The 115343-nt window shown below is 51.1% G+C and carries 95 protein-coding genes, 1 tRNA gene, 1 rRNA gene and 1 other annotated feature (1 of these 98 running past the window's edge); of the genes, 26 read left to right on the top strand and 71 right to left on the bottom strand.

The window, feature by feature from the left end:
- The 4 genes from C7820_RS24400 to C7820_RS24385 all read right to left on the bottom strand — a co-directional run.
- Positions 1 to 114 carry the beginning of a nitroreductase family protein gene (locus C7820_RS24400; protein ID WP_116233244.1) on the bottom strand. It extends 549 nt beyond the left edge of the window, so only the first 114 of its 663 coding nucleotides appear in the window; it begins with the start codon at positions 112 to 114; the stop codon falls past the left edge of the window.
- A gap of 135 nt (positions 115 to 249) precedes the next feature.
- Entirely contained in the window at positions 250 to 651 is a 402-nt protein-coding gene (locus C7820_RS24395; protein WP_116233243.1) for an RrF2 family transcriptional regulator, read from the bottom strand.
- Positions 652 to 839: 188 nt separating this feature from the next.
- On the bottom strand, positions 840 to 2969 hold the full coding sequence (locus C7820_RS24390) for a multicopper oxidase family protein (protein WP_116233242.1): 2130 nt from the start codon (positions 2967 to 2969) through the stop codon (positions 840 to 842).
- A 13-nt stretch (positions 2970 to 2982) separates the two neighbouring features.
- A complete protein-coding gene (locus C7820_RS24385) occupies positions 2983 to 3537 on the bottom strand; it encodes a DUF2269 family protein (RefSeq protein ID WP_116233241.1) in 555 nt (184 codons plus the stop codon).
- A gap of 146 nt (positions 3538 to 3683) precedes the next feature.
- Between C7820_RS24385 and C7820_RS24380 the strand changes: the two genes are divergently transcribed.
- Both C7820_RS24380 and C7820_RS24375 read left to right on the top strand, forming a co-directional pair.
- On the top strand, positions 3684 to 4382 hold the full coding sequence (locus C7820_RS24380) for a response regulator transcription factor (protein ID WP_116233240.1): 699 nt from the start codon (positions 3684 to 3686) through the stop codon (positions 4380 to 4382).
- Positions 4372 to 5703, top strand: coding sequence for a sensor histidine kinase (locus C7820_RS24375; RefSeq protein ID WP_116233239.1), 1332 nt, complete (start codon positions 4372 to 4374; stop codon positions 5701 to 5703). The genes C7820_RS24380 and C7820_RS24375 overlap by 11 nt, the downstream gene beginning before the upstream one ends.
- Positions 5704 to 5911: 208 nt before the next feature.
- On the opposite strand, the gene C7820_RS24370 is transcribed toward C7820_RS24375, so the two are convergent.
- Together C7820_RS24370 and C7820_RS24365 are read right to left on the bottom strand one after the other, a co-directional pair.
- Positions 5912 to 6832, bottom strand: a complete 921-nt coding sequence (locus tag C7820_RS24370) for an alpha/beta hydrolase family protein (RefSeq protein WP_116233238.1) — start codon at positions 6830 to 6832, stop codon at positions 5912 to 5914.
- A 57-nt stretch (positions 6833 to 6889) separates the two neighbouring features.
- On the bottom strand, positions 6890 to 7642 hold the full coding sequence (locus tag C7820_RS24365) for an SDR family oxidoreductase (RefSeq protein WP_116233237.1): 753 nt from the start codon (positions 7640 to 7642) through the stop codon (positions 6890 to 6892).
- Positions 7643 to 7870: 228 nt separating this feature from the next.
- Between C7820_RS24365 and C7820_RS24360 the strand changes: the two genes are divergently transcribed.
- Positions 7871 to 8332 (top strand): MarR family winged helix-turn-helix transcriptional regulator, encoded by a 462-nt coding sequence (locus tag C7820_RS24360; protein WP_116233236.1) that lies wholly within the window; start codon positions 7871 to 7873, stop codon positions 8330 to 8332.
- A 246-nt stretch (positions 8333 to 8578) separates the two neighbouring features.
- On the opposite strand, the gene leuA is transcribed toward C7820_RS24360, so the two are convergent.
- Together leuA and C7820_RS24350 are read right to left on the bottom strand one after the other, a co-directional pair.
- The gene (gene leuA / locus C7820_RS24355; protein ID WP_116233235.1) at positions 8579 to 10246 is read right to left on the bottom strand and encodes a 2-isopropylmalate synthase; all 1668 of its coding nucleotides are present in this window, start codon (positions 10244 to 10246) and stop codon (positions 8579 to 8581) included.
- 75 nt (positions 10247 to 10321) lie between these two features.
- Positions 10322 to 10584: a binding site (T-box leader), on the bottom strand.
- Positions 10585 to 10774: 190 nt separating this feature from the next.
- Positions 10775 to 11554, bottom strand: coding sequence for a nuclear transport factor 2 family protein (locus tag C7820_RS24350; protein WP_116233234.1), 780 nt, complete (start codon positions 11552 to 11554; stop codon positions 10775 to 10777).
- Positions 11555 to 11801: 247 nt separating this feature from the next.
- Between C7820_RS24350 and C7820_RS24345 the strand changes: the two genes are divergently transcribed.
- Positions 11802 to 12410 carry a TetR/AcrR family transcriptional regulator gene (locus C7820_RS24345; RefSeq protein WP_116233233.1) on the top strand — a complete coding sequence of 203 codons (609 nt, stop codon included), beginning with the start codon at positions 11802 to 11804 and terminating at the stop codon, positions 12408 to 12410.
- An 85-nt stretch (positions 12411 to 12495) separates the two neighbouring features.
- Here C7820_RS24345 and C7820_RS24340 read toward each other — a convergent pair whose 3' ends face one another.
- On the bottom strand, positions 12496 to 12960 hold the full coding sequence (locus C7820_RS24340) for a phage tail protein (protein WP_105445572.1): 465 nt from the start codon (positions 12958 to 12960) through the stop codon (positions 12496 to 12498).
- 278 nt (positions 12961 to 13238) lie between these two features.
- On the opposite strand from C7820_RS24340, the gene C7820_RS24335 reads away from it, so the two are divergent.
- The gene (locus C7820_RS24335) at positions 13239 to 13850 is read left to right on the top strand and encodes an isochorismatase family protein (protein WP_116233232.1); all 612 of its coding nucleotides are present in this window, start codon (positions 13239 to 13241) and stop codon (positions 13848 to 13850) included.
- A gap of 159 nt (positions 13851 to 14009) precedes the next feature.
- Here the strand turns inward: C7820_RS24335 and C7820_RS24330 are convergent, their stop codons facing one another.
- From C7820_RS24330 to C7820_RS24320, 3 genes are all read right to left on the bottom strand, one after another.
- Positions 14010 to 15023 (bottom strand): DUF3231 family protein, encoded by a 1014-nt coding sequence (locus C7820_RS24330; RefSeq protein ID WP_116233231.1) that lies wholly within the window; start codon positions 15021 to 15023, stop codon positions 14010 to 14012.
- A gap of 297 nt (positions 15024 to 15320) precedes the next feature.
- Entirely contained in the window at positions 15321 to 16544 is a 1224-nt protein-coding gene (locus tag C7820_RS24325; RefSeq protein WP_116233230.1) for an RNA polymerase sigma factor, read from the bottom strand.
- An 8-nt stretch (positions 16545 to 16552) separates the two neighbouring features.
- A complete protein-coding gene (locus C7820_RS24320) occupies positions 16553 to 16900 on the bottom strand; it encodes a YciI family protein (RefSeq protein WP_105445395.1) in 348 nt (115 codons plus the stop codon).
- Between the two features lie 305 nt (positions 16901 to 17205).
- Between C7820_RS24320 and C7820_RS24315 the strand changes: the two genes are divergently transcribed.
- The 4 genes from C7820_RS24315 to C7820_RS24295 all read left to right on the top strand — a co-directional run bounded on the left by C7820_RS24315 (position 17206) and on the right by C7820_RS24295 (position 20648).
- Positions 17206 to 17541 carry an ArsR/SmtB family transcription factor gene (locus C7820_RS24315; protein ID WP_116233229.1) on the top strand — a complete coding sequence of 112 codons (336 nt, stop codon included), beginning with the start codon at positions 17206 to 17208 and terminating at the stop codon, positions 17539 to 17541.
- Positions 17542 to 17600: 59 nt separating this feature from the next.
- On the top strand, positions 17601 to 18917 hold the full coding sequence (locus C7820_RS33910) for an alpha/beta fold hydrolase (RefSeq protein WP_258875380.1): 1317 nt from the start codon (positions 17601 to 17603) through the stop codon (positions 18915 to 18917).
- Between the two features lie 17 nt (positions 18918 to 18934).
- Complete coding sequence (locus C7820_RS24300) at positions 18935 to 19597, top strand: DUF998 domain-containing protein (RefSeq protein WP_116233228.1); 663 nt, start codon at positions 18935 to 18937, stop codon at positions 19595 to 19597.
- A gap of 481 nt (positions 19598 to 20078) precedes the next feature.
- A complete protein-coding gene (locus C7820_RS24295; protein ID WP_116233227.1) occupies positions 20079 to 20648 on the top strand; it encodes a DUF4062 domain-containing protein in 570 nt (189 codons plus the stop codon).
- Positions 20649 to 20745: 97 nt separating this feature from the next.
- Here the strand turns inward: C7820_RS24295 and C7820_RS24290 are convergent, their stop codons facing one another.
- Positions 20746 to 21525, bottom strand: a complete 780-nt coding sequence (locus C7820_RS24290; RefSeq protein WP_116233226.1) for a class B sortase — start codon at positions 21523 to 21525, stop codon at positions 20746 to 20748.
- A 19-nt stretch (positions 21526 to 21544) separates the two neighbouring features.
- The gene (locus tag C7820_RS24285; protein ID WP_258875379.1) at positions 21545 to 27403 is read right to left on the bottom strand and encodes a DUF7601 domain-containing protein; all 5859 of its coding nucleotides are present in this window, start codon (positions 27401 to 27403) and stop codon (positions 21545 to 21547) included.
- On the opposite strand from C7820_RS24285, the gene C7820_RS34180 reads away from it, so the two are divergent.
- Complete coding sequence (locus C7820_RS34180) at positions 27402 to 27896, top strand: hypothetical protein (RefSeq protein WP_258875378.1); 495 nt, start codon at positions 27402 to 27404, stop codon at positions 27894 to 27896. The two genes, C7820_RS24285 and C7820_RS34180, sit on opposite strands and share 2 nt — an antisense overlap.
- Positions 27897 to 28341: 445 nt before the next feature.
- Here C7820_RS34180 and C7820_RS24280 read toward each other — a convergent pair whose 3' ends face one another.
- Positions 28342 to 28932, bottom strand: a complete 591-nt coding sequence (locus C7820_RS24280; RefSeq protein WP_116233224.1) for an NAD(P)H oxidoreductase — start codon at positions 28930 to 28932, stop codon at positions 28342 to 28344.
- A gap of 211 nt (positions 28933 to 29143) precedes the next feature.
- Here C7820_RS24280 and C7820_RS24275 point away from each other — a divergent pair, with 211 nt between their 5' ends.
- Complete coding sequence (locus tag C7820_RS24275; protein ID WP_116233223.1) at positions 29144 to 29527, top strand: winged helix-turn-helix transcriptional regulator; 384 nt, start codon at positions 29144 to 29146, stop codon at positions 29525 to 29527.
- 194 nt (positions 29528 to 29721) lie between these two features.
- Here the strand turns inward: C7820_RS24275 and C7820_RS24270 are convergent, their stop codons facing one another.
- Entirely contained in the window at positions 29722 to 31845 is a 2124-nt protein-coding gene (locus tag C7820_RS24270) for a bifunctional metallophosphatase/5'-nucleotidase (RefSeq protein ID WP_116233222.1), read from the bottom strand.
- Positions 31846 to 32150: 305 nt separating this feature from the next.
- Positions 32151 to 32525: a winged helix-turn-helix transcriptional regulator gene (locus tag C7820_RS24265; RefSeq protein ID WP_116233221.1), complete on the bottom strand. Its 375-nt coding sequence runs from the start codon at positions 32523 to 32525 to the stop codon at positions 32151 to 32153.
- A 125-nt stretch (positions 32526 to 32650) separates the two neighbouring features.
- On the opposite strand from C7820_RS24265, the gene C7820_RS24260 reads away from it, so the two are divergent.
- Both C7820_RS24260 and C7820_RS24250 read left to right on the top strand, forming a co-directional pair.
- The gene (locus C7820_RS24260) at positions 32651 to 33694 is read left to right on the top strand and encodes a zinc-binding alcohol dehydrogenase family protein (RefSeq protein WP_116233220.1); all 1044 of its coding nucleotides are present in this window, start codon (positions 32651 to 32653) and stop codon (positions 33692 to 33694) included.
- A 670-nt stretch (positions 33695 to 34364) separates the two neighbouring features.
- Positions 34365 to 34787 (top strand): tetratricopeptide repeat protein, encoded by a 423-nt coding sequence (locus C7820_RS24250; protein ID WP_116233219.1) that lies wholly within the window; start codon positions 34365 to 34367, stop codon positions 34785 to 34787.
- Between the two features lie 105 nt (positions 34788 to 34892).
- Here the strand turns inward: C7820_RS24250 and C7820_RS33555 are convergent, their stop codons facing one another.
- Positions 34893 to 35264 (bottom strand): hypothetical protein, encoded by a 372-nt coding sequence (locus C7820_RS33555; protein ID WP_181909185.1) that lies wholly within the window; start codon positions 35262 to 35264, stop codon positions 34893 to 34895.
- A 209-nt stretch (positions 35265 to 35473) separates the two neighbouring features.
- Here C7820_RS33555 and C7820_RS33550 point away from each other — a divergent pair, with 209 nt between their 5' ends.
- Positions 35474 to 36139 (top strand): hypothetical protein, encoded by a 666-nt coding sequence (locus C7820_RS33550; protein WP_181909184.1) that lies wholly within the window; start codon positions 35474 to 35476, stop codon positions 36137 to 36139.
- Between the two features lie 213 nt (positions 36140 to 36352).
- Here the strand turns inward: C7820_RS33550 and rlmH are convergent, their stop codons facing one another.
- The 3 genes from rlmH to C7820_RS24225 form a co-directional block, all read right to left on the bottom strand.
- Complete coding sequence (gene rlmH / locus C7820_RS24235; RefSeq protein WP_116233218.1) at positions 36353 to 36832, bottom strand: 23S rRNA (pseudouridine(1915)-N(3))-methyltransferase RlmH; 480 nt, start codon at positions 36830 to 36832, stop codon at positions 36353 to 36355.
- A 266-nt stretch (positions 36833 to 37098) separates the two neighbouring features.
- Complete coding sequence (locus C7820_RS24230) at positions 37099 to 37266, bottom strand: CxxH/CxxC protein (RefSeq protein ID WP_076172419.1); 168 nt, start codon at positions 37264 to 37266, stop codon at positions 37099 to 37101.
- Between the two features lie 111 nt (positions 37267 to 37377).
- Positions 37378 to 38631: a S1C family serine protease gene (locus C7820_RS24225; RefSeq protein WP_116233217.1), complete on the bottom strand. Its 1254-nt coding sequence runs from the start codon at positions 38629 to 38631 to the stop codon at positions 37378 to 37380.
- A 698-nt stretch (positions 38632 to 39329) separates the two neighbouring features.
- Here C7820_RS24225 and C7820_RS24220 point away from each other — a divergent pair.
- Entirely contained in the window at positions 39330 to 39536 is a 207-nt protein-coding gene (locus C7820_RS24220; protein ID WP_105445384.1) for a hypothetical protein, read from the top strand.
- On the opposite strand, the gene C7820_RS24215 is transcribed toward C7820_RS24220, so the two are convergent.
- The 33 genes from C7820_RS24215 to rpsF all read right to left on the bottom strand — a co-directional run bounded on the left by C7820_RS24215 (position 39505) and on the right by rpsF (position 86817).
- On the bottom strand, positions 39505 to 40311 hold the full coding sequence (locus C7820_RS24215) for an MBL fold metallo-hydrolase (protein ID WP_116233216.1): 807 nt from the start codon (positions 40309 to 40311) through the stop codon (positions 39505 to 39507). The two genes, C7820_RS24220 and C7820_RS24215, sit on opposite strands and share 32 nt — an antisense overlap.
- The gene (gene yycI / locus C7820_RS24210; protein WP_116233215.1) at positions 40311 to 41114 is read right to left on the bottom strand and encodes a two-component system regulatory protein YycI; all 804 of its coding nucleotides are present in this window, start codon (positions 41112 to 41114) and stop codon (positions 40311 to 40313) included. Before yycI ends, C7820_RS24215 begins: the two co-directional genes overlap by 1 nt.
- A 275-nt stretch (positions 41115 to 41389) precedes the next feature.
- The gene (locus C7820_RS24205) at positions 41390 to 42676 is read right to left on the bottom strand and encodes a YycH family regulatory protein (RefSeq protein ID WP_116233214.1); all 1287 of its coding nucleotides are present in this window, start codon (positions 42674 to 42676) and stop codon (positions 41390 to 41392) included.
- Entirely contained in the window at positions 42673 to 44436 is a 1764-nt protein-coding gene (gene walK / locus C7820_RS24200) for a cell wall metabolism sensor histidine kinase WalK (RefSeq protein WP_397334223.1), read from the bottom strand. Before walK ends, C7820_RS24205 begins: the two co-directional genes overlap by 4 nt.
- A 75-nt stretch (positions 44437 to 44511) precedes the next feature.
- Entirely contained in the window at positions 44512 to 45246 is a 735-nt protein-coding gene (yycF, locus tag C7820_RS24195; protein ID WP_116233212.1) for a response regulator YycF, read from the bottom strand.
- A 226-nt stretch (positions 45247 to 45472) separates the two neighbouring features.
- Positions 45473 to 47044 carry a peptidoglycan DD-metalloendopeptidase family protein gene (locus C7820_RS24190; protein ID WP_116233211.1) on the bottom strand — a complete coding sequence of 524 codons (1572 nt, stop codon included), beginning with the start codon at positions 47042 to 47044 and terminating at the stop codon, positions 45473 to 45475.
- Between the two features lie 247 nt (positions 47045 to 47291).
- Positions 47292 to 48032, bottom strand: coding sequence for a hypothetical protein (locus tag C7820_RS24185; RefSeq protein ID WP_116233210.1), 741 nt, complete (start codon positions 48030 to 48032; stop codon positions 47292 to 47294).
- A 525-nt stretch (positions 48033 to 48557) separates the two neighbouring features.
- Positions 48558 to 49838: an adenylosuccinate synthase gene (locus tag C7820_RS24180; RefSeq protein WP_116233209.1), complete on the bottom strand. Its 1281-nt coding sequence runs from the start codon at positions 49836 to 49838 to the stop codon at positions 48558 to 48560.
- 350 nt (positions 49839 to 50188) lie between these two features.
- On the bottom strand, positions 50189 to 51550 hold the full coding sequence (dnaB, locus tag C7820_RS24175; protein ID WP_076172441.1) for a replicative DNA helicase: 1362 nt from the start codon (positions 51548 to 51550) through the stop codon (positions 50189 to 50191).
- Position 51551: 1 nt separating this feature from the next.
- Complete coding sequence (gene rplI / locus C7820_RS24170) at positions 51552 to 51995, bottom strand: 50S ribosomal protein L9 (protein ID WP_116233208.1); 444 nt, start codon at positions 51993 to 51995, stop codon at positions 51552 to 51554.
- Positions 51992 to 53995, bottom strand: coding sequence for a DHH family phosphoesterase (locus tag C7820_RS24165; protein ID WP_116233207.1), 2004 nt, complete (start codon positions 53993 to 53995; stop codon positions 51992 to 51994). Before C7820_RS24165 ends, rplI begins: the two co-directional genes overlap by 4 nt.
- A gap of 10 nt (positions 53996 to 54005) precedes the next feature.
- Positions 54006 to 54923 (bottom strand): DUF2232 domain-containing protein, encoded by a 918-nt coding sequence (locus C7820_RS24160; protein ID WP_116233206.1) that lies wholly within the window; start codon positions 54921 to 54923, stop codon positions 54006 to 54008.
- 5 nt (positions 54924 to 54928) lie between these two features.
- The gene (locus C7820_RS24155) at positions 54929 to 55231 is read right to left on the bottom strand and encodes a MazG-like family protein (protein WP_076172449.1); all 303 of its coding nucleotides are present in this window, start codon (positions 55229 to 55231) and stop codon (positions 54929 to 54931) included.
- A 357-nt stretch (positions 55232 to 55588) separates the two neighbouring features.
- Positions 55589 to 56041, bottom strand: coding sequence for a CBS domain-containing protein (locus C7820_RS24150; RefSeq protein ID WP_116233205.1), 453 nt, complete (start codon positions 56039 to 56041; stop codon positions 55589 to 55591).
- 596 nt (positions 56042 to 56637) lie between these two features.
- Entirely contained in the window at positions 56638 to 57657 is a 1020-nt protein-coding gene (locus tag C7820_RS24145; RefSeq protein WP_116233204.1) for an LCP family protein, read from the bottom strand.
- A 364-nt stretch (positions 57658 to 58021) separates the two neighbouring features.
- Positions 58022 to 59026 (bottom strand): ABC transporter ATP-binding protein, encoded by a 1005-nt coding sequence (locus C7820_RS24140; RefSeq protein ID WP_116233203.1) that lies wholly within the window; start codon positions 59024 to 59026, stop codon positions 58022 to 58024.
- Positions 59019 to 60047, bottom strand: coding sequence for an ABC transporter ATP-binding protein (locus C7820_RS24135; RefSeq protein WP_116233202.1), 1029 nt, complete (start codon positions 60045 to 60047; stop codon positions 59019 to 59021). Before C7820_RS24135 ends, C7820_RS24140 begins: the two co-directional genes overlap by 8 nt.
- Positions 60014 to 61006 carry an ABC transporter permease gene (locus C7820_RS24130; protein ID WP_251678495.1) on the bottom strand — a complete coding sequence of 331 codons (993 nt, stop codon included), beginning with the start codon at positions 61004 to 61006 and terminating at the stop codon, positions 60014 to 60016. Before C7820_RS24130 ends, C7820_RS24135 begins: the two co-directional genes overlap by 34 nt.
- Positions 61003 to 61974, bottom strand: a complete 972-nt coding sequence (locus tag C7820_RS24125) for an ABC transporter permease (RefSeq protein WP_116233201.1) — start codon at positions 61972 to 61974, stop codon at positions 61003 to 61005. The genes C7820_RS24130 and C7820_RS24125 overlap by 4 nt, the downstream gene beginning before the upstream one ends.
- A gap of 124 nt (positions 61975 to 62098) precedes the next feature.
- Positions 62099 to 63835 (bottom strand): peptide-binding protein, encoded by a 1737-nt coding sequence (locus C7820_RS24120; RefSeq protein WP_116233200.1) that lies wholly within the window; start codon positions 63833 to 63835, stop codon positions 62099 to 62101.
- 968 nt (positions 63836 to 64803) lie between these two features.
- Positions 64804 to 67548, bottom strand: coding sequence for an alpha-mannosidase (locus tag C7820_RS24115; protein ID WP_116233199.1), 2745 nt, complete (start codon positions 67546 to 67548; stop codon positions 64804 to 64806).
- 694 nt (positions 67549 to 68242) lie between these two features.
- Positions 68243 to 71365, bottom strand: a complete 3123-nt coding sequence (locus tag C7820_RS24105) for a beta-galactosidase (protein WP_116233197.1) — start codon at positions 71363 to 71365, stop codon at positions 68243 to 68245.
- On the bottom strand, positions 71362 to 72681 hold the full coding sequence (locus tag C7820_RS24100; protein ID WP_116233196.1) for a glycoside hydrolase family 125 protein: 1320 nt from the start codon (positions 72679 to 72681) through the stop codon (positions 71362 to 71364). The genes C7820_RS24105 and C7820_RS24100 overlap by 4 nt, the downstream gene beginning before the upstream one ends.
- Before the next feature lie 99 nt (positions 72682 to 72780).
- Positions 72781 to 75879, bottom strand: a complete 3099-nt coding sequence (locus tag C7820_RS24095) for an alpha-mannosidase (RefSeq protein ID WP_116233195.1) — start codon at positions 75877 to 75879, stop codon at positions 72781 to 72783.
- Positions 75880 to 78183: a glycoside hydrolase family 3 N-terminal domain-containing protein gene (locus tag C7820_RS24090; protein WP_116233194.1), complete on the bottom strand. Its 2304-nt coding sequence runs from the start codon at positions 78181 to 78183 to the stop codon at positions 75880 to 75882.
- A 39-nt stretch (positions 78184 to 78222) separates the two neighbouring features.
- Positions 78223 to 79143 carry a carbohydrate ABC transporter permease gene (locus tag C7820_RS24085; protein ID WP_116233193.1) on the bottom strand — a complete coding sequence of 307 codons (921 nt, stop codon included), beginning with the start codon at positions 79141 to 79143 and terminating at the stop codon, positions 78223 to 78225.
- Positions 79144 to 79170: 27 nt separating this feature from the next.
- Positions 79171 to 80100 (bottom strand): ABC transporter permease, encoded by a 930-nt coding sequence (locus C7820_RS24080; protein WP_116233192.1) that lies wholly within the window; start codon positions 80098 to 80100, stop codon positions 79171 to 79173.
- 91 nt (positions 80101 to 80191) lie between these two features.
- A complete protein-coding gene (locus C7820_RS24075) occupies positions 80192 to 81682 on the bottom strand; it encodes an ABC transporter substrate-binding protein (RefSeq protein WP_076172481.1) in 1491 nt (496 codons plus the stop codon).
- A gap of 349 nt (positions 81683 to 82031) precedes the next feature.
- The gene (locus C7820_RS24070; protein ID WP_116233538.1) at positions 82032 to 83552 is read right to left on the bottom strand and encodes a response regulator transcription factor; all 1521 of its coding nucleotides are present in this window, start codon (positions 83550 to 83552) and stop codon (positions 82032 to 82034) included.
- Positions 83545 to 85380 carry a sensor histidine kinase gene (locus C7820_RS24065; RefSeq protein WP_116233191.1) on the bottom strand — a complete coding sequence of 612 codons (1836 nt, stop codon included), beginning with the start codon at positions 85378 to 85380 and terminating at the stop codon, positions 83545 to 83547. The genes C7820_RS24070 and C7820_RS24065 overlap by 8 nt, the downstream gene beginning before the upstream one ends.
- 325 nt (positions 85381 to 85705) lie before the next feature.
- Entirely contained in the window at positions 85706 to 85978 is a 273-nt protein-coding gene (rpsR, locus tag C7820_RS24060) for a 30S ribosomal protein S18 (RefSeq protein WP_076172485.1), read from the bottom strand.
- Positions 85979 to 85999: 21 nt separating this feature from the next.
- Positions 86000 to 86479 (bottom strand): single-stranded DNA-binding protein, encoded by a 480-nt coding sequence (gene ssb / locus C7820_RS24055; RefSeq protein ID WP_076172487.1) that lies wholly within the window; start codon positions 86477 to 86479, stop codon positions 86000 to 86002.
- A gap of 50 nt (positions 86480 to 86529) precedes the next feature.
- Positions 86530 to 86817 (bottom strand): 30S ribosomal protein S6, encoded by a 288-nt coding sequence (gene rpsF, locus C7820_RS24050; RefSeq protein WP_076172488.1) that lies wholly within the window; start codon positions 86815 to 86817, stop codon positions 86530 to 86532.
- A 201-nt stretch (positions 86818 to 87018) separates the two neighbouring features.
- Between rpsF and C7820_RS24045 the strand changes: the two genes are divergently transcribed.
- Positions 87019 to 87213, top strand: coding sequence for a YjzC family protein (locus tag C7820_RS24045; RefSeq protein WP_076172489.1), 195 nt, complete (start codon positions 87019 to 87021; stop codon positions 87211 to 87213).
- A gap of 438 nt (positions 87214 to 87651) precedes the next feature.
- Here C7820_RS24045 and C7820_RS24040 read toward each other — a convergent pair.
- The 4 genes from C7820_RS24040 to C7820_RS24025 form a co-directional block, all read right to left on the bottom strand.
- Positions 87652 to 87742: transfer RNA gene (locus tag C7820_RS24040), tRNA-Ser, on the bottom strand.
- A 67-nt stretch (positions 87743 to 87809) separates the two neighbouring features.
- Positions 87810 to 88028: a DUF951 domain-containing protein gene (locus C7820_RS24035; RefSeq protein WP_116233190.1), complete on the bottom strand. Its 219-nt coding sequence runs from the start codon at positions 88026 to 88028 to the stop codon at positions 87810 to 87812.
- Between the two features lie 2 nt (positions 88029 to 88030).
- Positions 88031 to 88900: a mechanosensitive ion channel family protein gene (locus tag C7820_RS24030; RefSeq protein ID WP_116233189.1), complete on the bottom strand. Its 870-nt coding sequence runs from the start codon at positions 88898 to 88900 to the stop codon at positions 88031 to 88033.
- Positions 88901 to 88966: 66 nt separating this feature from the next.
- Entirely contained in the window at positions 88967 to 89227 is a 261-nt protein-coding gene (locus tag C7820_RS24025; RefSeq protein ID WP_116233537.1) for a putative Se/S carrier protein, read from the bottom strand.
- Positions 89228 to 89371: 144 nt separating this feature from the next.
- Here C7820_RS24025 and yyaC point away from each other — a divergent pair, with 144 nt between their 5' ends.
- The gene (yyaC, locus tag C7820_RS24020) at positions 89372 to 89977 is read left to right on the top strand and encodes a spore protease YyaC (protein ID WP_076172492.1); all 606 of its coding nucleotides are present in this window, start codon (positions 89372 to 89374) and stop codon (positions 89975 to 89977) included.
- Here the strand turns inward: yyaC and C7820_RS24015 are convergent.
- The 12 genes from C7820_RS24015 to rpmH form a co-directional block, all read right to left on the bottom strand.
- Positions 89952 to 90452, bottom strand: a complete 501-nt coding sequence (locus C7820_RS24015; protein ID WP_116233188.1) for a DUF4446 family protein — start codon at positions 90450 to 90452, stop codon at positions 89952 to 89954. The two genes, yyaC and C7820_RS24015, sit on opposite strands and share 26 nt — an antisense overlap.
- A 208-nt stretch (positions 90453 to 90660) precedes the next feature.
- Positions 90661 to 91809, bottom strand: a complete 1149-nt coding sequence (locus C7820_RS24010) for an aminotransferase class V-fold PLP-dependent enzyme (protein WP_116233187.1) — start codon at positions 91807 to 91809, stop codon at positions 90661 to 90663.
- A 92-nt stretch (positions 91810 to 91901) separates the two neighbouring features.
- Complete coding sequence (locus C7820_RS24005; protein ID WP_076172494.1) at positions 91902 to 92741, bottom strand: ParB/RepB/Spo0J family partition protein; 840 nt, start codon at positions 92739 to 92741, stop codon at positions 91902 to 91904.
- Entirely contained in the window at positions 92734 to 93495 is a 762-nt protein-coding gene (locus C7820_RS24000; protein WP_076172495.1) for a ParA family protein, read from the bottom strand. Before C7820_RS24000 ends, C7820_RS24005 begins: the two co-directional genes overlap by 8 nt.
- 404 nt (positions 93496 to 93899) lie before the next feature.
- Entirely contained in the window at positions 93900 to 94715 is an 816-nt protein-coding gene (gene noc, locus C7820_RS23995) for a nucleoid occlusion protein (protein WP_116233186.1), read from the bottom strand.
- 739 nt (positions 94716 to 95454) lie between these two features.
- Entirely contained in the window at positions 95455 to 96177 is a 723-nt protein-coding gene (gene rsmG, locus C7820_RS23990) for a 16S rRNA (guanine(527)-N(7))-methyltransferase RsmG (protein ID WP_116233185.1), read from the bottom strand.
- A gap of 3 nt (positions 96178 to 96180) precedes the next feature.
- Positions 96181 to 98067 carry a tRNA uridine-5-carboxymethylaminomethyl(34) synthesis enzyme MnmG gene (gene mnmG, locus C7820_RS23985; RefSeq protein ID WP_116233184.1) on the bottom strand — a complete coding sequence of 629 codons (1887 nt, stop codon included), beginning with the start codon at positions 98065 to 98067 and terminating at the stop codon, positions 96181 to 96183.
- A 60-nt stretch (positions 98068 to 98127) separates the two neighbouring features.
- Positions 98128 to 99504 carry a tRNA uridine-5-carboxymethylaminomethyl(34) synthesis GTPase MnmE gene (mnmE, locus tag C7820_RS23980; RefSeq protein ID WP_116233183.1) on the bottom strand — a complete coding sequence of 459 codons (1377 nt, stop codon included), beginning with the start codon at positions 99502 to 99504 and terminating at the stop codon, positions 98128 to 98130.
- A 191-nt stretch (positions 99505 to 99695) separates the two neighbouring features.
- Positions 99696 to 100400, bottom strand: a complete 705-nt coding sequence (gene jag, locus C7820_RS23975; RefSeq protein ID WP_116233182.1) for an RNA-binding cell elongation regulator Jag/EloR — start codon at positions 100398 to 100400, stop codon at positions 99696 to 99698.
- Entirely contained in the window at positions 100397 to 101290 is an 894-nt protein-coding gene (locus C7820_RS23970; RefSeq protein ID WP_116233181.1) for a YidC/Oxa1 family membrane protein insertase, read from the bottom strand. Before C7820_RS23970 ends, jag begins: the two co-directional genes overlap by 4 nt.
- A 73-nt stretch (positions 101291 to 101363) precedes the next feature.
- Positions 101364 to 101714, bottom strand: coding sequence for a ribonuclease P protein component (gene rnpA, locus C7820_RS23965; protein WP_076172607.1), 351 nt, complete (start codon positions 101712 to 101714; stop codon positions 101364 to 101366).
- 356 nt (positions 101715 to 102070) lie between these two features.
- On the bottom strand, positions 102071 to 102205 hold the full coding sequence (rpmH, locus tag C7820_RS23960; protein ID WP_068778604.1) for a 50S ribosomal protein L34: 135 nt from the start codon (positions 102203 to 102205) through the stop codon (positions 102071 to 102073).
- An 846-nt stretch (positions 102206 to 103051) separates the two neighbouring features.
- Between rpmH and dnaA the strand changes: the two genes are divergently transcribed.
- From dnaA to gyrB, 6 genes are all read left to right on the top strand, one after another.
- Entirely contained in the window at positions 103052 to 104398 is a 1347-nt protein-coding gene (gene dnaA, locus C7820_RS23950; protein WP_076172504.1) for a chromosomal replication initiator protein DnaA, read from the top strand.
- Positions 104399 to 104597: 199 nt separating this feature from the next.
- Positions 104598 to 105740: a DNA polymerase III subunit beta gene (gene dnaN, locus C7820_RS23945; RefSeq protein WP_076172506.1), complete on the top strand. Its 1143-nt coding sequence runs from the start codon at positions 104598 to 104600 to the stop codon at positions 105738 to 105740.
- Between the two features lie 31 nt (positions 105741 to 105771).
- Positions 105772 to 105990: a S4 domain-containing protein YaaA gene (yaaA, locus tag C7820_RS23940; RefSeq protein ID WP_116233179.1), complete on the top strand. Its 219-nt coding sequence runs from the start codon at positions 105772 to 105774 to the stop codon at positions 105988 to 105990.
- Positions 105991 to 106046: 56 nt separating this feature from the next.
- The gene (gene recF / locus C7820_RS23935; RefSeq protein ID WP_116233178.1) at positions 106047 to 107159 is read left to right on the top strand and encodes a DNA replication/repair protein RecF; all 1113 of its coding nucleotides are present in this window, start codon (positions 106047 to 106049) and stop codon (positions 107157 to 107159) included.
- A gap of 16 nt (positions 107160 to 107175) precedes the next feature.
- Positions 107176 to 107427, top strand: coding sequence for an extracellular matrix regulator RemB (gene remB, locus C7820_RS23930; RefSeq protein WP_076172512.1), 252 nt, complete (start codon positions 107176 to 107178; stop codon positions 107425 to 107427).
- A gap of 64 nt (positions 107428 to 107491) precedes the next feature.
- A complete protein-coding gene (gene gyrB / locus C7820_RS23925) occupies positions 107492 to 109402 on the top strand; it encodes a DNA topoisomerase (ATP-hydrolyzing) subunit B (protein ID WP_116233177.1) in 1911 nt (636 codons plus the stop codon).
- A gap of 98 nt (positions 109403 to 109500) precedes the next feature.
- Here the strand turns inward: gyrB and C7820_RS23920 are convergent, their stop codons facing one another.
- A complete protein-coding gene (locus tag C7820_RS23920) occupies positions 109501 to 110331 on the bottom strand; it encodes a YheC/YheD family protein (RefSeq protein WP_116233176.1) in 831 nt (276 codons plus the stop codon).
- Between the two features lie 577 nt (positions 110332 to 110908).
- Between C7820_RS23920 and gyrA the strand changes: the two genes are divergently transcribed.
- The 3 genes from gyrA to C7820_RS23905 form a co-directional block, all read left to right on the top strand.
- Positions 110909 to 113473: a DNA gyrase subunit A gene (gene gyrA, locus C7820_RS23915; protein ID WP_116233175.1), complete on the top strand. Its 2565-nt coding sequence runs from the start codon at positions 110909 to 110911 to the stop codon at positions 113471 to 113473.
- Between the two features lie 163 nt (positions 113474 to 113636).
- Positions 113637 to 114740 (top strand): HD-GYP domain-containing protein, encoded by a 1104-nt coding sequence (locus C7820_RS23910; protein WP_116233174.1) that lies wholly within the window; start codon positions 113637 to 113639, stop codon positions 114738 to 114740.
- 278 nt (positions 114741 to 115018) lie between these two features.
- A 16S ribosomal RNA gene (locus tag C7820_RS23905) occupies positions 115019 to 115343 on the top strand; the annotation flags it as partial.

Raw genomic sequence — 115343 nt, 5'->3', positions numbered from 1 at the left:
TTCCTCCCGCGAAATTTTCACTTCGGGATCATAGCTGCGGACGGACCGCCGTTCCTGAATAACGTTGAAAAATGGCTGCTGCTCCACGGTTTGTGACAATTGTGAAACGGACATGCTTCTCTCCTCCTCGAATTACTGTGCTCAGTAAAGGCACAGTATATCTTAAAATAAAATGCAGTCGGGCCACCAACTGCAACTAACATGAACACAGTATATAACGTTTCGGCTCACATTGCAATCCGGTAATTATTATTGCATCAAATCGGCTAACGTATGCTGCTTGAGCAATTCAACCGTCTGATTCTGCACTTCTCCCATAATTGCTTCAAGCTTTTGTCGGCCCGAAGTGCAGTCCTCTTTAACCTCTGGTTCGCAGCAATCCGATTTTACAGCCAAATATATATCCGCCAGCGTAATTTCATCCGGACGGCGCTTCAGATAGTAACCCCCATTCCGTCCCTCTCTCGCTTCAACCATTCCGTTATGCGTGAGCTGCGCTAATACTCTGCGGAGGAATGTGGCATGTGTTTGGACATCGCAGGCAATGGCCGCACTGTTAAGCGTTCCTTCGCATTTGGCAAGCAAGATCAGGGCATGTACGGCAGTGGCGAAACGCGGCGGACCAATCTGGGCGCTCCGGTTAGATATCATTTAAATCCCTCCTGTTTACAGTGTATCGCAATCTCACAACCTATGTCTGCATCAGCAATACTTTCTTTTATCATATCAGTTCTTCCCTTAACATAAAACTCGCGATTAACGGAGTGGATGTTTGCGGGATAAGGCAGGCGTCATGTTGATGTGTTTTAGTATCCCACCGAAAATGACGCCATTTTGCACTAATCCGGCAGGTTCCCGGATCTTGTCCCTACTTCGTACGATGACCGGACATTGTCGTACATGAGATGCAGAATCATGCCGGTCGCCGCATGGTCCAGATTATGGCAGTGGTCCATCCACATGCCCGGATTGTCCGCGACAAAGGCCACTTCATACGATTCGCCGGGCATGACGTTTAGCGTATCGGTCAGCCAAGGCGTTTTCACCTTCTCGCCGTTTTTCTTCAGGACCGTCATATGATGCCCGTGCAGGTGCATCGGGTGCTCCCCCAAACTTTTGTTTACGAACGTCGTTTTCACTTTATCTCCTTCTTTGACGACGAGGGTCGGAATCCGGGGGTACACTTCCCCGTTGATCGTCCACAGAAAATGGAATGTACCGTTGTAAAAGCCTATTGTGTTGCCAAGGATCATCTGGAATTCCCGGTCAAATTTCACGGTACTCGTAACCTCGTTCACGACGGGCTGGCCGTAATTGGACGGATCAAATAGTGTGGTTTCCTTACGAAAGACCGGTTTCTCCGGCTTCACCCCTGAATAAAAAACGATGCCCGGATTGCTGTCGTCCTTGGCATTGCCGAGTTTCAGGAAGACCGGATGGTTCGGCATCGTAAAGGCCACGTCGTATCTGCCACCCGATCCCAGCCGAAGCGCGGTTTGATCGGACAAGGGCTGCGGATCCTGGATCTTCATCCCGTCAATGCTGGTGACGCGAAAATCAGCCCCCTGCAGAAGGTACTTCTGAGAAAGGTTATGCGTGTTGATCATTCTCAGCTTGACCGTCTCCCCAGGCTGCACCTGCTTCCATTGCAGACCATCTTCATTGCCAAAGGCATTGATGTGCCCTCGGTCGGTCATCCAGCGATGATTGATCACAGTAAACTGCTCATCGAAGGTTTCTGTTTCCTCTTTAGGCTCCACGATCAGCGTGCCGAACAGCCCCTTGGCGACTTGCTCCGATGCCTGTTGATGGGAATGGAACCAGTATGTCCCCTCTTGCTCGGCCCGGAACTTGTATGTGAATGATTGCCCTGGTTTGACGACATTTTGGGTCATCCCGGGCACGCCGTCCATCGCATTTGGAACGTTATAACCATGCCAATGGATGGTTACCCCGCTATCCACATCCTGGTTGATCAGCTTCACTTCGACCATGTCTCCTTGCAGTAATCTGAGCTCGGGGGCAATTTCACCGTTATAGGTCCAGGCATCGATCACGGCTCCAGAGGCCAGCGTCATCTTCTTGCGCTGTGCGACCAGCTCGAATGTTTTGTCGGCGGGGGCCGAAATATCGCCCGTCAGAGCGGCTGCTTCGATTTGATCCGACCCGGCCGAACCTGATGCATGATGAGCGTGCTGCTGCTGATGATCGGGGCCACCGGACATCGACATCAGGGTAGCCGCGCCGCCCCCTTCGTCTATCCGGTCATGATTCATCATGTCGGACGCTTCCGGCAGCTTCGAGGCATTCACCCCGACCAGTACATTGGATACAAGGATAGCAATGGCGACGACGAAGGTGAGTACACCGGCAGATGCGAATTTTAGCAGTCTGACAAAGATCCCGCGCTCTAGCTTTTCCCCTCTGTTCACCTTTAAGTAACTTCGATATGCGAATAACGCAGGCACAAGCAGTAAGAGCACAACCAGCAAAAAGCGGGAAGCGATCTGGAACAGACTGGGCAGAACCGGCTGGGCGAAAAAGGTACTGAAAGCGGAAATCCCCGATGCGAGCACCGCCGCCAAAAAGGACAGCATGACCGAAGGGTGGGCCACCGTGCGCAGTGCCTTCTGCCCCGGGGGATTCCCGCCGGAATCCCGCAAGCTTTTTAGATTAGGCAGAACCCTTACCGCCAAATACGACTGGGGGATCAGCGTCAAGGGTACAAGCATTTTGACCGTACCTTCTATAAATGGCCAGCCGCCGTTGACGAATTGGAGGGCGATCGCTGCATACCAAACGGCGCTCAGCAGCATCGCGCTCCCTGCTGCCCACAGCACAAAGGTCCTCTTATGTTTCAGGCTGCGGTTGGTCCGTGCGTACGGAAGGCATGCGGCCGTCATGCCGGCGACTCCCCAGAACAGAGTCATCCCGCCGGTAAGCAGAATGCTGGTTATCGTTACGAACATAGTTTTCCTCTCCTTAAGACCGAATGTTTCGTGAAGCTGCCGCCCGCGGTTTTGATGGATGGGCTTTTGTGTTGATTTTGCCGAAAGGTTTGAAATACGAAATGGCCGTCATGAAGACGAGCGATATAATATTAGCCAGGGCTCCTCCAATCAGCGAGTAACTTGTATTCAGAAAGGCAGCGTCGCTGAGCGCAAGAAGTCGGGCCTGATCCGCAGTGCGAACGATTTGGGACAACCAGTCCTCCATGTACACAATGCCGAACACAATCAACAATAGGGTCAAGGCCAGCTTGATCACGATCCAATAATATTTGAACAGCCCCCAATTGGTCCAAACGGACAAGGCAATCCCAGTGATCACCGTGACAAGAGCGGTGTACCGGATGAACACGATATCGATCAAATGCATATTTTCCAATGTGTAATACAGCTGGTCCCCGTTCTCCGCCTTCAGCATATACATGCCGAACAGCAGCATGACCAACGCTCCGCCGAGCCAGCAAACGACCGACAGCACGTGGATGATGATGATCGCCTGCTTTTTCTTGACCGGCAATTTGTAACTCATGGGCAAATCCTCCCTTAGCGGCTTCTATGTTAGCTATATTACCTGCGAAATGTTGCGAACTTGTGGTGAATCTATTTACACATTGTGGGGGCTGCCCATATTCTATAAAGAGGTAAAAATGAATGATCATGTCAGGGAGTGTGGGAATGAGAATCAAGGTGCTGATCGTAGATGATGAAGTCAAAATCGCATCCCTCATGGAATCGTTTCTTCAAGCCGAAGGATACGAATGCCTAACCGCAATGGACGGTTCGACCGCCTTGCAGCTCTATACCAAACATCAACCGGATATCGTGATTCTGGACTGGATGCTTCCCCAAATGAACGGGCTGGACATATGCCGGCAGCTTAGACAAATCGGGTCCCCCGGCATCATCATGGTCACAGCCAAATCCGAGGAAACCGACAAAATCGTGGGCCTCGAAATGGGTGCAGACGATTACCTGACAAAACCTTTCAGCCTAAGAGAACTCTCCGCACGCATCCGCTCCTTGTTGAGACGCATGAATAGAACCGGCCAAAACGGTCCCGCCCAGATCCTGCGAAGAGGCGAGCTTGCGATCCACGAGGACAGCCTTCAGGTATTTAAGGGGGATGAGGAGCTGCATCTTACCCCAACCGAATTCAAGCTTCTGCACCTCCTGGCATCCAAGCCCGGACGGGTGTACAGCCGAATGCAGCTGCTGCAGCACGCGTTCGAGGAGGAGTTTATCATCGATGAGCGGACGGTTGATTCGCATATCAGCAAGCTCCGCAAGAAGATCGAGGGCGGCAGCCGGGGCTCCGACTATATTCAAACCGTTTACGGTTTCGGATACCGTTTCGGAGCGGAACATGAAAATTAGAACCAAGCTGATGCTGTCGATGGGCGTTCTGATCGTGTTTATCCTGCTTTTTCTGCTAGGGGTCACGCATGTGCAGTTTTATATATCCCGCGACATTGTGTATCTTCAGGATAAGAAACCCTTTGATTCCCTAAAAAGTGAATTCGAGCAATTTTATATCCATCACGGTGATTCCTGGGACAATGTCGGCAGTGCGAGGTTTGAATCGGCCGCAGCCTTTGCGGAAATCGCATTATCCGCTGGGGGAAAGATCCTGTATCAGCAAGGAGAGCTGAGTGCGGACGAGCTTCGAAGCGACGGCTACTTGGTGCCGCTTAACGTAGGGGACCAGCGAATCGGAAGACTGTATGTGATGAATGACCGCCAGTTCAAAATCTACGGGTTCAAAACGATGTGGTACGGCATGCTGCCCAATATCGGGCTGGCATCGCTGCTGTTCACCGGCGTCGCGGCGCTGCTGACCCTTTTCCTGTTGTCGTGGAGGCTCACAAGCCCCATACGCAAAATCATCGGCGGGATTGAGAGCATCAAAAAGGGGAATGCAGCACCCATTTTTCCCGAACATAGAAAAGATGAGTTTGGTGCGATTTCCAGGGCCCTTCGCGAAATGAACGAATCGCTGGCCGACGCGGAGCGCACCCGCAAGCAGCTGATGTCCGACGTCGCCCATGAGCTCAAAACCCCGCTGATGATCATCCAGGGAGAGTTGGAGCTGGCCCACGAGACGGGAGCTTCCCTCTCTGCCGCCAAGCAGGCCTCGATTCACGATGAGGTGCTGCGGCTGTCGCGTCTGGTTCATGAGGTGCTGGATTTGTCCAGGCTGGAAGCCGGCATGACGGAGCTGCATCCGCGGACGGAGAACTTGGTTGCGCTCGTGGGGGATTTAGCTTCGAAGACCAAGTTTATGGTGGAGGATAAGCAAATCGATCTGTCCTTGCACGCTGAGGAAGAGATGATATCCGTTTCAGTGGAAAAAGGCCGTATTCTTCAGGCGCTGTACAACATCCTGACGAATGCCGTTTACTATACGCCCCCTGGCGGACAGATCCGCCTACGGGTGGAAACGGTACGCCTGCCGGACCGAGAGGGGTCCTATGCCCGAATTCGGATCGAAGACAGCGGAGCCGGCATTTCCGAAGAGGATTTGCCTCATATCTTCGACCGGTTCTATCGGGCGGACCATTCCCGTGCTCGTCCAAGCGGCGGAACCGGCCTCGGGCTTGCGATTGCAAGGCAAAACATCCTCGCTCATCGAGGCTGGATTGATGTGCAAAGCACGGTTGGCACAGGCACGGTATTTAGCGTCTATTTGCCGTTGTGAGGCGCAGGAACATGCGAGTACCCACAAAATAATCACAACCCCGCCTATAGCGGCAAGTTTAAAGGCCACCCTTTTTAGGATGGCCTTTGTGATATCGCTTGTTCTAACTATCTTCTTGGAAAGTTGTCCCGGCACCGAACTTCAAATGAAATCTGCAGTCGGGCGCGCGGCACCTCCATGGCGTCAGGCCGCTACGCCCGTCCGGCCCTTACTTCGACTCGATACGGCCCAGCGGGTTGGCCCCTTCTTCCAAAGCCGCGCGGGCTGCCGCCCAGCTGGAATCGTCGATGCCGAGCGCGCTGCGCAGATAAGCCCATGTGACCCGCTGGAGCAGGGCGACCCGTTCGGGGTTCTCGTCCGTCGTCTCCGTGACGTTGTACCCGGGAATTCCGCCCAGCGAATGTTCTCCCCCGAAAAGGGTGAGCAGACTCTTGCTGCCCGGGCTCAGGAAGTACGGGTCGGCAAACCAGTCGGGCCCCCGTGTGGACAGCCGGGACTGATCCTGATCCCCCGCGACCACGAGGGTCGGTGTATTCATGTCCGCGAAGCTCGGATTCATGAAGGGGAAGTGCTCGGCCGCGAATGGGCTCAAGTCGGCTCCGCCCTTGCCCGTCGTGGCAAGGAGCAATCCCGCCTTGATCCGCGGGTCGGACATATCCTCACCCGGCTTGCCGTCGGCATCAAGGACACGGGCGCCGAGCAGCGTGCTCACCGTCTGGCCTCCCCAGGAGTGTCCGGCAGCGGCAATGCGGCTCCGATCAAGACGTCCGCTGAGGCCGGGAACCGCAGCTTCAATAAGATCAAGCTGGTCGAGAATGCGCTTCAGGTCATCGACCCGAATGCGCCAGATCAGCGGTGTTCGGGAATCTTCAGGTGGAAGATTCAGCGTTCTCGAGTCGAGGTGGGTGGGTTGAATAACCACGAAGCCGTGTGCGGCCCAGAAGTCCACCAAGGGAGCATAGCCGTCCATCGACGAGCCAAAGCCGTGCGAGAAAACGATAATGGGCAGATCATGTCCCGTTATGGGCGCAGACACCCGTACTTGCAGATCCTCACCCCGTTCCGGGACGGGCAGCACTACCGGTTTTACCGAGATGATTGGAGCAGGTGTATTAACGTTGATTTCCATAATTAAAGTTCCTTTCATTGAGAGAGATTGGGTTGGATCATACTACTCGAGTTTGCATTACCATGGGAGTGGGCCGTCCTCGTTCGAAAACGTGCCTGTCGGACCGTTCTCATCGAGGAGCGCCAGGCGCACGGGTTCGCGTGCCCCCTGTTCGACGGTGCGCGTGCCCGCGAAGTTGTTGAGGTCCGTCCCGGTAAAGCCCGGGCAGGCTGCGTTGACCTTGATGCCCGCCGACTCGAGTTCGATGGCGAAAGCAAGCGTCACGGCGTTGAGGGCGGTCTTCGACGGGCTGTACACGGCACCGAACATCGGGCGATGCGGATTGGCCGGGTCGGCGTTGAGCGTCAACGACCCCGCTTCGCTGGATACGTTGACGATGCGAGCCGCCGGCGCCTTACGCAGGAGCGGCAGCATCGCTTGGGTGACCGCGATAACGCCAAACACGTTCGTCTCGAAAACCGCACGTACCTCGTCAAGAGAAGCGACGCTGGGCCGGCACGATTCCGCGATCTCCTCCAGCGGCCGGTCCGGATTGCCCGCATGCGAGATGCCGGCATTGTTCACGAGCACGTCGAGACGGCCGAGCTCTCGGCGGATACGCTCTGCCGCGGCGTCGATGGAGGCCTGATTCGTGACGTCGAGCTGGAGGGCGCGTGCGTCCGGTCCTACACTTTTGGCTGCCTCCTCCCCATTCTTAAGGCTGCGCGACCCGACGAGTACGGTAAAGCCGTGTGCCGCGAGATCTTTGGCAATTTGAAGGCCGATTCCTTTGTTGGCCCCGGTAACCAGGGCGACGGGTTTATCCTGCATCTAAAAATCTCCTTTCGTACATTGAAGTATGGGTATTTGTAAATGCTCCAGGCTGATGCGCCAACTTCATATCCAGAATGGATCTCCGGGTTGATACGTCAACCTAAAGGGTAAAAAACTTGGTTGCACGTCAACCCTTTCATGTGTGATCCCATGCGGTTGATACGTCAACCTGGTATCTACTGTAACATGTTGTGGTTGATGCGTCAACCGTGTTATGATGTTTCTATGGATAAGAACGAGCTGAATGAAGAAGAAATGCGAATATGGCATATGTGGAAGGGCTCCTTCCAGACCATCTTCGGCCGCGTCATCAAAGAAATATCCGAACAGACCGGGCTATCGGAAGGTGATTATGGTGTTTTGGACCGGTTAGACCTGTTTGGGGACGGCAGCCTTCGCCAGCAGGAATTAGCCGACTCGATGGACTGGGATAAGAGCCGATTGTCACATCATTTGACGCGGATGGAGAAACGTGGACTCGTGAGGAGGAAGCCGCTGAGCACGGATCGTGGCGTTCAAGTCATCATCACTCCCGCCGGCAAATCCGTGCTGGAAGATGCCCGTCCCATCGCCTCCAGGGCCATACGCAGGCATTTCTTTGATCAATTAACCGAACAAGACATCGAGTCGATTACTAGGTTGGCGGAGAAGACAAGGTCTTCGTCTGGTAAAACCCCGCCGCCCTGACCACGTTTGTTCATGCTATTCGTGAAACAGATGAGTACATCGATCAGTAAAGAACAGACCCATCACCCAAACGGGGTGAAGGGGCCTTCTACTTTCTGTAAGCCCTAACCCCACTCTAAGGTGTCTATGGGCGAATAAACAGAAAAGGAGCTGCCCGCGGCAGCTCCTTTTCATATGTGTGAGAGTACTCTCATCCTCTTTAGGTGGGGACGAAAATGTTCGAATTTCGTTCTTAGCCGGAACCAATCAGTTGGTATTGCGGCTAAACTGATTCACGGCACTAAAGAGCGCTTTTACCGACGAAGTCATAATATCAACGTCAATGCCGCATCCCCAATATACACTGCCGTTGGAAGCCGTGATTCCGATGTAAGACACCGCTTGGGATTTCGAGCCTATTTCCAGGGCATGCTCCGTATAGACCAGATCGGAATAATCCAGCCCAAGTTCAGTTTGCAGTGCATTGCTGATCGCATCGAGTCTGCCGTTTCCGTTGCCGGCGATTTCCTTGACTTCGTTGCCGGTACGAATCGTGACGATCGTTTGGAAATCCTCGTTGTCCGTCATGCGGTATTTCACAAACTCGACAGGCGTTTGGATATTCACGTATTCCTTCAAGAAAATAGCGTAGATCTCCTCAGGCATCAGTTCCTTCTGCTGCTGATCCGATACGTTTTTAACGAAGTATCCGAAGTTTTCGCGCATTTTCGCCGGGAGATCAAGTCCGTACTTCAGCTGCAGCACGTATCCGATTCCGCCTTTGCCGGACTGGCTGTTGATGCGGATAATGTCGCCTTCGTATTCCCTGCCGATGTCCATCGGATCAATCAGCAGATAAGGGACCGACCAATGCTGCGGATCCTTTTCCTCGCGCCACTTCATTCCTTTGGCAATGGCATCCTGGTGCGAACCGGAGAATGCGGTGAATACGAGCTCGCCTCCGTAAGGATGTCTTTCGCCCACTCTCATTTTAGTCAACCGTTCATACACGGAGGCAATCGCCGGAATGTTCTCAAAATTCAGCTTCGGATCGACCCCGTGGGAGTACATGTTGAGCGCCAGCGTCACAATGTCCACATTCCCCGTCCGTTCCCCGTTTCCGAACAATGTCCCTTCGACGCGCTGAGCTCCGGCCAGCATGCCAAGCTCGGCGTCCGCCACGCCCGTGCCTCTGTCATTATGCGGATGAACCGACAGAATGACATGCTCCCGGAAGTTCAGATGCTCGCTCATATACTCGATCTGGCTGGCGTAGACGTGAGGCATCGACATGGATACCGTTGCCGGAAGATTGATGATCACCGGATTCTCTGCCGTCGGCTGCCATACATCAAGCACACTGTTGCAGATGTCCAGCGCAAACTCGATCTCCGTGCCGGTGAAGCTCTCCGGCGAATACTGGAACTGGAAGTTCCCTTCCGTCTCGGCCGCGCATTCCTTCAGCAGCTTGGCGCCGCTCACAGCGATATCGATAATCTCTTCCTTGGATTTGCGGAATACCTGCTCCCGCTGCGCCACGGAGGTGGAGTTGTACAGATGAACGACGGCTTTTTTCGCGCCCTTCAGCGATTCGAACGTTTTCCGGATGATGTGCTCTCTCGACTGGGTCAGCACCTGGATCGTCACGTCGTCCGGGATCAAATCCTGCTCGATCAACGTGCGCAAAAAGGCAAATTCCGTTTCCGAAGCTGCAGGAAATCCGACCTCGATCTCCTTAAATCCGATATCCACAAGCAGCTTGAAGTATTCCAGCTTTTCCTCCAGATTCATCGGAACGATCAACGCCTGATTGCCGTCGCGAAGGTCAACGCTGCACCAAATCGGCGCCTCCGTAATATATTCCTTCCGGGTCCAGTTCAGGCTGGTCTCCGGCGGCATAAAATATCCTCTGTCGTATTTGTTTACATTTTTCATGGATACCCTTCCTTTCGTCGATTCCTATGCTAATCTGCCAAAGATCGGAGGCGCAAAAAAAGCCTTTCATCTCACTACAGAGACGAAAGACTTTAACATCTTACGCGGTACCACTCCGAATTCATGCCAACGCCGGCATGCACTCTACGGATACGGTTTGCATAAACAGACAAACCTGGATCCTCCTGATGATAACGGTCAGGCTCCGGCTCCACCTACTTTACTGTTTCAGCGAGCAACTCCAAGGTGAGTTCCAATTTTCTCCACGGCTGTTTCACACCGGCCAACAGCTCTCTGTTCGCTTAGAAAACCGTACTATTCCTTTTCAACGTAGTTTAATTATTAGGATTAATGCTATATCACCGACACGATGGTGTCAAGTGCAAATCTACATCGTATTGTTCTTCCGTGAGGGCTTTTTTATTTGGCTAAATGCTGCGAGGGGTCACTTTTCCGGAAATAAGCGCAGCACAAAAAGACACCGCCGCAATGATCCGGCGATGCCTCTCTATTAACTTCCCTCAAGCCTCAAAACCGGCTGTTCGAGTTTTTTCGCTTTTCTTCTGGCAGGATAGCCTCAACCACGTCCCAATGCTCAGCAATCTTTCCGTTCTCCACACGGAACAAATCGTAAAAAGCCGTAGGCTGGCCATCAAACAAACCTTCACTTACCGTAAGCACAAAATCGCCTTGGCCAATGACCTGATGGAGCTGAGTATATTGAAATTCAATATTTCTCGCCGATAGCGCCTTGAGTGCCTCATGAAGTCCCGAAAGGCCATCCCCAATATGCGGACTATGCTGAATGTAGCGATCCCCGTCAAAATAGGAGTTCAGCAGCTCCGGATTTTTCCCAAACAAAATGTTCTCCACATAGCTTTGGACAAGCCCTTTGTTCGCATCCGTCTTGTCGATATCCTGAACCGTGACCGGTCCGTCAATCATCGTATGGCCGCTTGTCGTCTTCCCCACCATCTCCTGCAAATTGTCCCAATGCTCGACGATAAGCCCATTTTCAAAACGGAAAATATCAATCCCGATCTTAGGACCGAAGAATTCATATACGGAATGGAGGACTACAAAATCCCCGTCGACCAAAGCACGTTTAATGCTGACCTTCGTACCGTTTTCCTTTAAATGAGCCAGCGCACCTAGCATGGCATCACGGCCATCAGGTAAGGCTTGGTTGTGCTGAATATATTTATCCGGATGAACGTAAGCCGTAATCGCTTCGGGGCTGCCGCTCTCCAAGCTTTCCAGCACAGCGGTTGCCTTAAGAACAAGCTCATTATGATCGTTGAATGTCATCGAAATATCCTCCCTTTGATACCGAAAGTTAAAATGAACGTTTGCGCTTGATGGACCGGTCCTGATCTCGCACCATTTATCGTCATCAGATAAATAATGAACACGATGTTGTTTATTTATCTTGTGTTCATTATAATAAGGAACCATAGCACCCTCAATATTCAATATTTTGAGTTTTGCAGGATAAGAGGCATTTCGCACAGATTTGTCGCTTAACGTCTTAAATTTTTTGCAGGAGAGCGAATCCATGAACAAAAAGAAGACCGATCTAAGAATTGTGCGCACGAAACAATCGATCCGAAAGGCATTTTATGAGCTGATTCAGGAAAAAGGATACGAAGCGATCACGATCCAGGATATTGCCGACCGGGCAATGATCAATCGAAACACTTTTTATCTTCACTACCAGAACAAGCCGGATTTATTAGATACATGTATGGACGAGCTGTTGAGCGAATTGCAGCAGACCGTCGTGCTTTGCCCATTCCATATGAACCCTTTCCGTCTGGCCAGACTGGAGACCGTCATGCAAGCCGTTCTGGAACACATTTCGGGGAGTATTACTTTGTACTATGCCATGTTGGTGGAGGAGAACAGAATCTATCCGTTTCGAGCAAAAATGGAGGCGATCATCAAAGGCAAACTGGATGAGGGGTGGAATCCTGCGCAGGGGGATTCGCCGTTAGCGGTATCTAAAGAATTGCTGCTTGAATACCTCGTATCGGCTTTCATGGGGATCGTGATTTGGTGGATCAAAAACGACCGGCCCCTGTCCGCGGCTGAGGTATCTTCCCAGTTCAGTAACATCGTGACCTATGGACATTTGAGAGCTGCCGGCATTGCCGTCGAGGAGTAGGATCGCGAGAGCAGAGGAACATAGGCTGGCGTTCTTTAAAAGATAAAGGACAGGAGAGCATGGTCTGCCCCGCCTGTCACATAGCTTAATATTCCCCTTTAATGACAAAAAACGAGCCCCGAATCGTTCCGGCCAGCTTGGACTTCTGCCTCGCAAACTTAAACTTCCCTTCCAGCTCTTGCGGTACCTCCATCCCTTCCGAAAGCTTGAAACCGACGGCCCGTTTCTTCGGGTCATCCACGGTATACATGACATTGAGTGCGAGTCCATCCTCATAAAAAACGTAGGCAATTTGGATATTTTCCACTTGAAAACGCGATGTTTCCAAAGGTTTGGCCGCAAACTCAATATCCCGTTCTTCCTTCAAAATCCGGTTCACATAATCCAGGGTCTCCTGGCTTTCGCTGGCGGGCACAACCGTAAATTCATGCTTGTACTTGTTCATAAAGTAACGGGCTTCATTTGCGCGCAACCCTGCAAGCGCTTCGGCGACAGGTGAAGATTCCAAACCAACCGTAGATACATTTTGAAAATCAACGATATACGACATTTCCATCCCTCGTTTTCTCTAAATTTCCAGAAATCTATATTTCACAAGGTGACTGACGATCCTGTTAGTCTTCTAAATATTGTTTACATAGACTGGTAGAAACAAACATCCCGTTTAAATATTCAGCACTTTGCGTCAAAATCCTTCACATATCTTCATAAAATCTATGTATTCTAGGAGAATCACTCCTAGGATAATCCACTCTCTCGTTAATCACCACGGCCTAATATATACTGATTCCGTCATCATTACATTACAAGATTAGCGGAGGATTTCCTATGAACCAACTTCATGACAATCATACGCATAGTTGGCAAAGAGAACCGTTCATCGATTGGAACAGAACAGCTCTGGTCGTCATCGATCTCCAAAAATGGATAGGTCCGCAGTATGCCCCCTATTCCGCCGAAATGGTCATTGCCAATGCAGCCAAGCTGACCCAGCTTTTCCGTAGCCATGGAGCTTTCGTGGCACTTGTGCATGTGTCCAGTAAGGACTTCAAAGATATGCTTAGCCCTAAGCTGGATGCCGCACCTCCCACACTAAATCTGGTCGAGGGCTGGGACGAATTTGTTCCCGAACTCGGCGTAACTGAAACGGATCATATCATCTCTAAAAAGCAATGGGGGGCCTTCCATGGAACAGACCTTGATCTCCAGTTACGCCGCCGGAACATTGATACGATCGTCATCTGCGGCATAGCCTCAGGGATCGGTGTGGATACAACCGCCAGAGAGGCATTTCAGCACGGATATGATATCGTTTTCGCGATTGACGCCATGACCGGGTTCACGAAGGCTGAGCATGAGCATGTACGGGATGTCATTTTCCCGAGGATGGGGCGGATTCGCACAACGGAAGAGATTTTAAAAGAGGTTATCTATCAGTGAGTACTCCATTAGCGGTCATTTTCGCCGTACCTGGGATACGGATCACCGGACTGTTTGTAACCGCAAGCTTAAAGGCCATCCTGTAAAGGATGGCCCTTCCTATACCTATAGCTCACTCGATTCAACTATTGTACCCAAAACAGCTTCTAGATCAAGCTTTTAATGTCCCGCTTGTAACTCATCTCGGTCTATAGCTTCTGGAGGTTGCTCCAGCCAGCCATGGTCAATCATAATATTGGCACCATCCTCTACATATAACGATACTTCCAACTGGCATTTTGCAAATAAGGCGGCTACATCTTTTCTTGCACTTAGTGAGGCACCATTGGCGTATTCCCTGATCTTCATGGCAAACATATCGATTTTATGATAAACCATCAGTTTGTCTGAGAAAGGGGACTCCGTTGATGGTCTGACCAAATGATCAATGAGTGAAGGAGACGGCAAACCGTCTTTGGACAATTTATCCGACATCAGATCAATATGTTTTTCGTTAAGATTCTTTCCACGGTCTAAATATTGTCTGACTTTTTCACTCTTTGCCACCTGGACAAAGCCAGTAATAATCGCTTTACTTGTGATGTCGTTGTTCATGTTCCCGTATAAATGGGCAATTTCCAAGCCTTGCAGCGGTCTCCCGTTTCCAAAAAATACATTTAGAAAACTCTGTTTGGTAATAAAATCAACTCCTTCGGGAGGAGGAATGACAGGTGGATTTATTGATGCATTTTTGGAAAGCAAAACATCATTGACCTGAACCATTAATTGGCTCGTATCATGAAGGGTCTTGACAAAAAAATCCCGGATATCCTTCCTCGTTACTAAAGGAATAGCCACGCTATAAATACTCATTCCGGCTTTGCCCAGATACTGTAAGTAATGAAGATAAAATTCATCTTCATACAGCCGGGGTGCTTCCAGATTTACGTCGTCCTTCGTAAACCCGACGGGTATGGGAAAGTCCGCTTTTTTAAAAATGGCTTCGATATCCTGTATATAATCTTCACATAACCCCAGGGCAAATTGTAAAATTCCTTTAATTTCTTTATCGTTCACATGCTGGAGATAGTAACTAAGCACGCATTTTCCCATCGTATTTCCAACGTACGTTGCCCAAAGTTTTCCCATCTCCGCTGCGGTTAATTGTGATTGATCTGTTTTCACAAAACTCATTCCTTTTATGGTCTATTGGGAACCCATGCCTAGGATATCCAGCGACCAGCTTCGAAATACACTAAAAGTGCACTTAATTAAGCACATCTCCCTCCTGCAAAGTCCTCCCACGGATACGGAAGAGGGACAAGTTGTCCAAAGGCTAACAAATTCTATGTAAATCAAGCATGCTATAAAACATTTACCGTTACTTATGGTACGGTTCAGCTTAACGGGTCTATCGGCGATAAATGAGAAAGGGGCTGGCACGCCAGCCCCTTTCTTCCTCGGGTAGTTTATTTTATCCCGGTGTGTAATTTATATCTCAGCATCTTGGCGATTTAGAAATTGCCGAATCGATATATCTGTGCTTAGCCCAATGGCACGGCTATAAGCCAAGTGGGCATCTTCCTTCCGCTGCATCCGTTTGTATAAATGACCGGCAAGTGCCCAATAGGGCTGATAGCTTACCACTTCTGCAGATGGAATGGCTTCTAGAAGCGCAATGCCGCGTTCCGATCCATAAGCCTCCGCCACCGCGGCGGCTCGGCCGACTAATGCGCCTAGGGTAGGAGATATACGAATGAGGCCCTCATATAACTGAGCAATCGCCTCCCACTCTGTTTGCCCAGTCCATAAACGCTGTGCATGCACGGATTGGATCGCGGCCATGAGTTGAAAGCGTCCGATTTCACCGGCATGTGAGGCGATATGCAGATAACGCTCCGCCTCCAAGGTCATGCCTTGCTCCCATCGGGCACAGTCCTGCTGCGAGAGGGGAATATAGTTCCCCTCTTCATCATGCCGAGCCCCGACTCGCGCTTCACAGTGCAGCATGAGCGCCAACAGGCCATTCACCTCCGGTTCGCGGGGGTTGAACTGGAGAAGCAGCTTTCCTAGATAGATCGATTCCTCTGCCAATCTCCTGTGAGGCGAATCGGCACTGGCTGCTTCGTCCCACCCGCTCCCGTAAGCAGCGTAAATAGCCTCCAGGACAGAATCGAGACGATTCGGGATTTCTTCAGCATCGGGCAATTCAAATGTGATGCGTTCGGTACGAATTTTGGCCTTTACCCGCGTCAGACGCTGGCTCATGGTGGAGGGCTTGACGATGAATGCAGATGCAATCCGGGCTGCATCGATTCCAAGCACCGTCTGCAGCATAAGCGGTGTACGCATCGCAGGGTCAATGGCCGGATGAGTACAAAGAAACATCATCCGCAGCCGTTCGTCCGGAAAACCAGTGTTTGACGATGCGAGCCGTTGTGTATCATCTGACATGGCAATGAGTGTCGGCAGCGCACTTTCGGAAACGCGGGTACGGCGTGCACGGTCGATAAGCCGCCTACGGGCGGCGGTAACCAGCCATGCCTCAGGCTTATCCGGAATGCCGACCTTCGGCCAAGTTTCTAACGCAGCGAGAAAAGCGTCCCCGATCGCATCCTCAACCGCCTGCAGATCATGCCAATTTACAGCTAAATAGGAGAGTAATCGGCCGTAAGCGTTACGAGCTGTTTGTTCAATCACTTGATGAGCTTCCATAGAGATGATTACTTCAGCGCGGGAAGGTTTTGTCTGACCTCCACCGTATCGACAGGCCCTCGAGCAGCCCACTCTAATGCAGTATCCAGATCCGGAACATCAATCACGAATATTCCGCCGAGCTGCTCTTTCGTCTCGGGAAACGGTCCGTCCTGAACCGCCATTTCACCGCCGCGCCGTTTCATCGTTGCAGCTGTCTCCGGAGCATGAAGCCCCGAACCAAACACCACGATTCCAGACTGTCGTAAAGCATGCACGTAATGCGTCCAGCCTGCCAGGTATTCTTGTTGCCGGGCTGGATCCATTCTAGCCGCAAAATCCTCCTGGCTCTCGTAAAACATTAAGGTGTAACTCATACAAAAACTCCTCCCTGTAAAACCGTATTGGAATTGGGTTGCACTATAATGTCGTGTGGGCTGCTTCAATTTCTACATTACAAGAAAAATATTTATTTAAAAAGCTGGGGTCATTTGTGATGCGATTTTTGCTTAACGTGTCTATCGGTTTACAGCCAGGAATTGCAGGCCCGTCAATCAGCATGATACACCTGTTTCGCTCATCCACAGCAGCCATAAAAACTAAAAATGAGATTAATCCGCTCCACAACTAGCATCACAAATATACGTTGACACGTATATACACTTTAGTGTATATATAAGACATGAACACATCAACTCTCCAAATGACATTATTTACACTAGCGGAGCCTAACCGGTTCAATATTGTTGAACTGCTCAAAAAGGGGCCGCTGTCGGTGAGCCAAATCGTTGAAGCCCTTAACATTGGGCAGCCGCAAGTGTCTCGCCATCTGCGTATTTTAAGCGAAGCCGGGTTGGTGCGATCCCGTAACAAAGCACAACAGCGAATATATAGCCTTGAGGCTGCACCGTTCCAGGATCTGGATGAATGGTTTGACTCCTTTAGCATCCTGTGGGAGGAGCGTCTGGACAATTTCGAGGAATATATGCTCGACTACAAAAAAAAGGAGGACTTATAACTGAAGTTCGGTACCTTCGTTTGGCTTCTTTGAAACTTACGAATGAGGTGGGTGGGAATATGAGAAGGAAAACAAAAATTCACCGGGATCATGAACGCCGCGAATTAACTGTTGAGCGCATAGTAGCCATTCCACCGGGTCTTGCTTGGGAAGGATGGACAAAACCGGAGCACATCACCCGTTGGTGGGGACCTAAACGATGGACTGCCAGCGTGTATGAGATGGATGTAAAACCCGGCGGTGTTTGGCGATATAGTCTGAGAGCAGATGATAATAGCGGGGAAGAAGCATTTTGTCATGCTGTTTATCAGGAAGTTAGTGAGCCTTCCAGACTCGTTTACATGGATACTTTCACCGATAAAGACTGGAATATCGTAGAGAACAGCGAGATGAGTACGACCGTCTTATTCGAAGAGGTGGCAAAAGGAACAAAGCTTAGCATTGTGACACGTTTTGCTACGGTCGAAGAACTGGAAAATGCCGAAGCCATGGGCATGATTGAGGGCTTCGCGGATGCCTTTGACCGACTTGAGCTCTATTCAGAATCGTTAAGAGGAGGAAACTTAACCATGGAAACTGTCATTTCAAAAGATGGCACAAAAATCGCTTATGAAAGGCAAGGTAACGGCCCTGCCATTATCCTCGTTGCCTCTGCAGCTGCTGACCATCACGATGCTGCTCAGATTGCCGACCAGCTGGCCAACCATTTCACCGTTTACAACTATGACCGACGAGGCCGCGGTCAAAGCTCCGATACCCATCCGTATTCCGTTAAGCGTGAGGTAGAAGATATCGAGGCATTAATTCAAACGGCCGGGGGCAACGCATGTCTTTTTGGAAGCTCTTCCGGCGCCGTTTTGGCTCTTGAGGCAGCCAGCCGCTTAGGAGAGCAAGTCGCGAGGCTGTACCTGTATGAACCGCCTTTTATTATTAACGATAGCCGCAAGCCGCTTCCCGCAGAATACGTCGAGCACTTGAACAGTTTGATTGAAGCCGATAGAAGAAGCGATGCAGTTGCCTATTACATGTTAGAAGCACTTGGTATTCCTGAGGAATATATAAGTTACATGAAAGCCGATCCTTCTTGGAATTCGATGGAGGCCTTGGCTCACACTCTCGCTTACGATGGAATGATTATGGGTGATACCCAATCCGGCAAGCCGCTACCAGTCAATCGCTGGAACGTCAGCATTCCGGCTATAATCATTACAGGTGAGAATAGCGAACCCTTGTTTCACGACGCGGCCAAAGAGCTTGCTGGAATTCTGCCAGCTGCTGAAACCTTCACGCTGATAGGCCAGGATCATTCCGCTGTTGTGATGGCTCCGAATGTACTGGCTGAAGTGATCATCGCTAAGGCATTGGAACAAGCGTAAAGGGGGAAATCTACAAAGTGATTAAACCGGTTTTGAATACAAAACCAATTTCTGCGTCGGCTGCACGATTGTCCATCAGTACCGGAGTGATTTTCGTAATCATTCTAGGAAGCCTCCATTTGCTAGAGCCGGAATTCGACCCGACTTGGCGATTTATCAGCGAATACGCATTAGGCAATTTCGGTTGGTTAATGCATCTTGCTTTTGGGCTATTAGCAGTGAGCTTAATCAGCTCCGGAATCGTGATCCAATCACAGGCCCGCAATATTGCAGGATACATAGGACTCGTTATTCTAGGGATAAGCGCCATCGGTACCATGATCGCTGCCATTTTCGTGACAGACCCTTTATCGGTAAGTCAGGATGATGCAACGTTCAGCGGTAAAATGCATTCTATTGGAGCCACGCTAGACTACACGCCAGTGGCCGCTCTCCTGATCAGCTTTGCCTTAGCACGCAATGAAGCTTGGAGGACCATTCGAGTACGTCTGTTTGTTACTGCCAGCATTACGTTCATCATCATGGTGCTTTTCATCCTTCAGATCCCTCACGACGGCCAGTTTGGTCCTGGCGTGCTTGCAGGTTTGTACGGGCGTATCCTCATTGTGTCCTATCTTGGCTGGGTCTGCATTGTTGGGACTCATGCGCTTAAGCTGCGCAGGCAAAATTCCATGGGATAACCATCAATGATCCCTGCCGGGTCCAAAAAATTGATACGCTTCACCGTACACTAATTGAGCATCCTTAAGGATGCTCTTTTGTTGCGTGGATACGGGCTTGGTACTGCGAACCCCACGTTAAAACTCTGCTTTTTCGCGGCGAACCGATGACTTGTTAACGAATAACAAGCCGAATAGAGCAGCGAGTACGGCCACCAATCCCTAACCTCCTTAGGATAATTTTTAGGTGACCTCAAGTTTAATATACGTTTAATACTGGTTCGTAGGGTTGTTCCAATGTTCCCGAAGCGGCAAGCTTGCCGCATAAGACCCCCTGCAAATTTTGACAAATAATGTGAGAGGGTGGTAGATTCTAAATGGATTGAAATATAGTTTTACCCTGAACCTCCTGTTATACCGGCCCAATACGGCCTATTTCGTTCATTCCTTTATTTCACTCTTCACTCTTTATTTTTACGAATTCTACAATTTAGGTGGGCTTATGAGAAAAAAACTACAAATTTACATATCGTCTACTTACTATGATCTAATTGAGGAAAGACATACCGCTGTGGAAGCCATACTTCAAGCCGGTCATATCCCTGCTGGAGTCGAGCAATTTTTCAAGGAAAGTCCAATGAACATTAGGAAGAGATGGATCGACGAGTCCGACGTATATATCCTGATTCTCGGTGGATTCTATGGCTTAACGCTCCCTCATGATGAATCCAAGAGCTATACGCATTGGGAGTATGAGTATGCCGGAGAAGCGGGCAAACCTAGATTTGCTTTTGTTGTTACAGATGAAGCATTAAGACAAAAGCCATACGACTTTACAGCGATTGAATACTATCAGGAGTTTCAAGCGTTTAAGCAAACGGTCATGGAACAAGTCCCCATCTATTATGTTGAGGATGTACGGCACATTAAAATGGTACTTCGTGATCAATTGCCGGGGTATGCAGCAAGAGACGATTTACATGGCTGGGTTTCCGGTAAGGATATCCCGGACGTTCAAAGGCTTTTGGAAGAGAATGCAAGATTAAAGGCGGAATTGGAGAAAAAGAAATGAAAGAGGGGCTGGAACAACCAGCCCCGAATGCTAAAAAATCGCGTCCTCCAAAGGGAGAACGCGATATCAAACAGCTTGACTCCGTATTTCTACATCGTCATTTAATCTTTCGGGCAACCACCGCTAGCCGGCCGTTTTCGGTTGAGTACTCGCAAGTGGACAGTACAACAAGCTTGTCGCCATACCGGGCTGTGACGCCCGTGTCATAAAGAGCGAGTTTCTTGATGTTCTGTACATACGAATCGATCTCGGCGGGCGTACTTACATTTTCAATCTGGTAGTATTTAAAAACGTCGTCCGATTTGCGATAAACTTGCGACAGAATGACGGCTACAATTTCGTATTTTTCCTTTTCATAAAGCGTGCTGAACTGGAACGTAGCGTGCTCTTTATAAAAGTTTTCGTTCTTGTACTTCATTAAATCTTTAAACATCCAGCCGCTTTTCATGTGATGTCCATGAATCAGCAAAATGCCCGAACCATTGGCCCGACTATGCGCATCCAAAAAGGGGAGGCCGCCTTTGTTTTCCTTCTTATCGAAATCATGATTGAGATAATACTCCGCATCCTGGGGATTCTGCATGACCGGGTACTCAATTCGGGTGCCGTCAATCTGCAGCCAGCCGACGATATCCGGATTCCTCTCGTAAAGCTCTCGAAATTCGGGAAGCATGACCGGCTTACCCGCCTTATTGGACAAAAGGGAGGGGATTGCATCCCCTCCGCCTTTGCCAGACCCATCCTCCCTAACTTTTGTCAGCTCTTTGATTTTCTGCTGTTCAGCATAATCCTGAAGGAGAGTCCTCGCAATACTGAAGAGAGAAAATACCAACACAAGGAGGGAAACGGCGATAAGAATCTTTTTAGTTTTGCTCATTTTCTTACCGCCTTTCCGGTCACTGAATGTGCTTTTTCTTCTTGTTACCGATGAGGCAGAAACCGATGGTCATCAAGGACATCAGCGCTAAAGCCATATAAAGGATAGGCGATACGCTGTTGTCTCCGGTTTTCGGAGCATCGTCCAGTTCGTTGCCGACGTTGCCGGTTCCGTTGTTGCCATTGTCGGTTCCACTGTTACCGTTGCCGGTTCCGCTGTTACCGTTGTTGGTTCCGTTGTTGCCGTTGTCGGTTCCGCTGTTACCGTTGTTGGTTCCATCGTTACCGTTGTCGGTTTCGCTGTTACCGTTGTCGGTTCCGTTGTTACCGTTGTCGGTTCCATTGTTACCGTTATCGGTTCCGCCGTTGCCGTTGCCGGTTCCGTTGTTGCCGTTGTCGGTTCCATTGTTACCGTTGTTGGTTCCGCCGTTGCCGTTGTCGGTTCCACTGTTGCCGTTACCGGTTCCGTTATTGCCGTTACCGGTTCCGTTGTTGCCGTTGTCGGTTCCATTGTTACCGTTGTTAGTTCCGCCGTTACCGTTATCGGTTCCACCGTTGCCGTTGTCGCCCCCACTGTTACCGTTGTCGGAGCCGCCACCGGAACGGATCGGCTTCATTGGCACGTCGTATTTGATAATGTCATAATCGACAGAAATCGTATCGCTCCGATGCGTCTCATATCCGTCCTTCGTTACGATCAGATAGTAATCTGCGTCAGGAAACACCATGTATGCATAGAAGCCATTTGCGTCGCTATCCTGCTCGGGGCTCTCGTTGTTGTGCGGCGGGAAATTCGGGACCGGAGGAAGCGTTACTTTCGTATCCGGAGTGTGCCCGTTATCTCTATTCCGCTGCGTATCCGCATAATACAGAGTAACTTTGGCTCCATCAATTTTCTTGCCGGTGATAGCGTCTCCTGTCGTTTCATCATAAACCGTACCGTAAGGATCGACCAATTCCTCGGAAATATTCAGCTCTCCGTTTGCTTTCACGTCCAGCTGCGTCACCTTGAAGAGCAATTCCTTACCGTCCTCAGCTTCATAGCGAACTTCCATAGTGTACTTCTGCTCGGTTAACCCTTCCACGGAGAAAGTGTCGTTTGAAGCCATCGGAAACGCCTTGGGACGACCGTTCTCTTGAATATAATTGCCGTCCTTGTCCTTTAAATAAATATGCATCTGGCTGGTAAACGAATCGTTGAATAGCTCTTTTGTTCCATCCAGCTGCTTGAACAGCACGATCCCTACCGCCGTAATGTCGGCCGGAACGGTCTCGTCTCTCACACTGCCGTCCACATTTGCTTTTTGCGTGAAATCGACAGGGACATCTTTTCCGCCTACGTGATACAGCTTCGTATAAGTGATCGTATAGTCGGTATCCGCTGCGGCCGGAATCGAATATTCGCCCTTCTCATTCGTCCGAATCGTTTGCTGTTCATCGGTCTTCTTGTTCGTCACGATGATTTCCGCGTTCGGAATGACTTCGCCTGTGTTGTTGTCACGCAGCACGCCTTCCAGATACGGGCGGGTATTGACGAAGCGTGCTTCGGCTGCTGTTTTCTCCGGAATGGTTCCTGTGCGAATGAAATCTTCAGGCTCCGTCACATAGCCGTCTTCCGAATAATCATTCTGGATTACCTTATACTCGAGACCCGTCGGAAGTTCATGCACAACGAGCGTCTGACCATCCGTAAGATCGAAGGTGTCTCCACTCTTAATCATGTCCTTGGTGCCATCCGACTTCTCAAAGGCGTAGGATATCTCCGATCCCTCTCCTGTGAAGGTGATCGTGTACTGGAACAGTTTTTTCTTGTCGTCGTCTTTGCCTTTAACCGTGTTGCTGATGAGCAGGTCGCCCTTTATGACCCGCACGTTCGTGAACGGGGCATTTTCATCTTTGCCCTTCATGACTCCGGTATAGTTTCGCTCCTCGGGAGTAGTCACGTAATCATCGGTTGTGTAGTCCTTCTGGGTAACTGTATATTTCAAATCCTTAGGCAGACCTAAAATATCCAGTTTCTCTCCATCCTTGAGTTTGAAGGTATCGCCGGTATTGATCGTACCTGTACTGCCATCCGGCTTCTCGTAAGAATAACTTCCGTCCTTGCCTGCACCCTCAAAGCTGACGGTGTACTCGAACTCCTTCGTTTTATCGCCGCCGTTGCCAATGACCGTATTGCTGATAGTCAGCTTGTTGACGGTTCGCTCATTAAGAAAGTCCGCCTTGTGGTCGCCTTTATCTGCAATTTTGCCGGACCATACTCTCGTCTGCGGCTCCGTCGTGTAACCGTCAGCGGTCGTATAATCACCCTCAGTTACGGTATAGACCAGATTTGCAGGCAGAGCTGGAAATACAACAGATTCTCCGTCCTTGAGGAAGATCTTGTCTCCGCTCTTGAACTTGATAGTGCTAATTGTACCATCGGGCTTCTTATAGGCGTACTCCGCATCTTTGCCCTCGCCCTCGAAGGTTACGGTGTACTCGAATGCTTTGTTCGGATCACTTCCGTTGCCTTCTACCTTATTGGTGATGGTCAGCTTGCCTTGGGCTGGTGTTGGGACGATCAGCGGATTATCAGAGGTTACTTTCACCCCGTCTACCCAGATGGGCTTCCCGGGCGTATTCCCCACGTACACCTGATACACATGGGTGATCGGCAGCCAGGTATTCAGATCAATGTAGGTTTCCTTCAGCTCGTAATAACCTGGATCCGGGAACAGTAGGTTGAGTTTTCCTCCGCTATCTGTTGTTCCTTTAGCGATTTGAGATCCGCCGTCTTTCTTATAGAGCGTAAACTCTACGCCTTTTAGCGGATTGTTGTTAGGATCTACCTTTTTCAGGGGCAGAAGGGCATTGGAGCTTGAACTGCCGGCTACGTCCGAACTGTCCAGCGTGCTTTCACTTTTGGCACTGACAGATTTCAGCTTATCATCGCCCATCAGCTTTACCTCGTTGCCCATTTTGTCTCCAGTTTTCGCTTTAGAAGGGTCAACCTCGGTTTGGTACACAAACTGGTAAAGCTTATTAGGGTTGTTCATTTTGAATATGAGAACGGTGGTGCCTCCCTCACCTGGTGCAGCTTCTACCTGAACTTCGCAGTTCGGGTCACTAAGGTCCAGCGCTGCGCCCTCTCTTTCCAGAGCACCGCTGGCAGTCAGTTTAGCAGGATAAACTGCCATACTAGGCGCTGTCAGCACAAGCTTTCCGTTTTCTTCATAGCGAAGATTCATCCCTGCACCTAGGGTATCCTGCAAATAAACACCCTGCTCCATGTTGAATGGCGGGGTATAGTTCACCGTCCATTCCAGCACCCCTGGAACTGGCTTAGTTACCGATTTGCCCAAGGTCTGAATTGGTACAATAACTTTGCGCTGTTCGGTGAGGACCTTCTCCACCCCGCCCCATGTCATGTGAAGATCGGCTTTGTTATAGAGCACCTGCTTGGACGTTCCGTTGGCGGTGTACTCCTCCAAATATTTCTCCAGTGCTGCATTGGAAGGTCTCGCCTTGACCAAAATAACATACGGGCTTTCCAATTTAGAGAAAGTAAAGGTTCCTACGTTTCCACTCTGTGAGAAGCTTACCACATGAGCAGGGTCGTTCGGCTCGATGATTGAAACAGCGTTGTTTCGAACCCCATAGCCAGTGCCACTGCCATTATCCGAATAACCTTTCCAAAGCTCAAAATCCTTCTCCTCGGAGAACGGAACGAACTCCCACCCCGCGGGCAAGGTGTCTACTAGCTTCACATTGGTGATGACCCGACTTCCGCCGTCTTTCGCCATCTCGACCGTGTTGTAGCCCGGCATATTGACGCTTAGGCGGAAGGTGACCGTCTTGGTTGTCCGGTCATAACCAGCCATGGTGTATTCGTCGCCGCTTGATGAGCTATCATAACCGATATAACGGTTAACGTTGTTCGGAGTATACCATGTGTCAGCCGTCCCGTCCTTCTTAATAGGATAGGATGCGGCAAGCATATCCTTATTCAGCATACGCAGGTGAAGGTTGGTGTTGTTTTGCGCTTGTTTTACGGTTTCGCCATCAAAAAGCAAAGCCCGATTCCAGCTTGTTTTCCCTATGTTAATATCCTGCCTGAAGAGGATGTCTGGGTTGGTCTCCAGTGAACGGAAGCTGAAGGATGCAGCTTTGTCGGTGTATCCAGTTACCTTAACCAAATCCGCCACGACTTCACCGTTCACCGTCAAAGGAATAGCCTTCAGTGTCAAGCCACTCGCATTGGTTACGCCTTTCAAGGATCCCGCATGATACTGCTTCCAAAGCTGAGCAGTATTAACATTTGCCTTGATTTTCGCAATCGTTTCCGCGCTCACCTCTCCGGTTTCATCCACAGCGTTGTCCAAGACGTTCAAATCTCCGCCATGCACCAGAACATCGTATACCGCCGCATTTGGCAGGGCATACTGTGGCGTTAGATTGACAGTCCACGTGATGCCGCCGAGGTTGAAATCCTCGATCGATACAGACCCACTCTTTGTAAAGACGTGCTCCCCGATGGTGACCATTGCCTCATCAGTCACTGCGTTAGGTCTTGTACCAGTGATTACATCGTTATTCTGTATGCCATCTGGTGTATCCAAATCCCAGTTGGCACGAGGTTCGATTCTGAAGCTGGAACCGCTTGTTACCTTGCTCTTAATCACTAATTCTACTTTACCATTAATATCCCCGAAGGAATAAACGCCGTTCGCATCCGGTGTAATTTGTGTTTCTCCAGATGCAACGCCATCCACCCATGTCTGCCATTCAGCTGATAAAAAGTCTAGCCCGGCAGGCAATACATTTGTGATAGTAAAATCCTTTAACTTTTTTTTGTTATATTGGTTAACAGTAACTTTCCATGTAATGGTTTCATTCGGGTGGTCATAAGAGCCTGATGTTTGGATCCAGTCCGGTGCGACCCACGATTCCCGTGCTGCACTGGCTTTTACACCAGCACTTGCATCCCTCAGTTCTACTTTTGGGTCAAAACGCTGTCCGCTACCTCGTCCGGGGTCGATTCCCACGCCCCGATACTCTTTATAATACAGATCCTTATGAAACCATGCTTGATACTCAACCTTTGGATCCACTCCCGTTCCTGCCGGGAAAACGTAGCTCAGACTGCCATCTACATCAATGGTTGGCTCTACCTTAGTGCCGTTTACCTTGAAGGACCCCGGTACATAGACCATGCGGTAATCGGAAGGCTTCGTATAGAACGTCATCCCATCTAGCGGCAGCTTGATTGTTGCATCAAGCACATCAAAAGATGATGGAGTAGACTGGAAAGTTAAATAGCCATCCTGATAGCCTGGCACGGTCACATACCACCAAGACCAGCTCCCATTCTTTGGCCAGTTGTTTCCTGTCAAGCTGATGTTGTATGCCGGCGTAACAGCCGGGTTCTTTAACCCATATGCTCCCCCGAAAATCGAGATAGGCTTTGTATCGCCGTATTCAATTCCATTCAAATCCGAATTGGCGGTTGTTTCAAAGCCGAAGGTGACCGCTTTTCCAATACCATTAAAAAAACTGTCGTCGCCATTAAATACAATCTTGATGCTATCCGGGGTGAAAGTGGCAGTACCAAGCTGTTTCACACCTAATTCAGTGGTTGCCATCAAGGTTTTGGTAGCTGTCGGCAGCACCACTTCCTTGAAGTGGTCTTCTCTTTTTAGCTCAATCCAGTCACCCTTTTGTATGTATTTTTCAAGATCTGCATTAGTTGGATTTGGGTCATCACCATTCACTGGCAGTTTTAGACCTTCAGATTTCAGCGTAAACTGCTGTCGGCCCTGGATCGTACCGCCTGGGGCAATGTCAACAGGGGGAGTTCCCTGCGTCACCTTCAGCGGAAAGGTTGAATTAGCCTCCATGAACACCGCCGTTTTGTCCGTCGGTACTGCCGCCATCATTACCTTATTGATCGGCGCCTCAGTTACTGACGGCGGTTGGTCTGTGTTCGGCGGCTCGTCCGCGCTCGGTGGTTCTTCTACGCTCGGCGGTTCGTCCGTATTCGACGGTTCGTCCGCGCTCGGCGGTTGGTCCGTGTTCGACGGTTCGTCAACGCTCGGCGGTTGGTCCGCGCTAGGCGAATCGGCTTCGCTAACGGCCGCTGCCCCCGAATTGTCTGGCGCACTCTCCGCAAATGCGGCAGCAGAGAACGCCACCGTCTGCAAGACAAGCATAATTGCCAAGCAGAAAGAGAGTATTGCTTTACTTATGCTGCGTTTTCGTTTCAAGACACTTTTGTCCTCCATTCCCGACACTACTGAAATTTTTGCGACTGTAGGATCATCGGTTCAATATCGCTCAACCGAATATACAGCTTCTATTGGCTCGATCCCAACAGCCCTTTGCATCATCTAAATCTTGCAGAGTTCCCTCCTTTCCTCTCCTCCACAGATGCTGATAGGCTTGTTGGTATATGTAGCAGGTGTAGGACATCAACATATGACCAGCCCATTTTTAGTTCTGTCTAAATTTGGAGAATAAAGTCGACTTGCGATGATTATACTAATTCCTACTGAATAATTACTGAATATTACCAGACTACGAATAAGGCCACGCCTTCAATGAAAGGGCAAAAAAAAGACCCGTTGGAATTCATTGTTCCGAACGGGTCTTCTGATTTTGGATGACAAGCAAAACTTATTGTATACTATCCGTTTTTTATCACTCTGCGCTAGCTAGATGTATATAAGAGATTCTACACCTTCCTAGCATTTTTCGCCGTCACTATGATACGGCTCAGCTTTAACGAGTCTATCGGCGAAAAATCCACTACTACAGGCATGGGCATGCGTGCCAACCTCTATACTGCGGGGCCTCGCTCCTTGGCATAATTCAACCCTAAGTGATAAGCTTGATTAAGCAGCATCTCATAATGCTTGGAATCGGAGTCCAAGGTCTCGTATAAAAATTCAACTTTGGAACTGGTTACACCGCAATAATCTGCAATTCCCACATTGAGGTGATGGGTAATCATTTCATCGTAATTTCGCTTTTCCATCTGTTCTTTGGAAACGCCAGCCAGACCAATCCACAAGACATGCTGATGATGAAGATGGTTCGAACCGTATGCAAAGCCATTGTTCCATACACGGTCAATATAACCTTTCAGCATGGCTGGCAAATTCCACCACCAAACTGGAAAAATAAACGCCAGGGCGTCGTGCTCCTTCATTCGTCTTATTTCCCTTTCCACCTCAGGAGAAAAGGACTGTTCGGCAGCAGACCAATCCGGTTCGTCTGCTCCTTTTAAAACCGGATCAAAGCCAATCCCATGTAAATCCAATATCTCATAGTCGTGGCCGGCCTCGGCAAGACCTTGTACGAAACGATCGGCGACTTTAAAGGTCAGGGAATCTTTTCGCGGGTGCGAAACAACGCATAATACACTCATGCTTGTATCCTCATTCCTTTCTCAACAGCTAACTTCTAGCCATGATCAACGGCTGATGCTATTATAAACAATGCTAAAATAACCTGGAAGTACGCACTTTCACGTTCTATAGGATCATACGGGTACCCTAGGAACATGGAAGTGCCCTGGATAGATGCCCTAGAAGTTATGTTCTTAGCGAAAACACATCCTTTTTGCGGAGGAATCCAAGATGACTGAACAACGGGAACGCGTTCGAAAGAAGTATACAGTTGGGGTGGAGGCTGCATTAGAAGTAATGGGAGGAAAATGGAAGCCTTTAATCATCTATCATTTGATGACAGGACCGAAACGGACATCTGAACTTCGCCGGCTAATCCCTGGCATTACGCAGAAGATGCTGACCACTCAACTAAGGGGCCTCGAAAAGGATGAGATTGTCGCACGCAAGATTTATCAAGAGATCCCACCTAAAGTAGAGTATAAGATAACTCCCTACGGCTGGGGATTAAAACCCGCGCTTGACCTTTTATGCTATTGGGGAGAGGATCACCTGGAGAAGGTTTATGGCGACAAATCCAAGGTCTTGGAAGAGTTTGAAAGCCGTACAGAGTAAATTTCCACACTTAAAAGAATGGGTATTGGGGATTACCGATGAAAAAAAACACATCCTAAATGGGAATGTAGCATTCTTCTAGATAAACCTCTCCATGAATTGATGGACTTATTGAGGTTTATCAATAAAAGAAAACTATTCACCATTAGGGATGTGTTTTCCTGTCTTAATATAAGGTTTGAATCACTTCTAAATTATGAAGCTTTTGCCGCGACAGCCTTTTGAATTAACGCTTTTGCATCGTTATTGGAAAGACCTTGTTTAGGTTGAAGCAATTTTTTATCCGCTGCACTTAGAATACCTTTATCAATCAGAGTGGCCATAGATTTAACCGCGTAGGCAGAAACGGTTTTGCCATCTTCAAAACCTGCAATGATCGTAGCAGCGTTTTTATCAGAAACTGGGTTGTTCAACAATTTAGCAAGAATGGTAGCCGCTTCTTCACGAGTGATATCACGATCCGGATTGAAGTTACCACCGTAGCCTTGGATGAAACCGGCATGAGCAGCTTCAGCGATGGCATCTGCATAGGCAGCGTCAGCAGCAACATCCTTGAATGCAGGTGCTGCAGCTACTTGGTTTAGTTTCAACATATCTACTAGAGCACTGACAAACTCAGCACGAGAAATAACTTCTGTGGTTACAGGTGTTTCCGGTTGTTCTGTAGATGCACCCAGGTTGGTAATACGTCCTTCTGTTTTAGCCTGGATAGCGCCACCTTTAAATTTATCTACAATATACTGATAGAATACATCCAGATCGATCGGACCGGCTAAGGATGATTTAGCATCCACCAGCACTTTATAGTTATCTCCACCTGCTGCCATAAAGTTGTTAACTACAGCCGTATATGTTTTTCCAGGATCAATCGGTGTACCATCTTCAAGAGTGAGACTAGTCACACGTTCTGCAACTGGCTTGCTGAAATCTGCCGTATACTTTAAGCCAGAGATTTGTAGTGTTTTGGTGTTTGGTGTACCGTCCGCGTTTGTACCCCATTGCTGCTGCAGCAAGGTTTGAATTTGTGCACCCGTCAGCTCCAGTTTCACTAAAGTATTGCCAAAAGGTTGTACTTTAGCAAGATCAGCAAAGGTTACATCGCCTTGCGGCAGATCCGCACGAATCCCGCCTGGATTCATAAATGCAAAGTCAGCAGCGCCTGCTTTATCACCAAAGTCTGCTTGACGCATTGCATCTGCAATGAGGTTTCCAAGAGGTGCTTCGTTATTATAAGCATCTGTACGAGTGACAGAACCATCTGTCGTACCTACTGGCTTCGTTAGCTCAGGATGCTTGTCTAATGATTTTTTAATAATAGCTAAAGATTCAGGGTCTTCTTTGACACCGTCTTGAAAAGTTGTTGTAACTGTGGCTGATTTTTCGGCTACGTCTCCAGTCGTAGGGTCAATCATCAGCTTAATATCTTCAAATGCCGTACCATAAGAATAAGCCTGAACGATCAATTTTCCATTCACTTCACCGTTAGCTAAAGCATGATTGTCACCTGCAACGATAACATCAACAGGGGAATCGGCAGGCAAAGCTTTGGCCAAATCAGCCGCTTCTCCAGTGGTGACGCCTTCTTTAGTTGTTGCCGGATCATGTGCCAGGACGATGATCGTTTCTACCCCTTGATCTTGCAATTCTTTTGCATATTTATTAACGGCTGCAACTTCTTCTTCTGCGCTTAAGAAACGCACGCCTGCTGTACCCGCTGGGGATACTTTAGAAGGAGTTGCTTTCGTTACTAATCCGATAAATCCGATTTTGACACCGCCCACTTCTTTAACCACATAGGGCTTAATCAATGGTTTGCCTGTGGAAGTTTCAATGACGTTTGCATTTACATAATCAAATTTGGCGCCAGCATGGGTTACCTTGCCTTCTTTTGGATCCAGGCCCCCAAAGATTTGTGCTTTTAATGCAGCGATACCTTGGTCGAATTCATGATTGCCCAAAGAACCTACATCAAAGCCCATCATATTCATCCATTCCATCGTAGGCTCATCACGATCCAGAGATGAGACGGGGGCGGATGCACCAACAGAGTCTCCATTATGGAAGAGCAGGGAGTTTTCATATTTGGCTTGAGCTTCTTTTAAATATGTTGCTAGAATTGGAGCTGTTCCGACCTTTTTGTCACTAACTATCGATGTGGTGTCCAACTGACCGTGCAGGTCATTGATACCAATCAAGTGTACTTCGACATCGTTGCCTGCAGCAGAGACAGAACCTACTGCGCCAAACAGTTGGGAAAGTAATAGAGCAGTCGTAGCCACACGAATGGTGCTTTTACCCAGAACGTTTTTCCATGACATGAGTTATAAAACCCCTCTCCAATTTCTGATCCGGAGATATTTTAACATAAATCAAATCATGGAAGTCGAAGAATATATCAAATCTAAGTAAAAAATTTGGGAGATTGGTAGGGAAGGAACAGCAGGAACCTCATGTAAGAAAGTACGCAATTTCCTCAAACCGCTAAAAAAAAGCTGACAGAAGGGAATCTTCTCTCAGCTTATTTTGATAATAAATGATCTGCTAACTTGCGGTAATACTTAGGAAGGACTTGCAACATTCAAATTTTCCGTCGTTACTTATGGCACAGTTCTGCGCTCACGAGTTACTCGTCCCCTTGCATCGCTCGATTTTCATTAAGCCTCTCTTTATAAGACTCCCCCCATGCTTTCATAGACGTTATAACCGGTTCTAAAGTCCTTCCGAAATCAGTAAGGGAGTATTCCACTCTAGGCGGAACCTCTTTAAATATTTCACGATGAATGATGCCATCCCGTTCAAGCTCTCTTAATTGCAATGTGAGCATGAACTGCGTGATTCCCGGATTAAGGCGCCTGAATTCATTGAATCTTTTCTTTCCTTCCAAAAGCTGATAGAGAATGATCCCCTTCCACTTTCCACCAATAACATCCAGCGTTGTTTCAACCGGACATGCTTGCATATCCGGATTCAATCCATATTTATTTCTTCGGTCTCCCATCAGCTTATCCCCCAATGGTTTGATTTTTCATACTATACCATAAAAATCTGCGTACTTACTAAAAGTAATTGAATTGCTTTACAATGCAACTGTACAACATTTCCTATTTGAGAGGATGGATCCCCATGAATACTCACCAAAAGATGAAAGCAGTCGGTGCTTACCGATACCTTCCCATATCCAATCCAGAAAGCCTGATTGATCTTCAGTTGGATAAGCCGAAACCTACTAGCCGCGATTTGCTTGTACGTGTAAAAGCACTCTCTGTCAATCCAGCAGACGTAGGCGTTCGTCAAAAACATAACTACGAAACCGAATCGCCGAAAATTCTTGGTTGGGATGCCGCCGGAATCGTAGAACAAGTTGGCCCTGACTGCCAACTGTTTCAGCCTGGGGACAAGGTCTTTTATGCGGGTAGTGTGTCTCGACCAGGAAGTAACAGTGAATTTCACTTGGTTGATGAACGAATTGTAGGAACTATGCCAAAAAGTTTGGATTTCGCTGCGGCCGCTGCATTACCGCTTACCTCGATAACTGCATGGGAGGGCCTATTTGATCGATTGGGAATTAGCTTAGACGCAAATGAAAACAAAAGCATACTCATTATCGGTGCAGCGGGAGGAGTAGGATCGATCGCCATTCAACTTGCCAAATTAGCAGGTTTGACTGTCATCGGTACGGCTTCTCGTCCAGAGTCAGTTCAATGGGTCAGAAGTCTAGGTGCGGATTTTATCATAAACCACAACAACCCTTTTCAACCCCAGCTTAAAGAAGTTGGTATTGACACCGTAGATTATATTTTTTGCTTGAATGATACAGCCCAACATCTTGAAAATATGACAGAAGTCATTGTCCCTCAAGGTAAAATTTGCTCTATCGTTCCTATTAACAAGGATACTTGGGCAGGGAGCTTCAAAATGGACTTGCTGTTTCCTAAAAGTGTAACCTTTGTATGGGAGTTCATGTTTACACGGTCCATGTATCATACCAAAGACATGATCAAACAACACGAATTGCTGAATAAACTGGCGGACTTAATCGATGATGGAAAAATAAAAACTACACTAACTGAACGACTAGAGCCCATCAATGCAGCAAACCTGCGTTTAGCACACGAGAAGCTGGAAACCGGGCGGACCATTGGAAAAATTGTAATAGAGAACTTTTAATACTAAAGTAGGCGCGTTGGGTTCCAAAAATGCAGGAATGTGAATAGACAGGTCAAAGGCCCCCTTGCCCAATATGGGGCCTTTTTTATGGGTGGTATGGTGGTCACGCTGAAAGGTGCGCTGCTGCCGCGCATCCGCTACAAGGCTCTTATGGATTTTTAGCTTGGTTAAGCTCGGTTACTTTAAGATCCTTTTTTTACTGAATTCATAGGCTACCGTAACATTCTTGATCATTTCCGTATCCTGATAGGCTAGAGAACCCTCAAACTCCAACGTATCATTGTCCTTCCACTCTATGTTATTTGCAAAACCATAATTCTCATGATCAGAACGGATCCATGTATCTAAACGGTTTTGCGCGCCAAATTTGACTCTTGCGGATTCAACTAATTCCGGGCTGATAAAACCGGAATGTGCTTTCAAACTATGATCAGGCTTAAAAATTTGGTAGACTTTTCATATGTGATTATCTACCTGAAGTCAAAGACTATGTGCCAAGCGCATTCGCTTCGTATTCCAGCCTGATCATGAAGAAGAATTTACGGATCGTATCATTGGGGCGATAGGCTATTTACCGGCAATACCAGACGCCATCATTTTTGATGAAAATCAACAAACGATCATTGGCTAAAATTCCTTAATCCATTCGAACAGAACAGGAGCGATCGCTTTGCAGCTCTCAAATTCCACTTATTCCGCAATTAGGGCTCTATGTAAACAAGGCGATGACTTCGTGAAGACAGGCGATCTTGATGCCGCCAAGCAAAATTATATTGCCGCCCTCCGTTTATTGCCTGAAAATCATCTAGAATGGGAGGCCGCCACCTGGATCTATGTAGCTATTGGGGATGTCCACTATCGTGTAAAGAATTACGATAAGGCCTTCAAGTGCTTTTTTAACGCCGTGCAGTGTCCGAAGGGGTTGGGTAATCCGTATATTCATCTTCGGCTGGGACAGTTATATTATGAACAGGAAAACTTTGAAAAGGCCGCTGACGAGTTAACCCGGGCTTACATGGGCGCCGGCATTGAGATTTTTATGGAAGACGACCCAAAGTATCTTGAGTTTTTGGAGACAAAGATAGAGATTTGAAATTCAGGCTACGCAAGAGCTGATTACGATATTTTTGAATTTTTATTTTTTTCCTTTAAACCATTGATTCATATTCCTCAGTAACTAACCTCTGTAGATCCTACATTACTTATTTTCTTCTTCTTGTAAGATGGCTGCCCCGCCTATTAAACAGGAAATCTCAATATCATCAATGTCCACCATCTTATCTTTCTCTGCATCATAGTACTCCCCAAATAAGAATAACGACTCATTTTTCCTATCCAATAAATAGGGGATCAATTTTTCACAAAATTCTGTGACACTTTTAAACATGCTCTCCGGTGTTATCCCCGATTCATCGATAACGAGCAATTCTTTGTGTTCATTACGAGCAGGGTTGCGATTTAAATGATACAGTTGAAAAGAGGTACCCTTGGGATACACTTTATAAATTGGAATTTCTATGTTGTCGATGAAATCTCCATCTGTATAACTCAAGCTAAACTTTACGGTCATCTATATTCTCCTTTCAAGTTCGAAAGGCACCCATCGGGTGCCCTCTACTCCTTACTATATCATAACGAAAGGCTTCAAGCGCTTTTTGTTATACCTGTAACATTATAATAGGATATATACAGGAACTACAGGCTTGGAGACAAATGAAAATTGCTGTTTAGCTATACCTTTTTAGATTAAACAAATAAGAAAAATGGAGTTGAAGCGATATGACAGATTATCCAACTGGGAAGGATATTTTTCGGGAATGTTGCTCCAGGATTGCCGTGGCCTGCGCGCCATGCGGTTTCAAATACAATAAATCCAGAAGAAAGATGATTAAACCACTCGGTCCCTTTACAGCTGAGATACGTTTTTTAAGTCACTCTTCTAATATAGCCGGCACTTATTTGGAGTTTAATACCAATTGCCGAATCCTAAATACGTACAGCGGAAAAGTATACTGGGAGATCAGCTTAAGCACCTTCCGGCACAAAGGCAAGGTATGGAATTTAGCCAATGAAGCCACCCGAGAGCGGGAACTGGCAGAAATCATCACGTTGATTCAAAATAAGGTCGTTCCATTGATGGACAAGTATGAGACTAATCTTGACGAGATCCTTGAGGAGGTCATCCAGACTGGATGGTTTTTGCCGCAGGCGAATCCAAGGGAATTCTATATTCTTGACGTTCTAGACCTGGTGGTTGATTTCGGCTCACCTGAACAAATACGTGAATGCGCGCATCTATACATCCGCCACTTATCGGAGGAAATGCAGGAAACCTTCGAGAACGATTATAATGCATATCAACGGGATGGACAGGCTGCAAGCACCATAGCATTTCGTAAATTAATCCCTTTTATGATCGAGCGCAACATTTCACTACCACTATAAAATGAAAGGATACCGGCTAGCGCAATCCACGGCTCATACCGATCCTGAATGCAATCACTTCTCACTTGCTGAAGAATCTGAAGCGACTGGATCCGTCGCCAAATTCAGCAGGCTTTGAAACAATTGATTTTTTTGACATTAGTCATTCGTAGCGCATAATGCCTCAAACAGACGTTTTTAAAGATCTCCAGGCAGGAAACAGCAGTTTTCGCCCTACTTGTGATACGGTTCTCCGCGATTAATCTTCACCGCGCGATAAATCTGCTCCACCAGCACCAGCCGCATCAGCTGGTGCGGCAGGGTCATGCGCCCGAAGCTCAAGCGCTGCTGAGCGCGGCGCAGCACCTGATCGGAGAGCCCGTGGCTTCCTCCGATCACGAACACGACATGGCTCGTCCCGTAGGTGCCGAGCCTGTCGATCTCGGCGGCCAGCTCCTCCGAGCTCCAGAGCTGGCCGCCAATGGCGAGCGCGATCACATGCGCGCTCTCTTTAATGTGCGCGAGGATGCGTTCGCCCTCGCGCTCCTTCACGATCGACACCTCGGCTTCGCTCAAGGTGTCAGGGGCCTTCTCGTCCGCGACCTCTACCATCTGAAATTTGATGTAAGGCGTCAGCCGCTTGGCGTATTCCTGGATGCCCTGCACCAGATACTTCTCTTTTAGCTTGCCGACGCCGATAATTTGAATCAGCATGAATACCCCTCCACCTATCTTTTTACGTGCCTTGAATATATGAAGCACACCATAAGGGCTTATATTCTCCAAATCTGCTCGCCAAACCGTCGATATCACCGATGATCTTCGCCTTAAAAAGCTCGCTTAAAGAACAGCCCTTCATCGAACTATCAAATTGCATTTCAAGAACCCGATCCACTCTTCCAAAAAGTAAAAAAGAGCGTGTCTCCACGCTCTCCCATCGCTATTCATCTCTTCATAGCATTTCCTGCGAAACCCTGCGGCTACACGACCAAGAACTTGGCCGGCTGTTCGCAGTGCGCGCACTGCACGGGCGGGTCCCAATCGGAGAACTCCGTCTCCTTCAGGTCCACGATATCCGGCGCGTCCTCGTACTCGTCGACGAACATATCGATCGCGAGCTCCACATGGTCTTTACAAACGACAAACATAAAATGGCATCCCCTTACAATTGCACACAATGTACGTATTTCTGGCTGGTCAATTCCGAAAACCTATGACTCTCATTATATCCGGTTTTGGGCCGGATCACACGTCCTATTTTAGGAATCCGGCTTGTCGGCGAGCTTGACATCCACAGTCTCCTGCTGGCCTGCACGGTAAAAGGTGACCTTAAGCATGTCGCCGATCTTCACTTTGTCATACAGGTACTTCTTCAGCTCCAGCGTAGTCTTGATCGGGTCCCCGTTGAACTCCGTAATGACGTCGTTCAGCTTCAGTCCGGCGTCCTTGGCAGGTCCGATGGCATCCAGCACCACCACGCCGTCTTTCACGTCCGCCGGAAGCTTCAGCTCCTTGCGCTGGTCTTCATCCAGCGGAGCGTACGGATTGTTCAGGTCCACGGTGTACACGCCCAGGTAAGGACGTGAGATTTTGCCGTATTTCATCAGCTCATCCACCGTCTTCATCACCTGATCGACCGGGATGGCAAAACCCAAGCCTTCCACACCGGCATCGGAAATCTTCATCGTGTTGATGCCGATCACTTTGCCGTTCAGGTCCACCAGCGCGCCGCCGCTGTTCCCTTCATTGATGGCCGCGTCGGTCTGGATTACTTCCTGCTCCCAGTCGTACACGCCGTCCTGGTTCAGCGACACCGGCACGACCCGGTTGGTGTAGCTGATGATGCCGGACGTCAGCGTATCCCCGAGCCCGAGCGGATTGCCGATGGCGAACACCGTCTCCCCTAGGCGCAGCTTTTTAGAATCGCCCATTTCGGCCACATCGGCAATGTTCTTGTCGTCCACCGACAAGACGGCGATATCCGTCACTTTATCGGTACCGACGAGCGTTGCCTTTTTCATGTCCCCGCCGACCGTCATCACTTCCAGATCCTGTGAGCCTTCAATGACGTGGTTATTGGTGATGACATATGCTTTGCCGTTCTCCTTCTTGAAAATGACCCCTGATCCGAGCGCCGAATCCTCCAGGTCGGCCGTCCCCTTGTCCGCATCCTTCGCATCTTTATAGTTCACGATGCTGACGACAGTTGGGCGGACTTTGGCCGCTGCCTGAACGAGCCGGTCAAACGGATCTCCGCTGCCGTCCAGCGGGGTTGAAGTCACGGCACTGACCGCCGCCGTCTCCCTTGTATGGGAAGGAAGGCCGGTGATGAGGCTGAACAGGAGCACCGCCACTACCGCACTGATGACGGAGCTGACCGTCGCCACGAACAGCGTGGACGTCCCCCGGCTGCGCCTGCTACTGCCCCACACCCGCTGTGCGGGATATACTTTGCGAAGGCTCCGCCGTTTGGAAATCTTGGTCGAATAAAAATCGTCACGAAACAGCCCCATGTGATCCTCTCCCCTTTGTTGTAACGCATCCCGAAAATCTTGTGAGATTCATCCATACAGATGCCTTTGACGAGAAATGAAAAATATCCGTCGCCAATGGCCGATCTGTATAACTAATGACGTGGCGGCATGTTCTAATAAGCTTCTAATCGTTCAGACTGCCTATACTATTAATAACTGCTTCCAGCTCACCAAGGTTGCACGAGGCAGACCCTTTATTTTTTACATCACCACATTGGGCCGAATCTAAGCAGTAAATTTGAAGCGTTGAAGTCTCAGTCACTCACATTCGTATGTATGGAATTCGCCCACGTTGACTTCGGTTTCTCTCTCTATATAGATTGAACTATAGCTTTGAACTTCCTGCTATAACAGCCCACTAGGCGGCCTATAACATTCATTCCTTAGCCTATTCTATACAGCATATGAGATTTATTTTCATAGAAACAGGAATGTTTCCGGCATATACAGACTAGAATAAAAGTAAAGCCTGATGAAACTATGAAAAAGGCGAAGCATGACCTGTCTATGCTGCAGGCTGGACACCAGTCAAACCCGCTGTATGCAAGCCCTCGCGGACATTCATGCGGTATAGTTATTGTAACATAAGTGGGGCGGTTGCCCTAATCTTTTATCGCTTGCGTCATTGGTGGGTTATGGAATTGAAACGATGTTGAAAAACAAGGAGGAACGGACTCATGGAACGATTTCCGTCTTCGATGGACTATGTGAATATGATGGCCAAGCTGGGGGATTTAAAGGACGAGCACTACCGCAATACCCTTGCCTTAAGCACGATCATTGAACTGCTCATTGACAAGGGCATTCTCACCCGTGACGAGGTAGAGAGAAAAGCGGCTGAGCTCGACGCCTTTATGGCTCACTCACCTTATCCCACGGTGTAGGCCGGTCGTAGTAGGTGTCGCACAGTTTAAACTCGCTGTCTTTATAGAAGCATCCCCGATCTTCCATCCCGGTACGCACGGTCATTTTGGCCAAATCCATCTGATTATGGTCCCGGCTTAAATGTGCCAGATACGTCCGCTTCAGGTCTCCCGTCAGCAGCTCGCTCATCGCCTCGCCTGCGGCATCGTTGGACAAGTGCCCAAGGTCGCCCAGAATGCGGCGCTTGGTGTTCCACGGGTAACGGCCCATCCGCAGCATCTCAATATCGTGATTCGCCTCCAGCACGAGCACGTTCGAGCCGCTGATGGCCTGCTTCACCTTATCACTCATATAGCCCAGGTCCGTGGCCACGCTCAGCTTCTCATCCCCGTCGTAGAAGCAGTAGCCCACAGGCTCTGCCGCGTCATGCGATATTTGAAAAGACTCCACCCGCAGCGATCCGAAATCCCGCACTTCGCCGCTGTCCATCACGATACGGTTTTCCTCGGCGATTTTGCCGACGGATTTGTTGATCGCCTCCCATGTCTTCTCGTTAGCATAGATTGGCAGATCGTATTTGCGGGCCACGGCACCGAGCCCTTTAATATGGTCGGAATGCTCATGGGTGACAAGAATCCCGTCAAGTTCCTCTCCCGACAGCTCCCGCTGCTCCATCAGCTCGTCGATCCGCTTGGCGCTAAGCCCGGCATCGATCATCAGCGTCGTCTCTTCGTTTCTTACCACGGTTGCGTTCCCCGTCGATCCGCTCGACAGAACGGTAAAAGATATGCCCATCATCCCTGCTCCTTTCCCTCTTCATCCCTGGGGCTGTTCACGGTCACGTCACCGCTGATCCCCTGTACGTAATAAATTTCTCCGCTCTCCAGCGTGAACCGCCATGATGGCGCGGCCACCTGGCTCTCCGAGTTAAATACCTGGCCGTAATAGCCCAGCTGAATATCCTTTATGGACGAACCTTCCGGGATAAAAGCGTCCACTAACCGTTTTAGTGCCCCGGATGCCGGCAAAATCTTCTGCTCCTGCTCGTCCTCCATCGGGGCGATTTCCACCAGCGACTGGCGGTAGGACACGATTTTCTGCTCGCTGTAGTACAGCTCGAGCTGATCGTTGAACAGCGGCCATTTGCCATCCACCAGCGTATGCATGACGAACCGGCCCGCGGCGCCGGCAACTTTCACCCGTTCCAGCTCCGCTTCCGTCATCTCCTGACTCGCCTGAGGGTCATACCGGTAATTGCCGAACTCAGGAATCTGGTCGCCCAGGGCGTCCACAAGGTCGGTACCCATAAAGATCAGCTTGCTCTCGACCGGCTTCTTCAGCGTGACCGGCTTGCCGATGCTTTCCCCGCTCACGTAGTGGTAGGAGATTTTGGGCAGCGCGGGCGTCATGCTCGGAATCGGGCACAGCAGCTGAATCGATTTTTCCTCCATCGCCTTCTGCGTGCTGTCCGCCAGGGAGGCAAAGTCCAGATTGGTGTCCGCCTGTTCGCGCACGTCGGCCCACAGCTGGTAGCCCAGCACCAGGTTCAGCAGCAAAAAAGCGTAGATCAGCACATTTTTGGCCCGTCCCCAATCCATTCCTTGCCCTCCTTTTACCCGAAATTTGATCCCGCATGGTTCCCCATAGCTTCGGCTAACCCAATATTTCCAAGCCTCGACACGCGATCCAGCCGATCGTTATGAAAATGGAGCTTTGCTCCTTCTAATCAACCTTTCATGCTAGATGCTGCATCCGTTATTGCCCCTAAATACAGCAGCAAGATATAGATTGGGAGGCAGAATTCCCTGCTACTCCCACCTTACGCCACTCTTTTCCATCGGTCAACCCGCATCATGCCAAGCCTGGCGTCCTTTTAGCGGATCACCGTCACGGCGCCGCTCTCCTGCTTCACCGCCCAGACCGGCGTCAGCTTCAGTCCTGTTCCGGTCTTGGTCAGCTCCGGCAAATACGCCGGATATAGATCCTCGATCGCCGAGTCCTTGTTGATCCGGCTCAGCTTCTCCTTGAGCTCGGCACCGCCCGGCAGCTTCACCATCGTCTTATGCTGCTCCCCGGATTTCATATAGATCAGGGAGCGCTCATAGGCCGACACGGTGCCCTGCTGCAGGTTCAGCCGGATCGTGCCGTAATGGAAATTAAGCGTGTCCAGGATCGGATAGGCGCCGTAATACTGCTGGAACACGATTTGGCTGCGGTCCTCTCCGGTGCCCGACTGGCCGAGCCGGTAGGTTCCATTCCAGCCGCCATGCTCGTTGACGAAGTCAACGGCAGCCAGCGCATCCTTCCCGTCGCTGCTCTCGCCCGCCGGCGGCGCGGCCGGATCGGTGTAGCTGATCCACTTCTGCTCCTGCCGTACCTGGAGGCTCCGCTTGCTGTCCGTATAAATCTCCGATCCGTCCTTTTCCTGGATGTAACGGGTAATGCCGGGGTCGAAAAAGAGGCTCTGCTGCATCTGCTCCACCGTATAGACGCCGATATTGACCTCAGCCTCCACCATCTGGATGGACGACTGCGGCACATAATACTTGCCGCCTGCCTCCGAAGAGTAAGCCGTCCATTCCTTGCCGAAATCGACATGCTGCTGCACGTCCTGCACGGTCAGGTCAACTTTGCCGGCTTCATAGACGACGTCGCCTTCCGTACTGAAGAACATCGCATGCGTCTTGGAATCGTTCGGCGACGTGTAAATCCAGATCCGGTCGATGCGCTCGGCTTCAAACAGCGAATCCGGCGCGATCTGCATGACGCGCTGGAGCAGCGAAACCGGGATCCCCGATCCGAAGGTCAGCTCGATCCCGGGATCCTCATTGCGGATCTTGCTCCAGTCCGTGTTCTCCACCGGACGGCGCTGGAAGCTCTCGAAGCTGCGTCCCTTCAGACGCGAGTAAATCAAGTTGTAGAACGTGGAGTTCGGGTAGAAGACGGTATGCTTGCCTTCTCCCATATGAATCTGCATTTTATCCGGATAAATGAGGTTCTCGGCGCTCTCCTCCGGCCCCATGTTGTCCGTCTTGATATAATTGTTCTCCGTTTTGGTGATCGAATCCCCGCCCGGCAGCCGGTAAATCAGGTAATAGCTCTGCACCAGGCTGCCGGCCACGAGCAGCGCCAGCAGGATCGATTTCATCTTCTCCTTCATGAGGCGCTCCCCCCTTCGTCACCCAGAGGCAGCGTAAACGTCACCTTCGTGCCCTGCCCAAGCTCCGACTGAAGGGAAATGGTGCCGCCGTGGGCGAGCACGATCTCGCGGGCGATGGACAATCCGAGTCCGGTGCCGCCCATGTTGCGGGAACGGGCCTTGTCCACCCGGTAGAAGCGCTCGAAGATCCGGTCCAGGTCCTTCTTCGGAATGCCGATGCCGGTATCCTGCACCGAAATGGCGAGCAGACGGCCTTCGGTCAGCGCCGCTTCCATCGTGATGCTTCCGCCGGAAGGCGTATATTTGAGCGCATTGGATACGAGGTTGTCCAGTACCTGATCGATCTGGTCCCGGTCGAACGGCGCCTTCTGAACCCCTTCCTCCACGCGGACTTCCGCCTGAATGCCCTTCTGCTGCATCTGAAAAGAAAAGCGGTCCGACACGTCCTCCAGCATTTCCAGCACATCGGTCGGCTGCTTGCGCAGCAGCGCCTCCTTGTTGTCCAGCCTGGACAGATGGAGCAGGTCCGTCACGAGCCGGATCATCCGCTCCGTTTCGTTCTGGATGACCCCGACAAACCGTGCGGCCAGCGGCGGATCGTCCAGCGCCCCGTCATCCAGCGCTTCGGTGTAGCTCTTGATCGTCGTGAGCGGTGTGCGCAGCTCATGCGACACGTTCGCCACGAACTCACGGCGTGACGCCTCGAGCTTCTCCTGCTCCGTCACATCCTGCAGCACGGCGATCGTGCCCGTGATGCCGAATTCGCGGCGGTGAATCGGAGTAAAGGTCACGCGCACCATGTAATGGCGCGATTTCTCCTTCTCCTCTTCCGGGCTGATCTGCAGCAGCATCGTCACGTACGTTCCTTCCGTGAACGTGTCCGCCTGCTCCGGCGTCAGCCCCAGCACTTGCGCGATATCGCTTCCGGCCAGCTCATCCTCGTCCACGCCAAGGATCGCCCCGGCGCGGCGGTTCATCAGGATGACCTTGCCGGCCTCGTCCGTGGCGATCACGCCATCGCTCATGTTGGTCAGGATCGAAGCGAGCTTCTCTTTCTCCTCTTCGTTCTGGATCAGCGCTTCACGCAGCCGCGAAGTCATATAGTTAAACGCCTCGCTGAGCTGGCCGATCTCATCGTTGCCGAATACGGGCATTTTCTGGTCGAAGCTGCCCTCGGCCACCGCGGTGGCGTGGTTGGTCATTTCCTTGATCGGGTGAGTGATCGTATGAGCCAGAATGACGCCGAGCACGCAGGTCATCCCCAGCGCCAGCAGGATGCCGGAAATAAAAATGTTGTTCACCCGGCCCATCGTATCGTACAGCTCCTTCATCGAAGCGACGATGTAGATGGCGCCGACGATTTTCCCGTTGTTCATAACCGGCTTCGCCACGACCTTCTTGCGCACATTGTCTTCATCGATGACGTATTCCTCATTGTCCTTGATGCCCTGCAGCGCCCGGCTCACGACCGTTTGCGTGTTCTTCTTCCCGACATAGTCGGCATGCGAAGGGTAAGAAGTGATCAGCACCTTGCCGCTCGCGTCAAGTACCTGGATTTCCGCCCCGTTCAGGTTGAACAGATTGTTGACGATCGCCCCCAGGCTCTCCACCGGATTATTCTCTCCCGTATCTCCGGTGCCTCCCAGCTTATCCGCCGCAAGCACCGACAGCAGCTCCGCCCGCTCCTGCAGGTCCTTCGTAAAGTTGCTGGTCAGGGAATTTTTCATCGCGCTGACAAAATACACCCCGATCAGCTGCATCGCGATCAGGATCAGCAGCACATAGATGATGATCAGCTTCGCCTGGATTGTGCGGAAAAAGGAGGGCCATTTCATTTACAGGCCCCCGTTTTTGGGACTTCGCATGACGTAGCCAAGCCCCCTCCGGGTAAGGATGTATTCCGGCTTGCTCGGATTCTCCTCGATTTTCTCGCGCAGACGCCGGATCGTCACATCGACGGTGCGGACATCGCCGAAGTATTCAAATCCCCATACCGCCTGCAGCAGATGCTCCCGTGTCATGACTTTGCCCGCATTTTTGGCCAAGTAATACAGCAGCTCGTACTCCCGGTGCGTCAGATCCAGCGCTTCGCCGTCCTTGTACACCAGATACATATCCGTATCGATAAACAAGCCGAACAGCTGCACGCCCTGCTTCGGCGCTGCCGCGGCAGGCGCGGCGGCCGCCTCCGTACCGCTCGGTTTGTTCTGGCGCCGCATCTGCGCCTTGACCCGGGCCAGCAGCTCGCGCGTGCTGAACGGCTTGGTGACATAGTCATCCGCCCCAAGCTCCAGCCCCAGCACCTTGTCGATCTCCTCGTCCTTGGCCGTCAGCATAATGATCGGCAGCTCCATCCCGGCGGCGCGCACCTCGCGGCACACGTCCATGCCGTCCTTGCCGGGCAGCATCAGATCCAGCAGCATCAGGTCCGGCTGCGCAGACAAGGCCATTTCCACGGCGCTCACGCCGTCAAAGGTACAGATGACCTCGTATCCCTCTTTTTCCAAATTGAATTTCAAAATATCGGCAATCGGCTGTTCATCGTCCACGACCAAAATGGTTCCCTGCATCGGCTGACCCCACCTCTTTTTCTCTCCGTACTTGTTGACACTGTCCTTTCCATTTTACCATACCTGGAAGCCCGTCACATCCCGCAGAGCCGCAGTTTTGACAGTAATCCTTTCCTTTTCATGAAAATTTCTTGCAAACCTCCGCCATCCCACTAAAAAAGCACGGCCTCCCTCAGGAGACCATGCTTTGAATATAAATATATGATAGCTGTATCCGGTTATTAACTCAGTTCAAATATTTCATCGGGTTCTGAATCGAACCGTTCTTGTGGATCTCAAAATGCAGGTGGGTGCCGGTCGAATGTCCGGTGCTGCCCATGATGCCGATTTTTTCGCCTTGGCTTACTTTTTGACCGCTGTGAACCGAGATGCTGTTCAAATGTCCGTACAGCGTTTCATACCCGTTGCCGTGACTGATGATGATGGCGTTGCCATAGCCGCTGATTTGACCCGTAAAGGAGACCGTGCCGTCGTCAGCCGCCATGATCGTCCGGTTGCCGGATACCATGTCGATGCCCTTATGCATCTTACCCCAGCGGGTGCCGTAAGAGCTGGATATGATATGGCCGCTCACCGGCCAGGCGAACTGTCCGGAGCCTCTGCCCGGAACTTTCGTTCCTTGCAGGACGACCTCTTTGAGCGAAGACTTCACGACCGTTTGTCCGAGCCACTGCTCGCTGACGACCTTTCCGTTCTCCTTCGTCACCTGATAGGTCATCACCTTCAGGCCTTCCTGTCCGGGCCGAACGACCTTGGTCTTGCCGGCCGGCAGTTCCTTGCTCTTGCGGATTTCGATTTCCGGCGCAGTCGATACCTGTTCGGTCACCTTCTCGACCGTCTTCACCGTAATCGGCGGCTTCGGTACGGTCAGCTTCAGCTGATCGCCGATCTGCAGGTACTTCTCCTTCACACCCGGATTGTTGCTGTAAATCTCCTTCTGGCTGATCTTGAACTGGCTCGCGATCGTGCTGATCGTATCGCCTTCCTCCACCGTGTATACGAGCGGCGCTTCCTGCCCCGTCGTCAGCAGCTTGGCTGCCTCCGCAGCGGTCAGCACTTTGTTCGGGTCGGCTTTGACCGGCGCTACCGTCACTTTCTCCTTAATCGACACCTTTTGGACCGAAGCTCCCGGTGTATTCGCGGCTTTCGCCGAGGAGGTTGTAGCCGCCATCTTCTTCAGCTTCGTTTCCGCCTTGTTCTTCCCGCTGGCCGCAGTAACTGCAGCCTTCGGCGCGAACTTCATCTGCGCCTGTTCCAGCGCGGCATCCACCGTGGCCTGGTCCTTCACGATCCCGACGACCTTGCCGTTTACTTTCAGCTCCACACCTTCGGCATATGCCTTAAGCATACCGTCCAGCTTCTTGAGCGTGTTATCCGTATCAGGCTTGGCCTGAAACGCCTTCTCGACCTTCGTCGTGATGCCGTCCGTCTGGAGCACCATCTCCACACCCGGATATTTATCTTGATATTCCTGCTGCTTCTGGCTGAACAGCTTATCGATTTGAGAGGGATCCTTGACCGTCCCGATTTCCTGATTATGTACAAGGACATGATAATACGGGACCATATTGGCATTGACGTATTGATTGCCTGCATACACAAGTCCAGCGATCACGATGACCGCACCGGCCGTACCCGCGATCCATTTCCGTGTAGCGCTCCATTTCCGCCCTTGGGATTCGGTTCCAGGCGTCGCAGCGCCCATATGCTGATGTTCATCCTGCTTTCCGGAGAGTTGCGCGGAATTTGTCGAAGCTTGATTATTCTCCTTCCAGCGGTTACCTTTAAAACCCTTCATAACTCTCTCCTTGTTTGCTTTGTATGCTTTTTCAAAAATGACGAAAAAGTTAAAATTTTGATACCTTTTTACACAATCTATACTTTAACACAACGTTTACAAACAATTCAACTCTCGGCGCACAGCAAAAAACCCGCGTCCGGCGCGGGTTTGTGTTATTTACCTATAAGTGGATTGCGTCGCTTTAATTCATTAAAAAGGTTACAACTTCCTCCTTTGGGTTTGATCGCCCAGTGTTTCCAGCCGCCTATTGCTCCAGCAGTTTACTAAGCGCGGCATATTCTTCCTTCGTCAAATACTTGGAGATTGTGTCTTCTATTGTCGATAATTCTTGCTCGGTCAGGCCGTCCTCCATGGCGGCCGAAATTTTTTGCATTTCCGATTGCGGCAGCTTTTTCATCAAAATGTTAAAAATCTGCTCCTTCTCCGTCGCGGTCAGCTCATCTTTCTTCTGGATCATTTCGTCCGGACTGATGACGACCTGCTGATCGGCTGCGGACTGGCCGCCCATGGCTGATTCGCTCAGACCTTGCCCCATAACGGGCAGTGCGTCGTCCGATGCATCCGTGCCCTCGGCGTCCGCAGTTCCTCCCGTCTCCGTACCGGTCGTGCTGCCGCTCCCCGATCCCGCCTCGCTGGCGTTGGTTCCAGTCTGGGACCCGGCTCCGGCCGTTTCTCCCGCTCCCTCCGTGCTGCCTGTTCCGTTGTCGGCCGTATTCGTGCTTCCCCCCGACGTCTTGCTGTCGTCCGCCGCATGAGCCGTGCTGGACGCCTCTTTATCGGGCTCCTTCTCCTTGGTGGTGTTCAAACCCAGCATTCCCTTCATTATGCCACCGATGCCCGTCGGCTGGCCCTCCAGTTGAATGTTAAAGCTGGCCAGCAGCGATTGGACATACATATTCACGACAGCTCCCGTCGTAAGTACCGTCAGGCCGCTGATCAGCACCACAGTCAGCACCGTTTTAAGCAGCCATTGCGCTATCTTCATGGCGCACCTCCTCCTTTGCCCTTCCCGTCTCATATCCAGGCTGTTTCTCGGCATTCCAGCCTTTACTCTTTGTGGCGACCTGTGACGACCTATTCATGCCAATACGTATGATTGTCTGTTATTAGAGCGTAATCGCTACGGGCCAGGCCGCCCCCATTCTGCACCGTTCCGACTCTATCAAAGTCACGGTCGCCGAACTCTATGAAACGGCGCTGTTCAATAGAATGAGCTGAAGGCATCCTGTAAACCTCAGTGCATTCTATCTATCTAGCAGTATTGACGGGAAGCGGAGGATTCAATCCTGCGGTACGCAAAATAGCCCCAACAAAGTGGGGCTTATGCTTCGATGCTTATTCCAGATACTTTTACGCAGACTCCACAACAAGGAAGCCGACTCCGCGTGGTTTATACTTTTATTACATCATCAAAAAAGGCCACCCTGACGCACTTGGCGTCGAGGTGACCTCTTCGATCAAAACGGATATCTATTCGCCTGCTACCAGGCTATTGTACGCTGATTACTGATTAATAGATCGGCAATACCTGATTGGTCTGGTTCCGGTTGCGTCCTACCGAGAAGATGGCAATCGGAATACCTGTGAGCTCGGATACGCGGTTAACATAGTTGCGTGTCGTTTCCGGCAGATCGTCCAGCGTCTTCGCACCGGAAATATCTTCGTGCCAGCCCGGCATTTCTTCGTACACCGCTTCACATTCGCCCAGCATTTTCAGGCTCGACGGGTAGTGAGTGATGATTTCCCCGCGGTATTTGTATCCGGTGCAGATTTTAACCGTATCGAGACCTGTAAGCACGTCCAGGGAGTTCAGCGACAGTCCTGTCAGGCCGCTGACACGGCGGGCATGGCGGACCACGACGCTGTCAAACCAGCCGACGCGGCGTGCACGTCCGGTTACGGTACCATACTCATGGCCCTTCTCCCGGATATAATCGCCGATCTCGTTGTTCAGCTCGGTCGGGAACGGTCCGTCACCTACACGGGTCGTGTAGGATTTGGCCACGCCAATAACCTGCTGGATTTTGGACGGCCCTACGCCCGATCCGATACATACGCCGCCCGCGGACGGGTTGGACGAAGTTACATATGGATACGTGCCTTGGTCGATGTCCAGCATGACCCCTTGCGCACCCTCAAACAGCACCTTGCGGTCTTCGTCGATCGCATCGTTCAGGACGACCGAGGTATCGGTAACGTACTTCCGGATCTGCTCTGCATAGTCCAGGTACTGCTTCAGCACTTCCTCGACGTCCAGCGGCTCCCCGCCGTACATTTCGATGACCTGGTTCTTCTCTTTCATCAAATGGCGGAGCTTGAGTTCAAACTCCTCGGGATCCATCAGATCGGAGATCCGGATGCCGTTGCGTGCCGCCTTGTCCATGTAGCATGGGCCGATCCCTTTCCGGGTCGTGCCGATCTTGTTCGGCCCTTTGCGGTCTTCCTCCAGACCGTCCAGCACCATGTGATACGGCATAATGACATGCGCGCGATCGCTGATTCTCAGATTGTCCGTCGTAAATCCGTTGTCGTGAATGTATTGGATCTCGTCGAGCAGTGCCGCCGGGTTGATGACCATCCCGTTGCCGATGACGCAAATTTTATCGGAATAAAATACGCCGGATGGAATCAGGCTGAGCTTATATTTTTTACCGTCAATCAGAATGGTATGACCGGCATTGTTGCCGCCTTGATACCGGGCCACCACATCGGCGCTTTCTGCAAGATAATCCGTAATCTTGCCTTTGCCCTCGTCTCCCCATTGTGTTCCCACAACGACTACTGTTGACATGTTCATTCCCCCGCTTGGTGTGTACCACCGCATTTTAATTACAAGCTTATTTCATTATGTTTACCTGCAAGTATGATTATGCACCATTTCAAAGCTGCCATCGTCAAAGGGCATGTAAAACCCTCACACGTTCCAGTGTCCCCTACCATGAGACGAGCGCTGGACTGTGCTAAAGCAGCATTACCAGTGTAACAGTCCCCATTTTCAAAGTCAAATAAAAAACGAACAATTGCACTAACTAAAGTACAATTGTTCGGAAATAAGACAGGCATTCTTAGAAATACGGATAACCATTTATAAGATCGGTTGGATCTATCTATCTGTTCTCGCGAACATCATCGCCGGCTTCGCTACATCGCGAATGCGTCGGTGTGCGTCCGCTCGTAATTGACGAACTTATTGAAATTCTTCATGAAGACCAGTTCGACGGTGCCCACCGGACCGTTACGCTGCTTGGCGATAATGATCTCGATGATGTTTTTCTTCTCCGTCTCCTGGTTATAGTAGTCGTCGCGGTACAGGAACGCAACGATATCGGCATCCTGCTCGATGGAACCCGACTCACGAAGGTCACTCATCATCGGACGCTTGTCCTGCCGCTGCTCTACGCCCCGGCTGAGCTGGGACAGAGCGATAACCGGCACGCTGAGCTCACGCGCGATCTGTTTCAGTGTACGGGAAATTTCGGATACTTCCTGCTGGCGGTTCTCGCCGGCTTTGCCGCGTCCCTGGATCAGCTGCAGGTAGTCGATTACGATCATCCCGAGCCCCTTCTCCTTCTTCAGACGGCGGCACTTGGAGCGGATATCCGCAACGGTAATGCCTGGCGTATCATCGATGTAAATTTCGGCCTCCGCCAGGGAAGCGATCCCCATGGTCAGCTTGGCCCAATCTTCATCGGTCTTGAAATCACCAGTACGCATCAGGTTGGCATCCAGGTTGGCTTCGGCACAGATCATCCGGTTAACGAGCTGGGGCGCTGACATCTCCAGACTGAAGATCGCGACCGTTTCTTTCGCACGCACCGCCACGTTCTGGGCGATGTTCAAGGCAAACGCCGTCTTGCCGACGGAAGGACGGGCAGCCACGATAATCAGGTCGGAACGTTGGAAGCCGTTCGTCATCCGGTCCAAATCGACAAAGCCTGTCGGTATGCCGGTGGTGCTTCCACTCTGTTGGTGCAGCACCTCAACGCGCTCGAACACTTCCATCAGCACGTCGCGGATGGCGACAAAGCCGCTGCCGCTGCGCCGGTTGGAAATCTCCAGAATGCGCCGCTCGGCGTCGCTCAGCATGCCGGATACGTCTTCGCCACCGGTGTAGCCTTCGCTGACGATCTGCGTCGCTGTGCGGATGAGCCGCCGCAGCATGGATTTCTCTTCGATGATCTGGGCGTAATACTCCACATTGGCCGCTGTCGGCACCGCATGTGCCAGCTTCGCCAGGTAGCTGACGCCCCCGATTTCCTCCAGCTGTCCCTTGTCCTGCAAACGCGAGGTTAAGGTAATGAGATCAATCGGCTGGTTCTCTTCTCCAAGCTGGATCATCGCCTCATAAATCAGCTGATGCGGCACATCGTAGAAATCCTCGGGCGTAACCCGCTCCATCGCGGTGATCATAGCCTCGCTCTGCAGCAGAATCGCACCTAGAACCGCCTGCTCCGCCTCCAGATTTTGCGGGGGAATCCGGTCGAAAAAGAGCTCTCCGCCCATCTTATTCCTCCGTGACCTGGACCTTCAGCGTAGCTTTGACATCCGGATGCAGCTTCACGGTCATCTGCGTTACGCCCAATGTCCGGATCGGCTCATCCAATTCGATCTTGCGTTTGTCGATCTTGATGCCTTGCTGCGAAAGTGCATCCGCGATTTGCTTGCTCGTGATGGCTCCGAACAGCCGTCCGCCTTCCCCGGCTTTCGCTTTAAGCTGTACGGTCATCTCTTCCAATTGTTTGCCGAGAACCTGTGCTTCCTCTTTCTCCTGCTGCTTGCGCTTCTGTTCGGCCGCGTTCTGGTTCTCCAGCGTCTTCATGTTACCCTCGGTTGCCACACGGGCGAGACCGCGCGGAATAAGGAAATTCGTTGCGTAGCCTTCCGATATATCTTTAATGTCCCCTTTTTTGCCTTGACCCTTAACATCCTTGATAAAAATGACTTTCATTCGAACAACCCCTCTTTCTCCTCAATTTGTGCAAGAACTTCGAGTAGCCGGGCCTCCGCTTCCTTAACGGTACCCTTCAGCTGCACGGCAGCATTGGTCAGATGGCCTCCGCCGCCGAGGCGCTCCATCACGACCTGCACGTTCATCTTCCCGAAGGAACGGGCGCTGATCCCGATCAACCCGTCCGGACGTTCACTGATCACGAAGGAGGCCACCACATCCGTCATGTTCAGCAGCGTATCCGCCACCTGCGCAATGAGCAGCTGCGGGATGACCGTTCCCGGACTCGTGACGGCCAGAGCGATATGATCATATACCATTTTAGCATGCTTAATGATATCTGACTTTGCCAGATATTCCTGCAGGTCTTCCTTCAGCATCCGCTGGATCTGGATCGTATCCGCTCCGCTCCGGCGGAGGAAGCCAGCCGCCTCAAACGTCCGGGAACCGGTATGCAGCGCAAAATGCTTCGTGTCCACCGTAATCCCGGCCAGCAGCATGGTCGCTTCCAGCGGCGTGAGCTGGATTTTCTCATGGATATACTGCAGCAGCTCCGTCACCAGCTCGCAAGCGGATGAAGCGTACGGCTCCATGTACACGAGCACGGCGTCGTTGATGAATTCTTCGCCGCGGCGGTGATGGTCGACCACGACCACCCGGCTGGCGTGATGAACCAGCTTCGGTTCGATCGTCATGGACGCCTTGTGCGTGTCCACTACGACCAGCAGGCTGTGCGGGCTGATCAGCTGCAGCGCCTGCTCCGGCGAGATGAAGCGCTCGACGAGCTTCTCGTCCTTCTGGACCTGGGTCATCATCCGCTCAATGGACGGGTTCGTGCCCGGGAGCACGATGTACGCTTCCACATTGTACATCTGCGCCGCCTTCAGCACGCCGATGGAGGCACCGATGACATCCATATCCGGCATCTTGTGCCCCATGATGAACACCTTGTCGCTCTCCTGCATCAGGTCGCGCAGCGCATGCGCGATGACGCGCGCCCGGACCCGCGTGCGCTTCTCGACGGCGTTGGACTTGCCGCCGTAGAAGGACAGCCGCTGGCCGGCCTTGACGGCCGCCTGGTCGCCGCCGCGCCCGAGCGCCATGTCGAGCGACGACTGCGCCAGCTCGCCCAGCTCGCTGATGCTGTCGGGGCCAAAGCCCAGCCCGATGCTCAGCGTCATCGGTACCTTCAGCTCCGCGGTCATTTCGCGGACCTCGTCAAGAATGACAAATCGGCTTTTCTCCAGCTCCTGAAGCGATCTGTAGTTCAGCATCATCAAATACCGGTCGGACGACAAACGCCGCAGATACACTTCGTAATGCTTCGCCCATTCCGTGATTTCGCTGGTCACCTTAGCAATGAGCGACGTGCGCTGCTGATCATCCATACCCTGGGCCGCTTCGTCCAGGTTATCCATCATAATAATGCCGATCGCCAGCTTCTCGGCCTCGTATTTCTCCCGGAGCACGACCATCTCCGTTACATCGTACAGATAGATCAGCCGCTCATCGGTATTCAGGATCAAATGGTAGTGCAGCTCGCCCACCTGGATTTCCGTCTCGATCTCCTTGGGCCCGTCCTTATGCGCTTCCCGGCCGCCGTCCCTTTTCTCGGCAAGCAGCGGCATCAGATCAGGAAACAGCTCGGATAGGCTAGCACCCACAAGTGATTTTTGACCGAACATGGTACAGACGAACCGGTTATTCCATTCAACCACGCGGTCCTCGCTGTACAGCACGATCCCAAAGGGCAGCGTATTGATGGCTTCCCCTTCGACCCGTTTCACCCGGAAGGAGAGGCCGTTGATGTATTCAAGCAGTTTTTTGCGGAAGTCCATTTCCTTCTTCAGCACCGCATAGCAGAGCGCTACGACAAGGCAGAGGCTGACGATTCCCAGCGCCCAGTTATATCGGGTCACAATAATGACCAGAACCAGCATCAGCGCAAACGCCCAGACGGTATAATAGCCGTGCCAGCGTTTCTGTAGAAATTTAGGCATGACACCCACCCTAACGTTTTGATTTGGTCATAAATTGACGAAGCGGAAATGCAAGATCCAGAATGCCGATAATCCGCATCGGCGGGAACAGCAGAATGGGAATCGCGAACAGCAGCGGGATGACGGGATGCCATTTCCGCTTGTGCCCCAAAAAGAAAAAGAAGCCAAACGCTTGAATCATAAAGCAAATATGCAGAAGCGGCAGCAAGTTCGCGGCAATCATGTCGAGAAAGCTGTTCTTTGACCCGCTTGCGAAAATTTCAATAATGACACCAATCAGATAATACCAGATCAGGGATCTCGGCAGCATCCACTCGCGGGCCGGCTTCAGCTTTGGAACAGAGAAGCCCATGCTGTCCATGATCGGACGAGCAAGCGCGTGCGTGATCACCGCCATCATAAAGGAACTGACTATCATGGCAAAAGGAATCATTTGCACCGTGGCGTCGCTTACCATCTGCATCTCCTCGGGAGACCAGGCCATATCCGAAATCAGCGGATTGCTTCCGCCCACATCACGCAGCGGAGACATCGTCATTTTGACAATGTCATGGACGTAGCTGGACAGATCAAAGTGGAAGAACGCCGTTCCGACCAACAGCAGGAGCAGCAGTTCCGCCAGAATGGTACCTGCACCCAGCATCAATGTGCGTATAGCCGGCACCCTTCTCTTGTAGGCTCGCCCCATAATCAGGGCAGGAATCATAAAATAAACGGCGAGCAGCAAATACACCGGATGTACAAGGTAGGCAATCAGCCAAACCGGGAGCACATGCAGTATGAACGATTTGACGTTAAGTGTTGTGAATAGGATTGCGGCCGGCAGGATGAGAAAAAAGACGGTCACAATCGAGAAGGGAGATAGTAAAGATAGCAGCAGGAGCAAATAGACGACACTCCAGACTACCGACGTCCAGCGCATTTTCAATGTGTTCACCTCTTACGCATATGTTCTTCCAGCGCGGAAATATCCTGGTACCAATCTTCAAGCTGGTGACCTTCCTGTTTATGCTTCTTCAATTTGTCGAGCAGCAGATCATCCATGTCCCGGTAGGACATGCCGAGCCTGCGGGCCAGTATGTAAGAGCTCATAATCAAGCTGGCGAGACTGTCGCCCACTCGGGTGGTGCTGCCTTCCCACAAGGCTTTGAAAAGACGGGATACGTGGTCTACGACTTCGGTTTTCAGCCATTCAATAACTTTAGCGCGTTTGGCTACATCCAAATCCTTTGGCATGCCTCTAGGTCACACTCCCTTAAATAACCCCACGATGTGGGGCTTTATCCTCCGATGCCTATTCGGTTTCTCTTCGGCGGCCCAATATCAGCAAATACGCCTTTTTTTGATGAAAAAGCTTTATTCTCCATTATAGCATAAATCATAGCCTCTCACGAAAAGCCCCCCTGGCCTAAAACGGCGGCAAACATCCAGCAAAGAGGCGTTATTCACCTCTGCCTATGTTCCTGCCTTCAACCGGGTAAATGAATAAATGATAAGGCAAAAAAGACCTGCCATCCCGTACATCCCAATCCAAGCAGGTCTTTTGCCATTGCTTATTCAAAATCTTTACCCAGCTTTCCTCAAACCAGCGGATTAGCGGGTCTCTATGGATGCCTTGGTCTCCTCCGAAGCTTTGGATTCTCTGGAGACGAACTTCTCGCAGTATTCGATAATCTGGCTTCTGCGCACGATGCCGATAAACCGGTTCATATCATCCACCACCGGCACGAAGTTCTGCACTTTCGCCAAATTAATCAGATCTTCCATATTGGCGTCGATGGACACCGGCTTATTATGCACTTTGAGCGGAACTTCCTTCAGCAGAAATTTGGACGTATTCTCGAACGTCACCTTTCCGCCGGAATTCTTCATATACCAGAGCAGATCGCCTTCCGTGACCGTTCCTGCATATTCCCCGTTCTTCCCGACGATCGGTACGGCCGTATACCTGTGATACTCCATCCGTTCCAGCGTTTGCCGCAGCGTGGAGTCCATGGTAACACTGACCACTTCCTGTTTAGGGAGCAGAAAAAACGCTATATTCATGAAAATTGATCCTCCTCTTACCCTTTTTCAAGGTTCCCCTAACTCCATACGTTTCAAACCGCCCAATGTCTCAGTAGGGACACAAAATCAGCAGCCGAACCTGTGGCTGCCGATCATGCCCCGCATTTCTGATCCCGCAAATGCACACTGCTGCTTGTTGCGGTTTGGTTTTCTCTATATGCGAGCCAATAGGCACGCTTTTTTTGACATAAGGAAGCATAAACTTTGACTTCTTAGAATGTTCGTCGAAGAAATCCTAAATTTAGATATAAGAAAGCTTAATCTTCGAAGACTCAACGTCCTTATATCGCAAGAAAAACTTCCGCTAAACGCGGTCTGGCTTCTTAGAACATTCGTCGATAAACGTTTTTGTTTTAGATATAAGAAAGCTTAATCTTCGGGGACTCAGCATCCTTATATCGCAAGAAAAACTTCCGCTAAACGCGGTCTGGCTTCTTAGAACATTCGTCGATAAACGCTTTTGTTTTAGATATAAGAAAGCTTAATCTTCGGTGACTTAGCATCCTTATATCGCAAGAAAAACTTCCGCTAAACGCGGTCTGTTTTCTTAGAACATTCGTCGATAAACGTTTTTGTTACTTTGCAGCAGTCGTTTCTTCCTTCTTATCCAACATATCCGGCGTCAACAGCTGATCCGAAGGGGTGTCCGGATTCTCCCAGCTGTCGATCAGCTTCTTGGCGTTCTGCACATCCTTCTTGATCGGATCATCATAATAAACGCCGTCAATCTTCATGCCCTCACCCATGATGGTATAGGCAGTCATCTCAGCCCTATCACCGGCCAACACTTGTTTCGCTAAATTGATAATGAAATTGGGCTGCATATCGGTTTTGAAATTGTCACCCATAATTTCGAGCAGCTCCGGAATTTTGGAAATTTGATTCAGGTTCAGCATCCGATTGGCCACCGCATCCAAAAAGACCTGCTGGCGCTTCGTCCGGTTAAAATCGCTGTCCTCCCGGTAGCGCACATAGTTGAGCGCTTCTTCACCGCTGTAAATAGGCTTGTTGGCTTTGACCGTAAATTTCTCATGATCCTTGCCTTTGTTAACAATATCTTTGCCGATCGGCAGCTCCACGCCGCCCAGCGCATCAACCGCGTCCTTCAGACCTTTGAAATTGATGGTGGCATAATAATTGATATCGTGGTCCAGGAACGCCTCGACGGTATCCTTGGACATCTGCTGACCTCCAAAGGCATACGCATGGGTAATTTTATCTTTTTTACCTTTGCCGACAATCTCTGTATACGTGTCCCGCGGAATCGAAATGAGCAGCACCTTGGAATCCTTTGGACGTACGACCGAATAAATGATCGTATCCGAACGCGACGGTTCGTTGTCACGCTGGTCGGATCCGAGCAGCAGCACCGAGAACGGCTTGCTTTGGTACGCAATCTTCTCCACCGGCTTGCTCGGCACGTTGTCCTGGGACGTCAACGGCTGATACGATTTCTGCAGCGAGCTTTCCACTTGCTTGGACAGGAACAGGTCAAAGGCCATGACTGCGAGCTGCTTGCGGAAGAGATAAGCCCCTCCGGCCAGAAGCAGCAAAATCACAGTTAACGTTATATATGTTTTTGTTCTCTTTTTCATTAAGGGATTCCTTCTTTAAATTTAGAATAAAAAATGAATTATAGCCAGGTCGCGCCTGTACTTCCATCCCTCCCTTCTATATTTACACGAGGGGCGAAGGCTTGACGCACAAGCTTGCCCGCTGCCATTTGGGTATAAAGTCACAGCCAAACGACATTTACATTGTAAACGCAAACGAAACAAAAGAAAACCTTAAAAAGGTAACAGTGTTACCGGAAAGAGGATATTTCCAAGCCGTTTTCTTCCCTCAAAAAAAGCCCCGCCTCGGCTGAACACCGCAGGCAGGGCTGTATATGGAACGCTCAGAAGGACCCCAATCCTTCCTGTATACGCAGCATATGAGCTCTAATCATCGAATACAATATTACTTCAGGCTGTTCAGGTCCGAACCGCCTTCCACGCCGATCGGGAAGTGGCAGGCCACCTGGCGCCCAGGAAGCACTTCCGTCAGGGCCGGTTCCACTTGGCTGCATTTCTCCTGAGCGAACGGGCAGCGTGGATGGAAACGGCAGCCGGACGGTGGATTGGCCGGAGACGGCACATCGCCCTGAAGGACGATCCGGTTGCGTTTCTTCGTTGGCGACGGCTTCGGAATCGCGGACAGAAGCGCAGCGGTGTAAGGATGCAGCGGGTTGGCGTACAGCGTTTCCGTTTCGCCGACCTCAACCATTTTACCGAGGTACATGACGCCGACGCGGTCGGAAATATGCCGGACGACGTTCAGACCATGGGCGATGAACAGAAACGTCAGGCCCATTTCGCGCTGCAGCTTCATGAGCAGGTTGATGACCTGCGACTGGACCGACACGTCAAGCGCCGATACTGCTTCGTCGGCCACGATGAATTTCGGATTCAGGGCGATGGCGCGGGCAATCCCGATCCGCTGGCGCTGACCGCCGGAAAATTCATGCGGATAACGGTTCCGACGCGAAGCGTCCAAACCGACCAGCTCCATCAGCTCAATGACGCGTTTTTCGATCTGAGACGCAGACATCTTCGTATGCACCTTCAGCGGTTCGCCGATAATATCCCTGACCAGGAAGCGCGGGTTCAGGGAACCAAACGGATCCTGGAAAATAATTTGCATTTCCTCGCGCATTTTGTTCAATTCCTTTGAGCCCATGGAATGAATATCGCGCCCGTTAAATTTAACAGCACCAGCAGTAGCGTTCTGCAGCCGTAAAATGACCCGGCCCAGCGTTGACTTGCCACATCCGGACTCGCCGACGAGTCCGAAGGTTTCGCCCTCGCGGATCGTAATGGACACGTCGTCGACCGCTTTAACATTGCCCACAACGCGGTTCAGCAGTCCTTTATGGATAGGGAAATACTTCTTCACGTGCTCTACTTCGATCAAGTTCTTAGCCATTGGCATTTCCCCCTATTCCACCGCTTACCGAAACTCCGTTACGATCCTTGTCTTCGTACAACCAGCACTTCGTGCTGTGTTCTGCACCAATCTGGATATCGCCCGGCTCTACCTGACGGCATTTATCCATCACATGCGGGCAGCGCGGGTTGAACCGGCAACCTTTCGGCAGGTTGCCCAGACCAGGGATGGTGCCCTTGATCGTATACAATTCGTTGCCGCGTTTACCTTCAAATCCTGGAATGGACTGCAGCAGACCAACCGTGTATGGGTGGGAAGGGTTCGAGAAAATTTCTTCAACCGTCCCCTGCTCGACGATCGAGCCCGCATACATAACGGCAATATGGTCAGCCACCTCGGCAGCCACACCCATATCGTGTGTGATCAGCAGAATCGCCATACCGAGTTCTTCTTTCAGTTTCATAAGCAGTTCCAGAATCTGTGCCTGTACCGTCACGTCCAATGCAGTCGTCGGTTCATCCGCGATCAAGAGCTCGGGCTTGCAGGCCAGTGCCACCGCGATGACGACGCGCTGACACATACCGCCGGACAACTCGTGCGGGTACTGCTTGGCTCGCATTTCCGGAGCCGGTATACCTACCAGACGAAGCAGTTCGATCGCTTCTTTCCAGGCTTCGCTGTGGCTCTTGTTCTGATGCAGACGTAGGCTCTCCGCGATCTGCTCACCCACGGTAAAGACGGGGTTAAGCGCAGACATCGGGTCCTGAAAAATCATCGCGATCTTGTTGCCGCGGATCGATCTCATCTGGTCCTGCTCTTTAGTTGCAAGGTCGTCGCCATTAAACCGGATGTTACCTTCCAGTATACTGCCCCCTGCATAATCTATCAGACGCATGATGGATAAAGAGGTAACACTTTTGCCGCTGCCGGACTCGCCGACGAGGCAGAGCGTCTGTCCTTTTTCGATATTGAGTGAGATCCGGTCCGTCGCCTTGACGAAACCATTCTCGGACATAAATGCCGTGGTCAGATTCCGGATTTCGAGTAGTTTTTCCGCCATTTGTCCAGCCTCCTCCGGGAAATCTTCTTCTTCTGTCTAGGGTCCATTGCATCGCGGATACCGTCGCCGATGAAGTTGACGGCAAGCACGACCGCCAGGATACAAACCCCTGGATAAATGGCCTGCAACGGGTCAATCAGCATAAACTCCTGCGAGTTGCTCAGCATAAGTCCCCAGCTTGTGGCCGGTGCCTGGATACCCAGACCCAGGTAGGACAATCCGGACTCGGAAAGAATCGCGCCCCCTACCATCAGGGTGGCGTTTACGATAATCGGAAAGCTTGCGTTACGAAGCAAATGCCTGAAAATAATACCTGTTCTGGAAACCCCGATAGCACGGGCAGCTTCCACGTACTGCATTTCACGAAGCTGCAGGTACGTGCCGCGAACGAGACGGGCCACGCCCATCCAGCTTGTAAAGGCCAAAATCATGATCATATAATGGATTTTCGTTCCGAAAATCGCCATGACCAGGATGTTCAGGAACAGCGTCGGAATCGAGTTCATGACGTCAATCAGACGCATGAAGATCGTATCGATCCAGCCGCCGAAGAAGCCAGAAATCGCGCCGACCAATGTTCCGATGATGACCGAAATGGCTGCGACCGAGAATCCAACCGTCAGGGAAATCTGACCGCTGTGCAGCAGTCTCGAGAAAATATCGCGCCCCAGTTCGTCTGTACCGAGAAGGTGATCGCCGGAGCCTGGCTTCAAGTTGGCGTTCATCAGATCGATTTTGGCAGGGTCATAAGGCGAAATAACGTTTGCCAGTACGGATATCACAATGAAAAAAAGCAGTACGATTAGTCCCGTTACAGCATAGGGATTACGGAAAAATTTCTTCAAGACCGTCACCCACGGGCCCGGAGGCTTCTTGGCAGGGGGAAGTGGCGCGTTTACCGGTTCCGGATGCTCAGATGCCTGAACATTGGGAGCTGTCTCGATGTTCATGTCACTCATGCCGATTTTCCTCCTTTACTTCCAAGTTTCACTCGTGGGTCGACGATTTTGTACAGAATATCGGCAAGGAAGTTACCGGCTACGACGACAACAGCCGTTATAAGCGTAATTGCCATCAGAACGGAATACTCGCGGGAACGTGCCATTTCAACGAACAAACGTCCCATACCCGGCCAGTTAAATACGCTTTCCGTCAGCGTCGCACCGCCAACCAGAATCGGGAGATCCAGGCCGATGATCGTAATGATCGGAATCAGGGCATTACGCAGTGCATGCCGGAAAATAACTTTACGCTCAGGAACACCCTTCGCGCGGGCCGTACGGATATAGTCCTGCTCCAGCACTTCAAGCATACTGGAACGGGCGTATTTGGAATACGAAGCCAAGAAACCTAGCACCAACACGGAGCAAGGCAAAATCAAATGATACAGCAGGTTGCCGAAGTTCCCTTGCTTATCCATGTCGTACATATCGGATAGCGGAAGCCAGTCTAGTTTTAGGGAAAACAACTCCTGCAGGATGATGCCGAACCAGAACGCAGGCATTGCAAAGCCGATATAACTGACGAAGTTAGCCGTCTGATCGGAAATGCCGTACACTTTCGTACTGTTATAAATCCCCCATGGGATCGCGATTAATAGTGCGATAAACCAGGCAAACGCCATCAGTTTGATCGTATTGCCTACGGTAGGCCACAGTACTTCGCCAACCGGCAGATTGTTTTTGAACGTGTGCCCCAGGTCGCCTTTCAGCATGTTGGTAAGCCAAATAACATACTGAGTAGGGACCGGCTTATCCAGCCCCAGGTTATGGGCTTGGATCTTTGCGGTTTCGGGTGATACTCCAGGGGCCATCATCATCTGTGTTGGACCGCCTGGCGCAGCGTGAATAAGGCCGAATGCAACCAAAGAGATCAGAAAGAGTACAAGAATGGATTGCAGTAAGCGGCGGATGAAGTATTCAGTCATTGTTGATCCTCCTAGAGATGATACGGACACGGACGCCTAACCATCATCCTTTTTTAAACACAAAAAAGGGTGGAGGGGAAGTTTCCTCCCCCTCTAGCACCGTTGTTACTTCCTATGTTGTCTATTATTTTGCGTCTACCCACCAGTTGTTCAGGTGGAAGAAGTATCCGTAAGCCAGGGAGGATTCAGGAGCATCCTCATCCGCAAATTTTACCTTCTTGCTGTTATACGCGGTTGGCGTACCGTATTGGTACATGAACACGTATGGAAGGTCAGTAGAAATCTCTTTACCAACTTCCTTGTAGATCTCTTTACGCTTCTCTTGGTCTACGACAGCCGTTCCTTCTTCCCACAGCTTGTCGAGTTTTTCGTTCTTATAGAAACCTTGGTTCTGACCAGCCGGCGGGAAGTACTTCGAGCTGAACGTTGTTTCTCCGTCCGGATCCGGGTTGTTCAGGGACCAGCCCATCAGGATCGCCGGATATTTACCTGGAGTCAGGTTTTGGTCAACCCATGCAGCGAAGTCAATCGCTTTAGGAACAACTTCAATCCCTACGTCTTTCAGGTTTTGCTGAATAACGTTAGACACTTGCTCACGACGGCTGTTACCGGAGTTGTACTGAAGCTCGAAGGAGAAACGGTGTCCGTCTTTTGTCAGGATGCCGTCACTGCCTGGAGTCCATCCGTCTTCAGCCAGCAGCTGCTTCGCTTTTTCCGGATCAAAGGCATAGTTGACTGCCGCATCGCCTGGATCTGCCCAGGAACCTGGCAGGAACGGAGCGTTCATCAGCTTGCCTGTGCCTTTCAGAACGTTGTCGATCATGCCTTGACGGTTAAGCGCGTAAGCAATCGCTTGTCTTGTTTTTTGTCCAGCCCAAGGAACAAACTTGTCCTTGAAGTTGTCCGGGTTGAAGTTGAATCCAAGGTACTCGTATTGCGGACCTGGCTCCTGGATAACGGTCAAGCCGTCTCTGCTCTTCACAGCGTCAACTTGAGTTACCGGGATACCGCCCAGAAGGTCAACGTCGCCTTTGATAAGGGCTTGAACTTCGGTGTTTTGGTCAGCATAGATTTTATATACGATCTTGTCGATATGAGGTTTAGGACCCCAGTAGTTCGGGTTTCTTTCGAAGGAAAGGTACTGCTTCTGCTTCCACTCTTTCCATACCCAAGGACCGCTGGTTACCGTTTTAGCCGGATCCGTGCCGTAAGCGTTCTTTTGCAGCTCTTCAGGCTTAACGTCCTTCAGGATGTGCTCAGGAATGATTTCGGAAGCCAAAACGTACTGGAATGGAGCATAAACTTGTTTCAGCGTAATTTTAACGGTGAGATCATCCACTTTTTCGATTTTGGTCACTTTGTCGAATCCGGACATGCCAGGGGCTCCGACTTTAGGGTCCTTAATCGAGTTGAACGTGAAGACGACATCGTCGGCTGTAATTGCTTCGCCGTCACTCCATTTCGCCGAGTCTTTCAGCTTAATGGTATAAGTAAGTCCGTCTTCGGAAATCGTCATCGGCTCAGCAGCAATGGACCATGGCTCAGCTACGACTTCACCTGTACGGTTAATGTCAAACAGTTTGGCGTACATGAACTGGACAGCATCGCCGGAAGCCGTGTCCTGAACGAAGATCGGGTTTACGCTAACGATGTCGGAGAAGCTTCCGTAAGTCAGCGTTCCGCCGTCCACCGGACCGGTCGCCTCTTTAGTTCCCTCCGTGCCTGTAGTCGCAGACGAATCCGTTTTGCCCTCGTCTTTAGGTGTGTTGCTTGCTTCATCCTTGCTGCCGCATCCTACGAACAGCGTGCTGACTACCGATAATGAAACGAGTAATGAGAGCCATTTTTTCTTGCTTGTCATGTACCATTTTCCTCCCCTTTATGATTTGAAAAATAATGGCGTCCCGCATAAGATACGAGAACAACCCAAGACCTCTCCAATGGTCTTAAGCGAATCTGGCCGCGAAAACCATTAGGGACTTTACACCTACTTCGGTTACCGTAACCGACCCCCGAATGACGTTGAAACAATTCCCCCTCTTGTAGACCTTTCATATTGCAACAAGACGACGGTAGCAAGGTAAAGCAATATATTAAAAAATAATATATCCAGAAGTAAGGCAGGACCGATGCGAGATCGTACAGCAATAAAGGACGGTTGATTCCGCGACGTGGTCGCGCAGTGCATTATAGCGCAATAAAGCATTAATGCTTTAAATGACCATCGGTCAATTTGAATCAGCAAAAAGGACTATATGTGAAATGGTTAAAACTTCCTAATAAATTTAATGTAAATAATACGTGTAAATTAATATCACGTCAATATTTTTTTTAGGCGGTTTTAATATATTTTTTAAAATGGCTGAATATTAGCTGTATCAATGGGATTTTGATGAAAGAGGCGATCCGTTTTCACCAAATTTAAATGTTAAAAACAGGAAGGTTTGACGTCCGGAATATCCAAGTTTTCAAAATGTTCAAAGTATAAACCGCTTACATTGAGAATACATAAAAATGCATGTTAGGTTCTGTGACATTATAGCGAGGTTTCTTGTGAATTATGGTAGCCACAGGCTAACAGCATAGGAATCTTCGGCGCCATCTCTTGCAAACCAACAATGGATTACGTTCAAATTTACTGGAACATAAATCATCTGTCAATTATAAAAATAGCGGGTAATTCTGGTAAATAGATGGCAATTACTATATTTAAATATTGTCAAAGAGCCGGGGCTGCCGGAGGGGGAAAACGCCCCCCTCACACCCCTATTATAAATCACTTTTTGAATAAATCTATGATGACCAAATTATTCCATCCAATTAAACATACTAGCACTCAATACCTATCGTTACGATTTCGCAAGGTCCCGCTTCCAGCTCCAAAGACTCAGACAGCTGTTCTACCGAAGCGCCTTCCGTCTCTTCCAGAATGGTCGTTTTATATGCACGGCTCACCGATTGATGCCATTCTAACCGAAGGCTGGCAGGCTGCTGTTTCATGTTGTACCAGCGAAGCATATGATCTCCGGAATCCTCGTTAACGGTCCACGCCGAGAAGGCGACTCCCTCACCGCTCCAGGCAAAAGGAGCATGTACCGCAGACAGATCGCCGGTATGGATTCCGGTTTGCACGCTTGTCCACGGAATTTGGAATTGATAGGCCTCCGCGTAAGCTCCGGATTCCTCCCCGCGGCCGTCATGCGGAATGATTTCAAGCTGAACGGCATGTTCGCCAAGGCATTGAGCCTCCGGCGTCGGGAACCAGCCCCAGTCGCCCAATTCTCCGACCGAACGCAGCAGCGTGACCGCGATGGTATTCCGGCCGTCCCGCAGCACTTCATACTCGTTCAAGCCGAGGTTGGCTACAGCCAGACCGGCTGTCTCCCCGCTCACATCGACAAAAGCCTGCTGGTGCTGGGCGTTGCTCGGATTCTGCCATTCGATCGCGGGCTGATTATCCCGTGTCACGATTTCAAACATAGAGTCCACGCGGTGCCGGCTGGCTTCAATGTCAGTCGGGAACAATGCGCGGACGCGGTGATCCTTGGCCTGGTTGTTAAACGAGGCCTCCACTTTAACGCCCTTGCCGTCCCTCTCCAGGCGTACCAGGGTACGGATCTTCATCGGCACGGTTTCTTTCACCCGTTGAGCTTTGCGCTCCGGATAGTAGACCACTTCGATCTGCTCCTTCTGAAGAAGCTCATCCGCCGATGCCGGTACCTCCCAGTCATGAACGATTTCGAGCGTAGCGCGGTAAGGCGTATCTTCAACAACCCGGATCGATGCTTGCAGATCGCGCGTCGTCAGCGGGGCTTCACCTTCAGGCTGCTTGTACATGTATTCGTTGCCGATGTCCCCGGTATCCTCGTAAACGAGCAGGTCACGGTATTCGCGTCCGTTTCGCTTGTCGGTTACCGTAAGGGTTCCGTTCGGCTGAGCCGCTACCCGCAGGATGCTATTTTCCATCACGTTGTTCCCAGTGATCAGCGATGCTGAAGCATTGTCCGAGTGCTGCGCCGCTGCCTGGCCGGACACGAGTGCGTACGCCCGAAGTCCGTGCGCCGGAACGGCGTCCGCCTGCAGCGTAATTCGCACGGCACGCGCCATATATGGCTGACGGAACCGGTCATCCGGCAGATCGTAGCCGAAGCGCTGGCCCAGATCCTCGAGCGTAAAAGGCACCGGCTTTCCGCTCGGGTCCAGCACCACGCGCTCACCGAGCTCGAGCGCCTGAATCCGGCGGCTGATTTCGTCCAGCGGGATGCCGTCGCGGAAGTAAATCCGCTGTACGTCCAGCTCGACGGATACAGTGCCGGTCCGCTCCCATCCGGTAGTGTTAAACACCACAAATGGCAGCGCATCTTCGCCATACTGTGCGAAGGATGAAGTATCCACCGCATCGGCCACCGCCCGCTTGCTGTCTTCAATGATCGATTCCGCCACGTCGCGGCTCTTCGCAAAGCGGGTTACCATCTCGCGGTGAACCTCATCGACGCTGCAGCCGCAGATGCTGTCATGCGGATGGTTCTGCATCAGCGTTTTCCATGCATACGTAAACAGATGGTGCGGGTAGGCCTGACCGGTCAGGTGGGCATACGCCGCCAGCGGCTCGGCTACCTTTTCCAGCAGCGCCTGGCCTTGCTGGTTCATCTGCTTGAGATATACGCGGGCAGACGCCGTGTTCACAAGCGTCCCCCATCCGTCGGTCCGCTGGCTACGAAGCTCGCCGCGCACGACGGACAGCTCGTTTTCTTGATGGCCTTTGACCGATTCCAAATACTGCGGGAAGTTCGAGTGAACGAACTCCGTGTCCGGATACAGCTTACGCGCAGTCTCCAGCGCCTCAGCCAAATCGGTCTGGATCGGCTGGTGGTCGCAGCCGTTCATGAAGAGAAGCTCAGGCGTCGACGCATACTTCTCCGCGTCCGCCAGCTTCCGGTCCCAGAACGCCTTCGCCTCTTCGGGATCGGTCGGAATTTCGTTGCCGTTGCTGTACCAGTTGGCAAACAGAATGCCGAGCACCTTGGAGCCGTCCGGACCTTCCCAGATGAGCTCCGAGAAGGAAGATTCATACTCAGAGTCGGCAACCGTATTGTTAAAGCCGGTCGGCTTGACGCCGCGGCCGAACAAGGCGTTATCGATGCCGGATTGGCGCATCAGCTGCGGCGCCTGGCCGACGATGCCAAAGGTGTCGGGGAAATATCCCACCTTGGAAATTTGCCCATAACGGCGGGCGTCCTTATGGCCGATTTGCATGTTGCGGATGTTGGCCTCGCCGCTGGTCAGGAACGCATCCTGCAAAATATACCACGGGCCGATGAAGATGCGGCCTTCGCGGATGTATTTTTCTAGCCGTTCCTTCTGCTCGGGACGCACCTGAAGGTAGTCCTCCAGAATGATCGTTTGCCCGTCCAGGTAAAAGCTCTTGTACTCCGTATCGTTCTCCAAAGTATCCATCAGCACATCCATCAGACGGATGAGACGGACATGATGTTTTTCATAGGGCAAATACCATTCCCGGTCCCAGTGAGTATGGGAGATGATATGCGCCGTTCGTTTTGGCTTGTTTGACATAGAAATCGGGTCTCCTTTCCTTGGGCGGCTTGTTCCCGATCGGAACTCTCATCCCCTGCTTGCAGATCAACATATTGGACTAGGGTCCAGCTTATAGCCAAACCCTGCCTTGGATAAATTTGCACTGTCATGGATGGCCGGACGCTGGCATGGATGACTTACGGACATCATCATCTCCTTCTGCAAGTGTCCATCCATCGCGTACAAATTAACATTCAAAGTAAGTCTTAAATATAACCTATATATAATAGAAGAAAAAAATTTGGCGATCCGTACATCAGACGATTTCTGCAGGCCTGAACCTTCGATTAAAAGTTTATAAAAAACCCCCGCCGATTGCCCAGTTTTGGTGATCAATCCCAAAAAAACTTCCCAAATAGGAGGACACCAGGGGCCCAACATTCAAAAGCCGGCTATTGCTGCCAAAAGCCCTTTTGCCCAATAAGACCGCGGGCTTCCTGCCGGAATAACACTGGCTCCTAAAAACAAGTGTCCATTCACAGTGGACAAAGACCCCGCCCTCGATACGGCAGTGAAAAGGGGCAGGATCCCTGGATCCCGCACCAAAATTATCCTTTTCTTCCTGCCCTGCAAGGATTGGTTTGATGCCCATCCCATTTGCTCCGATGGCCCCACCTCTGCAAAAGCTCCTGACGATCTCCTACACCTTATTGTACAAATCAACTCAACGTGTTTAATCTACTTGGATGTCAACCTCGTCCGGCCGGTACACGGCCGTAATGCGGCCCTCCCGGTCGGCGGCAAACAACACGCTGCGGTCGCTCTCGAGCGTAAAGCTGTAGACGGCTCCGGTCTGCGGGTCCTTGACCTGTACCGGGGCGTCCCAGCCGTATTCGGAGACGAACACGTACAGGCTGCCGTCCTTGAAGCTGAGCTTCCGGCCGTACACGCCCGGCAGATCTCCGCCGGCCAGCCACTCGAGCTCACGCTCAACGCCGGCTGCGGCAGCCGCGTACCGGTACAGCTCAAGAATCGGCTCGTCCCGGCCGTTCAGCTCGAGCGGCAGCGGGCTCCAGATCAGCCGGCCCTTGCCCAGCGGCACGTCCACAACGGCATCCATAGCAATGCCTGCCCCAGCGGCTGTGGCCGGCATTTCCTTCGCCACCTCGGCGATCCGCCGTTGCCCAAAGGATACCGGCAGCAGACGGCCGTTCACGCCGAGCATTTCCTCCCGGCGCACATTGGCAAGCCGGCGCTCCCCGAGAACGGCGTCGAGGCGCGTCGTCGGACGCCAGTAGGCGTCCAGGCCGAGCGGGCCGGTGGCGAGCAGCGTCGCGCCGGTCTCCTTGACGAGCTCCAGCAGCTCGTCCAGCGCCCGGCTGTCCATGTTATGCGGGCTCGGCAGCAGGATCAGCTTCGGCGCCTTCTGCCGCAGCGCGTCCAGATGGTATTCCGATGCCGCACGGAATGGCAGCTTCAGGTCATAAGCCAGCAGCCGGGTCAGCCGTGTCGTCGACTGGAACGCAAATGCGCGGTTCGAGAAGTCGTTGGAGTACGGGAAGACGGCGACGATGTCCTCGAGCTCCCGGTCCGTAAACAAGTCCCGCGTGGCCGCGATGAAGCGTCCAAAGTCGTAGGATACTTCCGCTTCCGGCTTCTCCGTGCCATCGGCGCGGAGCGCTCCGATATGCGATTCATTGGCGTTGTCCATATAGAAGTTCGTATTCCAGATCCAGTGGATCGCACCAGCCCCCCCGGTAGAGAAGGCGTAGGCGTATTTCCGCTCCAGAATGCTGCGCAGCTCGGCTTCGGACCGCTTGGCGCGGCCGTCCGGCGTTTCTACGTACATAATGCCGGTTTCCTGAATCAGGTTCGGTTTATCCGGCGTTTTGGTGAAGATGCCGTCCCATACCAGATAGTCGTTCAACCACCAGGAGTGCACTGTCGTATAATCGACGGCCTGCTCATAGAAGAACGGAGATGGGCGCTGGGCGCCGAGCGCTTCGTCCTGCCCGACGGTGACCAAATGGTCAGGGCACAGCTCCTTGATCGTGCCGACGAGCTGCTCGGCCCACCGGTTGTGCATATCCATCGAGAACAGGCAGTAATCGAGCCATCTCGTTCCCTTCTTGGCTTTGTGCATATCCTGCACGTCGAAGTTGATCTCTTCCGCTTCCGGAATGGATGCCGAAGCAAAGTCGGGCAGCTGGTCCGGCGTCATGTTCCATGCTTCCTGGAGGCTGCGGATATCGCCGTGACGGCGCTTCAGCCACTCCACGAACGCCTGGTGCTCGAACGGATCCCGGGCGGAACGCGGCCCCTCCGAGAAAATCCGCGGCGGATCGAACATCGACGGTTCGTTGATCAAATCCCAGTCCACATGCGTCGTGGCCGTATGTCGGCTGACGATGCTGCGGATGAAGCGTTTCTGGGCCTCGACGCTCTGCGGGTCGAGATAAGGGTTCAGCCCTTCCCACGTTTCCGGTGTGAAGGAGAAGAACGTAAACGTCACCTGCAGGCCATAGCGCTTGGCTGTCAGGAAGAAAGCGTCGATTGCGCGCAGCACTTCCTCCGAGGCATGGCCGTCAACCTGCATAATATTCCGGTAAGCCGTCCAGACGCCGGTGCGGATCCAGTTGATGCCCGCTTTGGCCATCTGGGCCATGTCCCGCTCCCATACGTCCACGTTCGGCAGGAACAGGAACTTGCGCGCTACATCTGACGTCATGTACGTCATGCCCACAACGGGCAGCGGCCGCCCGTCTTTGATGAAATAGTCGCGGCTGCGGGTAATCGGCGAACCCTCGGCCAGAAGGAGGTCGTCACGGCCCCAGAAGCCCTGGCGCAGCACGCGAACCTCGCCGTCCGGTCCCTCTGCGCGGCATACGATGCGGTACAGCCCGCTCTTCAAGGCCAGAGGCACCGGAATGCGCACAAAGTTCTGCTCCTTCGTCACCTGCGCCTGGAACCGGTGGCTCCAGGCCTCTCCGCTTCCGCCCTCATGGCTTACTTCCAGCTCGAAGCTCCACAGCTCAGGCGCCGCACTGCGCGATTCCCCGCGCTGTAAAATCTGCGTCTGCAGCGTCAGCACCGCGTGTTCCCCGGCTTCGTACGAAGCGTAGTTCGGCTTCGTCGACAGCTCGGTCACGCCCCGGGCGCAGAAACGCGCCCAGTCGATCAGGTGCGCAGCGCCCTTCCCGCTCCAGAATGCTTCCGTTAGCGGCAGGAACACGAACATCCAGCGCGAGCCCGCGAACGTCACGCGGGAGTTCTCCCACAGCACGACCGGCGCGGCGATCTCGCGCCCATCCGCGCTAAGGCCAGTAAGCAGCGGATAGATCTGCGTGCTCATCGGGCCGGCTGAGCCCATCTGCTGCGGCAAATCGGCGCTTTTGGTCGTATGCGGCACCAGGTTCCAGGCATCTGCCAGCTCAAACAGACCTTCTTGGCCGTTCAGCAGCGGGATGCGGTCCGAAACGGCGAGTTTCGTGACTTTGCCTGTGTCCACCCGCAGCGCTTCGTGAATATAGAGTTCCTGATGATAAGCAGTTTGCTCGGTCTCCGACACCCAGGACCCGTTATCCCGTACCACAGGAATTTTAAAAGGCGCCCCGCCTGCACTGATCAGGCTGCCTCCCCGATGCAGGAAGGCGGAAATTTCCGTCCAGGCATCCTTTGGAAAATAAGGCGCGTGCAAATTGACCAAACAACCTTGATCCACTCCGCGAAGCGCATCAGCCAGTTCTTCGGCGCGAACGACCGCCACTTCTGCGGCATGCTGGAAATCCCCGGCCTGCGGGAGCTTGCCCGCAGCCGGGAAATCCGGATCGCATAGAATGATGATATGCCGGCTCATAGCAGACCGTCCTTCATGGCCTTATACACGAGCTGGGAGAACAGGCTGTTGGACCAGGCGAACCATTTTCGTGTAAAAACGGTCGGATCGTCAGCGTGAAACCCTTCATGCATAAAGCCTGTATCCGCATCGGTCGCTTCCAGCATGGCGATCATCTCCAGCTTCTCTTCGGCCGTCTGCGCGGTCAATCCCTGCATAGACAAGGCCATATGCCAGATATAGTCCTCCGGCGTGTGCGGGCTGCCGATGCCCTTGGCCGCCTTACCCTCGAAGTAGAACGGATTTTCCTTGCTGAGCGCAAACCGTCTCGTATTTTGATAAATCGGATCGTCTGCCGTTGTGTACCCCAAGTAAGGGATGGACATCAGGCCCGGCGTACCGGCGTCGTCCATCAGGCAGTAGTTACCGTAGCCGTCGGTCTCGTATGCGTAAATCGGCCCGAACTGCGGATGGCGGTAAATGCCGTACAGCTGAATACCGTAGTTGACTTCGATCTCCAGCTCTTTGAGCTCAGCGAGCATGTCCATATCGCGGAAGACCCACTCGGCGAACTCCTGCATTTGGCGCAGCGCCACGACCGCAAACATATTGCCCGGAATGTTGTAATGGAAGTCGCAAGCGTCGTCGCTGGAGCGGAAGCCCGACCAGATCATACCTGTGTAGTTAACCGGCATGCCCATTCCGTTATTGCGCAGGGAGTCGGTCAGGATGCCGTTGTTGCGCGTAAAGCGGTACGGAGACTTCTCGAAGTGGTGCTGCTCCGTTTTGAACACGTCGATGATGGCGCGCATGGCCTTTTTGAAATTGGCATCGAAAATATCGGTCAGCTCGGTTTCCTTCCAGTACAGGTACGCCAGACGGATGACAAAGCACAGCGAATCGATCTCGAATTTGCGCTCCCATACCCATGGGGACATGTCCGTTTCGTCCGTCGTGTTCCAGTGCCAGTCATTGGCCGACTCATTGAACGCATTGGCGTACGGGTCGATCAAGACGTAGTGAACGTGGCGTTTGATCAATCCGCCGATAATGCGCTGCAGATCCTGGTCTTCCTTGGCAAAAGGTACGTAATGGACGACCTGCTCCACGGAATCGCGCAGCCAGGAGGCCGGGATGTCTCCTGTAATGACGAAGGTCGTTCCGTCGTCCATCAGCTTAGTTGTCGTTTCCAGCGTATTTGGAAAGCAGTTTTTGAACAGCTGCAGCAGCTTCGGCCGGTGGGCCAGCTTCTGCTCGGCTTCTTTAATTACGTCCTGGATCGCCTGCGGCATCTCCAGCGCCGGCATCGGTATTTTAGGAAGTCTGAATTGTTCCAAAGCGATACGCCCCTTTACTTGGCTGAATTGTAGAGTGTAATGATGTCACGTCAAATCATGTATTGTTATACGATCTATACCAAACTTCTATATATGGCGTTAATCAACCTGCTTAAGCAGGACGGTTTTAATTTCATAAGGGGCAAAAGACAATTGCAGTTTCCCCTCCTGAAGCTGCAGCGGATGGGCCGGCTCCTCCAGCGCGTTGGACAGATAAGCCTCTGTGATGGCACCCGGCCATGTCAGCTCGATCTGTTCGCGTCCGCCGGTCGATTCATAGAACCGCAGGATGACGCCGCTTCCGTCCTCGGACGGTTTCACCGTGTCGAGCACGACGTGTCCACCGGATAGGGTAATCAGCGATCCCGTTGACGGACGAGAGCCTTGTGCACCGGACTCCGCCTGGCGAACCGGCATGTCCACGTTCAGCTCCGCCGCCTGACGGACGGTGTGTGACTCCCTCCAGCCGCCTTGATGCGGCAGCAAAGAGTAGGTGAAGTCATGCTCGCCAAGGTCTGCCGTCACGTCCGGCCACTTCGGCGCCCGCAGCAGGGACAGGCGGATCGTGCTGCCCTGAACGTCATAGCCGTATTTGCAATCGTTCAGCAGGCTGACACCGTATCCATGCTCCGACACGTCCACGAAGCGGTGTCCGCATACCTCGTACTGCGCCTGCTCCCAGCTCGTGTTCCGGTGGGTAGCGCGCTCGAGGGAACCAAATGGAATTTCGTAGGTCGCCTTATCGGTGACCACATCGACCGGGAAGCCCACTTTCAGAAGCTTGTGCGCCTCGTTCCAGTGGACATGCGTTTTAAAATCGATCCGCCGGTCATGGTGGTAGAAGATCATGTCCTGCGTGATTTCGGACTGGCCGATCTTCCAGCGGAAGCGGAGCACGTCTTTGGTGCGTCCGGCCAGAACCAGCCGCTTCTCGAGCAGCTCCGCCTCACCGGCCGGCTGCTGTTCGTAGCGGGTGTCAATGTCCCAGGCATCCCACAGCGTCGGACGGTCGTGGAAGAAGTGGAACCGGTTGGCGCGTTCCCCTTGCTTCACGACTTCCCGGCCGGCAGCCTTATCCAGCAGGCTGGTGATTTCGCCCCGCTCGTTGAACCGCACGATGTAAGCGGAAGTCTCCCACGTATCGCCGAACGATTGAACTCCGGCGGAGTCAGTCACAGCGGCTTCCGGCTTCACCCACACGGTTTTATAACCCAGTGCCGGTACGTCGGGAACCCGAACGGAGATTCCGCCTTCGACAGCGTCCGTCTCCAGGCGCGTGCCGTGCTCGTCATAAGCGGCCAAGGCGCCTTCGCCTTGTTCGGCTTCGATATGAACCACAGCGCTCCGGCTCCATCCGAGACTGTTGAAGACAACGTACGGAGTGCCCTCCTTGCCGGAAGTGTCGATATTCGACACCAGCGTGTTCAGCCCTTCATTCAAGGCATGTTCTCCCTTGGTGAAAATTTCGCTGTATTCCTTGTCCGACGTTTCATACGTTTCGGTAATCGCCGAGCCCGGAATGATGTCGTGGAACTGGTTCAGCAGGATCAGCTTCCAGCCGTCATGCAGCTGCTGCGTCACCTCTGTACGGTTGGCCGCATCCATGTTCGGCCCAGCCAGCGTGTTCCACAGCTCGGCTTCCCGGTACAGCAATTCCGCCTTGCGGTTGCTGCGTTTGTTGCGGGCATGCGTCGTATACGTGCCGCGGTGCAGCTCCAGGTAGAGATCGCCGCGCCACGTCGGAAGCACCGGACCCGCATGCTCGATGCTCTCGAAGAACTTAGCCGCTGTACTATAGCGGCTTGCCGGCTGCCCGACCATCAGATCAGACCGGTCGATGTACTCCAGCATCTCGCGGGTGACACCGCCGCCGCCGTCCCCGTGTCCGTACAGGAGCATCTGCTCGGGATGCAGTGCCTTTTCCCGATAGGACTGCCAGTGATCGTGAACATCCTTCGGCAGTGTGTGTTCGTTCACCCCATGGTTCAGATAAGACAAAATCGGTGTTCCGTCGATGCCGACCCAATGGAACAAATCGTATGGGAACAGGTTGGTGTCGTTCCAACCGAGCTTGGTCGTCATGAAATAATCCACTTTGCCGTGCTTCAAAATTTGTGGCAGCGATGCGCAGTAACCAAACGTGTCCGGCAGCCATTCGATATTCGACATCCGGCCGAATTCCTCTTGGTAGAACCGCTGGCCGTACAGCATCTGCCGGATCAGTGATTCGCCGCTCGGCAGATTCAGGTCGGGCTCGACCCACATGCCGCCGACCAGCTCCCAGCGTCCTTCCACGATCCGCGCCTTGACCCGTTCGAACAGCTCGGGATCGTTTTCCTTCAGAAACGCGAAGAGCTGCGGCTGGCTTTGCGTGTACCGGTACTCCGGATATTCCTCCATCAGCCGGTCGACCGTCGAGAACGTGCGGCTCGCCTTGCGCACCGTTTCGCGGACAGGCCATAGCCAGGCGATATCGATGTGCGACTGGCCGACCATATGCTCCAGCCCCTCGGCATTGCCGCCTACTTCCTGGACGTCTGCTCTGAGCGCTGCCTCGATTTCGGCAACGTCCCTGCCATCACGGATGCCCGCCGCATCCAGGTTCACGAACCGGTCCATCGCCCGGTACAGCACTTCCATCAGGCGCACGCGGCGGAAATCTTCCTGCGGCAGCAGCACCAGCGAGTCTCGCACGACGGTGACTGTATACATCAGGCTCAGCACCGCATGATTCGGCCGCACGAGCAGACTCGTGACCGACGTGATCGGCGGGTTGATGACCGCCTGCTGGTTCAATGGATCGACCGGTTCAGGAACCGGATCAAACAGCTCGATTTCGAGTTCCGGCGTCTCTCCGATCACTGCAGGATCGAGCGTCACGTACGTATGATTGCGGTCAAGGCCTTGGTAGGAAACCCCGTTGACGCGCAGAAGCCCTTCTCCGCCCGAAGCGAAGACGAGCCCGAACGGCTCGAATGGCCAGCCTTCCGGCAGCTCAAGCCGGGTCCGGAAGAAATATGTCGTTCCTTGCTTGCTTGGAAAAGAAGCCAGCCCCTTCCCTTCCGGGTAAGGAGCCGTATTCTCGTATTCGCCAGGCAATTTGTAGTAAGAGCGGGTGATGTCCCAGCTGCGGAGCTCTGTCTGCTCCAGCCAGCGGTTGTCCGATAATTCACGGATAAAGCGTCTGATCCGTTCCATTTATTTACCCTCCCGCACGGCCAACTCCGTGCTCATCGTGTCGTTTACATGTCTGCCGACATGGATCCGGAACAGCCCCGGTTCCACGACGGGCTTCAGGTCCCTGCCCACGTACTGCAGCTGTTCCCTGCCGATCTTAAATTCCACGGTCCGGGACTCACCCGGTTCAAGTTCCACTTTCGTAAACCCTTTGAGCTCCATCAACGGACGGCTTGCGGCGCTCACGCTATCTGAAACGTACAGCTGCACGACTTCCGCTCCGGTACGGCTGCCGGTGTTCGTGACGTTCACCGACACGGTTGCCGTTTCGTCTTCCGTTATCGAATTGGCGCTGATGCGGAGCTGATCGTAACCAAAGGTCGTATAACTGAGGCCATAGCCGAACGGGTAACGCGGCTTCGAGTCCTCTTCCATATACCGCTTGCCCCGCGAGCGTTTGCCGTTGTAATACACCGGCAGCTGGCCGACATGCTTCGGAATCGATATGGTGAGCCGTCCCGACGGATTGACGTCGCCGAACAAAATGTCCGCCACCGCGTGTCCGCCCTCCTGCCCCGGATACCAGGCTTCCAGAATCGCGTCGGCATGCTCATCCACCCATGGCTCAGCAATCGGACGGCCGTTGATATACACCACGACGAGACGTTTGCCGAGTTTGTGAATTTCCTGGATCAGCTCCAGCTGCACGCCCGCCAATCCCAGCGTCATGCGGTCGATGCCTTCGCCGCACTCCATGTCGTTCCAGGAGCTGTCCGACACTTTCGAGGCGCCAGTCTTCAGGTCGATCGTGCCTTCGCCGAAGTCGCGGGCACTCGATCCACCCATGACCATCACCACGGTGTCTGCCTGAGACGCGCAGGACAGCGCCGTATCGAATCCTTCCCGGGAATCGCCTTTAATCCGGCAGCCCGGCGCATACAGCACCCGGCCGGATTCGGCGCCGAGCTTCGCCCGGATCCCCTTCAGCACGGTCGCCACTTTGTCCGACGGCTGCGGCGACGTGTAATCGCCCAGCTGGTTATAGCCGTGGTCTGCGTTCGGACCGATCACGGCAATGGTGCCCGCCCGCTTGTCCAGCGGCAGCGCATCTTTCTCGTTCTTCAAGAGAATGATGCCTTCCTCCGCCAGCTTGCGTGCCAGCTGCACATGCTCGCTTTGGCCAATGACCTGCCCAGCCCGCTCCGGATCCACATATGGCCGGTCGAACAAGCCCAGCTTGAACTTGAGTACCAGCACCCGCAGCACCGCCCGGTCCAGGACACCAATGCCAAGCTTGCCCTGGCTGACCGCCTCCAGCAGATACCGGCCGTACATTTCGCCGGACATCTCCATGTCGATGCCCGCCTTGATGGCCTGAACGGCGGCGTCCATGCCGTCTTCCGCCACATCATGACCCGCGGCCAGCATGTCAATGGCCCCACAGTCGGTGATGACCATGCCGTCAAACCCCCACTGCTTGCGGAGGACGTCCTCCAGCAGTTCCGTGTTGACCGTGCATGGCACACCGTCAATTTCGTTATACGCCGGCATGATGGATGCGGCGCCGGCTTCCACTGCTTTCTTGAACGGATACAGGTCCACCTCAAGCAGCTCGCGCCAGCCCATGTGAACCGGGCCGGCGTTGCGTCCGCCTTCGGAGCTGCCGTATCCGACAAAATGCTTCAGCGTCGCAGCAACGCTCGCTTCGCTGTCCAAAGCATCGCCCTGAAGCCCCTGAACCGATGCGGCGGCAAATTCGCCGATCAGGTAAGGGTCTTCGGCGAAGCACTCCTCCGTGCGCCCCCAGCGGGGATCGCGCACGACGTCCAGCACCGGCGAGTACGTCACCGCCCCGCCCTGCGCCCGCGTCTCCGCAGCGACGGCGCGGCACATCTCGCGGTACAAATCGACGTTCCACGTGCTCCCGAGCAGCAGCGGCACCGGATACACCGTGCCGTCGATCGCCATATGCCCGTGCGAGCACTCCTCCCCGATCAGGATCGGAATGCCGAGCCGGGAATTCTCAATGGCATAACGCTGAATTTCGTTAACCGCCTCCGCACCTTCCTTGGCGGACAGGCCGTTCTCCAGCGTAACGCCGGTCCAGGGATCGGCGCGCAGCACCCCGTACAGGGAACCGACGCCGCCATTTTGGACCTGCTGCTTAAAAGATTCCGTTAATTCAATTTTCCCATCTCTATGTTCATAGGTTTGCCAGCCGAACGGCTGCACGAGCTGGCCGACCTTTTCTTCCAAAGTCATCAGACCTAGCAAATGCCGGGCCCTCTCCACAGCTGGTTTCGTCTTGTCTTTGTAAATCAACATCTCGACTTCTCTCCTGTCTCCCTAAAGTGATGTTGTTTATTATTCTTTGACGGCACCTACGGTAAGTCCTTGTACAAAATAACGTTGGAAGAACGGATATGCAAAAATAATTGGCAGCGTAGCGAGCACGACCATCGCCATACGGGACGTATCCTGCGGAATGGACTGCAGTGCAGCCATGCTGAGCGAGCTGTTGGCCGAGTTTTGCTGAATGAACTGAATGCTGGATTCGATCCGCATCAGCATCGATTGCAGCGGCACTAGGTTCGGATTGTCGATGTAGAGCAAGGCATTAAACCAGTCGTTCCAATACCCTAGTGTACTGAACAGTCCGATCGTCGCCAGACCTGGCAAAGACAACGGCAGTACGATGCGGAGGAAAATGTAGAAATCGCCCGCGCCGTCGATCCGGCCCGATTCGATAATCGCCTCCGGTACGCTGGTGCTGTAGAACGTACGCAGAATCATGATATAAAAAGCGTTCATCGCGAGCGGCAAAATCAGCGCCCATAGCGTATCTTTCAGTCCGAGCAATTGCGAAACAACCATGTACGTCGGAATCATCCCGCCGTTAAACAGCATGGTAAGAATCGCGAATACGGAGAAAAATCTGCGGTAGCGGAAGCTTTTCCGCGAAATCGCGTATGCATACAGCGAGATCAGGATCAAGCTGACGAGCGTACCTACAATGGTAACGAGGATCGTCACGCCATAGGAACGGAGCAGCGTGTCGCCGCTTTGAAATACGAATTTGTAAGCCTCGAAGCTCCATTTGGCCGGGATCAGACGGTAGCCGTCCGTTGCCAGCGTTTTTTCATCGGTTAACGAGATAATGACGACGAACAGAAAAGGAAATACGCACAAGAAGGAAAAGATTGCCGCAATCGTATGAAGAACAGCGTTCGCGCCGCGCGAAACATGATGAAAATCCCGTTTTTTTCTTTGAATGACCTCCGCCATAACCTGACACTCCCTTCAAAAAATGATTTAGAATAATGCGCTGTCCTTGTCGATTTTGCGGACGACAAAGTTGGACACGATCACGAGTACAAAGCCGACAACCGATTGATACAGGCCTGCAGCGGTACTCATACCGATTTCGCCAGTTGTTTTCAGACCGCGGTATACGTACGTATCGATTACGTTGGTTACGGAGTACAGCGTACCCGAGTCTCTTGGAACCTGGTAGAACAGACCGAAGTCAGCGTAGAAGATCCGGCCCACTGCGAGCAGCGTCATGATAATGATGATCGGCGAGAGCATCGGAATCGTAATGTTCTTGATTTGCTGCCACTTGCTGGCGCCGTCGATCATGGCTGCTTCATACAGGGATTTGTCGATGCCCATGATGGAGGCGAGATACACGACGCTGTTGTATCCGACGGATTTCCAAAGACTGACGAAGACAAGGATATACGGCCAATATTTTGGATCGGAATACCACTGAACCGGCTCGGCGCCGAACCAGCCGAGGATTTGGTTGATCATCCCGCGGTCCATGCTCAGGAAGCTGAATGCGAAGTATCCGACGATAACCCAGGACAGGAAGTAAGGAAGGAACATCCCGGTCTGATAAATTTTTGCCATCGTTTTGCCGACCAGCTCGGAGAGCAGGACTGCCATGAATACGGACAGGATTAATCCAAGGATGATAAAAGCCAGGTTGTACAATAACGTGTTACGCGTAATCGTGTAGGCATCATTGGTGCTGAACAGGAATTTGAAGTTGTCCCAGCCTACCCACTCACTCTTGCTGATACTGGCCCAGAAGCCTTCCCGGTTGAAACGGTATTGCTTGAATGCCACGATCGTACCCACCAGCGGCAGGTAGGAAAAGAAGAAAAACCAAATGGCACCGGGCAGCACCATAAACAGCATGACTTTGTTTCTAATGAGGTTTTTGAAAAATGCGGCCATTCTGTTTCCCTCCCATGATTGATTGGTTATACATTGAAAAAGGACCGGGCGCTAAGTCACCCGCCCGATCCTTTCCGAATTTTTTTCTACATTACTTGTTGTTTGCAGCTTTCCAGGCGTCAAGCTGAGTTTGAGCTTCAGCGATGACCTTGTCCAGGCCGGCTTGCTTGAAGGCCGCAATCGCTTTTGGCAGGTAGGTTTCCGGATCAACGGTACCGGTCATCAGGGATGCCCAGAACTGTTCCTTCACGTTTTGTACAGCTGCCATTTCGGTTGCTACTTTCGTGCTGTCGAAGTTGAAGCTCAGAATTGGAGAATCTTTACCTTCAGCGTTAAATTTCTTGAATTGCTCCCACTTGTCATCCGGGTCATTCGGGTTCAAGTAGAGCAGCATGTTGTTGCCGAGGGAGTACGACGGCATGTCGTAGTTTTTGCCCTCTGGAAGGTTTTCAATGTGCTTGTCGTCAACCTTCTTGTAGTGCGTTCCTTCGATACCGGAGTCCACCATGTTGCGAAGAACCGGATCCGTATTCAGCAGGTTCAGGAATTCCATTGCTTTCTCCGGATGTTCGGAGTTCGCGGAAATCGCCATGATCGAACCTTGAACCGAAGTATTTGTGATAATGGCATCACTTGCCGGTGTCGATTTAACCGGATAGCCATAGCTTGCAGACCAAGTATTGTCAGCCAGCGGCTGGGTTTGCGCACGGTCCATGAACCAGTTGCCGGAAGTCATCAGATCGCTAGTGGAGCCTGTTGTTGCTGCTTCCGGAGCCACATAGCCGGCTTGATAATATTTGTGCATCGTTGTCAGCGCCTGCTTCATTTCTGGCGTTTCGAGGATGTCGACGATTTTGTAATCGGTCGTATCCAGCTTCACGGCCATTGGCAGATTCTGAATGATGTAGTCATAAGGAACATAAGGAACGTAGTTCTTGTCCATCGCGAACGGTGTTACGTTCGGTTCTTTTTCCTTAATCGCTTTCAACAGCGGCTCAATGCTATCCAGGGAACGTACATTGGAGGTATCCAGTTTGTACTTGTCCACCAGGTTTTGGTTGAAGCGCCATACTTCTTGCTGAGGAAGCTCTTTGTTGGCTGGAATGCCGTAGTTGTGTCCGTCGACTTTGGAGCCTTCCAGGAAAGCAGGATCGATGGTATCTTTGATACCTTTTCCATATTTATCAAGCAGATCGTCGAGCTCCATGAACGCGCCTTTTCTTGCGTTCTGTACGTAATCGAATCCGCCTGCGGATGTGAACATAATGTCCATCGGTTCGCCGGAAGCTACGTTTACCTGCATTTTTTGCTGGTAGTCGCCCCAGTCGATCATTTTCATGGTGACGGTTGCATTAATCTTCTCCTGCGTATACTTGCTGACCTCGGCCATAACCTTGTCAACGTCTTTTTGCGGCGTGCCGATCGTGTACCAGATCAGGTTTACCGGTTTCTCGGAGCTTCCCGAAGATCCGGAACCACTGCTTTCCGCGTCTTTGTTGCCCCCACCGCACGCGCTGAGTACAAGCGCGAAGGCCGTCAACATGGCCAGTGCGAACGAGAAGCTTTTCTTACCCTTGCTCATGTGTGTTCCTCCCTTTTTGTGTTGCAGTCAATGTTGTCTAGCTGTCTGCCCACCAAGCGGCCAAACCGGCTTTTTCTTTTATTGTTTCCGGCTCGGTTTGTTTAACTAAGATAACCTTAACGGATGTAAGCCGTTACAAAAAGAAGATAAACTAAATAAAACCGTGTACAAATTAAAGAAAAGGTTTTCTTTTTGTCTAAATTTGTCATTTTTTAAGTGAAACGCTTACTTTTATTGTTTTTCTTTCATTTTCATTTGTTTTTTTCTGCATCAAACGTCACAAAAAAACCCTAAACCGGATGAGATGGTAGGTGTTTAGTCTCATCTGATTCAGGGTGTCTCCAGCCGGTCAACCCAGCCCCTTGTAATCCGTCGGCGAGATCCCGACATATTTCCTGAACTGTTTATAAAAATATCCGGTCTCCCAGTAGCCTACGTTCCGCGCAATCTCCTGCACCTTGAGGTTCGTGTTCTTCAGCTGCTGCTTCGCTTTTTCGATCCGGAACTTGTTGATGTATTCGGCGAACGTTTCCCCGGTTTCCTTATGAAACAGCTGTCCCAGGTACACCGGATGAATATGATACTGTGCCCCCAGCGTCTTCAGCGACAGTTCGTCCGCATAATGATTGTGAATATGGACCAGCACCTGATTCACGACGGGGTTCTTCATATCCTGAAGCAGCGACTGGACCGCAGCCCCAGCCACGTCCTGCAGAGCAGTAATGAGATCCTGCAGCGAGGAGCTGTCCCGGACCCTGCCTAAACCGTTCTTGAATATATCCGACTCATCCGTATGCTTGATCTGCTCAAGCTCCATTTTGAAGCGAATCACCAGCTCCAGGGCCGCGTTCAGCAGATCCTCCGGGCGGATATGCCCCGCCTTCTGCATCTGCTCAAAGTCGTCTTGGATTTTTCGATTCAGCCCGGCCTCGTCCCTCGCCAGAATCAGCTTGGCGTATTCGTCCCAAGCGATGGCGATATGCCGCTCCGGGCCGCCGCTATTCTCCTCCAGGCTGGTGTAGTCGATGATCCGCCGATCCGGAAATACCATAAAATACTCCAGCGACTGCTTGGCCTCCTTGTAGCTGACAGAAGCCTCTTCAGGCAGGCTCACCGCCGATCCGACACCGATATGCACCGTGCAGCCCTGCCTCGCTAAATCAGCCTCCAGCTGCTCCAGTGCTGTCATCAGACGAGCTTTCCCCTCCTGTGGGTTCTCCAGACTTCCAATAAGGACCGTATCCCCATCCACATCGCGGAACAGCGTCAGCTCCGTGCTGTCTTCCAGCAAATCGTCAACCTGCCCGAACAACGCCTCATCGGCTGCAGTCCGAAGCACCGCCACGGCCATATAAGGCCGGTCCAAGTTCACGCCAAGCAGATCGGCTCTTTCTATAAATTCCGGAGGGGCGATCTGCCCGTTCATCCAGCGATAGAGCGTATTGTCCTTCAAAATTTGCACATCAAACGAGCTGTACAATCCGCTCGTCCTCGTACTGTCCAGCTTGGACACGGTATTGCGGAGAGTCGATTCCAACTCCTCCACATTAATCGGCTTCAGCAAGTAGTTTTCGATGCCCAGTCTCATCCCCTGCTTCAAATAATCGAACTCGTTGTATCCGCTTAGGATGATCACCTTGAGGTCGCTGCGGGTTTTCCGAGCCTCGCCGATCAGACTCAGACCGTCCATCACCGGCATGGAAATATCCGTAATCAGCACATCCACGGGCGTAGACGCCATCACCTCGAGCGCCTGGCGGCCATTCTCTGCGTGCCCGACGATCTCCAGCCCCAGCGCTGCCCAATCCAAAATATCGTACAGCCCTTCGATAATGAACGGCTCATCGTCCACAATAAACACTTTATACATCTTCAGCATCCGTCCCTTCCCGGTTAGGATAACGTACGGTGACAACCGTACCGACTCCAGGCCGACTGTCAATTTCCACCCCGTATGCCGGACCGTACAAAAACTGGAGCCGGCTGTGCACGCTGCGCAGCCCAAACATTTCGCCGGACTCCTCCGGCTTCCCAAGCTCTTCATGGATCTCATCCAGGCGCTCAGGCGTGATACCTTTGCCATTATCCGTAATCACAGCCACCAGCATATCGCCTTCTTCCCTCACCCGAATGTCTAGATGATTATCGTCGCGATTGGTCTGGATGCCGTGAACGATATAGTTTTCGATCAGCGGCTGCAGCGACAGCCTCATGACCGATTTGCCCTGCAGCGCCGGGTCTGAATCGATCGTATAGCTGAACTTCTCCTTATAACGGATCCGGAACAGTTCCAGATACAAGCGGCATGCCTCCAGCTCATCCTTGAGCGTGTAAATCTTTTTCTGCTTCACCAGGCTTTTGAAAAGCACGGACAAACTATAGATCATTTCCCCGACATCCTTAGCCCCTTGGGAAATGGCCCGCATCCGGATCACTTCAAGTGTATTGTACAAAAAGTGAGGATTGATCCGCGCCTGCAGCGCCACCAGCTCCGTCTGCTTCTGTTTAATTTCGGCTTTGTACACCCGCTCGATATACAGGTTCAGCTCATCCAGCATGTCGTTAAAGCTTCGGGAAATCTGGCCAAGCTCGTCTTCTCCCGGGTTATCGATCCGTGCGGACAAATCCCCGTTTTTTACCTTGCGCGTAATCCTAATAATCCGGTTCGTCCGGTTGGCGAAATTAATCACAAAAAAGGCCGGGAAAAAGATCGCAAACAATATACAGATCCCGCTGATCGTTATAATCGTTTTCCGGATACCTGAGTAGCTGGCCTCCACGTCCTTTTTCGGAACCGCACCAATCACGACGTATCCGTTGTCAGCCGAAGTCAGCTTGTTGATATACATTCGGCTGCTGATCTCAGCCGGGCGGGTATTTCCACCGTCATACAGCGAGTCGGTCACATCCATATACGGATAGGTCTTTCCATAATATTTCCCTTCCGAATCATACAAAACCTTGCCGTCCGCGGAAAGCACCGCAATATCCCCTTTGAAGCTGTCCTTATAGCTGGTCAGGGCATCGGTGATACCGCCCGAATCCAAATAAACGAGAAACTGCCCCGCATTTTTGAGCTGCCGGTTATTGATTGGTACCCGGATGGCGTACAGCTCCGGCGCCCACTGGTCCGCTGCCTTCCGGATCCAGTAATTCGGAGCGGTGATGCCTTTATAATCCATCGCCATAACGTCCGGAATATAGGAGTGGGTCATATCGGTCGTCAACTGCCTATACTGCTTGTTTGGCTTGAACACAGACAGAAACTGCTCCTCTGAACTGTACAGCATGATGTTGCGGATATCTCCATTTTCGTCCATCACCTGCTGGAAATACTGCAGCGGGTCCGTCGAGTTGTTGTTCGTTTCGTTGTAAAACTGGTCCATCCGATGCTGGACATATTGCGAATAAGGATGCTCCATCAAAAAGGAAATGTTCGAGAACAGCATTTCGTTCCGGTACATATCCCTGGCAATATTCTCTACCGACTGGTAACGCTGATCCAGATACCGGCTGACATTTTCCATCGCAGCCTTCTGGTTGTTGAGTTCCTTCTCCACGATCGATTGGGATAGGGAAGAGAACATCAGATAGGACAGAATCACGATTGTCAAAATGGCAATGATCGTGAAAATCAGCAGAATCCTCATGAACATGTTATTTTTAAAATAATTCCTGTAGATTCTGCCCAGTCCCATCGTAATCCCCCTTTTCTCCGTTTTTCCATTATATCATACCCTCGTTGATCGTTAAGGAACACGCTGTTTACGAAGCCTGTTTGCGAATCAATCCAGCCGGAACTTCACGATCATGAAATTGCCCGGGAAATGGAAAGCTGTGCCCTGCCCTTTCCACGGGTACGCTTACAACCTTACCGCCACTGCTTGATGCAGCAATAACACTATGATAACTTTTTCGTTTCCCGTAAGACAAATGGAATAATTATGAACATGTTCATTACAGCAAAAAAGCCAGCACCTGGGATATCCAAGGTACTGGCTTTCTCGCTCGCCATGATACAGATTACTCTGTAGTGTATGGCAGCAATGCGATTTGACGGGAGCGTTTGATCGCAATCGTCAGCATGCGTTGGTATTTTGCACTAGTTCCGGTTACACGGCGAGGCAAAATTTTACCGCGTTCGCTGATAAATTTCTTCAGCAGATCGGTATCTTTATAGTCAATGTGAGTAATTTTGTTCACAGTGAAGAAGCACACTTTACGACGTTTGTTACGGCCGCCGCGGCGAGCCGGTCTTTTATCGTTGTCTCCGCCTTCTCTTTGTTTAAAAGCCATGCTGTTTCAGTCCTTTCCTTATTAAAATGGCAAATCATCATCCGAAATATCAATCGGTTTTCCGTCATCGGAAAAAGGATCCTGATTGGAATTGTTCCGCGAGTAGCTGTTACCGCCACGTCCACCGCCTCCATTGTAGGAAGGCTCCTCACGCGGGGTGCTTCCGCCTCCACCGCCTTCACGGTTGGATTCCAGGAAACGTACGTTATCGGCAATGACTTCGGTGACGTATACACGTTTACCTTCGTTATTCTCGTAATTCCGTACCTGGATGCGCCCTTCTACAGCCGTCAGACGGCCTTTGCGCAGATAATTGGCGCAGGTCTCAGCAAGCTGTCTCCATGTGACCACCGGAATAAAGTCCGCCTCACGCTCTCCGCCTTGCGCCGTAAACGGGCGATCCACAGCGAGCGTAAACTGCGTTACGGCTACCCCTGAAGGTGTATAGCGCAGTTCCGGATCCCGGGTCAACCGGCCGATCAAAATAACACGGTTCAACAATCGAGTCCCCTCCTTTGAGCGAATTTCATCACTAATTCCGTAAACGGATATTAAGCAACAACGTCAAGCGTAATGAGATAACGAATTACTTCGTCAGAAATTTTCATGAGGCGCTCAAGTTCGGCTACAACGTCAGGGTTGGCGCTGAAGTTAACCAGAACAAAAGTACCGTCACGGAATTTGTTGATCTCATACGCAAGGCGGCGTTTACCCATCACTTCATGCTTAGTGATTTCTCCACCGTTGGAGATGATGCCTTGGAATTTTTCGACTGCGGCTTGAACAGCATCTTGTTCAATGTCAGGACGAATAATGTACATCACTTCGTATTTGCGCATATATTTCACCTCCTTATGGACTTCGGCCCCTGATCATGTCAGGAGCAAGGAACGAGTCTAAACTCGCACCATATTAATATATCAAATTGGCCCAATGATTGCAAGTACAATGCCGTATTGATCCTGTTCCACACATGATTCTCCGCCAAGGGTACACACTACAGAGGCAGTCCATTTTAACGATTAAAGGAGGCCTTGTCCATGGGTGAAAGAACTGAATTCGAACCAGGCGACAAAGCGCCGAACCCCGGCGTATACATGGAGGTTGGTGAAAACAGCTTCCATACTGAAATCACGGATCCGCAGCGGGTCGAGCTGGCTAAGGGCGATACCTTTCCAGAGACCTCGAAGAAAGACCGCAAATGGAAACGGATGACGAAAGCGCGGGTCCACTAATTTTACAAATGGATGCATAAGCGCACGAAAACTGCGCATATTACAATCAGGCGGTGCTTGAGAGAGGTGTGGTTCCGTTGGACATGATCAACGCAACAAAGCACAGGAAGTCAGAAACAGCACGTTCAAGAAGCGGAGGGAAGTGCTAAAAACACTTTATTGTCTAAAGCAAAGATTTGCTAAAGGCTGACCCGAGTTTCACTTGCTGAAGTGTTGTGTGGATGAATTCCAAAAAATCATGGCATCGCCTGCCAAATCGGAGGACCTTATGGGTCCTCCTTTGGTTTGTATATAGCTGTAATGCCGCTTCCCATCTCTTATTATGAAAGCAAAGGATCATAAAGTGAAACGCTCTAATAATTAAGAAAACCTCCAGTTTCTTCAACTGAAGGTTTTCGCCGTATGTATTCTATGCGCAGTCACTTAAATAAGGGAATGTGGCGGAAAGAGAGGGATTCGAACCCTCGCACGCCTTGCGACGCCTAACTGATTTCGAGTCAGCCCCCTTAGACCTCTTGGGTACCTTTCCGCAGCAAAATTGATTATAGCACATGTCCATCATTTGTGCAAGCCCTTTACCCCAAAGCTATTTATTTCTAAGCCTGCCCATCCGTTCCCTCTTCCGATTTCGAACGAAGCACCTTTTTCATATTTTTCTCAAACTTCGCCCGCGGGATCAATACGCTGTGCTGGCAGCCGACGCATTTGATCCGGATATCCATTCCCATGCGAATAATTTCCATTTCGTTGCTGCCGCATGGGTGGTTTTTCTTCATTTGGACGATATCCCCGAGCTGAAACACTTTACGTTCCACCGTTATCCTTCCCCCATTTCGTTATTCCCTTCTTTGCCTGCCGCTAGCTCGGCCTGTGCCTGTTTCATCATGTCCTCGTATTCCAAAGCCTGCTTCACGTCGGCCTGAATCTGCCGTTCGACATCGCCTTTCGTGTTTGGCATACACTCGGCTACAATCCGGATGACGTATTCACTTGTGTTCAAGGATTGCACCCCGAGTACATTTGGCACTGAAATGACATTAGGATCCCGCTGCTGAATGCCGGTAAGCGCCTGTTTAATCAGGGCTACGGTTTCTTCCAGATTTCGCTCGTTTTTCATTGGAAGGTCAACAACCGCAAGCGCATTGGATAAGGAGTAGTTCGTTACGCTGGCGATGGAGCCGTTAGGCAAAATATAAACTTCCCCGGTAGGGCTTACGATGCGTGTGGTTCGAAGGCCGATCATCTCTACGGTGCCTTTGAAGGTCCCGGTCTGGATAACGTCCCCTACCGCAAATTGGTCTTCTAATATAATGAAGAATCCGGTAATCACATCTTTCACCAAACTTTGCGCGCCAAAACCTATGGCCAAACCAAGCACTCCTGCTCCTGCAAGGAGCGGTCCCAAATGAAAGTTGAACTCCGACAGAATCAGGAGCACCATAATAAAATTACAGGTGACCGCCGTTACGTTTTTCAGCAGTTCGGCTACCGTGGCGAACCTCCGCGGATTGACGTTCATCCGGCTCTGCTCCTGTCTTGCCAGCGACTTGTCTATGATTTTGGAGACAACCTTGATAATGACGCGGGTAATAAAGAACAGGATAATGATCCGAATGCCCGAAAACAGCACGTTGGTCCACATATCTACATTCGTTACCCATTCCAGAAACTTATCGCTTATACTCATTGCCTGGTCTATAGCCTCTTTTGGATCAGGCAAACTTTCGTCAAGCCAAAACTTACTCAATCAACTCTACCTCCTATCCTCGATGCTCTTATAGCCCTCTGTGCTGTCTTTGAAGTAGATTCCCCGAATCTCCACCTGCTCCTGCTGGATGATCGTCTGTACGTTATCCAGCTGGTCCGGCGGGAACTGGATCGATAATGCACAGCCCGCTGTAATTTCCTTTGGTGTAGGAAATAAATCAATTTCAACCTCCGCATATTCAAGCAACATCTCGGCGCGCAACGCCTGCTGTGTCGAATCAAAAGCAATCAGCATCCAGGTTTCCATCTCCGCCGCCATCCGTTTCTCCCCCACCTTGATTTGTGCTGCATTCGTCAGAATTACTTTTTCTATGGAATTCCTGCATGAAGTATAAAAACCCTCTTCCTTCCATATACTAGTTACTACCAAATGCAAGGAGAGGAAGATTCTATGACTCAGTGGCCAAAAACGTCTCCCAAACAGGAGCCTACATGCTTAAAAATACCACATACCGACCCTGAAATCCATTCCGCTATTATTCATCGTCTTCTGTTTCATCTCTCTCAAGCCGGGGAAAATCAACAGGTTATCGTTGTATGTATCGGTACCGACCGGTCCACAGGCGACTGCCTCGGTCCTTTGGTAGGCACTGCATTGGCCCGGTATAAAAGTCCATGGTTTCACTTGTTTGGCACGCTGGACGAGCCTGTGCATGCCGTTAACCTCCAGGAGACGCTCTCCTCGATCTATTCGCTGTATGACAATCCATTTGTCATCGGCATCGATGCGTGCCTTGGACAATCCTCCAGCGTAGGCTGCATTCAAGTCGCCAACGGCCCGCTCAAACCCGGCGCAGGCGTACATAAAGAATTACCGCCGGTTGGCGATATCCACTTGACGGGTATCGTTAATGTCGGCGGCTTTATGGAATATTTTGTATTGCAAAACACCAGGCTGAGCTTGGTGATGCGTTTGTCCGAAATTATTGCCTCAAGCCTTCATTCCGCCATTAAGGAATGGAAAGCCCGTACTACGCTTTTTGCAAGGCTAGAGTAATCGCCTCTACCTCTTCCGGTGAAAGGGGATAAGTCGACTGCCCGGCTTCTACCGGCTTGGCATAAACATAGGAGCTGTCACGGCTGTACAGCGCAGTGATGACGATTCCACTTCGATCGGCATCAACGATCGCAATCGAAAAGCTTAGATCGCTCCCCCGTTCGCTGAATGCATTATAACGTTTAATACCGATATTACCTTTGATCGTTTGAAGCTTGTTCAAAGCAAGTGACAAGGATTCACGCTGCTGCTGCTGCTCATCCTCCACGCTGTCCACCTGTGTCTTTAGATCGATGAGCAGTGTTTCTAAATCCTCTACCCCGCTGCCGGCCATCATCGTTTCGTACTTTCGGCGAATTTTTCTAAGCTTTGCCCCTTGTGTCAGCACCAACACGAGCAAGATCAAAATGAGGAGTACGATCCCGCCAATGATTCCTGGTAATTGTTCGCTGATTAAATCATTTAAGTCCGACATGCTGTTCATTCCTTTTCCTCAATCTTGACCTACCCGTTTCCAAGACGTATCGTGATCCCATATATTCATGGTCCTTGATACTATACGGTTAAAAATCACAAACATTCATTCTGCCGGTTGTCCCTTCAGCTTTAGGGGAGAACCGGTTTTGTCTTGCCATCGAGGTTTGATTACAAATAGACTTCGAGGCTTGCGTTAGGCCATCTAGTTAATGAACCAGCTCGCGCATCGCTTCAACCATCCGTTGAACCTCCTGCTCCGTGCTGTTCGCACCCACACTCGCCCTCACTGCTCCGGTCTTATCCGTTCGTACCGCATAATGAGCCAACGGCGTACAGTGCATCCCCGCCCTCACTGCGATTCCATATTGCCGGTCCAAGCGGAAGGCGATTTCCGTAGAATCCCGGCCCTCGATCGTAAAGGCCACGATTCCGGTCCTTTCCTTCCCTTGTACAGGACCAAGCAAGTTCATACCTGGCAAACCCTTCAACCCATCGATCATCATTTGGGTCAACGCCCATTCATGCTCATAAATCCGCTGAGGGGTTTCCCTAAGCACATACTCTACCCCTGCTCTTAGTCCGGCAATACCGACCGTGTTCAAGGTCCCCGCTTCATACCGGTCCGGCCTTACGCTGGGCATTTCCTTTTCCTCCGATTGGCTGCCCGTTCCTCCGTGGATCAGCGGCTCCAGTTCGATCTCCGGCGATAAGTAAAGCCCTCCCGTCCCTTGCGGACCGAGCAGCCCTTTATGGCCCGGAAAAGCCAACATGTCGATGCAGCAGGACTCCACATCAATGTCCAGCACACCGGCGCTTTGTGCAGCATCTACCAAGAATACTGCCCCACTGCTGCGTGCCAGCTCACCAATTCGCTGGATTGGCAGAATACTTCCCAACAGATTCGAGCTATGGCTGCAAACAACCAGCCTCGGTTTTTTGGATAAGCATGCCTCCAACTGCTGCATGTCCAGTTCTCCTTGATCATTTACCCCAATGTAATCCACTTGAATATCCAGTGTCCGCATTAAATATTCCAACGGTCTCCGTACAGAGTTGTGTTCGATCATCGTCGCAACGACATAGTCACCGGACTTCAAGATTCCTTTGATCGCCATATTCAATGCCTGGGTTGTGTTATGGGTGAAAATGATGTTATTCGGGTTCTTCACCCGAAACAACTGAGCCAGCACCCGGCGGGTCTCAAAGAGAACCCTGCTCGCTTGCACGGCCATTTGATGGCTCCCTCGTCCTGGATTCGCTGCTGCTTCCTCCATCGCCTTTTGCATGGCTGTCAGAACACCAGGCGGTTTCGGCCAGGAAGTCGCTGCATGATCCAGATATACAACTGCGTTCATATCCCGTTTCACTCCGATCCAAGGAACAAAGAATGACGCATCTTCGGTCCTTTTCAGGAATCACCTAGACGCGTCATCCCATCCACTGATCTTTATTGCAACAACTCCAGCAGCCGTTCCAGGTCCTGTTTGCTGTAATAGTTCAATTCGATTTTGCCTTTATCTTTGTTCTGCTTGATCTTCACTGTCGTTCTAAACCGCTCCCGCAGCGACTCTTCCAAGTTATCGATATATGGATCACGCTTTTTGACTTTCACCTTGTTCTTATCCGCCGGTTTCCGGTCGAGCTGTTTCACAGCCTCCTCAAGATCCCGTACGCTCCACTCATTGTTAACACATTGCTTCGCCAACTGCTTGATGAGGGACGGATCCTTGAGACCAACCAACGCTCTCGCATGGCCCATGGAAATTGTTCCACGTGAAACATAGTCTTTGACTTCATCCGGTAAAGCCAACAAACGAAGGAAGTTTGCTATATGGGATCTGGATTTCCCCACTTTCAACGACAGCTCTTCCTGCGTCAGTGAGTATTGATCCATCAAGCCCTGGTAAGCAACAGCCACTTCCATCGCATTTAAATTCTCGCGCTGCAGGTTTTCAATCAAGGCAATCTCCATCACCTGTTGATCGCTGAATGTGCGAACCACAGCCGGGATGGTGGCCTTGCCGCAGTATTGCGAAGCTCTAAAGCGCCGCTCCCCTGCAATAATTTCATATCCTTTGAGCACACTGCGTACAATAATCGGTTGAATGACCCCATGCTGACGAATCGATTCGGCCAATTCCTGAATTGATTCCTCGTTAAAGTCCTTGCGCGGCTGGTAAGGATTGGCACGAAGTTGGCTGAGTGGGATTTCTACGATTTTGTCATCTTCATTAATCGAAAGTGAAGGAATTAAAGCATCGAGCCCTTTACCCAATCGTTTACTCATACGAAATCACTTCCTTTGCCAACTCTAAATATACCTCAGCGCCTTTCGAACGCGGATCATACGTAATGATCGACTGGCCATGGGACGGAGCTTCACTAAGTCGAATATTTCTCGGAATGATCGTTTGGTACACTTTTTCCTGGAAGTATTTCTTTACTTCCTCAATCACCTGAATCCCCAAATTCGTCCGAGCATCCAGCATGGTAAGCAGAACGCCTTCAATTCGGAGCGAAGTGTTCAAATGCTTCTGGACGAGACGAATCGAATTCAGCAGCTGGCTTAATCCTTCAAGGGCATAGTATTCGCACTGGATAGGAATAATGACCGAGTCAGCGGCAGTAAGTGAGTTAATAGTAAGTATACCAAGAGACGGCGGACAATCGATTAAAATATAGTCATAATTTGCTTTCACCAACTGAAGCGACTTTTTGAGCCGAAGCTCCCTTGAAATGGTCGGTACCAGTTCAATTTCCGCTCCAGCCAATTGAATCGTTGCCGGAATAATATGAAGTCCTTCGATTTGCGTTTGCAGGATCGCATCCTTGGGATGTACATCATTGATAATCACATCATAAATGCAGTTCGCTACATCCGCTTTATTGACACCTACCCCACTGGTTGTATTGCCTTGGGGATCGATATCGACGAGCAGCACCCTTTTTCCGAGCGAAGCCAATCCTGCACCGAGATTGACGGAGGTTGTCGTCTTGCCGACTCCGCCCTTTTGATTTGCTATGGCAATAATTTTGGACACTCAATTCACCTCTATGTGTATGAAGACTCTTCTTGTAGGTCGCGGGATTGTGATCATCAGCAAAACAAACGGCTGCAAATACCTGTATGCCCTCGGCGGTACATCAGAAGTACCGGTGTTTCAAGTATACAGATACGCAGAAACGGCTTCGCCCTGCAGTAGTGCGCTTCCCCTTGCTGGAATAACAAGAAAAACCTTTACTCAATTATTCGGACACCATCAACGAACAACTTGATTTCAGAACATTGACGAGAAAAATGGGAGATGCGAACTTTCCCCCTCCCCCTCTATTCTTCCATCTTATGAAATTCAGCTGCCTGGAACCTATGATTTCATGGTTTAGAGCATAAATTCATTATGACTTCCTAAAAAAAGCGGCCGCTCAGCCGCTAAGCTCCATCGTATTAGCGCTTAGGAATTTTGATCACGATCTCATAATGATCCTCATGGTCGTTTTCCTGCGTTTTAATGGCCATCCCGGATCCAGACACCATATCGATGGATTGGCGAATCGTGTTCAGCGCCAACCGGACGTCCTTGGAGTAAGAGATGCGCTTTGCCTTTTTAATTTTTGCCGATTCCTTGTAAAAGGCAACTCTAGCCTCCGTTTGTTTCACGTTCAGCTCTTTGGATACAATCTCAGCCAGCACTTTCAGCTGCAGTTCCCCGGTATCGAGTGACAGTAACGCGCGGGCGTGCCGCTCAGTAATTTTGCGCTCCATCAGTGCATTTTTTACTTCCTCGGGAAGATGAAGCAGCCGGATTTTATTGGCAATCGTTGATTGGCTTTTCCCAAGGCGCTGCGCCAAGCTCTCCTGCGTAAGCTGATGAAGGTCAATGAGCTTTTGATAGGCAACGGCTTCCTCGATGGAAGTCAGGCCTTCACGCTGGAGGTTCTCGATCAATGCAATGGAAGCAGCCTGGGAATCATTGAATTCACGGACAATGGCGGGAATGGTCTCCAAACCGAGTTTGGAAACGGCACGCCAGCGCCGTTCACCGGCAATAATCTCGTATTTGGCATTACGGATACGAACAACAATGGGCTGGATCACCCCATGCGTCTTGATCGTTTGACAGAGTTCGTCGATTTTATCGTCATCAAAAATGGTCCGGGGCTGGTAAGGACTGCTTACGATTTCCGCCACCGGAATTTGCTTTACTTCATCCCCATTGCTTCGTTCCGTCAAACCAAACAATTTAGAAAATTGTTCTTTCATTCCGTATATTACCACCTAAATTCGTAATAGCACCGCTAGAGCACCTAACAACAATCTACAGGTCATCGAGACATCCATGTTGGATATGGGTAACAACTAACCCTTGAGCTTTGACAGCTGCTATCCAGACAGAGAGTTGTTCAATGACTTCAAAATGGAAGATGAGAATCGTCAGATCCGAACGCAATTTATGTATAAGGTTCACATGACTGAACGGTCTGACAGTCAGACCACTTACCAACGATCATCCCTCTCTATCATACCATTTGAAGCCAGTTCATAGAATACAGTTTATACTCTATTCTACCACTTTTCTTCATATAATCCTATTCTCCAAAGTTCCCGATTTTTCCTGCCATTTATCCATTTTTTCACATTGGGAAAAGCATTTATCGAAGGAACGTCAAAGAAGACAAACTGCTTCTAGCAGAAGCATTTCTTGCAGTTTTACAGTGATTCGGCGCCGTTATATTTATACCTCTATACTCTTAGTAAAGCGGATATCGATGTATCTTTATAGAAGACAGACCGCGTATTTCAGAATTTTCTTGAAATTATATAGGATCGAACAGCTCCGCTGAAAACTTATATTTTATAATCTAAAAAAAGAGGACTGTTCCACGTGAAACAATCCTCTTCATTTGATAAATATGACTTGGTTTCAGACGGTTCGTTGATAGGAAGTCAGTCGACTGCACATCCCATAGGGTCTGATGCAGCTTGCTGAAACCAGTTTTTTTTATATTAAAGGCGATTTAACCGCAGTTCCGGCCCTTCTCGGATATTTGCCTGGGGTAGGCGCAGTCTTACGGATCTGGACAATATGGCGGGCCGATTCCTCTACAGGTAGCAAGAAGCGTTCGACTTCGATCACCTTGCCCCGCAGTTCCTTCAAGCTTTTGGCTGCCTCCTGTACTTCCTCCGCTGGATCGCTTCCTTTCATCGCCGCAAACAGACCGTTCACTTTGACGAAGGGGAGACAGAACTCATTCAGGACGGCCTGCCTTGCCACTGCTCGGGCGGTAACGAGATCGAAATGATCACGGTACCCCGCCTTCCTTCCCCAGTCCTCAGCCCGGCCATGGAGAAGTTCTACATCCTTAAGTCCAGTCTCCTGCACAATGTGCTGCAGGAAGGAAATGCGCTTGTTTAACGAGTCGATAATCGTCAGCTTCAAGTGTGGAAAACAAATCTTCAGCGGGATTCCCGGGAATCCCGCCCCCGAGCCAATATCGGCTAGTGTTCCGATCTCCTCCATGTTCACATAAAAAGCCAGGGAGATGGAATCATAGAAATGCTTGGTGTATACTTGCTCCCGCTCGGTAATCCCGGTAAGGTTCATTTTCTCATTCCATTCGACCAGTTCCTTGAAATAAATTTCAAATTGTTCCAACTGGGATGGTTCGAGCGTAATGCCATGTTCTTTTAAACGCTGCACAAACTGCTCTTGTATCGGATCCATTCGTTAACCTCTTGCCGCTGTAACGCGATTATAGTGTTCCAGATATACCAGCAGAATCGAGATATCCGCCGGCGTCACGCCGGAAATACGTGAAGCTTGACCGATCGAAATCGGACGGATGCTGTTGAGCTTTTGACGAGCCTCGATGGCGATACCTTGAACATCGTTATAGTCGATCGATTCCGGAATCTTCTTCTTATCCATCTTTTGCAGACGTTCCACATGGATCAGCTGCTTTTCGATATACCCTGCATACTTGATTTGAATTTCCACCTGCTCCTTCATTTCTTCCGTTAGTTCATATGGAGAAGGTGAAATTTGTTCAATATGGCTGTGGGATACTTCTGGACGGCGCAGAATGGTCAGCAGGTTGCTGCCATCCTGAATCGGGGCGGAACCGATCGATTCCAACAGTGCATTCACATGGGAAGGACCCACCTTCGTTGAACGTAGGCGTTCGATTTCCAGCTCCACCTTTTCCTTCTTATCCAAAAACTTCGCGAACCGTTCCTCCGAGATTAGACCAATCTCATGCCCTACCGGTGTCAACCGCAGATCGGCATTGTCATGGCGAAGCAGCAGTCTGTATTCCGCACGGGAAGTCAGCAGACGGTAAGGCTCGTTGGTACCTTTCGTCACAAGGTCATCGATCAGAACTCCGATATAGCCCTGCGAACGGTCCAGAATGACCGGTTCCTTGCCCTGTACTTTGCGCGCAGCGTTAATGCCTGCCATGATGCCTTGACCTGCAGCTTCTTCATAACCGGAGGTTCCGTTAATTTGACCGGCGGTGAACAAGCCCGGCATCTTCTTCGTTTCCAGAGACGGCCACAGCTGCGTCGGAACCATAGCGTCATATTCGATCGCATAACCGTTGCGCATCATTTCAACCTTTTCCAAGCCAGGGATACTGCGCAGCATCGCCAGCTGAACGTCTTCAGGCATACTGGTGGACAGCCCTTGGACATAATATTCAGAGGTGTTCTTGCCTTCCGGCTCGAGGAAAATTTGATGCTTCGGCTTGTCGCTGAAGCGCACGATCTTATCCTCAATCGACGGGCAGTAACGTGGTCCTGTTCCTTCAATAATACCGGAGAACATCGGCGCACGGTGCAGGTTCTCGTTAATAATGCGGTGGGTTTCCACCGAAGTATACGTCAACCAGCAAGGAAGCTGCTCATTATCGGAAGACTCTGTTTCATAAGAGAAAAATTTAGGTTTCTCATCTCCCGGTTGAATTTCGGTCTTGGAAAAGTCAATGGTGGACTTGTGTACACGCGGAGGCGTGCCGGTCTTGAAGCGAACGAGATCGAAGCCCAGCTCGCGCAGATTTTCCGCCAGCTTCACCGAAGGCTGTTGGTTGTTCGGACCGCTTTCGTAGGTCAGCTCACCCATAATGACTTTACCTCGAAGATACGTGCCGGTAGTCAGCACCGTAGATTTAGCACGGTACGAGGTGCCGGTTTTCGTCACCACGCCGACGCAGACGCCGTCTTCAACAATCAGCTGTTCCACCATGCCTTGACGCATCGTCAGGTTCGGTTCTTTCTCCATCGTTTCCTTCATCGTTTGTTGATACAGGAACTTGTCGGCTTGCGCACGCAGCGCATGCACCGCCGGCCCCTTCCCTGTGTTCAGCATCCGCATTTGAATAAACGTTTTATCAATATTGCGGCCCATTTCGCCGCCCAGCGCATCGATTTCACGGACGACATGCCCTTTGGCCGGTCCCCCAATCGAAGGGTTGCACGGCATAAATGCGACCATGTCCAGATTGATGGTAATCATCAGTGTATTGCAGCCCATCCGCGCTGCGGCCAAGGCAGCTTCACAGCCGGCATGACCTGCGCCGATGACGATAACATCATAGCTGCCTCCATCATAACTCATCGGACAAACCTCCTTTATTTTTCTGAAAAAAATATACGTGAATCTATATGAACGAACGACTTATTTACCTAAACAGAACTGGGAGAAAATTTGATCCAGCAGCGTTTCGGCCGCCGTATCGCCTGTGATCTCACCAAGCTGTTCCCAAGCAAGACGGACATCGATCTGGATCATGTCGATCGGAATGAACTGATCCGCCGCTTCGTAGGCATCCTGAAGCGATTTGTACGCCTTTTTAAGGAGAGCGATATGCCGGACGTTGCTGACATAAGTCAGATCGCCCGACTCCAGCTTCCCGCTGAAAAAGAGCGATGAAATCGCCCTTTCCAAAAGATCGATCCCCTCTTCGGTCATCACCGACATTGGGACGATCAATTCATCCGGATAGTACCTGGACAGCAGATCCCTGTCCAATTGCGAAGGTAAGTCCATTTTATTCATAATGACGATGGATTGTCTACCACGGATTTGTTCCATTAATTCCAGTTCGTCCTCATGCAGCGGCTCGCTTGCATTCAGCACGAGCAGGATGAGATCGGCTTCTGTGACCGCATGCTTCGAGCGCTCCACACCGATTTTCTCCACGACGTCCATCGTTTCCCGAATTCCTGCCGTGTCCAGCAGCTTGAGCGGAATGTTATTGATCGTGACGAACTCCTCGATGACATCCCGCGTCGTGCCTGGTATATCGGTCACAATGGCACGGTTCGTATGCGCCAGCGCATTCAACAGCGAAGACTTGCCCACGTTTGGACGTCCGACAATCGCCGTGGTGATGCCCTCGCGTAAAATCTTCCCTTCTTCGGCGGTCTTCAGCAGCTTTTGGATACCTTCCATAACTTCGCTGCTTTTCTGCTTAATGAACTCTGCCGTCAGCGATTCCACATCATGCTCCGGGTAATCGATATTGACTTCGATGTGAGCCATCGTTTCCACCAAGGTATGGCGCAGCTCCCCGATTTTCTGGGACAAAGATCCCTCTACCTGCTTCAATGCGATCGAGAAGGCACGGTCCGACTTGGACCGGATCAGGTCGATTACCGCTTCGGCCTGGGAAAGGTCGATCCGGCCATTCAAAAAGGCCCGCTTGGTGAACTCGCCCGGCTCGGCCAGACGGATCTCCAGCTGCAGCAGCAGATCCATCACCCGTTTGACCGAAATCACGCCGCCGTGCGTGCTGATCTCCACCACATCTTCCGTGGTAAAAGACCGAGGCGCCCGCATCACGGTGACTAGCACCTCCTCCACCCGCTCCTGGGTGTCTGGGTCGACGATATGCCCATAATGAACCGTATGCGACTCCGCCTTCGTTAACGCCGTTTTGCTGTGAAAAATCCGTTCGACCTCGGAAATCGAGTCCGGTCCGCTCACGCGGATAACGGCGATTCCCGCTTCCCCTACAGCTGTCGATATTGCTGCGATTGTATCTGTAAGCAAGGCTATCACCTCTTTTTTCTATATTAAACGTTCATCCGTTTCTGTTAGCTCTATTGTTGCCATAACAAGACGTATCAAGACCTGCCACGCCTAGGCCCGGCGTCTCCCGGTGATCCCATTCAAGATTCAAAAAAAACAATGACTTCATAAGCTAAAGGTAAGCTCAATAAAGTCATTGTACAGGTCTCTCTTTACTTTATCGTAATGACTACGCGCCGGTTGGGCTCTTCCCCTTTACTGTAGGTCTTCACCTGCGGATGATCCTGCAGCTTAGAGTGGATCACCTTCCGCTCCTGCGGGGACATCGGTTCAAGAACGACCTCTTTATGGGTCCGAATCACCCGTCCCGCCAACCGGTCGGCCAAATCCTCCAGCGTTTTCTTCCGGCGCTCCCGGAAGTTCTCGGCATCGAGCACAAGCCGCACGTAACTGCTCGACACCCGGTTCGCCACAATGTTGGCCAAATACTGCAAGGCGTCGAGGGTTTGTCCTCTTCTGCCGATGATCAGTCCCAAATCGGGACCGAAAATATGAAGTGTCGTAGCATCCCTCGCGTGCTGGATTTCAACGCTCACATCCAGCCCCATGCTCTTTCCGACGTCAATGATAAACTCGGCAGCCATTTCGTAAGGGTCCTTCTCTTCTTCCTCTAAGGAAGCCTCGGGTTCAAGTAAATCTAGTGGCAAAGGTTTCGCCGTCTCCACTGGTTCCGGTGCGGGCTCAGGCAGCAGTGTAAGTTCCACCTTTGCTTCCTTGACACCGATCAGTCCCAGGAATCCTTTTGACGGCTGCGATACGATTTGGACCGTGACCCGGTCGCGGCTTACCCCAAGCTGGGCCAGCCCTTGGTTTACAGCATCTTCAACGGTTTTTCCTGAAGCGACGACTTTGCTCATTTAGATTTTTTTGCCCCCTTCTTCCCTTTGTTATTTCCTTTACCGCCTTTGTTGCTGCTGCCTTTGTTGCCAGACTTGGCATTTGCATTTCCTCCAGCAGAAGAAACGGCAGCTACGTTCGCAGTCGTATTGTTGTTACGATACAGGAAGTAGTTCTGGATAATAGTGTACAGGTTACTGTAAATCCAGTACAGCGGCAATGCGGATGGGAACTGGTAAGACATGAAGAAAATCAAAACCGGATACACCAGCATCATAAATTGCATGGCACCCTGCTGCGGGCTCGGGTTCATCTTCAACATCATGCGGGACTGCAGGAATGTCGTTGCAGCGGCCAGCAGCGGCAGGATGAACGTATGGTCCGGCTTACCCAATTGGAGCCACAGGAACGAGTGGTCACGAAGATGCGAGTTGTACACGATGGAATTATAGAGTGCGATAAAAACCGGCATTTGGATAATCAGCGGCAGACATCCCGCCATCGGATTAACCCTGTTCTCCTGAAACAGCTTCATCGTTTCCTGCTGCTGTTTCTCCGGCTGATCCTTATACTTCTCTTTTATCTTTGCAAGTTCAGGCTGAATCGCTTGCATCGCCTTGGAACTTCTAACCTGCTTAATGGACAACGGCAGAATAATGGTACGGACGATAATCACCATCACGAGGACGGCTAAGCCGTAAGCTCCGCCAAACCAACCGGCGAACGTATCTAATGCGAGCGAGAAATAATAAACGACGTTAGCCTGCCAAAAGCCGCCTTCCTTCATTTCTTCTGTAGTATGCGTCACAGTGTTGCCTGTTCCGCACCCAGCTAAAACAACCACTGCGAGCATCATCACAGCGATGAGGAGGATCCATTTCCTGCCTCGGCTAGTCTTAAGTAGCGACACTTCATAACCCCTCTCTTAACGCTTCCATTCACCGTAAATCATACCATAATTAATTGGACAAAGAAACCAGCATTCAGCGCCCCGGCGGCTTCAGCAGCGACGCTTTCCGCAGCACATGCAGAACGCTTTTTTCAAGGTCTTTATAGGACATTTCAACGGCGCCTTTTCTTACAATAAATACAAGATCGACATGCTCGATCAGCTTGTCTTCATGGTGGCGCATAATCTCCTTGACCAGTCTTCGCATCCGGTTGCGTACAACGGCGTTGCCGACTTTCTTGCTGACGGATATGCCGACGCGGAACTTCTCTACCTCTTTTTTGCGGAACCAATACACGACGAATTGGTAATTGGCAAATGACTTCCCATGCCTATATACGCGACTGAAGTCAGCCCGGTTTCGTAAACGTAAACTTTTATGCACGAATATCCCCTGCTTGCTGCCCGCCATCCCGATGTACAGCGGCCTTTCCTTCAAAAATATCAGCATTCGAAATTTTGCTTCATATAATATATAGCGATATTCCACTTCCTAGTATGGTCATCAATTATGCGATATAAACCACATTGAGAACCGTGAGCACTTCTCTGAGCACAGCCCGTCCTCTTTCATTTCATCGGGATCGGGACGTATCTACATCTTCTACTCGGCGAAAAGGTCCGCTTCTCCCTCTTTTTCTTGAAAAAATCTGCTGAAGTGAAACGAAAACTCATTTTTGTACGCCGATAGACGTTTTCTTATGAAAAAAAGACCACCTCGGTGGTCTTCATGTACGAAATTTACGCGCTCAGTACTTTTCTGCCCTTCTGACGACGAGCTGCCAGCACTTTGCGGCCGTTTTTCGTGCTCATTCTTTTCCGGAAACCATGCACCTTTTTGCGCTTGCTTACATTCGGTTTAAATGTAGGTCTCATGTATTGCACACCCCCTTACAGGATTTCATAACCTTTATGGTTAAATATTCATTTTCATTCAACACAGAAAATGCCTTTATACATTTAATCATGAACAGGCCCAAAAGTCAACTCAAACCTGCTCCTCCACTTTCCGGAATTTGAATCCCTGCGATCGCTCTTCTCCCTCTTTTTACTGCTTCCCTCTCCCGCTTCTCGATCCGTCTGATCTGGAACGCCAGCTTCACCGCTTCACCTTCATTTTCAGCAGCAGTCTCATTAAACGCTCCCTCTCTCTCCCAGCCTCGGTTCTGTGGACACTTTCTCCTGGTATTCACTTCATTCGATGGCATTTCTCTAAAACCACATCATCTCATATTAAAATCCAGCCATCCGAGTTTTCCACAACCTCCGGCCCAACAAACCTAAAAAATCCACAATTCGGATTTATCCACTTGTTCACATCGTTCGTAATAAAATTCTAAGATCCGGCATAACCTGTGCACAACTGATTTTTTATTTTGGGAGATGCTGTCGAAAATTAAACACGTTATAAACAATATATAGTGGTGTGAATAAAAATTATACACAACTTATTGAATTTGTGGATAATTTCAGCCATTTCATTGATAAACGGGCGTTCTTTTGCTATGATTATATTGTTTTTGGATGTGAATATGTGATTTCACCCCATATATTATCAACAAGCTGTGGATAAACTTGTGAACAATTTCAATTTGTCCACTTTTTTTATTTTCCCCCGTTTTTGAAACTGGGGATATATTCTGCACCATTCATCTTTTTTCGACATTTCCACTCATGGCTCGATCCCAGCCACATTTGGAAGATTTAAAGGAGTGACAGTCTGTGGACAGCCATACTTCCGAATTATGGCAGCAAATCCTATCAATTATTCATACCAAGCTCAGCAAGCCGAGTTTTGACACCTGGTTTAAAGCAACCAAAGCGATACAAATGAGCGAGCATTCCATCGTAATTTCCGCTCCAACCACATTTGCTGTCGAATGGCTGGAAAGCCGCTACACAAAACTCGTTAGCTCCACCATCTATGAAGTGTTGGGGAAGCAGGTTGACGTGAAATTCGTTATTGAGGAGAACAAGCCTGCCGAACTCACTCCACAGCAGCCCGCGCCCATGCCTCAGGCGACCCCTGACGAGGCTCTAACCCATATGCTTAACCCGAAATATACATTTGACACATTCGTCATCGGTTCGGGCAACCGGTTTGCTCACGCGGCCTCTTTGGCTGTCGCGGAAGCGCCGGCGAAGGCATACAACCCTTTGTTTTTGTATGGAGGGGTAGGGCTTGGCAAAACTCACTTGATGCATGCGATCGGACACTACATTCTGGAGCACAATCCCGCCAGCCGGGTCGTATATATCTCTTCCGAGAAATTTACGAATGAATTCATCAACTCAATCCGTGACAACCGGGCCGAGAGTTTCCGCAACAAGTATCGGAACGTCGATATTTTGCTGATTGACGATATTCAGTTTCTGGCGGGCAAGGAGTCGACACAGGAGGAATTTTTCCATACGTTCAACGCCCTGCATGAGGAACAGAAGCAGATCATCATCTCAAGCGACCGGCCGCCCAAGGAAATTCCGACGCTGGAGGATCGGCTGCGCTCGCGCTTTGAATGGGGGCTGATTACGGATATCCAGCCGCCGGACCTGGAGACGCGGATCGCAATCCTGCGGAAGAAGGCCAAGGCAGAGAATCTCGATATTCCGAATGAAGCGATGATGTACATCGCCAATCAGATCGACACGAACATCAGGGAGCTGGAAGGGGCGCTGATTCGCGTCGTCGCCTATTCATCGCTGACCAATCAGGACGTGACCACGCATCTGGCTGCCGAAGCGCTGAAGGATATCATCCCGTCCAGCAGACCGAAGATGATCACCATTCAGGACATTCAGCAGAAGGTCGGGGAGTACTACAACCTGAAGCTTGAGGATTTCAAAGCGCGGAAACGGACCAAAGCCGTCGCTTTTCCAAGACAGATCGCCATGTACTTGTCCAGGGAACTGACGGATTTCTCGCTGCCCAAAATCGGCGAGGCCTTCGGGGGAAGAGACCATACGACCGTCATCCATGCCCACGAGAAAATATCCCAGTCTCTGAAAGAGGACCAGGATCTGTTCAAAGTCATCAATAACATCACGGAAAAAATCAAAAATCCAACCTGAACAAGTTCAAAGCCTATGCACAATCTATACACATGTGAATAGGCTTGATTTTATTGAGGTTTTTGAACTTATCCACAAATTCAGTGCGCCTACTGCTATTACTATATTATTTAAATAAAATAATATTCATAAATAGGCTGCACGCAGCCGGCATACCGGAGTAGTCTTGCAATCCGAATTTCCTGCTAGGAGTGAAACTATGAAAATCAGCATCCTTAAAAACGTTCTTAACGAATCCATCCAGCACGTATCCAAGGCGATATCGAGCCGAACCACCATTCCGATCCTGTCCGGCATCAAGCTTGACGTGAATCATTCGGGAGTTACCCTCACAGCGAGTGACACCGATATTTCCATTCAGTCCTTTATTCCGGTGGAGGATAGCGAACGCACTATCGTCACGGTCGAACAACCGGGCAGCGTCGTGCTGCCAGCCAAATTCTTCGTGGAAATTATCAAGAAACTGCCTTCTCAGGAAATTCAAATGGAGGTCAAAGACCAGTTCCAAACCTTTATTTCTTCGGGAGCCACCGAAATTCAGATGGTCGGTCTGGATCCGGAGGAATTCCCGGTGCTGCCTGATATCGAGGGGAACCAAACGATTTCCCTGCCGGGAGCGCTGCTCAAAAACATGATCCGCCAAACCGGTTTTTCCATTTCCACGCATGAGACGACACCGATCCTGACGGGGGTTCTGTGGAACCTGGATCAAAACGAGCTGAAGTTTACCGCTACCGACCGACACCGCCTGGCCACCCGCTCCGCTCATTTGGAAGGGGCCGACGAAGTGAAGTTTCATAATGTCGTTATTGCCGGTAAGACGCTGAACGAGCTGAGCAAGATCATTCCCGACCAGAATACGCTGGTCGATATCGTCGTGGCCGACAACCAGGTGCTGTTCAAGATCGACCGGGTCCTGTTCTATTCCCGCATCCTGGACGGCATTTATCCGGATACTTCTAGGATTATTCCGACAAACTACAAAACAGAACTGGTTTTGGACACAAAAAAATTAAGCGAGTCGATCGACCGCGCTTATTTGCTCTCCAGAGAGGAGAAGACGAATATCGTACGCCTGCAGACGATGGAGCATGGGGGTATCGAAATTTCTTCCAGCTCGTCGGAACTCGGTAAAGTGCGCGAAGAGCTGGACGTGATTGATTTTAAAGGGGAACCTCTGAAAATCTCTTTTAACTCGAAATATATGCTGGACGTGCTGAAAGTGGTGGAAAGCGAGCAGCTCAAAATTGCCTTTACCGGCATCATGAGCCCGATCATTCTGAAGCCGGTGGATGACAGCCAAAGCCTGTACGTCATTCTTCCGTACCGGACCACCAACTAAGCAAAACTTGTCCACAGCGAAAGGATTCCTGATGAACAAAATAGTTATCCACAGTGAATATATTAAGCTTGACCAATTTCTGAAGCTCGCCAACTGCGTATCCACAGGGGGAATGGCCAAAGCCCTGCTGGCGGAGAACATGGTGACCGTAAACGGGGATCCGGAAGACCGCCGGGGACGGAAGCTGTATCCGGGCGATCAGGTCAAAGTGACGGACTGCGGCGAATTTGTGGTATCACAAGAGGCATAAAGTGCCCCCAGGCCGCTGCTGTCGGCGGCGGCCGGCGAAGATGGGGAGGATAAGGCGTGTTTGTTAAAAATATCAGTCTGCAGCATTATCGCAACTACGAGAAGCTGCAGCTGGATTCTTTTGGAGACGTAAATCTGCTGATCGGACAAAATGCCCAAGGCAAAACCAATTTGCTGGAGGCTATTTTTGTGTTGGCATTAACTAAAAGTCACCGGACCTCCAAAGATCGGGAGCTGATTTCGTTTGAAGGAGGAAGCGCGCATTTGTCCGCGGTTGTGGATAAGAAGTACGGTCCGCTTACCCTCGATTTGACGATGTCCCCACAGGGGAAGAAGGCGAAGATTAACGGACTCGAGCAGCGGAAGCTGAGCGATTTTATCGGTGCGCTGAACGTGGTGATGTTTGCCCCGGAAGATTTGGAAATTGTGAAAGGCACACCGGGCATCCGCCGGCGGTTCCTTGATATGGAGATCGGCCAGGTCCAACCGGGATATCTCTATCATTTGCAGCAGTACCAGAAAGTTCTTAACCAGCGGAACAACCTGTTGAAACAGATGTGGGGGAAAGACAGCGTAAAGCCAGGCATGCTGGAAATCTGGGATCAGCAGCTCGTGGAGCATGGTGTTAAAATCATCAAAAAGAGGAAACAATTCATAATAAAGCTGCAGAAGTGGGCGGAAACGATCCACCAAGGCATCACAAGCGGCGGGGAATCGCTGAAGCTTGTCTATCAGCCGTCGTTTGGCGACGCCGAGGAGGAAGATGAAGCTTATCTTTTTGAACAATTTATGTTAAAGTTATCACAAGTGAAGGATCAAGAAGTGCGCCGCGGGATGACCCTCGCCGGGCCCCACCGCGACGACATGGCCTTTTTCATTAACGGCAAGGAAGTTCATACGTACGGTTCACAGGGACAGCAGAGAACGACCGCTCTGTCTCTTAAACTGGCTGAAATCGAACTGATCCAGGAGGAGATCGGAGAGTATCCGGTGCTCTTGCTGGATGATGTGCTGTCCGAGCTTGATCCTTACCGGCAAACGCAATTGATTGAGACTTTTCAGAGCAAGGTTCAGACCTTTATCACGGCGACGGGAATCGAAAGTTTGAATGCCGATAAACTGAAGAACGCGAACATCTATCATGTTCATGCGGGACAGGTCAACTCTTAAGGAATGGGGAATGGTTATGTATATCCATCTGGGCGGTGAAAAAATCATCCGTTCTGCGGAGCTGGTTGCGATCTTTGACATTTCAATCGAGAAATCCTCCAAAATATCCAAACAGTTTGTAAGCCATGCCCGGCAGGAAAAGAACGTGGAGTACATTGGCGAAGAGGAAGCCAAATCCATCGTCGTGACGAAGAGCACCGTCTATTACTCTCCAATTTCCTCATCCACGCTTAAGAAGCGGGCGAATGTCTTCTTCGCCAACGCTTAGGACACTGTGAACGCAGGTACACTCCAATCAGCAAACGTAGAATATATAGAAGTAGGTGACAGGCATGTCTATGAATCAACCGCAATATGATGAGAGTCAGATTCAGGTTCTGGAGGGTCTGGAAGCCGTCCGCAAACGGCCGGGCATGTATATCGGATCGACCAGCGTCAAAGGACTCCATCACCTGGTCTGGGAAGTGGTGGACAACAGTATCGACGAGGCGATGGCGGGCGTATGCGACCATATCGAAGTCATTGTCCACAAGGATAACAGCATCACGGTTGTCGACAACGGGCGCGGTATTCCGGTTGGTGAGAACGAGAAACTGAAAAAATCGACGCTTGAAGTCGTTATGACCGTGCTTCATGCCGGTGGTAAGTTCGGCGGCGGGGGATATAAGGTATCCGGCGGCCTGCACGGCGTGGGCGTATCCGTCGTTAACGCATTGTCCACCAAGGTCGTTGTCCAAGTTAGGTTGAATGGACATATTTATCAGCAGGAATACCGGCGCGGCGTGCCCCAGTATGACGTCAAAGTTGTCGGGGATACCGACGAGCACGGTACGACTGTTACCTTCCTGCCGGATCCGGAAATTTTCACGGAGACTACGGAATATGACTACAATACTCTCCTGACGCGGATTCGCGAGCTGGCCTTTTTGAACAAAGGCATTGCTCTGACGCTGACGGATGAGCGCACGGGGGCCTCCAACTACTTCAAGTACGAGGGCGGTATTATCGAATACGTCAAGTTCCTGAATGAGAAAAAGGAAGTTCTTCATGAAGAGCCGATCTATGTAGAGGGCTCGCGTGACAACATTCAAGCAGAGATCGCGCTGCAGTACAATGAGAGCTACACCGAGAACATTTATTCTTTTGCCAACAATATCAATACGCATGAGGGTGGAACCCACGAATCCGGCTTCAAGAGTGCCTTGACCCGGATTATTAACGAATATTGCCGCAAGAGCGGCCTCGTCAAAGACGGCTCCAATCTGTCCGGCGACGATGTGCGCGAGGGCCTGACAGCCATTATTTCGGTCAAAATTCCGGAGCCGCAGTTCGAAGGCCAGACGAAAACGAAACTCGGCAACAGTGAAGTCCGCGGCATCGTGGAATCCCTCTTCTCCGAGAAGCTGTCCGAGTTCCTTGAAGAGAATCCTGCCGTATCCCGGCGAATCTTGGAAAAGGCGCTGCAGGCATCCCGCGCGCGCGAAGCTGCACGTAAAGCCCGTGAGTTGACGCGCCGCAAGAGTGCGCTAGAAGTCAGCGCCCTTCCCGGCAAGCTGGCGGACTGCTCATCGAAGGATGCGTCCATTTGCGAGCTGTACATCGTCGAAGGGGACTCTGCCGGCGGATCCGCCAAGCAGGGACGCGACCGGCATTTCCAGGCGATTTTGCCGATCCGCGGTAAAATCCTGAACGTTGAGAAGGCGCGTCTTGACCGCATTTTGTCTAATTTGGAGATCCGGGCGATCGTAACGGCGATGGGTACGGGTATTGGCGACGAAGACTTCGACCTCAGCAAAGCCCGGTATCACAAACTCATTATCATGACCGATGCCGATGTCGACGGCGCGCACATTCGCACGCTGCTGCTGACCTTCTTCTACCGGTACATGCGTCAGCTGCTGGAAGCGGGATACGTATACATCGCGCAGCCGCCGCTCTTCAAAATTGAGCGCAATAAGACGATCCGCTATGCAGGTTCCGAGAAGGAGCGCGATGAAATCATCGCTGAGTTCGGAGAGGGAGCCAAAATTAACATCCAGCGGTATAAAGGTCTGGGAGAGATGAATCCGGAACAGCTGTGGGAGACAACCATGGATCCGGAGAGCCGCACCATGCTGCAGGTGACGATTGAAGACGCCATGCAGGCAGACCTTATTTTCGACACCCTAATGGGTGACAGCGTTGAACCGCGGCGTGATTTTATTCACGAACACGCAAAAACCGTTAAAAATCTGGACATTTAAGCTTGAAACCCACCTAACTTGTTGGTGAGTCCGGCCCAAGATGATATAGACAGACAAAACAAGAGAAGTTTCCGAAACCGGAGCTTCTCTTGTTTTTGTTAATAGCTGCCTCTCCGTTTACTTCTGCCGGGGAGCCTCCCATAGTTGATCGCATAACGTTCTATGCGGCGGTAAATGCTTTTATCCTTGAAGAACTTTTTAAACGGAAAGATGGCGGGGAGCGTATTCACTTCAAGGATCCAGGGGTTGAGCTGCTCGTCGATGGCTACGTCGAGGCCAATCTCCTTGATACCGGGGAATTTGGTCTGCAGCTGCTGTGCGGTGGCTACACCCAGCTCATACAGCTTTCGTTCCAAGTGAGGGGCTTCTTCAGGGCTTACGTTCCCCTCGAGCAGTTCGTTCAGCAGGCGTACGGAACCTCCGCCGTGGTAATTCGTGATGATCATGTTCTTAGCGGCCACCCGGCCGATGATGCCTGTCGTCTCCCAATTACGGTAGGGTGTTTTTTGGGTCAGAATTCTCAGATCAAACTGGCGCTCCTCGTACTTCAAAGTCACGATCCCCTGTTGAATAATATAAAACTTTCCTCTTGTGTGTCTGAGAATGGCCAGATGCAGCGCATCCAGGTTCGCGTACGTCTCGGAGCGTATGCCGTAGCGCAAGGTATATTCCACTCCAGTGTGGGGAGGACCCTCAGCGGGCTGCTCGCCAGCTGGAGCGTCAGGTTCACCGTGCCGCTGTACGTTCATGACCCCGTTGCCGTATGTGCCGCGGTCCGGCTTAATGTATACAAGAGGTGTGTTTTCAAGCATATTACCCAGCGTAGCACGTGTATATTTTTGCGTTAAGGGAATGTAAGGAGATACCTGTTGATTCTGTAAAAGGACCTGGGTTTTCGCCCATTTGCTTGCAACACGTTGAATCGCCAAGAAATATCATCCTTTCTACGTGATTGGCCTTGTTATGTGCTTGTCGGCCGGAGCTTCTTCTCCGCGGTTCACAGGCGTAAAACATAGGACAAGCAAGCAAAACAATGGTATAATATAAAGATGTGGTGTTTTGTTTGCTCAAAACAGCACTAGGCGTCCCTGTTGCCCTACCAGTATATGTGGAAAAGGCACAGAAGGCCGGGCGAATCCCTAGAGAAGCGGAACTTGGGCAGCTGCGGAGCCGGCGGCGCTCAAACGTTTAATTGTGCTCTTTTTGTGAAAGTAATATAATAAAGGTTGGTGGGTTTGCGGATTCTCGTCCGTTGATTTCACCTTTTCAGCCCTGCGCTTATGCGCTTTTCGGTTCACTCGGGCAAGAAGGAATTGAACTTTAACAGGCTTGCATGAGCCTGAAAGTTATGGGAGCTTTTGCGGAAGTACGGGCGCTAGGCCCAGCCTGCAAAGAATGTACGTCGATAGACGTTTTTCCTCATATATTGATTTTTTATTTGCTGTACTAAATGAATCGTCTGACAAGACATGTTAGTGGTTTGATAGAAATTGGAGGAGGTCCACCATGGCGGAAGAAAGAGGCTCGCAAATCAAAGATCGGGACATACGCGACGAAATGCGCGAATCCTTTATGGATTATGCGATGAGCGTTATTGTTTCCCGGGCTTTGCCGGATGTGCGGGACGGGATGAAGCCTGTTCACCGGCGTATCCTGTACGCGATGTCGGAGCTCGGTATGTATCCGGATAAACCATTTAAGAAATCGGCGAGAATCGTGGGTGAGGTCATCGGTAAGTATCACCCGCATGGTGACTCGGCTGTATACGAGTCCATGGTTCGAATGGCACAGGATTTTTCGATGCGTTATATGCTTGTTGAAGGCCATGGAAACTTTGGATCCGTTGACGGTGACTTTGCAGCAGCCATGCGTTACACCGAAGCGCGTCTTTCCAAGATCGCCATCGAGATGCTGCGCGATATCAACAAAGAGACAATTGATTTTACCGAAAACTATGATGGCGAGGAACTGGAGCCGGTTGTGCTTCCTGCACGTTATCCGAACCTGCTGGTCAATGGGGTATCGGGAATCGCGGTCGGTATGGCCACCAATATTCCACCTCATAACTTGAGCGAAGTGATTGATGGTGTACAGGCACTCATCAAGAACCCCGACATTACGTCACTGGAATTGATGGAATATATCAAGGGTCCTGACTTCCCTACCCGGGGCTTCATTTTAGGCCGGCAGGGAATCCGCCAGGCATATGAGACTGGCCGTGGATCCGTCACGATGCGGGCCAAAGCCGAAATTGAAGAAGTCAACAATAAAGCGCGTATCATTGTGACCGAGCTGCCTTATCAGGTCAATAAAGCGCGTTTGGTCGAGAAAATCGCTGAGCTCGTGCGCGAGAAGAGACTCGAGGGCATTACCGATCTGCGGGACGAATCCGACCGGACCGGTATGCGAATCGTTATCGAGCTGCGCCGTGATGTCAATCCGAGCGTCATGCTGAATAATCTGTACAAACATACGGCACTGCAATCCACGTTCGGCATCAACATGCTGGCGATCGTGAACAAGGAGCCGAAGGTTCTGACGCTGCGCGATGCATTGTACTATTATTTGCAGCACCAGATTGAAGTTATCCGCCGCCGGACCGAGTATGATCTGAAAAAGGCGGAAGCCCGCGCTCATATTTTGGAAGGCTTGCGAATCGCACTTGACCATCTGGATGAAGTCATCTCGATTATTCGTTCTTCTCAAACGACGGAAATTGCCCGTGACCGTTTGATCGAGCGTTTCAGCCTAAGCCTTGAGCAAACCCAGGCCATTCTGGAAATGAGACTCCAGCGCCTGACCGGTTTGGAACGCGAGAAAATCGAGGCCGAGTACCAGGAGCTTATGGTGAAGATTGCCGAGTACCGTGAAATTCTCGCGAATGAAGAGCTTGTTCTGGACATTATTACGAATGAGCTTCAAGAAATCAAGGAGCGCTTCGGCGACGAGCGCCGCACCGAAATTACCGTTGGTGAAGAGAGCATTCTGGATGAAGACCTGATTCCGCGTGAAGAAGTGGTTATCACGATCACGCATACGGGATACATCAAACGTCTGCCTGCCAATACCTATCGCAGCCAGAAACGCGGCGGACGCGGGGTGACAGGGCTTGATATGAAAGATGAGGACTTTGTCGAGCATCTCTTCGTTACCAACTCGCATAATTACCTGATGTTCTTCACGGATCGGGGTAAGGTGTACCGCCTGAAGGCGTACGAAATTCCTGAACTCGGCCGTACCGCCCGGGGAACGGCGATTATTAACCTCATCCAGATCGAACAGGGAGAGACGATCAATGCCGTGATTCCGGTCTCTGAGTTTGAGGATGACAAATACCTGTTCTTCGTTACCCGCAGCGGGGTTGTGAAGAAGACGCCTCTCGAAGATTATGTGAATATCCGCAAAGGCGGATTGATCGCGATCAACTTGCGCGAAGACGACTGCTTGATTGAAGTCAAGCTGACGGATGGTAAGCAGGAAATGATCATGGGTACAGCCCACGGCATGTCCATCCGCTTCTCTGAGCATGATGTGCGGTCGATGGGGCGCGGAGCGACAGGGGTTAAAGGGATTACCCTGGATGAAGGCGACTCGGTGATCGGCATGGACGTCATCGATAAAGAGCTGGATGTCCTGATCGTAACGTCCAAGGGATACGGCAAGCGTACCCCTGCCAGCGATTACCGTTCGCAAACGCGTGGCGGTAAGGGGATTAAAACCATCAACGTCACGGACAAGAACGGACCGGTGGTTGGGCTGAAGGTCGTGAAGTCCGAGGAAGACCTGATGATCATTACCACCAGTGGCACGTTGATCCGGACCAGCATGGAGGGAATCTCCACGATGGGACGCTACACGCAGGGCGTGAAGCTGATTAACATCCGTGAGGATGATTCTGTAGCGACCGTATGCCGCGTGGATAAGAGCGACGATCCGGAGGATGAAGACGTAGTCTTGATTGAAGGGCAAGAGGTCGGCAACGGATCGGAAGAAGGCGCGGAGCCTGACGACACCGGAGCACCTGCACCTGAAATGACGGATGCTTCGGATGAGGCACCGGACGAAGAATAATTCCGTTAATACGGCAAACGCTAAGAGCATGAGTCTGATTCCATCAGATTCATGCTTTTTTTCTTGGCCCCATATGGCAAGCAGGCGATTGTACAGCGTTCTTATCCGTAATATAATTGGTGTATATTACCACCATATGAGTCGGAAATGAGTGAATGGATTAATGGCCAGCGTATCGATTACGGAAATCAAACCCGGTTTAAAATTATCCAAGGATGTTCACACGCCATTGGGCGGATTGCTGCTACAGAAGGGAACGGTACTGCTGCCGAGAGACCTGGAAATCCTGCGTGCATTTATGGTGCAGTCGGTTGACGTTGACAACGGAGAGCAGGAAACGAAGAGCTCCGTTGACAGCAGAGCGGCGATCCCGCAGCGGAGCGCCCTTTCAGTTCAGGCCGGAAAGGACTCAGTCACAACCGTCCAACGTTCCAGTTTTCTAGAGGAATATGACAGGATGATTCAACTGGTAAAAAGCACATACCCTTCCGTTATTGCGGCAGAGATCCCGATTTTTGAACTCAGAGGCCAGCTGGAGGCTCTTATTTCGCAGATTAAGGACTATAATTTATTAACCTTTTCCCCAAGAAGCATGAGCGAGTATGACTATATTTATCACCACGCAGTCCTTTGTGCGTTGTCATCCTATCAGCTGGCCAGATGGGTAGGGTTACAGAAGAAGGATTGGATGCAGGCTGCTTTTGCAGGCTTATTCCATGATATCGGTAACTTCAAAATCGATCCGGCCGTATTGTACAAGCCACAGCCTCTTACTGCAGAGGAAGTTGAAGAGATGAAGAGACATACCACCTACGGCTATCAGCTGCTGAAAAATGTAACGGCTATTAATGAGGGCGTACGCTTGGCTGCTCTGCAGCATCATGAAAAGGTAGACGGCTCAGGGTATCCTCTTCGGCTGGATGGAGGAAAGATTCACATCTATGCGAAAATTGTTGGCATCGTTGATATATTCCACGCCATGACGCTGAATCGCGTATACCAGAAAGCCCAATCTCCGTACCTGGTGCTGGAGCAAATTCATGCAGAAGCTTTTGGTAAGTTGGATCCAAGTATCGTCAACACTTTGATCAGCAAAGTGACAGAGTTTCATAACGGCACCGTTGTCCGACTAAGCAATGATCAAATTGGAGAAATCGTCTTCACGGACCGCAATCATCCGACACGGCCTATGGTCTCTGTCAACGGACAGATTATCAACCTGATTCAGCAAAGACAGTTATGTATCAACGAAATTATTTCTTCATAAATAGTTGACTTCATATTAAAGGCTGTGTTATATTATTTCTTGCCCTCTTAAAGCAGGAATGTTGATAACACAGCTTTTTAAAAGAAATATAAAAAGAGCTTGCAAACTTGCTGAGAGCATGATATACTATAAAAGTTGCTGAGGCGATGAGCTTCCGGTAACGAAATGAAGTTTGATCTTTGAAAACTGAACAACGAGTGAGTATAAACGCGAAGGTCTTATGACCGGAGCGATTGAGATTAAATCAATCTCGTCAGATTCAAAATGAGCTACAAACTTTCTTGGAGAGTTTGATCCTGGCTCAGGACGAACGCTGGCGGCGTGCCTAATACATGCAAGTCGAGCGGACTTGATGGAGAGCTTGCTCTCCTGATGGTTAGCGGCGGACGGGTGAGTAACACGTAGGCAACCTGCCTGCAAGACCGGGATAACCCACGGAAACGTGAGCTAATACCGGATATCTCATTTCCTCTCCTGAGGGAATGATGAAAGACGGAGCAATCTGTCACTTGCGGATGGGCCTGCGGCGCATTAGCTAGTTGGTGAGGTAACGGCTCACCAAGGCGACGATGCGTAGCCGACCTGAGAGGGTGAACGGCCACA

This window comes from Paenibacillus sp. VMFN-D1 (genome assembly GCF_003386155.1).
Lineage (GTDB): Bacteria > Bacillota > Bacilli > Paenibacillales > Paenibacillaceae > Paenibacillus_AQ > Paenibacillus_AQ favisporus.
This window is presented reverse-complemented; position numbering and strand designations above follow the sequence as displayed.

What these genes read in the sequence shown, in the direction of transcription:
- C7820_RS24360 (WP_116233236.1), top strand. Translation starts at nt 7,871, where the DNA reads ATGGATAAGAACGAGCTGAATGAAGAAGAAATGCGAATATGGCATATG.
- C7820_RS24150 (WP_116233205.1), bottom strand. Translation starts at nt 56,041, where the DNA reads ATGAATATAGCGTTTTTTCTGCTCCCTAAACAGGAAGTGGTCAGTGTT.
- C7820_RS24185 (WP_116233210.1), bottom strand. Translation starts at nt 48,032, where the DNA reads ATGAAGATAGCGCAATGGCTGCTTAAAACGGTGCTGACTGTGGTGCTG.
- C7820_RS24115 (WP_116233199.1), bottom strand. Translation starts at nt 67,548, where the DNA reads ATGTCAAACAAGCCAAAACGAACGGCGCATATCATCTCCCATACTCAC.
- C7820_RS24145 (WP_116233204.1), bottom strand. Translation starts at nt 57,657, where the DNA reads ATGAAAAAGAGAACAAAAACATATATAACGTTAACTGTGATTTTGCTG.
- C7820_RS24225 (WP_116233217.1), bottom strand. Translation starts at nt 38,631, where the DNA reads ATGGGGCTGTTTCGTGACGATTTTTATTCGACCAAGATTTCCAAACGG.
- C7820_RS24280 (WP_116233224.1), bottom strand. Translation starts at nt 28,932, where the DNA reads ATGAGTGTATTATGCGTTGTTTCGCACCCGCGAAAAGATTCCCTGACC.
- C7820_RS24295 (WP_116233227.1), top strand. Translation starts at nt 20,079, where the DNA reads ATGAGAAAAAAACTACAAATTTACATATCGTCTACTTACTATGATCTA.
- C7820_RS24085 (WP_116233193.1), bottom strand. Translation starts at nt 79,143, where the DNA reads ATGGCGGAGGTCATTCAAAGAAAAAAACGGGATTTTCATCATGTTTCG.
- C7820_RS24090 (WP_116233194.1), bottom strand. Translation starts at nt 78,183, where the DNA reads ATGTTGATTTACAAAGACAAGACGAAACCAGCTGTGGAGAGGGCCCGG.
- C7820_RS24075 (WP_076172481.1), bottom strand. Translation starts at nt 81,682, where the DNA reads ATGAGCAAGGGTAAGAAAAGCTTCTCGTTCGCACTGGCCATGTTGACG.
- rplI (WP_116233208.1), bottom strand. Translation starts at nt 51,995, where the DNA reads ATGAAAGTCATTTTTATCAAGGATGTTAAGGGTCAAGGCAAAAAAGGG.
- C7820_RS24215 (WP_116233216.1), bottom strand. Translation starts at nt 40,311, where the DNA reads ATGGGCATATCTTTTACCGTTCTGTCGAGCGGATCGACGGGGAACGCA.
- C7820_RS24320 (WP_105445395.1), bottom strand. Translation starts at nt 16,900, where the DNA reads ATGAGTTACACCTTAATGTTTTACGAGAGCCAGGAGGATTTTGCGGCT.
- C7820_RS24220 (WP_105445384.1), top strand. Translation starts at nt 39,330, where the DNA reads ATGGAACGATTTCCGTCTTCGATGGACTATGTGAATATGATGGCCAAG.
- C7820_RS24135 (WP_116233202.1), bottom strand. Translation starts at nt 60,047, where the DNA reads ATGGCGGAAAAACTACTCGAAATCCGGAATCTGACCACGGCATTTATG.
- C7820_RS24155 (WP_076172449.1), bottom strand. Translation starts at nt 55,231, where the DNA reads ATGCCAAAGGATTTGGATGTAGCCAAACGCGCTAAAGTTATTGAATGG.
- C7820_RS24005 (WP_076172494.1), bottom strand. Translation starts at nt 92,741, where the DNA reads ATGAGTAAACGATTGGGTAAAGGGCTCGATGCTTTAATTCCTTCACTT.
- C7820_RS33910 (WP_258875380.1), top strand. Translation starts at nt 17,601, where the DNA reads ATGAGAAGGAAAACAAAAATTCACCGGGATCATGAACGCCGCGAATTA.
- C7820_RS24120 (WP_116233200.1), bottom strand. Translation starts at nt 63,835, where the DNA reads ATGACAAGCAAGAAAAAATGGCTCTCATTACTCGTTTCATTATCGGTA.
- C7820_RS24330 (WP_116233231.1), bottom strand. Translation starts at nt 15,023, where the DNA reads ATGAGTTTTGTGAAAACAGATCAATCACAATTAACCGCAGCGGAGATG.
- C7820_RS24205 (WP_116233214.1), bottom strand. Translation starts at nt 42,676, where the DNA reads ATGAAGGAGAAGATGAAATCGATCCTGCTGGCGCTGCTCGTGGCCGGC.
- C7820_RS24260 (WP_116233220.1), top strand. Translation starts at nt 32,651, where the DNA reads ATGAATACTCACCAAAAGATGAAAGCAGTCGGTGCTTACCGATACCTT.
- C7820_RS24335 (WP_116233232.1), top strand. Translation starts at nt 13,239, where the DNA reads ATGAACCAACTTCATGACAATCATACGCATAGTTGGCAAAGAGAACCG.
- mnmG (WP_116233184.1), bottom strand. Translation starts at nt 98,067, where the DNA reads ATGAGTTATGATGGAGGCAGCTATGATGTTATCGTCATCGGCGCAGGT.
- C7820_RS24315 (WP_116233229.1), top strand. Translation starts at nt 17,206, where the DNA reads ATGAACACATCAACTCTCCAAATGACATTATTTACACTAGCGGAGCCT.
- remB (WP_076172512.1), top strand. Translation starts at nt 107,176, where the DNA reads ATGTATATCCATCTGGGCGGTGAAAAAATCATCCGTTCTGCGGAGCTG.
- C7820_RS24025 (WP_116233537.1), bottom strand. Translation starts at nt 89,227, where the DNA reads ATGGAAACCTGGATGCTGATTGCTTTTGATTCGACACAGCAGGCGTTG.
- C7820_RS24095 (WP_116233195.1), bottom strand. Translation starts at nt 75,879, where the DNA reads ATGGAACGGATCAGACGCTTTATCCGTGAATTATCGGACAACCGCTGG.
- C7820_RS24165 (WP_116233207.1), bottom strand. Translation starts at nt 53,995, where the DNA reads ATGCCTAAATTTCTACAGAAACGCTGGCACGGCTATTATACCGTCTGG.
- C7820_RS24365 (WP_116233237.1), bottom strand. Translation starts at nt 7,642, where the DNA reads ATGCAGGATAAACCCGTCGCCCTGGTTACCGGGGCCAACAAAGGAATC.
- C7820_RS24340 (WP_105445572.1), bottom strand. Translation starts at nt 12,960, where the DNA reads ATGTCGTATATCGTTGATTTTCAAAATGTATCTACGGTTGGTTTGGAA.
- C7820_RS23910 (WP_116233174.1), top strand. Translation starts at nt 113,637, where the DNA reads ATGGCCAGCGTATCGATTACGGAAATCAAACCCGGTTTAAAATTATCC.
- C7820_RS24070 (WP_116233538.1), bottom strand. Translation starts at nt 83,552, where the DNA reads ATGTATAAAGTGTTTATTGTGGACGATGAGCCGTTCATTATCGAAGGG.
- C7820_RS24290 (WP_116233226.1), bottom strand. Translation starts at nt 21,525, where the DNA reads ATGAGCAAAACTAAAAAGATTCTTATCGCCGTTTCCCTCCTTGTGTTG.
- C7820_RS24180 (WP_116233209.1), bottom strand. Translation starts at nt 49,838, where the DNA reads ATGTCAACAGTAGTCGTTGTGGGAACACAATGGGGAGACGAGGGCAAA.
- C7820_RS24230 (WP_076172419.1), bottom strand. Translation starts at nt 37,266, where the DNA reads ATGTTTGTCGTTTGTAAAGACCATGTGGAGCTCGCGATCGATATGTTC.
- C7820_RS24325 (WP_116233230.1), bottom strand. Translation starts at nt 16,544, where the DNA reads ATGGAAGCTCATCAAGTGATTGAACAAACAGCTCGTAACGCTTACGGC.
- C7820_RS24190 (WP_116233211.1), bottom strand. Translation starts at nt 47,044, where the DNA reads ATGAAGGGTTTTAAAGGTAACCGCTGGAAGGAGAATAATCAAGCTTCG.
- yyaC (WP_076172492.1), top strand. Translation starts at nt 89,372, where the DNA reads ATGACTCAGTGGCCAAAAACGTCTCCCAAACAGGAGCCTACATGCTTA.
- rpsF (WP_076172488.1), bottom strand. Translation starts at nt 86,817, where the DNA reads ATGCGCAAATACGAAGTGATGTACATTATTCGTCCTGACATTGAACAA.
- C7820_RS24030 (WP_116233189.1), bottom strand. Translation starts at nt 88,900, where the DNA reads ATGAGTATAAGCGATAAGTTTCTGGAATGGGTAACGAATGTAGATATG.
- rsmG (WP_116233185.1), bottom strand. Translation starts at nt 96,177, where the DNA reads ATGGATCCGATACAAGAGCAGTTTGTGCAGCGTTTAAAAGAACATGGC.
- walK (WP_397334223.1), bottom strand. Translation starts at nt 44,436, where the DNA reads ATGCAGCTGATCGGGGTGTATTTTGTCAGCGCGATGAAAAATTCCCTG.
- C7820_RS24390 (WP_116233242.1), bottom strand. Translation starts at nt 2,969, where the DNA reads ATGTTCGTAACGATAACCAGCATTCTGCTTACCGGCGGGATGACTCTG.
- C7820_RS24015 (WP_116233188.1), bottom strand. Translation starts at nt 90,452, where the DNA reads ATGTCGGACTTAAATGATTTAATCAGCGAACAATTACCAGGAATCATT.
- C7820_RS24270 (WP_116233222.1), bottom strand. Translation starts at nt 31,845, where the DNA reads ATGTCATGGAAAAACGTTCTGGGTAAAAGCACCATTCGTGTGGCTACG.
- C7820_RS24140 (WP_116233203.1), bottom strand. Translation starts at nt 59,026, where the DNA reads ATGGCTAAGAACTTGATCGAAGTAGAGCACGTGAAGAAGTATTTCCCT.
- C7820_RS24265 (WP_116233221.1), bottom strand. Translation starts at nt 32,525, where the DNA reads ATGGGAGACCGAAGAAATAAATATGGATTGAATCCGGATATGCAAGCA.
- yycI (WP_116233215.1), bottom strand. Translation starts at nt 41,114, where the DNA reads ATGGATTGGGGACGGGCCAAAAATGTGCTGATCTACGCTTTTTTGCTG.
- C7820_RS24350 (WP_116233234.1), bottom strand. Translation starts at nt 11,554, where the DNA reads ATGACATTCAACGATCATAATGAGCTTGTTCTTAAGGCAACCGCTGTG.
- dnaB (WP_076172441.1), bottom strand. Translation starts at nt 51,550, where the DNA reads ATGGGCGGAGAGCTCTTTTTCGACCGGATTCCCCCGCAAAATCTGGAG.
- C7820_RS24375 (WP_116233239.1), top strand. Translation starts at nt 4,372, where the DNA reads ATGAAAATTAGAACCAAGCTGATGCTGTCGATGGGCGTTCTGATCGTG.
- C7820_RS34180 (WP_258875378.1), top strand. Translation starts at nt 27,402, where the DNA reads ATGAACACCGCCGTTTTGTCCGTCGGTACTGCCGCCATCATTACCTTA.
- rpsR (WP_076172485.1), bottom strand. Translation starts at nt 85,978, where the DNA reads ATGGCTTTTAAACAAAGAGAAGGCGGAGACAACGATAAAAGACCGGCT.
- C7820_RS24080 (WP_116233192.1), bottom strand. Translation starts at nt 80,100, where the DNA reads ATGGCCGCATTTTTCAAAAACCTCATTAGAAACAAAGTCATGCTGTTT.
- jag (WP_116233182.1), bottom strand. Translation starts at nt 100,400, where the DNA reads ATGAGCAAAGTCGTCGCTTCAGGAAAAACCGTTGAAGATGCTGTAAAC.
- C7820_RS24345 (WP_116233233.1), top strand. Translation starts at nt 11,802, where the DNA reads ATGAACAAAAAGAAGACCGATCTAAGAATTGTGCGCACGAAACAATCG.
- C7820_RS24370 (WP_116233238.1), bottom strand. Translation starts at nt 6,832, where the DNA reads ATGGAAATCAACGTTAATACACCTGCTCCAATCATCTCGGTAAAACCG.
- C7820_RS24275 (WP_116233223.1), top strand. Translation starts at nt 29,144, where the DNA reads ATGACTGAACAACGGGAACGCGTTCGAAAGAAGTATACAGTTGGGGTG.
- C7820_RS24380 (WP_116233240.1), top strand. Translation starts at nt 3,684, where the DNA reads ATGAGAATCAAGGTGCTGATCGTAGATGATGAAGTCAAAATCGCATCC.
- C7820_RS24065 (WP_116233191.1), bottom strand. Translation starts at nt 85,380, where the DNA reads ATGGGACTGGGCAGAATCTACAGGAATTATTTTAAAAATAACATGTTC.
- C7820_RS24395 (WP_116233243.1), bottom strand. Translation starts at nt 651, where the DNA reads ATGATATCTAACCGGAGCGCCCAGATTGGTCCGCCGCGTTTCGCCACT.
- C7820_RS24130 (WP_251678495.1), bottom strand. Translation starts at nt 61,006, where the DNA reads ATGAGTGACATGAACATCGAGACAGCTCCCAATGTTCAGGCATCTGAG.
- rlmH (WP_116233218.1), bottom strand. Translation starts at nt 36,832, where the DNA reads ATGCTGATTCAAATTATCGGCGTCGGCAAGCTAAAAGAGAAGTATCTG.
- C7820_RS33555 (WP_181909185.1), bottom strand. Translation starts at nt 35,264, where the DNA reads ATGACCGTAAAGTTTAGCTTGAGTTATACAGATGGAGATTTCATCGAC.
- noc (WP_116233186.1), bottom strand. Translation starts at nt 94,715, where the DNA reads ATGAAAGAACAATTTTCTAAATTGTTTGGTTTGACGGAACGAAGCAAT.
- C7820_RS24385 (WP_116233241.1), bottom strand. Translation starts at nt 3,537, where the DNA reads ATGAGTTACAAATTGCCGGTCAAGAAAAAGCAGGCGATCATCATCATC.
- C7820_RS33550 (WP_181909184.1), top strand. Translation starts at nt 35,474, where the DNA reads ATGACAGATTATCCAACTGGGAAGGATATTTTTCGGGAATGTTGCTCC.
- dnaN (WP_076172506.1), top strand. Translation starts at nt 104,598, where the DNA reads ATGAAAATCAGCATCCTTAAAAACGTTCTTAACGAATCCATCCAGCAC.
- C7820_RS24285 (WP_258875379.1), bottom strand. Translation starts at nt 27,403, where the DNA reads ATGGAGGCTAATTCAACCTTTCCGCTGAAGGTGACGCAGGGAACTCCC.
- C7820_RS24045 (WP_076172489.1), top strand. Translation starts at nt 87,019, where the DNA reads ATGGGTGAAAGAACTGAATTCGAACCAGGCGACAAAGCGCCGAACCCC.
- rpmH (WP_068778604.1), bottom strand. Translation starts at nt 102,205, where the DNA reads ATGAGACCTACATTTAAACCGAATGTAAGCAAGCGCAAAAAGGTGCAT.
- leuA (WP_116233235.1), bottom strand. Translation starts at nt 10,246, where the DNA reads ATGAAAAATGTAAACAAATACGACAGAGGATATTTTATGCCGCCGGAG.
- gyrB (WP_116233177.1), top strand. Translation starts at nt 107,492, where the DNA reads ATGTCTATGAATCAACCGCAATATGATGAGAGTCAGATTCAGGTTCTG.
- yycF (WP_116233212.1), bottom strand. Translation starts at nt 45,246, where the DNA reads ATGCAGGGAACCATTTTGGTCGTGGACGATGAACAGCCGATTGCCGAT.
- yaaA (WP_116233179.1), top strand. Translation starts at nt 105,772, where the DNA reads ATGAACAAAATAGTTATCCACAGTGAATATATTAAGCTTGACCAATTT.
- C7820_RS24125 (WP_116233201.1), bottom strand. Translation starts at nt 61,974, where the DNA reads ATGACTGAATACTTCATCCGCCGCTTACTGCAATCCATTCTTGTACTC.
- C7820_RS24105 (WP_116233197.1), bottom strand. Translation starts at nt 71,365, where the DNA reads ATGAGCCGGCATATCATCATTCTATGCGATCCGGATTTCCCGGCTGCG.
- gyrA (WP_116233175.1), top strand. Translation starts at nt 110,909, where the DNA reads ATGGCGGAAGAAAGAGGCTCGCAAATCAAAGATCGGGACATACGCGAC.
- C7820_RS24010 (WP_116233187.1), bottom strand. Translation starts at nt 91,809, where the DNA reads ATGAACGCAGTTGTATATCTGGATCATGCAGCGACTTCCTGGCCGAAA.